General features: G+C 71.2%; 91 protein-coding genes (2 of these 91 cut by a window edge). 46 read left to right on the forward strand and 45 right to left on the reverse strand.

All coding sequences use genetic code 11. The features are described 5' to 3' along the window. From UA75_RS19035 to UA75_RS19055, 3 genes are all read right to left on the reverse strand, one after another. Positions 1-412: the 5' portion of an alpha-galactosidase gene (locus tag UA75_RS19035; protein WP_083690783.1), read on the reverse strand. The gene continues 2,063 nt to the left of window position 1, outside the view; 412 of the gene's 2,475 nt are visible here — the first part of the coding sequence; its start codon is at positions 410-412; its stop codon lies beyond the left edge, outside the window. A 750-nt stretch (positions 413-1,162) separates the two neighbouring features. Beyond that, positions 1,163-1,744, reverse strand: coding sequence for a hypothetical protein (locus UA75_RS19045; protein ID WP_075741407.1), 582 nt, complete (start codon positions 1,742-1,744; stop codon positions 1,163-1,165). A 206-nt stretch (positions 1,745-1,950) separates the two neighbouring features. Beyond that, entirely contained in the window at positions 1,951-2,556 is a 606-nt protein-coding gene (locus UA75_RS19055) for a hypothetical protein (RefSeq protein ID WP_157434293.1), read from the reverse strand. Between the two features lie 364 nt (positions 2,557-2,920). Here UA75_RS19055 and UA75_RS19060 point away from each other — a divergent pair, with 364 nt between their 5' ends. Both UA75_RS19060 and UA75_RS19065 read left to right on the forward strand, forming a co-directional pair. After that, positions 2,921-3,091, forward strand: coding sequence for a hypothetical protein (locus UA75_RS19060; protein ID WP_157434294.1), 171 nt, complete (start codon positions 2,921-2,923; stop codon positions 3,089-3,091). A gap of 84 nt (positions 3,092-3,175) precedes the next feature. After that, on the forward strand, positions 3,176-3,487 hold the full coding sequence (locus tag UA75_RS19065) for a hypothetical protein (RefSeq protein ID WP_075741411.1): 312 nt from the start codon (positions 3,176-3,178) through the stop codon (positions 3,485-3,487). Here the strand turns inward: UA75_RS19065 and UA75_RS19070 are convergent. Then, a complete protein-coding gene (locus tag UA75_RS19070) occupies positions 3,468-4,652 on the reverse strand; it encodes a C45 family peptidase (protein ID WP_075741412.1) in 1,185 nt (394 codons plus the stop codon). The two genes, UA75_RS19065 and UA75_RS19070, sit on opposite strands and share 20 nt — an antisense overlap. 535 nt (positions 4,653-5,187) lie before the next feature. Continuing rightward, positions 5,188-5,742: a GNAT family N-acetyltransferase gene (locus tag UA75_RS19075; RefSeq protein WP_198042774.1), complete on the reverse strand. Its 555-nt coding sequence runs from the start codon at positions 5,740-5,742 to the stop codon at positions 5,188-5,190. Positions 5,743-6,076: 334 nt separating this feature from the next. On the opposite strand from UA75_RS19075, the gene UA75_RS19080 reads away from it, so the two are divergent. Beyond that, entirely contained in the window at positions 6,077-7,000 is a 924-nt protein-coding gene (locus UA75_RS19080; protein ID WP_075741413.1) for a GntR family transcriptional regulator, read from the forward strand. Positions 7,001-7,365: 365 nt separating this feature from the next. Here the strand turns inward: UA75_RS19080 and UA75_RS19085 are convergent, their stop codons facing one another. Continuing rightward, entirely contained in the window at positions 7,366-8,553 is a 1,188-nt protein-coding gene (locus UA75_RS19085; protein WP_083690784.1) for an RNA polymerase subunit sigma-70, read from the reverse strand. Between the two features lie 299 nt (positions 8,554-8,852). On the opposite strand from UA75_RS19085, the gene UA75_RS19090 reads away from it, so the two are divergent. Next, on the forward strand, positions 8,853-9,206 hold the full coding sequence (locus UA75_RS19090) for a YciI family protein (RefSeq protein ID WP_232237855.1): 354 nt from the start codon (positions 8,853-8,855) through the stop codon (positions 9,204-9,206). Between the two features lie 368 nt (positions 9,207-9,574). After that, positions 9,575-10,915 carry an FAD-binding oxidoreductase gene (locus UA75_RS19095; RefSeq protein ID WP_075741415.1) on the forward strand — a complete coding sequence of 447 codons (1,341 nt, stop codon included), beginning with the start codon at positions 9,575-9,577 and terminating at the stop codon, positions 10,913-10,915. Between the two features lie 562 nt (positions 10,916-11,477). On the opposite strand, the gene UA75_RS19100 is transcribed toward UA75_RS19095, so the two are convergent. Further along, a complete protein-coding gene (locus UA75_RS19100; RefSeq protein WP_075743963.1) occupies positions 11,478-12,746 on the reverse strand; it encodes an RNA polymerase sigma factor in 1,269 nt (422 codons plus the stop codon). 686 nt (positions 12,747-13,432) lie between these two features. On the opposite strand from UA75_RS19100, the gene UA75_RS19105 reads away from it, so the two are divergent. Then, positions 13,433-14,236: a TIGR03084 family metal-binding protein gene (locus tag UA75_RS19105; protein ID WP_075741416.1), complete on the forward strand. Its 804-nt coding sequence runs from the start codon at positions 13,433-13,435 to the stop codon at positions 14,234-14,236. 959 nt (positions 14,237-15,195) lie between these two features. Here UA75_RS19105 and UA75_RS19110 read toward each other — a convergent pair. From UA75_RS19110 to UA75_RS19125, 4 genes are all read right to left on the reverse strand, one after another. Further along, positions 15,196-15,615 carry an SgcJ/EcaC family oxidoreductase gene (locus UA75_RS19110; RefSeq protein ID WP_075741417.1) on the reverse strand — a complete coding sequence of 140 codons (420 nt, stop codon included), beginning with the start codon at positions 15,613-15,615 and terminating at the stop codon, positions 15,196-15,198. 390 nt (positions 15,616-16,005) lie between these two features. After that, complete coding sequence (locus UA75_RS19115; RefSeq protein WP_232237856.1) at positions 16,006-16,449, reverse strand: flavin reductase family protein; 444 nt, start codon at positions 16,447-16,449, stop codon at positions 16,006-16,008. A gap of 106 nt (positions 16,450-16,555) precedes the next feature. Beyond that, complete coding sequence (locus UA75_RS19120; RefSeq protein WP_075741418.1) at positions 16,556-17,032, reverse strand: acyl-CoA thioesterase; 477 nt, start codon at positions 17,030-17,032, stop codon at positions 16,556-16,558. Positions 17,033-17,034: 2 nt separating this feature from the next. Then, entirely contained in the window at positions 17,035-23,028 is a 5,994-nt protein-coding gene (locus UA75_RS19125) for a type I polyketide synthase (RefSeq protein ID WP_075741419.1), read from the reverse strand. 778 nt (positions 23,029-23,806) lie between these two features. Here UA75_RS19125 and UA75_RS19130 point away from each other — a divergent pair. Continuing rightward, a complete protein-coding gene (locus UA75_RS19130) occupies positions 23,807-24,853 on the forward strand; it encodes a DUF1702 family protein (RefSeq protein ID WP_075741420.1) in 1,047 nt (348 codons plus the stop codon). 466 nt (positions 24,854-25,319) lie between these two features. On the opposite strand, the gene UA75_RS19135 is transcribed toward UA75_RS19130, so the two are convergent. The 4 genes from UA75_RS19135 to UA75_RS19150 are packed head-to-tail and all read right to left on the reverse strand — an operon-like array spanning position 25,320 to position 30,691. Continuing rightward, positions 25,320-26,687: a cytochrome P450 gene (locus tag UA75_RS19135; protein WP_075741421.1), complete on the reverse strand. Its 1,368-nt coding sequence runs from the start codon at positions 26,685-26,687 to the stop codon at positions 25,320-25,322. Beyond that, complete coding sequence (locus tag UA75_RS19140) at positions 26,684-27,745, reverse strand: enediyne biosynthesis protein (protein ID WP_075743965.1); 1,062 nt, start codon at positions 27,743-27,745, stop codon at positions 26,684-26,686. The genes UA75_RS19135 and UA75_RS19140 overlap by 4 nt, the downstream gene beginning before the upstream one ends. Before the next feature lie 5 nt (positions 27,746-27,750). Then, entirely contained in the window at positions 27,751-29,712 is a 1,962-nt protein-coding gene (locus tag UA75_RS19145) for a CRTAC1 family protein (protein ID WP_075741422.1), read from the reverse strand. Positions 29,713-29,716: 4 nt separating this feature from the next. Beyond that, positions 29,717-30,691 carry a DUF1702 family protein gene (locus UA75_RS19150; RefSeq protein ID WP_075743966.1) on the reverse strand — a complete coding sequence of 325 codons (975 nt, stop codon included), beginning with the start codon at positions 30,689-30,691 and terminating at the stop codon, positions 29,717-29,719. A 405-nt stretch (positions 30,692-31,096) separates the two neighbouring features. On the opposite strand from UA75_RS19150, the gene UA75_RS19155 reads away from it, so the two are divergent. Next, positions 31,097-31,666 (forward strand): DUF5987 family protein, encoded by a 570-nt coding sequence (locus UA75_RS19155; RefSeq protein WP_404799945.1) that lies wholly within the window; start codon positions 31,097-31,099, stop codon positions 31,664-31,666. Continuing rightward, entirely contained in the window at positions 31,663-33,354 is a 1,692-nt protein-coding gene (locus UA75_RS19160; protein ID WP_075741423.1) for an FAD-dependent oxidoreductase, read from the forward strand. Before UA75_RS19155 ends, UA75_RS19160 begins: the two co-directional genes overlap by 4 nt. Here the strand turns inward: UA75_RS19160 and UA75_RS19165 are convergent. After that, positions 33,322-33,759 (reverse strand): winged helix-turn-helix transcriptional regulator, encoded by a 438-nt coding sequence (locus UA75_RS19165; RefSeq protein WP_075741424.1) that lies wholly within the window; start codon positions 33,757-33,759, stop codon positions 33,322-33,324. The genes UA75_RS19160 and UA75_RS19165 overlap by 33 nt on opposite strands. 78 nt (positions 33,760-33,837) lie before the next feature. Here UA75_RS19165 and UA75_RS19170 point away from each other — a divergent pair, with 78 nt between their 5' ends. From UA75_RS19170 to UA75_RS19185, 4 genes are all read left to right on the forward strand, one after another. Further along, complete coding sequence (locus UA75_RS19170; protein WP_075741425.1) at positions 33,838-34,989, forward strand: carboxymuconolactone decarboxylase family protein; 1,152 nt, start codon at positions 33,838-33,840, stop codon at positions 34,987-34,989. A gap of 303 nt (positions 34,990-35,292) precedes the next feature. Continuing rightward, positions 35,293-35,898, forward strand: a complete 606-nt coding sequence (locus UA75_RS19175) for a hypothetical protein (protein WP_075741426.1) — start codon at positions 35,293-35,295, stop codon at positions 35,896-35,898. Further along, on the forward strand, positions 35,895-37,469 hold the full coding sequence (locus tag UA75_RS19180; RefSeq protein ID WP_157434295.1) for a DUF6239 family natural product biosynthesis protein: 1,575 nt from the start codon (positions 35,895-35,897) through the stop codon (positions 37,467-37,469). The genes UA75_RS19175 and UA75_RS19180 overlap by 4 nt, the downstream gene beginning before the upstream one ends. A gap of 574 nt (positions 37,470-38,043) precedes the next feature. Beyond that, positions 38,044-40,380, forward strand: coding sequence for a PQQ-dependent sugar dehydrogenase (locus UA75_RS19185; RefSeq protein WP_232237324.1), 2,337 nt, complete (start codon positions 38,044-38,046; stop codon positions 40,378-40,380). Positions 40,381-40,602: 222 nt separating this feature from the next. On the opposite strand, the gene UA75_RS19190 is transcribed toward UA75_RS19185, so the two are convergent. Further along, the gene (locus UA75_RS19190) at positions 40,603-40,854 is read right to left on the reverse strand and encodes a PASTA domain-containing protein (protein WP_075741428.1); all 252 of its coding nucleotides are present in this window, start codon (positions 40,852-40,854) and stop codon (positions 40,603-40,605) included. Between the two features lie 330 nt (positions 40,855-41,184). On the opposite strand from UA75_RS19190, the gene prcB reads away from it, so the two are divergent. The 3 genes from prcB to UA75_RS19205 all read left to right on the forward strand — a co-directional run bounded on the left by prcB (position 41,185) and on the right by UA75_RS19205 (position 43,947). Beyond that, positions 41,185-41,973 carry a proteasome subunit beta gene (gene prcB, locus UA75_RS19195; RefSeq protein ID WP_075743969.1) on the forward strand — a complete coding sequence of 263 codons (789 nt, stop codon included), beginning with the start codon at positions 41,185-41,187 and terminating at the stop codon, positions 41,971-41,973. A 334-nt stretch (positions 41,974-42,307) separates the two neighbouring features. After that, positions 42,308-43,009 (forward strand): thiamine pyrophosphate-dependent enzyme, encoded by a 702-nt coding sequence (locus UA75_RS19200; RefSeq protein WP_075741429.1) that lies wholly within the window; start codon positions 42,308-42,310, stop codon positions 43,007-43,009. Then, positions 43,009-43,947: a transketolase family protein gene (locus UA75_RS19205; RefSeq protein WP_075741430.1), complete on the forward strand. Its 939-nt coding sequence runs from the start codon at positions 43,009-43,011 to the stop codon at positions 43,945-43,947. Before UA75_RS19200 ends, UA75_RS19205 begins: the two co-directional genes overlap by 1 nt. Before the next feature lie 478 nt (positions 43,948-44,425). Here UA75_RS19205 and UA75_RS19215 read toward each other — a convergent pair whose 3' ends face one another. From UA75_RS19215 to UA75_RS19225, 3 genes are all read right to left on the reverse strand, one after another. Further along, the gene (locus tag UA75_RS19215) at positions 44,426-44,875 is read right to left on the reverse strand and encodes a nitroreductase/quinone reductase family protein (protein ID WP_075741432.1); all 450 of its coding nucleotides are present in this window, start codon (positions 44,873-44,875) and stop codon (positions 44,426-44,428) included. A gap of 99 nt (positions 44,876-44,974) precedes the next feature. Continuing rightward, positions 44,975-45,799, reverse strand: a complete 825-nt coding sequence (uppS, locus tag UA75_RS19220) for a polyprenyl diphosphate synthase (protein ID WP_232237325.1) — start codon at positions 45,797-45,799, stop codon at positions 44,975-44,977. Beyond that, entirely contained in the window at positions 45,796-46,809 is a 1,014-nt protein-coding gene (locus UA75_RS19225; RefSeq protein ID WP_198042775.1) for a phytoene/squalene synthase family protein, read from the reverse strand. Before UA75_RS19225 ends, uppS begins: the two co-directional genes overlap by 4 nt. Before the next feature lie 706 nt (positions 46,810-47,515). Here UA75_RS19225 and UA75_RS19230 point away from each other — a divergent pair. Beyond that, a complete protein-coding gene (locus tag UA75_RS19230) occupies positions 47,516-49,669 on the forward strand; it encodes a PQQ-binding-like beta-propeller repeat protein (protein WP_157434296.1) in 2,154 nt (717 codons plus the stop codon). Between the two features lie 169 nt (positions 49,670-49,838). Here the strand turns inward: UA75_RS19230 and UA75_RS19235 are convergent, their stop codons facing one another. Next, complete coding sequence (locus tag UA75_RS19235; protein ID WP_075741435.1) at positions 49,839-51,119, reverse strand: dihydrodipicolinate synthase family protein; 1,281 nt, start codon at positions 51,117-51,119, stop codon at positions 49,839-49,841. Between the two features lie 72 nt (positions 51,120-51,191). Further along, positions 51,192-52,424 carry a hypothetical protein gene (locus UA75_RS19240; RefSeq protein WP_083683340.1) on the reverse strand — a complete coding sequence of 411 codons (1,233 nt, stop codon included), beginning with the start codon at positions 52,422-52,424 and terminating at the stop codon, positions 51,192-51,194. A gap of 253 nt (positions 52,425-52,677) precedes the next feature. Here UA75_RS19240 and UA75_RS19250 point away from each other — a divergent pair, with 253 nt between their 5' ends. Beyond that, on the forward strand, positions 52,678-53,643 hold the full coding sequence (locus tag UA75_RS19250; RefSeq protein ID WP_075741437.1) for a hypothetical protein: 966 nt from the start codon (positions 52,678-52,680) through the stop codon (positions 53,641-53,643). Positions 53,644-53,969: 326 nt separating this feature from the next. Here UA75_RS19250 and UA75_RS19255 read toward each other — a convergent pair whose 3' ends face one another. Together UA75_RS19255 and UA75_RS19260 are read right to left on the reverse strand one after the other, a co-directional pair. Continuing rightward, the gene (locus UA75_RS19255) at positions 53,970-54,689 is read right to left on the reverse strand and encodes an amidohydrolase family protein (RefSeq protein ID WP_075741438.1); all 720 of its coding nucleotides are present in this window, start codon (positions 54,687-54,689) and stop codon (positions 53,970-53,972) included. Then, positions 54,686-55,660 carry an amidohydrolase family protein gene (locus UA75_RS19260; protein ID WP_075741439.1) on the reverse strand — a complete coding sequence of 325 codons (975 nt, stop codon included), beginning with the start codon at positions 55,658-55,660 and terminating at the stop codon, positions 54,686-54,688. Before UA75_RS19260 ends, UA75_RS19255 begins: the two co-directional genes overlap by 4 nt. Positions 55,661-55,787: 127 nt before the next feature. Here UA75_RS19260 and UA75_RS34015 point away from each other — a divergent pair, with 127 nt between their 5' ends. The 9 genes from UA75_RS34015 to UA75_RS19305 all read left to right on the forward strand — a co-directional run bounded on the left by UA75_RS34015 (position 55,788) and on the right by UA75_RS19305 (position 65,496). Further along, positions 55,788-56,693: a hypothetical protein gene (locus tag UA75_RS34015; protein WP_075741440.1), complete on the forward strand. Its 906-nt coding sequence runs from the start codon at positions 55,788-55,790 to the stop codon at positions 56,691-56,693. A 52-nt stretch (positions 56,694-56,745) separates the two neighbouring features. Further along, the gene (locus UA75_RS19270) at positions 56,746-57,987 is read left to right on the forward strand and encodes an ABC transporter substrate-binding protein (protein ID WP_075743972.1); all 1,242 of its coding nucleotides are present in this window, start codon (positions 56,746-56,748) and stop codon (positions 57,985-57,987) included. Between the two features lie 84 nt (positions 57,988-58,071). After that, positions 58,072-58,962: a carbohydrate ABC transporter permease gene (locus UA75_RS19275; RefSeq protein ID WP_075741441.1), complete on the forward strand. Its 891-nt coding sequence runs from the start codon at positions 58,072-58,074 to the stop codon at positions 58,960-58,962. After that, the gene (locus tag UA75_RS19280; RefSeq protein ID WP_083683343.1) at positions 58,962-59,855 is read left to right on the forward strand and encodes a carbohydrate ABC transporter permease; all 894 of its coding nucleotides are present in this window, start codon (positions 58,962-58,964) and stop codon (positions 59,853-59,855) included. The genes UA75_RS19275 and UA75_RS19280 overlap by 1 nt, the downstream gene beginning before the upstream one ends. 9 nt (positions 59,856-59,864) lie before the next feature. Continuing rightward, positions 59,865-60,887 carry an NAD-dependent epimerase/dehydratase family protein gene (locus tag UA75_RS19285; RefSeq protein WP_075741442.1) on the forward strand — a complete coding sequence of 341 codons (1,023 nt, stop codon included), beginning with the start codon at positions 59,865-59,867 and terminating at the stop codon, positions 60,885-60,887. Then, positions 60,887-61,927, forward strand: a complete 1,041-nt coding sequence (locus UA75_RS19290) for a dihydrodipicolinate synthase family protein (RefSeq protein WP_075741443.1) — start codon at positions 60,887-60,889, stop codon at positions 61,925-61,927. The genes UA75_RS19285 and UA75_RS19290 overlap by 1 nt, the downstream gene beginning before the upstream one ends. Next, positions 61,924-63,177: a hydroxyacid dehydrogenase gene (locus UA75_RS19295; RefSeq protein WP_198044176.1), complete on the forward strand. Its 1,254-nt coding sequence runs from the start codon at positions 61,924-61,926 to the stop codon at positions 63,175-63,177. The genes UA75_RS19290 and UA75_RS19295 overlap by 4 nt, the downstream gene beginning before the upstream one ends. A 223-nt stretch (positions 63,178-63,400) precedes the next feature. Continuing rightward, positions 63,401-64,144, forward strand: coding sequence for a maleylpyruvate isomerase family mycothiol-dependent enzyme (locus UA75_RS19300; RefSeq protein ID WP_075741444.1), 744 nt, complete (start codon positions 63,401-63,403; stop codon positions 64,142-64,144). An 848-nt stretch (positions 64,145-64,992) separates the two neighbouring features. Continuing rightward, on the forward strand, positions 64,993-65,496 hold the full coding sequence (locus UA75_RS19305; protein ID WP_232237326.1) for an IclR family transcriptional regulator: 504 nt from the start codon (positions 64,993-64,995) through the stop codon (positions 65,494-65,496). A 166-nt stretch (positions 65,497-65,662) separates the two neighbouring features. Here the strand turns inward: UA75_RS19305 and UA75_RS19310 are convergent, their stop codons facing one another. After that, positions 65,663-66,451: an IclR family transcriptional regulator gene (locus UA75_RS19310; protein ID WP_075741445.1), complete on the reverse strand. Its 789-nt coding sequence runs from the start codon at positions 66,449-66,451 to the stop codon at positions 65,663-65,665. 732 nt (positions 66,452-67,183) lie between these two features. On the opposite strand from UA75_RS19310, the gene UA75_RS19315 reads away from it, so the two are divergent. From UA75_RS19315 to manD, 4 genes are read left to right on the forward strand one after another with little or no spacing between them, the layout of a single operon-like run. Then, positions 67,184-68,476 (forward strand): ABC transporter substrate-binding protein, encoded by a 1,293-nt coding sequence (locus UA75_RS19315; RefSeq protein ID WP_075741446.1) that lies wholly within the window; start codon positions 67,184-67,186, stop codon positions 68,474-68,476. Position 68,477: 1 nt separating this feature from the next. After that, positions 68,478-69,368 carry a carbohydrate ABC transporter permease gene (locus UA75_RS19320; RefSeq protein ID WP_075741447.1) on the forward strand — a complete coding sequence of 297 codons (891 nt, stop codon included), beginning with the start codon at positions 68,478-68,480 and terminating at the stop codon, positions 69,366-69,368. After that, positions 69,368-70,246: a carbohydrate ABC transporter permease gene (locus UA75_RS19325; RefSeq protein WP_075741448.1), complete on the forward strand. Its 879-nt coding sequence runs from the start codon at positions 69,368-69,370 to the stop codon at positions 70,244-70,246. Before UA75_RS19320 ends, UA75_RS19325 begins: the two co-directional genes overlap by 1 nt. A gap of 56 nt (positions 70,247-70,302) precedes the next feature. After that, positions 70,303-71,535: a D-mannonate dehydratase ManD gene (manD, locus tag UA75_RS19330; protein WP_075741449.1), complete on the forward strand. Its 1,233-nt coding sequence runs from the start codon at positions 70,303-70,305 to the stop codon at positions 71,533-71,535. Positions 71,536-72,002: 467 nt separating this feature from the next. Here the strand turns inward: manD and UA75_RS19340 are convergent, their stop codons facing one another. The 5 genes from UA75_RS19340 to UA75_RS19365 form a co-directional block, all read right to left on the reverse strand. Continuing rightward, positions 72,003-72,632 carry a hypothetical protein gene (locus UA75_RS19340; RefSeq protein ID WP_075741451.1) on the reverse strand — a complete coding sequence of 210 codons (630 nt, stop codon included), beginning with the start codon at positions 72,630-72,632 and terminating at the stop codon, positions 72,003-72,005. Positions 72,633-72,940: 308 nt separating this feature from the next. Continuing rightward, positions 72,941-75,448 carry an excinuclease ABC subunit UvrA gene (uvrA, locus tag UA75_RS19345; RefSeq protein ID WP_075741452.1) on the reverse strand — a complete coding sequence of 836 codons (2,508 nt, stop codon included), beginning with the start codon at positions 75,446-75,448 and terminating at the stop codon, positions 72,941-72,943. A 680-nt stretch (positions 75,449-76,128) separates the two neighbouring features. Next, positions 76,129-76,746, reverse strand: coding sequence for a PadR family transcriptional regulator (locus UA75_RS19350; RefSeq protein ID WP_075741453.1), 618 nt, complete (start codon positions 76,744-76,746; stop codon positions 76,129-76,131). 131 nt (positions 76,747-76,877) lie between these two features. Then, positions 76,878-77,483 carry a ClpP family protease gene (locus UA75_RS19355; RefSeq protein WP_075741454.1) on the reverse strand — a complete coding sequence of 202 codons (606 nt, stop codon included), beginning with the start codon at positions 77,481-77,483 and terminating at the stop codon, positions 76,878-76,880. 642 nt (positions 77,484-78,125) lie between these two features. After that, a complete protein-coding gene (locus UA75_RS19365; protein WP_075741456.1) occupies positions 78,126-79,019 on the reverse strand; it encodes a LysR substrate-binding domain-containing protein in 894 nt (297 codons plus the stop codon). Positions 79,020-79,312: 293 nt separating this feature from the next. Between UA75_RS19365 and UA75_RS19370 the strand changes: the two genes are divergently transcribed. Continuing rightward, positions 79,313-80,434, forward strand: a complete 1,122-nt coding sequence (locus UA75_RS19370; protein WP_075741457.1) for an EamA family transporter — start codon at positions 79,313-79,315, stop codon at positions 80,432-80,434. Positions 80,435-80,995: 561 nt separating this feature from the next. Beyond that, a complete protein-coding gene (locus tag UA75_RS19375) occupies positions 80,996-82,048 on the forward strand; it encodes a LacI family DNA-binding transcriptional regulator (protein WP_075741458.1) in 1,053 nt (350 codons plus the stop codon). Positions 82,049-82,115: 67 nt separating this feature from the next. Here the strand turns inward: UA75_RS19375 and UA75_RS19380 are convergent, their stop codons facing one another. Beyond that, positions 82,116-82,472: a VOC family protein gene (locus tag UA75_RS19380; RefSeq protein WP_198042776.1), complete on the reverse strand. Its 357-nt coding sequence runs from the start codon at positions 82,470-82,472 to the stop codon at positions 82,116-82,118. 351 nt (positions 82,473-82,823) lie between these two features. Here UA75_RS19380 and UA75_RS19385 point away from each other — a divergent pair, with 351 nt between their 5' ends. The 3 genes from UA75_RS19385 (at position 82,824) to UA75_RS19395 (ending at position 86,244) form a co-directional block, all read left to right on the forward strand. Next, the gene (locus tag UA75_RS19385; RefSeq protein WP_075741459.1) at positions 82,824-83,936 is read left to right on the forward strand and encodes a Gfo/Idh/MocA family protein; all 1,113 of its coding nucleotides are present in this window, start codon (positions 82,824-82,826) and stop codon (positions 83,934-83,936) included. A 522-nt stretch (positions 83,937-84,458) separates the two neighbouring features. Beyond that, positions 84,459-85,637, forward strand: a complete 1,179-nt coding sequence (locus UA75_RS19390; protein WP_232251092.1) for a helix-turn-helix domain-containing protein — start codon at positions 84,459-84,461, stop codon at positions 85,635-85,637. A gap of 187 nt (positions 85,638-85,824) precedes the next feature. Beyond that, positions 85,825-86,244, forward strand: a complete 420-nt coding sequence (locus UA75_RS19395) for a hypothetical protein (protein WP_157434297.1) — start codon at positions 85,825-85,827, stop codon at positions 86,242-86,244. Positions 86,245-86,680: 436 nt separating this feature from the next. Here UA75_RS19395 and UA75_RS19400 read toward each other — a convergent pair whose 3' ends face one another. The 5 genes from UA75_RS19400 to UA75_RS19420 all read right to left on the reverse strand — a co-directional run bounded on the left by UA75_RS19400 (position 86,681) and on the right by UA75_RS19420 (position 90,879). Continuing rightward, positions 86,681-86,881, reverse strand: a complete 201-nt coding sequence (locus tag UA75_RS19400; RefSeq protein WP_075741461.1) for a DUF6243 family protein — start codon at positions 86,879-86,881, stop codon at positions 86,681-86,683. Between the two features lie 234 nt (positions 86,882-87,115). Next, on the reverse strand, positions 87,116-87,730 hold the full coding sequence (locus UA75_RS19405) for a hypothetical protein (protein ID WP_157434298.1): 615 nt from the start codon (positions 87,728-87,730) through the stop codon (positions 87,116-87,118). 64 nt (positions 87,731-87,794) lie between these two features. Continuing rightward, positions 87,795-88,685, reverse strand: coding sequence for a carbohydrate ABC transporter permease (locus UA75_RS19410; RefSeq protein ID WP_075741463.1), 891 nt, complete (start codon positions 88,683-88,685; stop codon positions 87,795-87,797). 2 nt (positions 88,686-88,687) lie between these two features. Then, positions 88,688-89,584 (reverse strand): carbohydrate ABC transporter permease, encoded by an 897-nt coding sequence (locus UA75_RS19415; protein ID WP_075741464.1) that lies wholly within the window; start codon positions 89,582-89,584, stop codon positions 88,688-88,690. Beyond that, positions 89,581-90,879, reverse strand: coding sequence for an ABC transporter substrate-binding protein (locus UA75_RS19420; RefSeq protein WP_198044177.1), 1,299 nt, complete (start codon positions 90,877-90,879; stop codon positions 89,581-89,583). The genes UA75_RS19415 and UA75_RS19420 overlap by 4 nt, the downstream gene beginning before the upstream one ends. Before the next feature lie 477 nt (positions 90,880-91,356). Here UA75_RS19420 and UA75_RS19425 point away from each other — a divergent pair, with 477 nt between their 5' ends. Beyond that, positions 91,357-93,999: a glycoside hydrolase family 3 N-terminal domain-containing protein gene (locus tag UA75_RS19425; RefSeq protein ID WP_083691045.1), complete on the forward strand. Its 2,643-nt coding sequence runs from the start codon at positions 91,357-91,359 to the stop codon at positions 93,997-93,999. A gap of 590 nt (positions 94,000-94,589) precedes the next feature. On the opposite strand, the gene UA75_RS19435 is transcribed toward UA75_RS19425, so the two are convergent. Next, a complete protein-coding gene (locus tag UA75_RS19435; RefSeq protein WP_075741466.1) occupies positions 94,590-95,261 on the reverse strand; it encodes a MarR family winged helix-turn-helix transcriptional regulator in 672 nt (223 codons plus the stop codon). Between the two features lie 59 nt (positions 95,262-95,320). Between UA75_RS19435 and UA75_RS34665 the strand changes: the two genes are divergently transcribed. Both UA75_RS34665 and UA75_RS19445 read left to right on the forward strand, forming a co-directional pair. Beyond that, entirely contained in the window at positions 95,321-96,742 is a 1,422-nt protein-coding gene (locus UA75_RS34665; protein WP_232251093.1) for an NAD(P)H-dependent oxidoreductase, read from the forward strand. Next, the gene (locus tag UA75_RS19445; RefSeq protein WP_257787477.1) at positions 96,739-97,215 is read left to right on the forward strand and encodes a PPOX class F420-dependent oxidoreductase; all 477 of its coding nucleotides are present in this window, start codon (positions 96,739-96,741) and stop codon (positions 97,213-97,215) included. The genes UA75_RS34665 and UA75_RS19445 overlap by 4 nt, the downstream gene beginning before the upstream one ends. Positions 97,216-97,488: 273 nt before the next feature. Here the strand turns inward: UA75_RS19445 and UA75_RS19450 are convergent, their stop codons facing one another. After that, complete coding sequence (locus tag UA75_RS19450) at positions 97,489-97,857, reverse strand: nuclear transport factor 2 family protein (RefSeq protein WP_075741467.1); 369 nt, start codon at positions 97,855-97,857, stop codon at positions 97,489-97,491. Positions 97,858-97,997: 140 nt separating this feature from the next. Between UA75_RS19450 and UA75_RS19455 the strand changes: the two genes are divergently transcribed. The 3 genes from UA75_RS19455 (at position 97,998) to UA75_RS19465 (ending at position 103,167) form a co-directional block, all read left to right on the forward strand. Beyond that, positions 97,998-98,816 (forward strand): helix-turn-helix transcriptional regulator, encoded by an 819-nt coding sequence (locus UA75_RS19455; RefSeq protein WP_075741468.1) that lies wholly within the window; start codon positions 97,998-98,000, stop codon positions 98,814-98,816. A 343-nt stretch (positions 98,817-99,159) separates the two neighbouring features. Next, positions 99,160-99,813, forward strand: a complete 654-nt coding sequence (locus tag UA75_RS19460; protein WP_075741469.1) for a hypothetical protein — start codon at positions 99,160-99,162, stop codon at positions 99,811-99,813. Positions 99,814-100,521: 708 nt separating this feature from the next. Then, positions 100,522-103,167 (forward strand): cellulose binding domain-containing protein, encoded by a 2,646-nt coding sequence (locus UA75_RS19465; protein ID WP_075741470.1) that lies wholly within the window; start codon positions 100,522-100,524, stop codon positions 103,165-103,167. Between the two features lie 252 nt (positions 103,168-103,419). On the opposite strand, the gene UA75_RS19470 is transcribed toward UA75_RS19465, so the two are convergent. Further along, positions 103,420-104,487 carry an Rv2578c family radical SAM protein gene (locus UA75_RS19470; RefSeq protein ID WP_075741471.1) on the reverse strand — a complete coding sequence of 356 codons (1,068 nt, stop codon included), beginning with the start codon at positions 104,485-104,487 and terminating at the stop codon, positions 103,420-103,422. Positions 104,488-104,706: 219 nt separating this feature from the next. On the opposite strand from UA75_RS19470, the gene UA75_RS19475 reads away from it, so the two are divergent. Next, the gene (locus UA75_RS19475; RefSeq protein ID WP_075741472.1) at positions 104,707-105,105 is read left to right on the forward strand and encodes a VOC family protein; all 399 of its coding nucleotides are present in this window, start codon (positions 104,707-104,709) and stop codon (positions 105,103-105,105) included. 146 nt (positions 105,106-105,251) lie between these two features. After that, positions 105,252-105,614, forward strand: coding sequence for an ArsR/SmtB family transcription factor (locus UA75_RS19480; protein WP_075741473.1), 363 nt, complete (start codon positions 105,252-105,254; stop codon positions 105,612-105,614). A 178-nt stretch (positions 105,615-105,792) separates the two neighbouring features. Here UA75_RS19480 and UA75_RS19485 read toward each other — a convergent pair whose 3' ends face one another. The 6 genes from UA75_RS19485 to UA75_RS19515 form a co-directional block, all read right to left on the reverse strand. Continuing rightward, entirely contained in the window at positions 105,793-106,248 is a 456-nt protein-coding gene (locus tag UA75_RS19485; protein WP_198044178.1) for a DUF4231 domain-containing protein, read from the reverse strand. Positions 106,249-106,610: 362 nt separating this feature from the next. Then, positions 106,611-106,955 (reverse strand): thioredoxin, encoded by a 345-nt coding sequence (gene trxA / locus UA75_RS19490; RefSeq protein ID WP_232237329.1) that lies wholly within the window; start codon positions 106,953-106,955, stop codon positions 106,611-106,613. 95 nt (positions 106,956-107,050) lie between these two features. Continuing rightward, complete coding sequence (locus tag UA75_RS19495) at positions 107,051-107,602, reverse strand: GrpB family protein (protein ID WP_075741475.1); 552 nt, start codon at positions 107,600-107,602, stop codon at positions 107,051-107,053. Positions 107,603-107,719: 117 nt separating this feature from the next. Next, positions 107,720-108,718 carry a tyrosine-type recombinase/integrase gene (locus UA75_RS19500; RefSeq protein WP_083683349.1) on the reverse strand — a complete coding sequence of 333 codons (999 nt, stop codon included), beginning with the start codon at positions 108,716-108,718 and terminating at the stop codon, positions 107,720-107,722. A 691-nt stretch (positions 108,719-109,409) separates the two neighbouring features. Further along, on the reverse strand, positions 109,410-111,092 hold the full coding sequence (locus tag UA75_RS19510; protein ID WP_157434299.1) for an alpha/beta hydrolase: 1,683 nt from the start codon (positions 111,090-111,092) through the stop codon (positions 109,410-109,412). A 107-nt stretch (positions 111,093-111,199) separates the two neighbouring features. Further along, entirely contained in the window at positions 111,200-112,255 is a 1,056-nt protein-coding gene (locus UA75_RS19515; RefSeq protein ID WP_075741477.1) for a hypothetical protein, read from the reverse strand. Positions 112,256-112,598: 343 nt separating this feature from the next. On the opposite strand from UA75_RS19515, the gene UA75_RS19520 reads away from it, so the two are divergent. Further along, entirely contained in the window at positions 112,599-113,090 is a 492-nt protein-coding gene (locus UA75_RS19520; protein WP_198042778.1) for an acyl-CoA thioesterase, read from the forward strand. Between the two features lie 255 nt (positions 113,091-113,345). Beyond that, positions 113,346-115,343, forward strand: the 5' portion of a protein-coding gene (locus UA75_RS19525; protein WP_075743986.1) for a glycine--tRNA ligase. 1,044 nt of this gene lie beyond the right edge of the window; only the first 1,998 of its 3,042 coding nucleotides appear in the window; it begins with the start codon at positions 113,346-113,348; the stop codon falls past the right edge of the window.

Below are 115,343 nucleotides of genomic sequence, written 5' to 3' on the forward strand. Positions count from 1 at the left end.
CGGACACGGTGCCGAGATCCGCGCCCCAGTGCAGCACCGAGGGCAGTCGTCGATCGGCGATGTCGAGTACGAGGCTGACCCCGGCCGCCCGGAGATGAACCAACGGTGCGACGGGCGACGAGGCGCCGAGGACTGCCCCCGCGCTCTCGGTGGCTTCGGCTGCTTCGGTGAGTGCGGCAGGGCTCGCGGGCGCAACAGTCCCGGCGGACACGGCGGCATCGGCGGCATCGGAGGTAGGGCTGGATGCCACGGGTCCGGGTCCGGAGGCCGGGCTCTCGTCGAATTCCGAGGAGACGACGATCTCGGAGGTCTCCGGGGCGTCGGCGACGGCGGCTTCGGTGGTCCCGGCGGTCTCGGGTCCCGAGCCGTCCGCAGGAACCAGGGGAGCAGAATCGGCGGGCGGCAGCGGCATTGGAGACTCCAGCGGTCGCGTCGGCGGGGGCGTCGTGAGCCTGCGGAAGGGCTAATGTCAGGCACCGAGACGTCGAGGGCCGATGCGCGCCCGCATCGGCCGTCCACCGAGACGGGAGCCGCAGGACCACCAGCGTCGGACCACCGGGCACTCGGCCTCGGCACGGCCAGACGACTGCGGTACGACGATCGCCCTCGGCGGCGACGGCCCTCACCGTCGAGGGCACTCAAGTTCTATGGCACAACCATCGGCAGGTCAACAGTCCGGAGTCCGCAGCTCATCACAGCCGAATGAGCCGCCGACAGTTCAGTGCGAGAGAAGCGGACCCGCGACGGCGATCCGTCGACAGGCGCCGAGGCAGGCTGGTCGGTCTGCGTACCCGTGGAGGGGCGAACACGCAGGCTCACCCGAGCTGGCGACACCGAGCCCGCCGCCGGACCGGTGCTGTCGGACGAGAAGGCCGGGCCGAGCGGCGATCGAACCGCCACCGAACGCGGATCGGCTAGGTGAGCCGGTCTGCCGCACGATCTCGGCGGTCTGTTCCGGGGTCGGGCGGGCCCGGTACCGGGTTGCGGCGCCCGACGGCCTGGGGAGCCATCTTGATCCCTGCCGTCGGAGTTACGCGGGGCAGGCGCGGCGATCTGCGGCGTTGTCGTCAGTCACCATGACTCCGCTATGGCTCCCTCCTCCGCCTGGCAGCTCATCCACGCCGATCCCTGCTCACGACTCCAGAGGGACCGAAGACAGGCTCTACCGCAGGCCGAGGACGATCAACGATCCCAGCAGGCCGCTCGCGATCAGGAGGGCCACCACGAACGGCCTGCGCTCGGGCCACGACACGATGTCCGGATACGACCGCGCGAGCGTCTTCGCCGACGTGCCGCCGGGAAACGCCGCTACCGGGACGTCCAGCGCGGCGACCAGCTCTTCCAGGTCCGTCCGGTCGAAGATCGAGTCCAGGAGACGCATCACTCGTCTGCCGTCCGCGTCGAGGAGGAAGACGTTGTGCGGTGCCTTGGTCGGCATCCGCAGCCAGCCCTGCACGGCCAGCGCCACCATGGATCGCGGCACCCACCGGACACCGCCGATCCGGCCGCGAAGGCCGATGCGACGCGAGGTGAGGATGATCCGGGGCCGATACAGCGACAGGAGCGTCCAGGCCAGGGCACCGCCGCCGATCCCGGTGGACCAGAGGAATCCCGCCCAGCCGAAGTAGATCGACGGGGTCGGGATGACGAGCGCCGCCATGATCACGGTGAGGACCAGGATGCCACTGCGCCTGGCCGCCGACGGCCGGATGACCAGAAGCTCCTCATCGGACGGAGGCGACACCGCTCGATCGTAGGCGTTCGAGGTCTCAGCCGAGGGGGTTCGGTGCGACCGCCACGGGACCGACCGCCGGTGCTTCCGGCGGCACACCGGCCGAGTTCCGGTCGGGCGAGTCGTCCGCTGCATCGCGATGGCCCTGAGCGGTGTCCTTGCCTGCCACGCCGACGATGCGTCCCCACAGACACTCGGTGCCGTCGCCTGCGATCAAGTCAGGAGGCGAGCCGCTCCGCCTGGAGTAATCCCACGATGACCACCACGAGGATGATCACCCCGCCCAGGATGGCGAACGCCATCATGAACGGCCTGCGCTCCGCCCAGGGCACGATGCCCGGGTAGACCCGGGCGAGCTTGTTCGCCGTGGTCCCCGGCGGAAAGGTCTGGACGGGGACCCGCAACTCCCACACCAGCCGATCCAGGGCCGTCCGGTCGTAGACCGAGTCCATCAGGCGCAGCACCCGCCTGCCTTGCGCATCGAGCAGGAAGACGTTGTGCGGCGATTCCCGGCCCATGGACAACAGGCCCTGCACCGCAACGGCCACCATGGAGCGCGGCACCCAGCGGATGCCGCCGAACATCCCTCGGCTGCCCACCCGGCGAGGAGTCAGCAAGACCCTCGACCGATATAAGGACAGGAAGACGAGGCTCAGCACGATGCCCATGAATCCCGCAGTGACGAGGAACCCCACCACACCGCCTTGAATCGTGGCGGGCGTGATGAAGAGGAGCGAGACCACCGATCCGATGATCATCGACCACCGTCGTCGCTGTCGGGACGGCTGGAGAACGAGAAATGCCTCGTCAGATGGGGATGACACGGGCTCATGTTAGACAGCGGCGACGGCTGCGGACCGGCCGTTCACGCGGCCCGTCAACCGAATTGTCGCCTTCCCTGCCGTCACCTCGTTCCGGCTCGCCGCATCCACCGTGCATCGGCTCACGTCACCTTCGCCGCTTTCTCGGCTGTCGCACCCCTGTCACCTCTCTACCCGGGTCAGCGCACGACGGGTGATCACGGCTCGACTCACTCGTGGTCGGAGGCCCGCGCTGGGGCCCGGCCCGAGGTTCTCGCACGGGAGCGCGGCCATCGCACCCCTCCACAGGCCGATACGCGGCACGGCGCCGACGCCCGAGCGGCCGATGTCTGAGCGGCCGATGCCTGAGCGGACACGGAACGTGTCGATGTCCGAGGGCGAGGACGGCGTCCAGACCGGTGGGGAAGGCGAAGGCAGCGGCGACCGCGACGACGACGGTGACGACAAGGACGACGAGACTCGAGTGGGAGGTCATGCCGCCGATCATGACGAACGGACGTCGCCGCAGGTAGTGTCAACTGTCATGAGTTTCCTATGACACTTGTCAGCACTGTTCATGACATCTGTCATGAATCGCACTCGCCGGGCCGCACCCCCGTCGACCCGTCGCTACCGTGAGTGCATGACCAGAACCCAGCCCTACGCGCCGTCGTGGCTGCGCGGCGTCGAGCCCGACCGTCCCGTGTCCGATATGGAACTGCGGGGAACCGGGAGCCGAACCGCCGACCCGCGCGGGGCTCGCATTCGACTGTCACGCAAGGCTTCGGTGCACGCCGACAGCCTGCTCGCCGCGATGCGCAGGCGAGCAGGCCACGCCGCCGCCTTGATCCCGACGACGTCCTATCGGACCTGCCGGACTCGACCGAGTCGGAGCTGCGCTGCCGATGCGGTGCCGCCGGATCGGGCACGCTTATTCAACGGCGGCCGACGGTGAGCAGGACCTCCTCGCTGTTGCGGATGTCGCCTGCCTGCGATTCGCCGAGGTAGAAGCCCGCGCTCATGCTCCGGTCCTGGACGTCGGTCACCGTGCGCCAGATCGTCCGCCAGGACGGGTCCTCCCTGGGAGCGACCCCGTCGAGGTCGGCCCGCATCATTTCCGGAGAGGACACGCTCTGCCGGTCCTGTCGCGTCTTCCTGGTGAGCGTCCGCATCCGCTCGTAGGTCTCGTGGCTGTCGGCGTTGTCGGCGGGCAGGTTCTCCACGTCGGGGTGGCGGTGCAGCAGGTGATTGGTGACGCACAGCGGCCCGTCGTCGACCTCGATGATGTGTTCGTCCCCGCCTGGCGAGCGCTCCCAGACGAAGCCGCGTCCGGCGGCGTCGGCGATCAGGTAGTGACAGGGGGCGCTCTCGTCGTACTGCTTGGTGCTCAACAGCGCCTCCTTCGCCTCGTCGACGTCGGCGCAGGTGTCCAGGAGGAAGCGAGGCACCTGCGTCGGGTTGAGACCGACCGTGGGCAGAGCGCCGCCGTCTGCCCTGGCGGTCTCGACGTCGGCCATCAGCAGCACGACCGCGAGGCCGTGCTCGTTGACCCCGTCGGTGGCGCCGTCGAAGCCGAAGATGCTGATCGCGGTGGAGGCGGGCCCCTCGTCGGGCATCAGGTCGATGACGTACGGCGTCTCGCAGATTCTCGGGCCTGCGGGCACGTCGGCGGGCCTGCCGCCGTCGATCACGGCGATCATGTCCTGCCAGCCGCCGGTGAAGAAGTCGAAGTTCCGCACGATGCGGCCGTGTCCGTCCGAGGCCGTCTGCGGCGGGTACCAGACTGCGGAGCAGCCGAAGTCGACCGCGCCGGAGGCGATCGCGGAGAAGTCGATGTCGTCTCGTTCCGGATCGAGGCCGAGGGCCTCGGCGACGCCCAGCATGCGGGCGTGGTGCGCAGGCCATTCGCGGGCGAACCAGCGGCGGCGAGCCCGGTTCCGCAGGGGGTCGGCTGCCGGATACGGGGCCCAGCCGAAGCGGGTCCGTGCCTCCGTCGCGAGGGCGCGGCCGATGTCGGTCTGGCTGCCTCGTAGGGAGAGGCGTCGAGTGGTCAGGATGTCGTCGGGCCCGCCGCCCGCCACTACCTCGGCCTCGGTCCGACCGGTCGTCGTCTGGGTCATGGGGGTGCTCCTGTCGTCGGTTCTGTCAGCCGGTTTCACGAGATTCGGGAAGGAGGAACAGAGTGGCGGCCTCGGCTGCCACCGGTCATGTCGTCGGAGGGCGCGCCTCGGTCGTGGCGCCTCGGCCGTCCGGCCTCGCCTCGGCGCACGAGAACGGCAGACCTCAGCCGTCGGGTCTCCGAGACGGCACCGGGTCAGCCCCGCGACGGCCGGCCGCCGTCGGGTTCTCGGGCCGCATCCGAGCCGTCGGCCCACGGCCGTCAGCGGCCTCGGCGCTCAGATCCGGTCCGTCGGGCCGGGTGTTGTCGGGCTTGGGGTCGTCGGTCCGGTCGTCTGGACCGGCTGTCGGGCCGGGGGTCGTCGTGGACCGGGCCGTCGAATCCGGGCCGCCAGATCCGGGCCGGCTGACCGTCTCGCCCGTGATGGCGGACCCGGACGGCGACGACGCGGGATGTGGGAGTGCGACGCGGGGGGTGCCGGTGCGGTGCGGGGACAGCGGACCCCGCAGAAGAACGGCGGGCCGAAGCCGATCGAGTCACCGGGCGGCGGGCCGCCACATGCCGGTGATCTCGGGACCATCAGGCAGTCGCATCGCCTCCCCCGTGGCCTGAAAGCCGTGCCGCTCGTACAGGGCGCGCGCGCCTGCCGACGCCGTCTCCAGATAGACGCCCAGACCCGCAGCGTCGGCCTCGGCCAGTCCTCGACGCAGCAGCGCCGAGCCGAGCCCGCGCCCCTGGGCGGCGGGCAGCACACCCATGAACGACAGGTGCAGATGGCGCAGGCCACGCGGATGCCGCTCGGCGAGCACGCCGAGGAGCGTGATCAGTCGCTCGCCGTGCGCGGCGAGCGGCGGCGGCAGTTCGTCGGCGCCGAAGTCTGGTGCCGACACGCCGTCCTCGGCGACCGGCAGCCACAACGCGGCGGCGGTGTCCTCGGCCGTGAAGAGGCCGCCCTCGGCCGCGGCCTGGTGTGCCAACGGGAGGTAGTAGTGCGCCTGGCACTCTCGACGGTCGGCATCGACGGGGAAGAGCCACCGAGTGGTCTCCTCCGTCATGAACGCCTCGGTCAGGATGCCGACCGCCTGATCCACGTCCTTCGGACCTGATCTGCGTACTCCCGAAACCAGTGCGTCCCGGTGATCGTTCATGTGGCTGCCCCCAGTTTTGCACTGTCTTCTCGGCTCGGCCTCACACCCGAACCGAGCTGGTGCGTACATGATAATCACACTCCGATGGAAGACATAAAACCACGTATAAAAGCGGGCAGTCCACCTGACTTGCACTAGTGCACCACCTGTAGTGCACTAGGCATTAGACGGCCAGGGGCGACACGAGGGCACCGAGTCGTCCGCACGCCGGAACATCGATCGAATCAAGCAACCGCACTAGTACGATCACCGACACTTACCGGAAGGAGAGCCGAGGATGACTGCCAGAGCGAGCGACGGAGACGGCCCGCCCTACGCGCGGATCGTCGGCGCGATCCGCGCGCGCATCGAGTCCGGCGAGCTGCGGCCGGGCGACCGAGTCCCCTCGACGCGACAGATCATCCGAGAATGGGGCGTGGCGATGGCCACGGCGACCAAGGCCCTGGCCGCCCTGCGCCACGAGGGGCTGGTGCAGGCCGTGCCGGGCGCGGGCACCGTGGTCCTCGGCAGGCCGCCGCGCACCCCCGCCGCCGACTCCGCACCGCGTGACCCGGACGCCGTCTTGAGCCGGGAGACGATCATCGCGACCGCGATGGGCGTCGCCGACGCCGAAGGCCTGACTGCGCTGTCGATGCGACGGGTGGCCACCGAACTCGGCGTCAGCACGATGGCGCTGTACCGACACGTCGAGGGCAAGGACGATCTGATCCGTCTGATCACCGACCGCGCGTTCACCGAGGTGCCGCTGCCCGAGCCGCCCTCGGGCTGGCGGCGGGGGCTGGAGATCTCCGCGCGGCGCGACTGGCGGATGTACCAACGGCACCCGTGGGCGGCGGGAAGCGTCTCGGTGCCGAGGCCGTTGCTGACGCCGGGCGGCCTGGCTCACACCGAATGGCTGATGCAGGTCCTGGATGCCGGTCGACCGGACCGGCGCCGGGTGGCCATGCAGGCGATCGTCGTGTTGACGGCCTTCGTCGTCGGCATGGCGAACTGGCTCGGCTCCGAGCTCGACGAGGAGCAGGAGACCGGTGTCAGCAACTGCCAGTGGTGGGACGACCGTGATTCCGAGCTGTCCGAACTGGAGGCGACCGGTCGCTTTCCGCTGCTGTTCGGGACGGTGGAACCACCCGACCTCGAGGCCGCCTTCGAGTTCGGGCTCGCCCGCCTTCTCGACGGATTGGCGAGCACCTTGGACCCGTGAACGGCCGGGCGAAACCTGGGGCATCCCGTCGGATCTGAGCGGGCGGCCCGAGATCACCGGACGCCTGCGCGGGTGTCCGGTACGGGCCGATGGCCGACGACCGACCCGCAACTTGCTCGCGGACACTCGTCTCCAGCTCGCCTGGGTGCCGGCCGGACTCCGAAGCGGGCACGCGAGTCTCCCGCCCCAGGGGTCGACCTGCTTGCCTGCCCCGCCCGGTAGGACCGGCGGGCAGGCGGGTAAGCGGGTAGGCGGGTAGGCGGGTAGGCGGGTAGGCGGGTAGGCCACGATCACCGTCCTCCCGCACTTAGTCGGGCGGCGCACTCCCCTGCGACGGTCGTGGGCACGGAGCGTCTCCATCGACATCACCGACCAGGCGGCGCGACAGCGTCGGCCGGGCGGCGCGACGCACCGCCGCCCCGCCCCTCCCGGCACACCACCGCAGGCAGCCCGAACAGCGGGAAGACGTCCGGGGCGAAGGCGTCCACCTCGGCGATCTCACCGCCCTCGATGCGCAGCACGTCCAGCCCGAAGGCGTGATAGCACGTCGTGCCGGGCGGCCGGATGTACACCGCCGCCGCAGGCAGGCCGTTCGCCGTGGTCTCCACCAGCCGGAACTCGACGGCATCCGCTCCGTCCATGGCGGGCGCCCAGGACGAGATGATCACGTCCCGACCCTGGTAGCCGACCGCATCGGTGCCGGAGTGACCGCCCGCTCCGGGCTGCTGTCCGCACCGGGCGTCCTCGCGGAGCAGGGACGCGAGCGCCGTCATGTCACCGCGTTCGGTGGCCGCCATGTACCGCCGAAGCACGACGCGCTCCTCCCGGGTGGCATCGGCAGTGGCGGCCCAGGCCAGCCTGCGGGGTGGCAGCTGCCTCCGGAGGGTCGCCCGTGCGCGCTGCACCGCGCTGTTGACCGAGGCGACGCTGTCCGACAGCAGGATCGCCGTTTCGGCGGCGGGCGTGCCGAGGACGTCGCGCAGGATCAGCACCGCCCGCTGCCTCAGCGGCAGATGCTGGATGGCGGCGAGGAAGGCCAGCTCGATGGTCTCTCGCGACTCCGCCACCGCATCCGGTCCTGCCTCGGCCGAGTCGGCCTGCACGCCCGGGCGATCCGGCCAGGGCTGCAACCAGGGGATCGCCACCGCCCGGCTCGGCTCCGTGCCGCGTCCGACCACCATCCGACGGGACGGACGGCGTTCCAGGAAGTCCAGGCACGCATTCGTCGCGATCCGATACAGCCACGCCCGGAACGTCGCACGTCCCTGGAACGTCTCGCGCCGCTGCCAGGCCCGCAGGAAGGTCTCCTGAGTGAGGTCCTCGGCGTCCTCGACCGAGGCGAGCATCCGGTAGCAGTGCACCCGCAGCTCACGCTCGTGTCGTCGCACCAGCCGGGCGAAGGCGGCCTCGTCGCCCTCCCGCGCGGCGGCGGCAGTCGATCCGTCGTCGGTCCAGGTCGACTGCGCCGACGGGGCTGCTGGTTCGCCGTCGGTCACGGAATCGTCTGTGTCCACCACGAAAACATCGTCCGTCTCGGCATCCGTTCGTCCCATGGCGTACTCCTCTGTCTGCTCCGGCGCCCAGCCGCCCGGCTGGCCGCGTCCGCCCGGTCTGCGTCCGCCCGGTCTCCGCCTGCGCGTCCACACGTCTCGGGTTCACGGTCGTATGACGGGTCGAACGCGGGGAACTCATCGGTGCCCCGCACGGTGCGCACGGGACCGCCGCCGGAGCGGGACGAAGCGGCCGGGAAGCAGATTTTGCCGCGATGTCGAGAATCCGTCGCCCGCTCCGACTGATCTAGGAGAGGTGTCCACGAGGGACGTCCTGGTATGAGGAGAGCACCGTGAAGTACATGCTTCTGATCTACGGCAGCGACGAGCAGTGGGCGCGGTACTCCCCGGCGGAATTCGCGGCGCTGATCGAGCAGGACGCCGACTTTCAGCAGGAGATCCGTGAGTCCGGTGAACTGGTGAGCGTCGAGGGCATGGCCGAGACGACCAATGCCAAGGTCGTCCGGGTCCGCGACGGCGTCCCGGTCGTCACCGACGGGCCCTATCTGGAGTCGAAGGAACATCTGGCCAGCTATTTCGTCGTCGATGTCGAGAACGGCGAGCGGGCCGTCGAACTCGCCGCGCGATACCCGGCCGCCGGGGTGAACGGCGTCGAGGTGTGGCCGCTGCTCGAACAGGGCGGCACCGAGGCGTGATGCGCTTGCGTCGGGACCGGCTGCGCCGCCGGTCCCGGCGCACCGCGACCCGTCTGTGCTGCGTGGGCAGGCCGTCTCCGGCCTGCCCCGTCAGCCGAGCCCGTGTGCCGTGTCCGGCGGAGGCCTGCTCGGACCGCGGCCACGGTCGTCCTGCGCCGACAATGCGCCCGGCCCGATGCGGTCCGCACGCCCGGTGGGGAGGACCTCGGCTCACCACGGCCGGATCGATGAGCAGCGGACTCGTGCCCGGGTCGTCCGAACAGCAACGGCACGTCGAGCCCGGGACGCCGCAAGCGGCCGGCGACCCGCCACCGATCGGCACTCCCCGCATCGGCCTTCCCCTCGATAGTCCACTCAGGAGGAACATCATGGAATCCGACCAGATCAGTGCGTTGGCGTCGGCCGTCGCAGGCGAGGTCGTCGTCCAAGGCGACGACGCATACGAGGAGCTGCGCAACGTCTTCGCCCATCAGGGCAGCCCCGAGGTGATCGTGCGCTGCACCGGCGCCGACGACGTTCGCGCGGCGATCGGATTCGCGCGGGCCCATGAGCTGCCGATCTCCGTGCGCAGCGGCGGCCACAGCAACGCGGGCTTCAGCACCGACCACGGCGGGCTGGTGATCGATCTGTCCCCCGTCGACGAGGTCCGGCTTCTCGACTCGCAGCGCAACGTGGTCCGGTTAGGCAGCGGAGCCCGCTGGGGCAGGGTCGCGAAGGTCCTCGGCGAGCACGGCCTGGTGATCTCCGCCGGCGATACCTCCACCGTCGGCGTCGGCGGGCTGCTGCTCGGCGGCGGCATCGGCTGGCTGGTGCGACGGTTCGGCCTCGCGCTGGACAACGTGGTCGCCGCCGAGGTCGTGACGGCCGCAGGCCACGTGCTGCGGGCGTCCGCGACGGAGAATCCCGAGCTGTTCTACGGCATCCGGGGCGGCGGCGGGAACTTCGGCGTCGTCATCTCCTTCGACGTCCTCGCGCAGGAGTCGGCGGGCGTGCACTTCGGCACCATCAGCTACCCCGCCGAGGAGGCTGCGGACGTCGTGACGGGGTGGGCGGCATACCTGCGCACGGCGGCGGACGAGCTCACCGCGACGGTCGGGGTGTTCCCGCCGTTCGACGGTGTTCCGCCGCCGGTGACCATCACCGTCTGCTACGCCGGGTCGGACACCACAGAGGCGAGGAAGGCCATCGCCCCGCTGTGCGAACTCGGCACCGTGCAGTCGACGGACGTCAGGCCGATGCCCTACGCGGAGGTGCTCGGCGAGCCCTCCCGGCTGCCTGCGGGCTGGCAGCCGATGGTCCGAAGCGCCTTCGCCCCGGTTGCCGACCGAGCGTTCGTCGAGACCGTCCTGAACGGCGCCCGGCAGTTCCCCATGCTGTACGTGGAGTTCCGGAGCATGGGCGGGGCGGTCCGTCGGGTCGCCGAGGGCACCACCGCATTCGCCCACCGGGACGAGGACGTCATGTTCTTCACCACCCACCTCGGTGGCCCGGCCGACCACGACGCGATCCGCCCCGAGTTCGACGAGTTCTGGCGGACACTGGCCCCGTTCAGCACGGGTGCCTACAGCGGCTTCCTGAGCGAGGTGACCGAGGACGACGTGGCAGCGATCTATCCGAGCGCGACCCGCGCGCGGCTGGCGGCGTTGAAGGCGGTGCACGATCCGGAGAACGCGTTCCGGCGCAACCCGAACGTCCGGCCGTCGGCATAACGCCTGCGGTCGGTCGGCAGCTCGCCGAGGCGATGTCGAGGGCTGGTCAGCAGTTTGCACCCAGCGCCGGGACCACGCTGCGCCGGTGCGGCCGGCACGAATCTCGATCGCCGACCGTGCACCGCCAAGACGGCGATGACGCCGCCGACCGAGAGCGCCCGAGCCCGGAACGGGATCGGAGGCGGCCGTGTTCCTCTCCTCAGTTCGCCTGGGTGACGATTCGCCGACGTCCGTTCCCCCGTCCCGCCGCGCAGCCGAACGGGGCAGTCCTGGTCCCACGGCACGGATCTCTTTGGTCCCGGAGAGATCCGTGCCGCGCGTCCGGACTGGAACTGCGAATGGGCTCGGAAGTCCTCCGGCGCGTCCGTGCGGTCGGTGGGGCGCCCGAGGTGCACCGGCCGGCCGCCGAGACGGCGAGACGGCGGAACAGGGCGGCGTCCGACGGCCTGCTCGGCGCCGGATGTCATGTGGGCATCGACGTCGACCGTCGTGCTCGGCCGGGATCACAACACCGGCGGTCCAGTGCGGTCACTCGGTCACCACCGCATCAGAGGTGCGTGGCCTACCGGATTCCGTCGTCGGCCAACCGTTCGGCGCAGCCCGTCAGATAGCGTCGCTCCGGAGCGCTCGTGGTGCGTTCTGCCGCGAGCCGGTAGGCCGCGCGGGCCGCCGCACGATCGCCCGCCGTCTCCAGCAGATGCCCTCGAACCGCAGCCAGCCGGTGGTGCCTCGCGATCCGATCGTCGGAGTCCAGGTGTGCGAGGAGATCAAGACCGGCCTGCGGACCACGCACCATCGCCGCTGCGATGGCGTGGTTCAGGGTCACCATGGGGTTGGGCGCCAGCCGCTCCAACAGTCCGTAGAGCGCGAGGATCTGCGGCCAGTCGGTGTCCTCGGCACACGCCGCTTCGGCATGAACGGCGGCGATGGCGGCCTGAACCTGATAGGGGCCCAGGGGCGGGCGGGCGAGGGCGTCGGTGATCAGTGTGACGCCCTCCGCGATCGCCGCCTGATCCCAGAGGCGTCGATCCTGGTCTTTCAACAGGACGAGGGCACCGTCGGGCCTGGTGCGGGCCGGGCGTCGTGACTCAGTGAGCAGCATCAACGCCAGCAGACCCGCCACCTCCCCGTCCTCGGGTCTCAGGTCCCGCAGGGTCCGGGCGAGTCGGATCGCCTCCCCGGTCAGTTCGGCACGATGCAGATCGGCTCCCGACGAGGCCGCATAGCCCTCGTTGAAGATCAGGTAGAGCACGTGCAGCACGATCGGAAGCCGCTCCGCCTGCTGCGCCGCCGCAGGCAGACGAAACGGGGTCGCGGAGTTCTTGATCCGCTGCCTGGCCCGGCTGATGCGCTGTGCCATCGTCGCCTCGGGGACCAGAAAGCCACGGGCGATCTGGGCCGTGGTGAGTCCACCGACGGCACGCAGCGTCAGTGCCAGCTGCGAAGGCGGCGTCAAGGCGGGATGGCAGCACAGGAACAGCAGCACCAGCGTGTCGTCGCGGTCGCCCGAGGGGTCCTGGTCGGGACCCGGCGCGAACACCTCATCGGCCGGAGTCATCGCGGCGACGGCGATCTCCCGTCTCCGGCGTGCCCGCTCACTACGGTGCTGATCGACAAGCCTGCGCGAGGCGACCGTGATCAGCCAGGCCGACGGCTGCTCCGGCGTTCCCTGCTCGGGCCAGGTGAGCGCCGCATCGAGCAACGCCTCCTGGAGGGCGTCCTCGCAGGCGTCGAACCCGCCGTGTCGGCGGATCAGGGTGCCGAGCACCTGTGGCGTCAGCCGCCGCAGCAACGCGTCGACCTGCTCGGCGTCCGGCGCCCCCGACGGCAGCGCGGGAGGAGCGACCGGCGGCCCGACCCGCGTCGATGCCACTTCGCTCACCCTGCCCACGGCCCCGCGTCCAGGTAGGGCGACCACTCGTGTCATAGCGACCCGCTCGGCCGCGATGCTCTCCCACACCGCACGAGGTGAGCATGCTGCCGGGCGGCGACGCTGCTCGCAGGCGGGCTCGGCGTGGTCGGACCGACAGAGCCGGGCCGGGTATGTAGGTCCTCGCCATCGAACGGCGGCATCATCTTCTCCTCGTCGAACAGACGGCCGTGTCAGGAGCGACAGGGTCCGAGTTCGGACAGCGCAGCCTGCGGGTCGACTCTGGCGTGCTCACGGGGGTAGCGGCAGGCAGGCGACGACCGCAGCCGGAGCCGGAGACCGGAGAGCATTCTCCGGCGGCTCGGGATGGTCTCCGCCACGCCGCGCTACGCAGCAGCAGGGTACCCGCAACCGATCCGAGGTCGATCGACTTCTTCCGCATTGCCTCGTCGTGGCGCGATACGGGCCGGGCCCCCTGGAGGGCACGTCAGGAGGGGACAGCGGGTCCGTCTGCCAGGCACGCTCGGCCGACGGCGTCGTGACGCGGTGGCCGCGGCGACGCCGCATCAGCTCGACAAGGGCACATCTCGGGCGACCGGACCGCGTCCCCTGCGGTGCGTCGCACCGCACGACGAGAGGACACGAGCGTGACACAGCTTCAGGACGTGATCTCCGCGCTGAGGGCAGAGGCGGACGACGTCGATCGGTTGCTGGTCGATCTCGACGAGGCGGGCTGGGACCGGCAGACCCCGGCTCCCGATTGGACGATCGCTCATCAGATCGCCCATCTCACCGCGACCTTCCGGATGGCGGCAGACGCAGCCGCCGATCAGGCGGCCTTCCGACGAACCACCTCGACGATGGGGGACGACTTCGACGCGGCCGTCTCGAAAGCCCTGGCACCCTACCTGGCGCTCCCGCGAGGCGAGTTGTTCTGCCGGTGGCAGGCACAGCGCGACGCCGCCACCGCCGCGCTCGCGGCCGTGCCACCGGGGCAGACCGTGCCCTGGCTGGTCAACCCGCTGCCCGCCGAGGTCCTCGCGTCGGCGGGGATGATGGAACTCTTCGGTCACGGCCAGGACATCGCCGACACGCTCGGGGTGCATCGTGAGCACACCGACCGAATCAGGCCGCTCGTCGTCTTCGGCGCCCGTACCAGGGACTTCGGTTACCTGGCCCGAGGTCTCACGCCGCCGTCGGAGCAGTTCCGCTTCGACCTGACCGCTCCTTCCGGTGCACTGTGGACGGTCGGCGACGCCGACGCGGCGCAGGTGATCAGTGGTCCCGCCGTCGACTTCTGTCTGCTGGTCAGCCGTCGTCGGCACCGCGACGATCTCTCGCTGGTCGCGCAGGGGGCCGAGGCCGAGCAGTGGCTCGACATCGCCCAGGCCTATCGCGGGCCCGCGGGCGAGGGACGCAGGCCGGGGCAGTTCGCTACGACCCGGCACTGACGCGACGTCGCCGTCGCAGGCTGCGGCGGCGTACCCGGCCGGGCCGCCTGCGTCCCTGCGTGGCCCGGCCTGGTCTCGCTCGCCCCCGCTGTGCAGGTTCCCGCCGAGATCGGTCGGTGGCCAGGCCGACACGTTCCGAGACCGACCGCTGCACAGACAGGAGGCACGACAGCCGAGCATCGCGGGTCCCGGCGGCGGCAGGCCGGCAGGCCGGACACGGAATGGACCACGCGTCTGAGGACCGTGTCAACGGCGGGATCTCCGGCGGACTGCGCGCCGTCGAGCAGCTTGGTCCGGGATATCACCGAGCAGCTGGGTATCAGCCGTTCCCGCACAGGCAACGGGACGAACAGACCTGCCCGCAATTCCCGGCGAACATCCGCCAGGAACGCCTCCACCCCCAGCCGGGCTTGCGAGACAGCTCGTCGATCCCCACCCGGCGAGGCAGGCGGCCTGATCCACCGCGATCACACCAGGGACAACCCGGACGCCTCGACCGCGCAACGGCTCCGAGGAAGAGTCGAGGCCCGAAACAGGCGGGCAGCAGAGGACCGGCGCGGTTCATCCGGACCAGGACCCGTCCGCGCCGTCCGACAGGAGCTACGCGCAGTCCGGGCGGCGATGACCCGTCCTGCCGGACGGGCACCCGATCGACCGAGTGCCCGCATTCAGGACACGCGCCGCACACACCGCGACGGGATCAGTCTATGCGGCTAGGGCGTGGCGACGGACGACTCCGGGCGTGCCAGGGACTCCAGCGCGGCGAACGACGGCATCCATGGTCAGCCATGCCGTCGCCGCCGACTGCCGTCGCCGCCGACGGCGTCTCCTGAAACGCACGCCGTCGACGACGGCGCCGCACAACCATGGAGGCGGTTGGAGGCCTTCGTCTGAAGTCGGGTCGATCGAACCGCGTCACGCGTGACTGGAACGTCACCGTTCGGCGTCACCGGCATGGCTCAGTGCGCGGCGATGGGGGTGTTCTGATAGGCGGTGATGCGCCATTCGTCGTCCTGCTTGACCAACAGCCAGGAGGCACGGACCGCGCGCTCTGGCGCGACCTCGGGCTCCCCCGGTGCCCTGATCCCGCCCCTGGTGAGCACGAGGCAGGTCGTGGGTCCGAGGAACTTCACCGCGACGGGCTCCCCGACGACCCTGGTCCCCTGGAAAGGACCGGCGAACGCGGCGCTCATGAACGCGCCGATCTGCGCCCGGCTCTGGAGGAACACGTCCCCGGGCAGGATCAGGCTGCCGTCCTCGGTGAAGACGTCGGCGAAGGCCGCGCCGTCGTGCGCGGCCCACGCGTCCATGATGCGCTGCGGCAGCCTGCGCACCGCCGCCGTGTCGTCGTCCAAGGTCGTGGAATCGGTGGTCGTCATACCAGAATCCTTCCTATCAGGGATGTTCGGTCGGAGCCGACCGGGTCTCACACCGCACCGGTAGGCATCTTCATCGTCATCGGAGGCCGGGCGGCCGTGCATCTCCGTGGTTGCCGACACCGAGCACCGGCGGTGCACGCTCGTCCAGGTCTGCCGGGTGACCATCGACGGTCCCGGAGCAGCTGACGAGGCCGTCGATGTTCGGGCCGGGTTGCTCACGTCCGAGGACGGCTGTCGCCGTCGGCCGGTGGACGCTCGCCAGGACCAGGACGGAGTCCTCCGTCCGGAGCAGATCCAGTCGCCGTCGGCCTGTCGCTGCGGTGCTGTCGGGGCGACCGCCTCGGCACCGCCCGCCGCACCGTCGTCGCCTGCGGGATGCACGGGCACCGGTCAGCGGTATCCGCCGCCGAAGAACAGCAGTCCGCTGTCGCCCGATCCTCGGGTGGCGGCCAGCACGGCGCCCACGAAGATCGAGTGGTCGCCGCCGGGGAAGGACTCCGTCAGCTCGCACTCCAGCCAGGCGAGCGCCCCGGCGAGCAGGGGCGCACCCGTGCAGGGTCCCGGCAGCCAGTCGACGGCGTCGAACTGAGCGAGGCCTCGCGGTCGGCGGCGGTCGGCGAAGTGGCGGGCGGTGTCCTTCTGTTCCGCCGCCAGCACCGACACGCCGAAACTGCCGGTCGCGGTGATGGCGGCGTGCATCGTGGCGTCGTGCGCCACGCAGCACAGCGCGAGTGGCGGGTGCAACGACACCGAGCTGAAGGCGTTGGCCGTCATCCCGTGGACGTGGTCGCCGCCCACGGTGAGGACCACGACGCCGGTGGCGAACCAGGACATCGCCTCCCGCAGTGCCGCACCGGAGACCAGTCGGGAGTCTCCTGGCGGCGTCTCGTCTGCGGTCGCGGGCAGCATCAGGCCGGTCGTGCGCCTGTCGTCGGACACGTCAGCCTCCCGCCGGGTACGCGGTCGGTCCGACGGCGGCCGGGCGCAGCGCCGGTGTCGCATACTCGGCGAGCGCCGCGCGCAGCTCGCTCGGGACCCGGGCAGGCGCCGTCGCGGTGTTCGGTCCTCGCATGCAGGCGATGCGCTGTCGACCGCGCGCCACCAGGTGCTCCTGCCGATCGATCAGGTGCACGTAGTCGAAGGCGAATTGGATCTGGGTCTGAGTGAGCTCCTCCAGTCGCATGCGCACCGCGAGCTCGTCGAACGCGGTGATCTCGGCGAAGAACTCGCACTCGGCCTTGAGCGTGAACAGCTTGAGATCGTCCCGCAGCTCGGCCAGCACACCGGGGGCCTTCTCCATGAGGAACAGCTCTCGACAGCGTCCCTGCCAGCGCAGATAGTTCACGTAGTAGACGTTGCCGACGAGATTGGTCTCCTCGAAGCCCACGACGTGACGGATCTCGTAGTACCCGGCCATGTTCATCTCCCCTCTCCCACGAGCACGGCGAAGACCACCGGGTCCGGTCGGTCGTCGACGGTGGTGACCCAGGTCGCGATCCTGCTGCGTCCCGACGAGAACACCGTCCAGCCGTCGGGACGGCTCCGGTCGACGGTGAGGGTGATCGACGTCGACCCGGCCTTGCGGGCGCACTCCAGCGCGGCCCACACCCTGGTGCCCGCGACGGACCGGTTCTCGTCCGCCTCGGCGCCCACGAGGTCGCGAACCGCCAGCAGGGCCGGTCCGAGCAGCCCTGCCCAGTCCGCTTCGGAACGTTCGACGGCGGGCTCGACGTCACAGCCCAGCGGTCCGGCCCCGGCGACGACCATGGTCAGGCCTGCACCGTGAGAGGCCGACATCTCGATCGTCGTCCCGGCCGAACCCCGCGCGGTCTCGGGCAGGCCGGGGCCATCCTCGACCACCAGATCCTGAGCGGCATCCAGCCCGTCCTCGATCTCCGGCCGCCCGTCGGGTCGGTGGTGAACCCGCACCCGTCGGTCCAGCGCCCGACTCGCGGCGATCTCGGTCAGCTCCCGTCGCCCGACCACCCGTTCGGCACCGGGACCGGCCGCTCCGCCGTGACCGCCGCCCAGCGGGTCCGGCTCGACGACCACCGAGGGGGCCGAGCCGAGGACCCGCTCCAGGGACCGCTCCAGATGGGAGCCGAGCAGTGCGGGCGCCCACGGGCCCGCGCCGTCGCGTCGGACGACCGCACGCAGGACCAGTCCCTCCCAGCGCTCCAGAAGGATCCCGTCCGGGTCGCGCAGGTCGAGGTCGTAGGTATGGCTGTCGCCGTCCTGCGACCGCTCGCGGGCGTCGAGCACCACGTACTCGGGGGCCTCGGTGTTCCGGTCGGCCAGGTGCAGTCGCTCGATCCGTTGCGGCAGGAGGGTGGCGTCGGGAACGCAGCACTGGAGGGCGTGCATCGCGGCGTCCCTGGTGCCCGGATCGGCGAGCAGGAGTCGCTGCGGGAGGAACTCGGCGAACCACGCGGCGGTCGGCCGGGTGGACAGCTCCGCGACCGCGTGCCGGGCGGCGGCCCGCCGATAGCGCAGCAGCCGTTGGAATCGCTTGCCCTGGAACAGCACGTCGCCGTACAGCTCGGTGACGGGATCGATCGGCACCGGCGGAAGCTCGGCCGTCCTGGGCGCACCGCCGACCGGACGGTCGCCCCGAGGAACCCGCAGCCTGGCGCGGAAATGGTCCGCGCCGAAACCGGTCTCCGCGCTGCGCAGCACCACGTCGACGGTCTCGGCGTCGACGGCCAGCGCGGCCAGCCGCACGGTCGTCGCTCCGTCGGGACGGACGACCACCGGCCGGAGGAACTCCGCGTCCTCCAGCACCGGTGTCGCTCCGTCGCCGATGAGGGCGGCGGCCACCTGCGCCATGGCCTCCATCCCGATCACGGCGGGCAGCAGCAGGTCGCCCGCCAGGAGGTGATCGGTGAGGTAGGGGTCGCTGCCAGAGGACAGCGTGGTCTCGGTGACCAGCTCGACGCCCTCGTAGTGCACGAGTACCCGGTCGACGAAGCGGAGCAGCGGCGGCTCGCGGCGGCTCAGGGCGAGCGTGGGCAGACCCGACATCCGACCGCCGATCACCAGCACCGGCCCAGCGTCGGGATCGGCGAGGACCTGGCGCAGCATCGCGATGCCGCGCTCGGCAGGGACGGCGGTGACACCCTCCCGGTGCAGGGCCTCCACCACCCCGAGTCGCTCGCCCATCCCCGCCCCGGACCACACCGACCATTCCAGAGCGAGCACCCGAGTGTCCGGATGCTCCTGCTGGAACCGCGCGGTCAACTCGGTCAGCCAGTCGTTGGCGGTGGCGTAGTGCGCCTCGCCGCGCAGGCCCGCCCGGCCGATGACGCTGCCGAAGGTGAGCAGCAGCCGGAGGCGGTCGGCGTCCACCGCAGCCAGGACGGCCCGCAGGCCCGTCACCTTCGGGGCGACCGTCGCGCGGAACTCCTCCTCGGTGAGGCCGGTCAGCGACGAGGGCTCGTTGCGGCCCGCGCCGTGCAGGACCGCCGTCACCGGACCGAAGGCGTGCTCGGCCCGGCGAACGGCGGCGGCCACCTGTTCGGCGGAGGTCACGTCGGCGCGTTCGTAGCGGTGCCGGACGCCCTTGGCCCGCAGCCGTGCGAGGTTCGCGGCGAGTTCGGGATCGCTGTCGGGGTCGGAGCGGCCGAGCAGGATCAGGGCGGCCGAGGAGTCCTCGGCCATGGCGAGCGCGCATTCGGCGGTGATGCCCTTGCCGCCGCCGGTGACCAGCAGGACGTCGGCGGCGTCGAGCACCTCGGGCGGTACCGCGTCGGCGGGTGGCGGGTTCGGCCGGGCGGTGCGAGGCCGGATCGGACGGGCTCGCAGCACCGGCACCCGGCGCATGCCGTCCTCGTCGTAACGCACCTCGGTGAAGCCGGTCGTCGCCGCGACCTCGGCGAGAATCCGGGCCGTCGCCCGATCGAGATCCGCCGGTTCCTCGGATGCGACGTCGGGAAGCTCCACGATCGTCGTGGGCACCGACGGCGCCTCCAGGTGCAGCGTCTTGGCCAGGCCCGAGGCGCCGAGCCGGTGCTGCACCACGACGAAGCGGGTGCCCGGCGGGCCTGCCAGGACGTCGCGGCTCGCGGCCAGCAGCAGCCCGAGATGACGATCGTCGCATTCTGGGGGCAGACACAGCAGGACGCCGTCGCCCAGGCCGGCCTGCGCCAGTGCGTCGCGCGTCGGCGCAGCGAGCGGATGATCCGCCGGAGCGTGGAGGGTCCAGTCGCCCGGGCTCGCCGAGCCCGGGTCGGGCGGGCGCGCGACGGGAGCCTGCTCTGCGACATGGTCGACGGAGAAGGACCGCACCCACGGGCCCACGCCCGCGACCTCGTCGACGACGGCCTCGACCTCGTGCGCCGTCTCGGCGAGGTCGTCGATGAGGGCGGCCAGTTCGCCGAGCCGCACGGTGGCGAAGCTGGGCGCCGAGGTCAGCGGCGGCCTGCCCAGGTCTCGCACGGCCTGATTCACGATCTGGCCGACCGTGATCGAGCTCAGATGGAGATCGTCCAGCGGGTGGGTGTCGGCGGTGATCGTCGAGGGTGGCAGCTCGGCACGCGCCGCAGCCAGACTCCGCAGCAGCTCGAGGGTCGAGGGAGGCGTGTCCGCCTCGGCAAAGTAGTCCGCCGCGCCCGCTGCGATCAGCGACGGGGCATCCACCTCGCCTGCCGGGGCTGCGGCGGACTCGATCGCGCCGACGTCCAGTGCGGGGGCGTCCTCGCAGGGGCTGGCCAGGAACGTCATGGTCCCGTCCGGCGGCAGCGGGCGGATCACCCGGTGCTCGAACAACACCTCGGTGCGCACCGACGCACCGAGCACGAACGCGGCGGCCACCACGGACAGCAGCGGGCGCAGCGAGTCGGCCTCGACGTCGAGGGCGACCGAGGGCACCGCAGGCGTGATCTCCTGGACCAGTCCGGTCAGGACCCGACCCGGTCCCACCTCGATCAGCAGGTCCGCGCCGGCCGAGGCCTCCGCCGCGGCCTGCCGGAACAGCACCGGGCGCACGACCTGGTCACGTAGGAGTGCGGACAGGTCGGTCTCCGGCGTCAGGAGTGTTCCCGTGACGGAGGAGGCCACGGGGCGCCGTACGGACCGGAGGTCGACACCGGTCAGGTACCTCGCCAGCGCCGCCGAGGCGGGCGCGACCAGCGGCGAGTGGAAGGCGTGGGAGACCGCCAGCCGGGTGGCGTCGCGGCCCTCGGCCCGAGCCTTGGCACAGACCCGGTCCACCGCCGTCGCCGGGCCGGAGACGACCGTCTGACGTGGACCGTTGTAGCCGGCGATGACCACCTCCGCCTCGTCCGCGACGAGCCGGGCCGCCTCCTCCTCGGTCGCCGTCAGGCCTGCCATGCCGCCGCCCGTGTGGCTCGCCGTCGCCATGGCGCGGCCTCGGGCGGCGGCCAGCGCGCCGAGGCCGGGCGCGTCGACGGCACCGCCCCAGTGCAGCGCGGTCAGCTCGCCGAGGCTGTGCCCGACGGCGGTGGTCGCCTCGATGCCCAGATCGCGCAGGACGCGCAGCCCGGCCAGCGAGCCCGCGACGATGCGCGGCTGCGCGACCTGAGTCGCAACCGGGTCACCGTCCTCATCCGGTCCGGCGGCGGCGAAGGCCTCGTCCGCCGAGGCGAATCGACGGCGCAGCGCGCCCGCGCCGCCTCGGCCGGAGCCCTGGCCGGGGAACAGGAAGGTAATCCTGGGCTCGGCGGCGGACGCGCCGAGGAAGATGCGGTCGGCGACCGAGTGGACGCGGGTGTGCCCCTCGTCGATCGCCGCGAGGAGCAGGGAGATCCGCTGCTCGGCGTCCGAGGGCGAGTCGGCCACCACGGCCGCCCGGACTCGCAGCCCCTCGGACTCGGCGGCGAGGGCGCCTGCCAGATCGGCCAGCTCCGCGAAGGCCAGCCTGGCCGTCAGGTCGCGGAGCCGGACGAGCCGATCCCGCACGGCGGCCAGATCGGCGCCGTCCACCAGCAGCAGCTCTGTGTCCTGTCTGGCCGCGACCGTCGCCAGGGTGTCCTGATCGACGCCGGGACGCCGAGGGACGGCCCTCGGCTGCTCGACCGCGATGTGGGTGTTGATCCCGCCGAAACCCATGGCCGAGACGCCCGCCCTGATCGGCAGGTCGCCGGGCCAGGTCTCGGCCTCCCTCGGCACGTAGACGGCGGCGTCCGCCGCCAGCAGGCTCGGATGCGGGTGGCGATGTCCCGTCGCGGGCGGGATCACCTGGTGGTGCACGGCGAGGGCCGCCTTGATCAACCCGACGACCCCCGCCGCGGCCTTGGTGTGCCCGATGTTGCCCTTGATGCTGCTCACCGCCGCGGGCTGTGCACCGGGCGACGCGGCGCGCCGGGCGGAGGACAGCGCCTCGATCTCCGTCGCGTCGCCGAGCGCCGTGCCGGTGCCGTGTCCCTCGAAGTAGGAGACCGTCTCCACGCCGTAGCCCGCACGGCCGTAGGCCCGGGACAGGGCCAGGCGGTGTCCGCTCGCCTCCGGGCGGGTGATGCCGCCCTTGCCGTCGGAGGAGACGCCCCAGCCCGCGATGCAGGCATAGATCCGTCGGCCCTGCGCGACGGCGTCCCGCTCCCGCATCAGCACGAGCACGCCCGCGCCCTCACCGGGCCAGAAGCCGTTGGAGTCCCGGTCGTAGACCACCATCTCCCTGGTCGCCAACGCGCCGGTCTTGGCGAATCCGATGACCTCGAACGGATCGATCGACAGGTCCACGCCGCCTGCCAGTGCCACGTCGAGGTCCTCGTCGACCAGCGCCCTCGCGGCGGTGACCACCGAGAGCAGCGAGGAGGAGCAGGCCCCGTCGACGATGTACCCGCCGCCGCCGAGGTCGAAGTGGTTGCAGATGCGGCCTGCGATGGTGTTGGCCAGTCCGCCTGCGAGGGAGTCCTCGTCGACGGCAGGGAACGGCGCCTTGTACTGCCCTTCGAGATCGCGCAGGAACGCGGCGGTGTCCGATTCGGACCAGCCCTTGTCCGTGAGGGCGGCGGCGACGGTGCGCCGGACATAGGGCCACCGCAGCCGCAGGGTGTTCGCGCGCGAGAACTCTCCGGTCAGGCTATTGCCGAGCACCACCCCGGTGGTGGGGCCGGGCAGTCCCTCGCCTCGGGGGAAGCCCGCGTCCGCCAGGGCGGCGGCGGCCACGTCCAACGCCAGCCAATGCGTGAGGTCGGTGGCGCGGTAAGTGCTGCCCGCCACCTGATAGGCGACGCGGTCGAACTCGAAGTCGCGCAGCACGGCCGCCATGGTGGAGTAGAAGCGGTCGGGTGCCTCCGGATCGGGCGACCAGTAGTCGTCGCGGTTCATCCGCTCATTCGGCAGCCGCCGAAAGGCGCGACGACCGGCGAGGACGTTCTCCCACAGTTCACCGGGCGTCGCGGCATCGGGATAGCGGAGCCCGATTCCGACGATTGCGATTCGTTCGCTGCTCATACTTCCCACCGTCTCTGGAACTGACGCCCAGCTTCCGGACCCGCGTGAAGACAGCATCGAACAGCGCGATCCGGCAACCGAACCCAGTAGTGCATCACGGGTGCAACTGCATTTCAGGACTTCACCTTGCCGCCCTGAACTCCGCTTAGTGATCCGATCGTGCAGCAGACGCGCCGCCGCTGTCTTCTCCGATTGTGCGGCACCCAGAGAACGTTATTTTATAACACCGTAATATCTACTTAGATCCTCGTAACGGCATGATAGGACGGCCACACCTCGATTCCACCGATGCGTTCGGCGGCCGCCGTGACGACCGCCCCTTGACCGCGAAGCGGCCCCGATCCCACACGGGTCACTCCGCGCCCGCTGCTCTACAGACCCCTCGATCATTCGGCTGACAGAGCAGGGCGAGCCAGAGCGCATGTTCGAAGTGGATGACGCGGCCGAAAGCGCAACATGCTGGAACGAGCCGCAGATCCGATGCGATGGAGAGCCCGGCAAGTTCGGTGGGAGGCCCGCTGATGTCGTTCACCGATCAGGCTCCCGCTCGGGTGACCCGGCCGTCCGACCGGTTTCGCCCATGTCTCGCGGCTCGCACCCGACTCCGTCAGCCTGCCTCGTCGCAGTACCGGAGCCTGCACTGCGCCGAGGCAAGCAGGCAGGAGACGCAACGCAGAAGCGTGCGGATCGAGACGGCGAACTCGGCTCGTCCGAGTCGGAGATCACATCCACCGACGATGCGGTCGAGCACCGCACACCGTGGTATTGAGGAGGCGTCATGCCCGCGATTCTCGGTTCCCTGCGCAGACTCGTCCTGGCACCGTCGTTAGCGGATGTCACCTTTGCCCGCCGAGGTTTTCCCGGGCCGCGAACGGAGGTCACCGACCGACTAGAGGCGATCCCGCAGGCCGTGGTCTGCGGATTCGAGTGGGCGATGGAGACGCCGAGAATGTGGGAGATCGAACGCAGGATCGATCTGGTGGAATCCGAGATGCGCGGCTTCGCCTACGAGGGCGCCGCGATGGCGCTCACCGTCCTCGACGCCACCTCGGGCGGTCACCGCACTCGGGACCTGTTGGCCGGACCGGGAGCGCCCCACCTCTTCCTCGCCTATATCGGCATCGGATTCGCGATGACCCGACTCCCCCGGCCGCTCTGGAAGCGGGTACTGCCCGATCTGACCGACGCCTCCCCCTATCACCCGACCATGAGCTGGCTCGTGATCGACGGCTACGGGTTCGATCTGGCCTACTTCCGCCACGAGCGCTGGGTCGAACGGCAGCGGGTGCCTGCCGCGTATCCGTGGCAGGGAACACCCGCCTACTTCCCTCGGGCAGTGGACCAGGGCATCGGTCGGGCCCTGTGGTTCATCCATGGCGGGCGGACGACCGAGGTCGCCGCCGCCGTCGCCCGCTTCGCCGAGCAGCGACACGCCGACCTGTGGAGCGGGGTCGGCCTCGCCGCCACCTTCGCGGGCGGCGGCACGCCGAGCGCGCTGGCAGACCTCCGCGCACACGCGGCACACCACTGGACCGAACTCGGTCTCGGCGCAGTCTTCGCCGTCAAGGCCAGGGCGACGGCGGGCATGCTGCCGCAGCACACTCAGCCAGTGCTCGCCGCCCTCACCGGCAGGACCGTGCCCGAGGCGCTGAGCATCGTGGACGACACCGCCGAGCGAGACACGACTCAGGGGGACATGACCTCGGCTGAGGTCGTGTCGCCCGACGCCGGGGCGTCGTCGGACGTTCCCGCCTACGAACGGTGGCGGCAGCGTATCCGCACCCGGCTGGCCGCTACGCCCCCTGCAAACACCACGCGCGACTGAGCCGAGGATGAGCGCAGACGATGTCGCCGCCACGGGCTCGTCGACTCCACGCGAGCTGCCCGGAAAGGAGTCGCTCCACCGACTCGGTCATTCGCCACATCAACCACTTAATCGCCAGTTCAAACCAGCCGACTCCGGCCGGACATCTTCTTCGTCTCTGAACACATCCGACAGGAACCAACACCTTCGCGCCGACGCACTCTCACCGGTACGTTTCAATCCTGGGGCCGAGTGAACTGAATACCGAAAGCAGTCGCCCCAGACCGCACTGGTCGGCGGTCATCGCCGTTCGCCGTTCGCCATCCGCCGGTCCGGACGGCCCTGCTGGACGCGAGATCGCCACACTGGACAGTCGCAGGCACCGGCGCCGCGTCGGCGTCCGCTGGGTCACGGCGTCCGGTTCGCTCGCGAATCACCGATGGTCTACTCGCCGAAGTGCCTCACCCGTCGAGCGAGGGCCGCCCCTTCAGCCCTCGGAGCGGACCGCCATCTCGAGACCGCCCCGGACCCGCAGCGACAACATCGGCTCCGGCACCACCGGCCTGCCGGGGACCCCGGTCAGTCGCAGCTCCCGCGTGATCATCGCGATCACCAGGACCGCCTCCATCATCCCGAGGCTGCTGCCGACGCAGAACCTCGGGCCTGCCCCGAACGGCAGGTAGGAGTACCGGGACCGATTCGCCTTCTGCTCTGGTGCGAAGCGCTCCGGGCGGAACGTCTCCGAGTCCGCCCAGAACTCGGGGTGCCGGTGCAGCGTGTACGGACAGATCAGCACGTCGGCGCCTGCGGGCACGTGATAGCCGCCCACCTCGTCGTCCTGCTGTGCCGCGCGCGGCAGGATCCACACCGGCGGATACAGGCGCATCGCCTCCTCGATGACCATCGTCGTGTAGACCAGCCGCCGGAGGTCCTCGTGCACCGGCGGCCGGTCGCCGAGCACGTCCACCGCCTCGGCTCGCAGTCGCGCGCCGACCTCCGGATGGCGGTCGATCAGGTGCAGGGTCCAGCCGAGGGTGCTCGCGGTGGTCTCGTGCCCGGCGAGCAGCAGGGTCACCACCTCGTCCTGCATCCGCCTGCGCCCGACCTCGGGGTCCGCCTCCCGTCGGGTCGACTCGATCAACCGCGTGAGCACGTCGTCACCGTCCACCTGCCGGGTCGCGATGCGATCGGTGACGAGCCGGTCGACCACTCGATGCAGCTCGGCACGGGCCCGGCGGAAGCGGCGTTGCCGAGGCAGCGGAACCCAGGTCGGCACCATGCTCATCGACACCATCTCGAACATGGCCTGGTCCTGCACCGCCTCGAACGAGTGGCCGACCGCGTCGAAGGCGCCGAGGTCCGAGTCGAGCAGTGCGCGGCCGAGCACCCCGAGGGTGAACACGGTCATCTCGTCCAGGACCTCGACCGGTTCGCCGCCCGCCCTGGACCGCAGGCGGGCGACGAGCTTGGCCGCCTCGTCCACGACGATCCCCGTCTGACCGGTGATCCGCCGATGCTGGAACGCAGGCTGGATCACCTTGCGCTGCGTGCGCCACAGTTCGCCGTCGCTGGTCAGCAGGCCGTCGCCGAGCGCCCGACGAGCCTGGACGAGCCCGATTCCCTTGTGGTAGTTCGCGCTGTTGTCCGCGAGGACGTGCTTGGCGTGATCGGGATGGTTGAAGAAGTACAGCGACTTCGGGCCGATCGACAGTTTCGATGCGTCGCCGTACCTGGCGGCGGCCGAGGACATCAGCCCCAGTCGGTCCCCCGCCAGGCTCCTGAGCATGGCCAGGGTCGCCGAACGCGGCGGACCCGGCGGGGTGCGGCCGATCGGGGCGGAACGAGAGGGTTTCATCTGCGCACGACCTCGTTCTCGTGCTGCGGAACAACTGCCTCGGCGGAGGTCGACGGCACAGCGGCCCGTGCGCCCTCGGCAGAATCGCCTGCGCCCGGCTCGACGATCTCGCGCTGCTCCTCCTGCGCGGCCGCGCGACGTTGTTGCGCCTCGAACTGCTCCCGCGCCTGGTCCGTGTAGTGCAGTGCCCAGAGGAAGCAGCCTCGGACCAGGCACACGATCGCCGTGGCGAAGAAGATCCCGTAGGCGATGTGCATCGCGGTCAGGACGCCGTAGGCGACCGCCACTCCCCCGCCGAACGCGATCTGTGCACCGGGTCGAGACGGCGTGGTGCCGGGATCGGTGATCATGTAGTTGGTGAACAGGATGAACGCGATGCCCGTCATGGTCGCCAACGCACCGGGGATCGAGGTGCCTTCCAGGATGCCTCGGACGACGGCCTGCAACGCGAAGCCGCCGACCCAGCCTGCGATGAGCCACATCCGCCCGGTGAGTTTTCCGTTGATCATGGTGCCGCCGAGGATGATCACCGCCGGGATCAGCCAGTCGATCCAGCCGTCCACGTGTTCACTGAAGTGGTACGGCGGTGCGATGCTGCCCCACGGGAACAACAGCAGGATGACGGCGATGCCGAAGTTCGACGGGTTCATGAAGTGCCGCAGCCTGCCGCGCACCGGGGCCCGCAGGATCCATTTGGCGCCCACCGCGACGAGCACGCCGAACATCATCACGAACACCTGATCGTTGACGTAGATCAGCATGTTGAGCGCCAGGCTCGTGATGTGCGCCGGATAGAGGAACTCCACCAGGCCACGCAGGCCGTTGCCCGCGTACCGGGGTACTCGGTTCTCCGACCTCGCGGCGATCCATTCCAGACCGATCTCGACCGTGTAGCCGGTGGCAAGCGCGATGAACGGCCACAGCCAGGGTTGCTCGAAGCCCAGAACCGTGTATCCGAGCAGGTTGAAGATCGTGATCGAGATGGCGAACCGGCGCAGCGCCGTGATCACCTTCGTGTCGTGTCGTGGCGGGGAGGCCGCCTTCTGCCGCGTTGCCATGTCCGTCACCTCTCCTGCGTGGTCGTGCCGAGCTGGAGCGAGTGCCAGCCGGGTTCGAGCCTGAGGTTCTCCTCCCGCACCTGGCCGGTGCGGTCCCGCCATTTCAGGTTCACGTCCAGCGGGCCGGTCACGCCCGAGCCGAGCCCGATGTGGGCCTCGTGGCTGCGCTTGCCGGAGTGGCCGCTGCCGCCGTCGACCCTGGTGATGAACCGCCTGCCGTCCTCTCTCGTCACGGCGATCTGTGCGCCGACCACGGGCGATCCCGGCGCGGCGAGGTCGCCCGGCGACGGCTCCGCGTCGTGGGTCAGCCGCAGCCCGAGGAAGGCGTCCTCGGACGGGCTGGTGTTCTGATAGAACAGCGGCTCGTCCCACTGCCGGGCGATGGCGAAGTCGAGCAGTCCGTCGCCGTCCGAGTCGCCGGTGGCGATTCCCCTGGTCGGTACCGGGATCGCCAGGCCGAGCTCGTGCGACAGATCGACATAGCGCCCGTCGTCGTTCTTCACGAAGAAGGCCATGTGCTGATCCCCGGCGAGGTCGTCGCCCTCGGTGATCCGGGGCCAGGCCATCGGATTGCTCAGCAGCTGGTCGTTGGCGGTGGCGAGCTCTTGGAGCTGCGGCCAGCGGTTGGTCCGGCCCTTCACGAAGCCGGTCGCCTGCGCGACGACGAGGTCGCCGCTGTTGTCGAAGTCGGCGATCTTGGCGTCCCAGCCCCAGCCGGACCAGGCCAGGCCCAGCGGCGCGCTCTCGTCGGTCCACGGTGCCTCGCCGGACTGGAGGCGGGCCCGCAGCTCGGCCGGGTCGTCGGCGTCGCTGACGAAGGCGAAGTGGCTCTCCTCGATGCCGAAGGAGGTGGTGATGTTGCTGACGAACATGTCGTACATGCCGTCGCCGTCGAGATCGCCGAAGTCGATGCCCATGCCCTTGAAGGAGTCCAGACCCACGTGTTTCGACTTGGGCACCATCGGCTTCCTGGCGCCCTCGACGACGGCGAACCTGATGTCGCCCGGCGTGGACCGGTTGTAGAGCAGGCGGTCCGGACCGAAGTCGTTGCCCACGTACAGCTCCGGGAGCAGGTCGCCGTCCACGTCGTTGGCGCCCGCGGCCAGCGCCCAGCCCTTGGAGACGTCGTCGGGCAGCACGTCCTCGAGCAGTTCGAACGTGACCTCGGGCTCGTCGCCCCCGGTGACGCCGGTCCAGCGAAGGAAGTAGTCCTCGCCGCCATTGAAGGCCTGCGACATGGAGTGGTTCATCTGCACGCCGCCGCTGATCGAGTCGTCGAGCACCGGCCCGTGCGGGAAGTAGTTCCCGACGAAGACGTCCAGGTGACCGTCGCCGTCGAAGTCGTCGACCGCCACCGTGTTGGTGTTCCACTGCGGGCCGTCGTACACCTCGCCCTGTCTGCCGGGGACCATCTCGGTCGCGCGGTAGGCCTCGGGCCCCAGCACGGTGGCGTCCGGATCGGCCAGGTAGAGGATCGGCGTGCGACCCCACAGATAGACGAGTAGATCCAGCCTGCCGTCCTCGTTGAAGTCGCCGGGAACGCAGCCCATCGGGGCCATCACGTCGTTCATCGGCAGGTCGCCTGGATCGAGGACGAAGGGCTCGTAGCGATCGGATCGCTCGTCAGGGACGGGCGTCACGATCACCTCGTCGACCCGAGGATCGGTGAGGCACAGGTCGTTGGCCAGGCCGTCGCCGTCGAGGTCGTTCATGGCGACCGACGCGCCCACCGACGAGATCCAGGCGTCGATGTGGCGGTAGTCCTGATTCACTCGGCGGATGGTCTGCTGCGGCAGCCCGCTGGGCAGCGCGATGGACTTGGGCTCGAACCCGTAGCTCGATGCCAGCTCCTCGAGTTCGGCGGCCGAGGAGGTGGGGAGGCGGACGACGACGAACGTCGCCGCGATGAGTGCCAGTGCGACCACGCCTGCAAGCTGCCTGCGCATCATCTTGACGATGGACGACATGTGTTCACGACCTTCCCAGCGAGACGAACTCGTCGGCGATGCGTCGCCGCCACACCTCGAAGGCGGGCAGGGCACCGGACACCGGTTGTTCTGGACGCGCCGTGCGCGAGACGGCGGCGGCGCCCTCGGGATCGGCGGCGCAGAACATCCGGGTGGCGAGCCCCGTGTGCTCGACCACCAGTCCCGCCCGGACCCTGGCCTCCGCCGCGAACGCCGAGCCCTGCGCGACCTGCGGCCGGTACTCGCCCGAGCGATCGGCGAACACCCGAAGCTCGTCCTCGTCTGCCCCGCCGAGATACGTGGCGGCCAGCCCCGCGCCGCTGTACAGATCGGACCGGCGATCGGCCGGGAAGGCGTCGATCAGGTCGGCGACGCGAGCGGCGTCGGTGCCGCCGACGAACCAGAGCGCCCGGCCGATGCCCTGATCGACGACGTTGTCGGCATAGGGCAGCGGCGCGCCCACCGGCCAGGGGAGACGGGGCTCCCTGAACTGCTCGTGGACGTAGCGCCGGGTGTGGAAGTACGCCTGGTGGAACCCGTAGCCGTCGAGCACCAGCCAGCTCAACAGCGGATCGGGCGGGATCAGCCGGGCCCACCGGAACCTCGGGACCCTGGCCATCGCCCAGCCCACCCCGATGTAGGCCATGTAGACGTGCTCGCCGCCCCGGCCCGCGAGGAGGCGCTCGACATGTCGGCCGCCGCCCAGCGGCAGCGCGTCGAGCATGGCGCAGCCCATCGCGGCGCCCTCATAGGCGAAGCCCCGGAAGAACGTCGGCAGCGTCTCCAGCCGGGCCTCGACCTCGGGGACGGAACGGGACTCCACGGCGTGGGCATAACCGGTGAGGAACATCCGGCCCACCGTCTCGATCAACTCGCGTGCCTCAGGAGACTTCTCGTGAAAGCCACGGGTGCCGAGTTCCGTCTCCGACACGTTCGGTGTCAGAACCCGGCGCCTGATTCTCCGAAATACTGTGCTCAACGTGCTCTCCTTCAACCGGATGAGTCGGCGTACACCTGCCAGCGCCGGTTGATCCGACCATCACAGCATCCGCAGATCCCGGCTACTCCTTTCGTGCGCAGGCATCGCATCCGAAGGGGAGCCGCAGTTTTCGCCTAATCGATGCGCATTGGAGAAGATGCGCGGTGGCGGTGGCCGACGGACGATGAGTCCTATTCCGAGGCCGGGGCCGTGACAACGGGTGATCACGAGTCGACAGCCGGGCGGAGGCGGCCGTGACGCTGCTACCCGGAATAGCTCCGACGTCCGCTGTCGACCAGTCGATTGCATGAACGAACGGACCAGTGAAAGGCGATTCGCCGCCGCGTAGTACCGAGCTGGATCGCGCTCTCCTCGGCTCTCGCGGACCACGGAGGAGGAGATGGTGTGACGCCCGAGAAGTGGACTGTGGAACAGATCACGACGACGACCATGGAGGCGTTCGCGGACACGATCGTCCCCGGCGAGAAACGGTCGCCCGACGACCTGGCCGTGGCGGGAGTCGCCAGCGGCGGCGGCGCGGTCGCCTCGGGCGCACTCGAGCTCCTGAGCGACCCGGCAAGCGGATTCGCGACGGCGCTGGAGGCGCTGGCGGGCCTGCTGAACGACCACGCGGGCCGCTTCGCCCTGGAACACGGTCGGGAGCTCGACGACGCGGTGCCCGCCTTCGTCGCGCTGCCCTATGCCGACCGGGCCGCCCTCATGCTGCGGCTGACCGCGCCGGACAACGGCGAGCGAGACGGTTGGGTCGCGCTCGCGATGCTCAGCAACATGGCCTTCGACACCGCAGCGCACCTGCACACCGCCGACGCCTTCGCCCGTGAACACCCCGGACTGTCGATCATCGGCTACGCCCGCCCCGACACCGACGGCCTCTGGCGTTTCCGGGACCACAGCTACGGCGGCACGCCCGCCGCCACCCACCCCGACACGAGCCCCTCAGGGAGTCCGGCATGACCAGCATGGAGCGCACCGACGTCCTCGTGATCGGCAGTGGATTCGGCGGCGCCGTCACCGCGTATCACCTGGCGGCGGGCGGGGCGAAGGTGGTGGTGCTCGAACGCGGGCCCTGGTTGCAGGGCACCGACTTCGACCACGACTTCAAGCTCGGCTCCTCCTACACCAGGGTGTTCGACTTCGTCGTCGGTGACGGAATGAGCCTGCTGAGCGGCAACTGTGTCGGGGGCGGCAGCGTCGTGTACTTCGCGGCGATGCCGAGAGCCCCCCGCTTCGCCTTCGAACGCCACGGCGGCATCGGACGCCGCATGTGGCCCGCCGCGATCACCCGAGACAGCCTCGACCCGTGGTACGACCGGGTCTGCGAGGCGCTGCCGGTGACCAGGCAGACCTGGGACGACGTCAGCTACGCAGGCGGGCTCTTCGGTGCGGCCTGTTCGCATGCGGGCCGCACCGCCAATCCCGTGCCGATCGCCATCGACACGACGCTGTGCACCAACTGCAACTGGATGATGGCAGGCTGCCGTTTCGACGCCAAACGGTCTCTGCTGCTGAACTATCTGCCCGCCGCCGTCGCCCACGGCGCCGAGATCCGACCGCTGCACGAGGTCCAGCGTCTCGCCAGGAACGAGGACGGCGGCTACCGCGTGCACTACGACACGATCGACGCCGAGGACTACCGGATCACCACCGGCAGCGGCACGATCGACGCCGCGATCGTCGTGCTCGCGGCGGGTGCGGGCGCGACGCCGACGATCCTGCAACGCTCCGAGGCGACGCTCGGCCCGATGCCGCACGCGGTCGGACGCTACTTCTCCGGCAACGGGGAGCGGCTCAACACCGCCGTCATCGACGAGGATCGCGCGGGGGAGCTGTTCGACCTCTCCCGGCCGGACGGCCGGGTCTACGCGGCGAACCAGATCGGCCGAGGACCTGCGGTGGCGAGCTGGGACGACCTCGACGGCACCCGGCCCGAGTATTCCCGTTTCTCCCTGGAGCAGCTCTACTTCCCGCCCGGCCTCGGCACGATCCTGGCGCAGACGCCGGACCCGACGGGTGCCACCTGGTTCGGTCCGAAGAAGAAGGAGCTGCTGCGCCGCTGGCCGTCGTGGCTCACGATCTTCGCGATGACCGAGGACGACAACGAGGGTGTCTTCGGGGCGCCACCGCCCACCGGCAACGCTTACCGGATCTCCCAGCAGATGCTGGGCCGGGGCACCATCAGCTACCGGCCGACGGCGAACACCCTGCGCGGCTGGGCGCAGTCGGACGCGGAGATCAAGCGGATCATGGAGAAGGACGGCCTGTCGACCGTGATGCCCTGGACCAACGACGTCGTCGGGGCCTACACCGTCCACCCGCTGGCATCGTGTCGCCTCGGTGACGATCCGGCGACCTCGGCACTGGACGACCGACACGAGCTGCGCGGGCATCCGGGCATCTTCGTCACCGACGGCTCCGCGGTGCCCGGCGCGTTGACGGTCAACCCGGCGCTGACCATCGCGGCGCTGGCCGAGCGCGCCGTCCCCGGCATCGTCCGCGCGGCCCGCGAACGCGGCGTTCCGGTGACCTACGGCGCTCCGTCGCCGGACGGGGCGACGAGCGGGCGGACCGCGACGGCGTCCTCGGCCGCCCTGCTGCTCGGCGAGACCGGCTCAGCGCGGCCGGGTGGTCACGTCGCCGGGTGAGACCGGGCGACCGCAGGTCTCACAGTTCAGCATGGTCACCACGTGGCCGCCGCACACGACGTGCTCGGTGACGCGAGGCGGGCCCGACTCGTCGGAGAGATGTCGATCGCCCCATTCCATCAACGCCGTGAGCAGAGTGGCGAGTTCCCGTCCCTTGGCCGTGATGCGGTACTCGTGCCGCACCGGCCGATCCTGATACTGGACCCGATTCAGCACACCGTGAGCCACCAGGCGATTGAGGCGATCGGTCAGGACGTTCCTGGCGATCGCGAGGTGATCGAGGAATCGATCGAACCGGGTCACCCCGTGCAGTGCCTCTCGGACGACGAGCAGGGTCCAGCGTTCGCCCACCACCTCCAGAGTGCGGGCTACCGAGCAACGCTGGTCGTACGTCCGTCGCAGCACTAGATCGATGCTAACAATGGTCGAGGATCTCTCGCTGTCGCACCAAGTGAGTTGCTTGACGAAACTAAGGAGGCGACGATGGCCGGAGCACTCATCCGATCGGCCTTACGCAGATCATTGAGCCGGACGAGACACGTCAGTCCGGTTCGGCCGTCCGCCGCCGTCGGCCTGGTCGCCGACGTCTACCGGGAGGTGGAGCGAGACTTCGGGCTGCTGGCACCGCCGATCGCGCTGCACTCCCCCTCCCCGACCGTCCTGGCCGCGTCCTGGGTGCTGCTCCGCGAGACGCTGCTGGCCGCGGGACTCGTCGACCGGACCGCCAAGGAGGCGGTCGCGGCGGCGGTGTCACTGAGCAACACCTGTCCGTACTGCGTGGAGGTGCACAGCACGACCCTGCGCGGGCTGGGGGCAGGCACGACGGGAGAGGCCATCGCCGCCGATCGACTGGCCGAGGTCGACGACGATCGTCTAGGACGCATCGCCGAATGGGCCCGCACGGCCGGGACCGCGCCGGAGCCTCCTGGGCACCCCGTCCCGTTCCCCGCCTCCCACGGACCCGAGCTGATCGGCGTCGCGGTGGCGTTCCACTACGTCAATCGGGTCGTCAACGTGTTCCTCGACGAGTCCGCCCTGCCCGGGACGAGTCCCGGCCTGCGTGCCGGGCTGGGCAGGATGCTCAGCCGGTACCTCGGCGCCACCGCGGGCGGGCGATGCGAGCCGGGCCGGTCGCTCCCGCTGCTGCCCAGGGCACCGCTGGCACCGGACCTGTCGTGGGCCGCAGGCGCCCGGTCGACGGCCGACGCACTGGCCCGCGCCGCCGCCGAGATGGACCGGGCGGGCGTCAGATCCGTGCCCGAGCCCGTGCGGGCACTCGTCGTCGCCGAGCTGACCGCCTGGCGCGGCGAGCCGCGCGGGCTGAGCCGCGCCTGGGCGCTCGACCGCGTCGCGGACCTGCCGAGAACGGCCCGACCCGCCGGGCTGCTGGCGCTGCTCGTCGCCTTCTCCTCCTACCAGGTGGACACGTCGGTGGTGGCAGGCCTGCGGCGACACGGCGCCGACGACGCCACGATCGTCGACGTCGTCGCCTGGGCGAGTTTCGCCGCCGCCCGGCGGGTCGGCTCCTGGATGAACGACGGCATCGACGTCTCGCGGGACCCCGCCGATCGATCGGGTGCCCGCACGCAGCGGCAAGGCCGGGCGGGGAGCACGAACGACCGCGATGCACACTGACGCACGAACATCGCAACGCGGCGGACACAGTGCGCACTCTCAAAGAAGAGGCCTCTCGCAGAATGCGCACTGCGGTCCGAAAAGTGGCCGAGTACTTCATTTCCGCAGTCCGACGAGACTACGGTGAGACGAGCCGATGAGAACGTCGGCCTATTCGTCGAAAGCGCTCGATCGACCGAACACAGCCGATCGAAGGCCGCCATCCGAATCGGCTTCGATGCGGTGCGAACATGGTCGGCGGTGAGGCAAAGTCGCAACCGGGAGAGAATCCGCTGCCCGTACCGACGAGTCAGGAGGAACAGGGTGTCGACGTCGACGATGCGTAGGCGGATTCCCGAACCGGGAAGCCTGCTGGAATCCCTCAACACGAGATGGCACGGTGCCGCGCTGGCGGCCTACGGCCTCGTGGTCCTCCTGCACTGGGTGGAGCACATCACGCAGGCCGCGCAGATCTATCTGTGGGACTGGCCGATACCGGAGGCAGGCGGCGCGTTAGGCCTGGTGTTTCCCTGGCTGGTGCAGTCCGAGCTGCTCCACTATGGATTCGCCTTGGTCATGATCGTCGCATTCTTCATGCTGCGACATGGTTTCACCGGGCGAGCACGCACGTGGTGGGCAATCGCACTCGGCATTCAGTTCTGGCATCACATCGAACATCTCCTGCTGCTGCTCCAGGCCTGGAGCGGCACCTACCTGCTCGGCAAGCCGGTTCCGACCAGCATGATCCAGCTGTTGATACCGAGGGTGGAGCTGCATCTGCTCTACAACGCCATCGTGTTCGCGCCGATGGTGGTGGCGATGGTGCTGCACCGACGGGCGACGGAGTCGGAGCGGTCGGCGATGCAGTGCAGCTGCGCCCATCCGCCCGCCGGACGAGACCGCACGTCGGCGGGGCGGACCTCGGCGTGACCGGCGCGCCGCTGCCTGCCGCAGCCGCACACCTGGCGGCAGCGGTCGGCGGACACGGCCACGGCGTCGGTGCGCAGACGCCCGCAGGCCAGCTGGGGCTGACCATCGCACTGCTGGCGACGACGATCGTCGCCGCGGCAGCGGCGCTGCTCCGGCCCGCCTCGCGGCTGGACCGACGAGGCACGACGGCGCTGGCCACGACGGCGGCGCTCGGCGGGATTCTCTCGCTGTTGTTCACCGATGCCTCGTGGATTCCCGACCCGATGGCGTTCCTCGTCCTGGTCTGCCTCGGCGCGCCGGTGTCCCTGGCCTTCTCCCGAACCCGGCCGGGGCTGCCCCGGCTCACGTCGGCCGCGCTGCTGGTCACGACCTCGGCAGCCGTGGCGGCCCATGCCGCAGGCCTGTTCGCCGCCGTCGACCCGCCCGATGCCACGACCGACACGGCGGTGCTCGCGGCGTTCGCCGCCGTCGCCTGGCTGGTGGTCTGCACGCCCACCGGCCGCAGGTCGGCGGCGCTCGTCCGAGTCACGGGCATCGTGGCGGCGATCGCGTTGCTCGCGGGGACGGCGCAGGTGGTCGTGCTCGGTCGGCTCGACGCTCCCCTGACCGGCGAGCCGCTGCTCGCCACCGCCTCGGTCGACGGCCGAGGAGTAGACCTGCTGATCGTGCCGCACCGACCGGGGCGGAACCTCGTGCACGTGGGGTCGGCCGACGTCTCGGTCGGGACGTCACCGTCCACGATGGTCCGTGCCACGGCGCGGCCGGGGGCGCCGGGCGGTTGGGCCCTGCTCGAACTCGGCGAGGGGCGGGACCGACTTCGCGTGCAGGTCGGCGAGCGAGTCGGGGCGGTGTCGATCGACCCGGGCGATCAGCAGTGGGACGGTGCCGACCTACGCGACCCCGATGCGCCGGAGTACGTGAGCGCAGTGCTCGGACAGGCGCTGATCGATCCCCGAGTCGAGGTGCCCTGGCCTGCATCTGCGTTGTCGACCCAGGACGCGGCGGTGCTACGCGGACTCACGGCCGCCCTGGCGGGTCGCGCAGTGAGCATCGTCTCCGACGACTCTCCCCGCGCCGAGGAGGCCGAGCGGGTCGTGCGCGAGCAGGCCGCCCGGCACGGGGTGGCGGTCCACGACGAACTCACGTCCTCGGTCACCGACGTCGTGGTCGTGGCGGGATGGGCTCGGGCCGCTGCGACGCTGCGGGCGATGGAGCCCGAACCGACCCGCCTGCGACACCTCGCCCCGTGGCTGGTGACCTGGGAGCTGCTCTCGACCGAGGTCGAGCAGATCTTCCCGCTCCGGTACCGGCCGGAGGACCCGGTGTTCCACCGCCATCTGCTGGCCCTGCCCCGTGACTTCCGCCCGGCCGCGCCCACCGCCGTCGGGTTGGATCGATGGCTCACCGCGGTCAGACATCCGGCCACGCCGACGAACGAGCGGTACCGGATGAGCGACACATCGGGTGTGCCCGGCCCCGATCAGCCGGGGTGGCTGCACCCGACCGTCGTGGCCGTCGTCTCCGACCCGGACCCGGACGCAGGCTCGGACTCGCAGCCCACGCCTCGGTAGGACCGCGATCGGTCGGCCTGCGGGTCGGGCCTGCCAGGCGGAGCGCCGTCCCGCCCGATCCGACGAGGTGGGGCCGCGCATCGTCGAAGGGCCCGGCCGGAGAATTGCGAATACGGCCATCGTGAATGGTCTCGGTGATATCGGACGATCGGCTTCGTCGGCACGCTGTTCGTTCAGCGCCTGAGATAATTCCGCAGCGGGATCCATCGAATTCCGAGGCGGCAGAGGTGCCGCTCACGAGGCCGGTACGACCGACTGTTCCGCCATGCTTGCCACGGCAAGGAGCATTCCCTATGGTGGAAATGCGCCCCCCGGGAAAGCGCTTACTGGAATCGTGACAGCACCCCGAACAAGGAGATTCCCGATCACCTCCGCGGCACCGACCGAGGTTCACCCAGACCCGAACATCGGCGGTGGACCGCGGACGTCCTGACATGCCTTCGTCCAGACCAGAGGGGTCCGTCGATCGCGCTCCGCACCGGATCGCGTAGGCGGGTGCCGGTTCTCGAAGGCTCGGACCGTGTTGACCGCCACCGGCGTCGACCAACACCAACGGCAGGGATGGAGTTCAACAGTGGGCAAGCGCAGATGGTGGGTCCCCGTGCTGACCGCGATGGCGGTCACGGCGACCCTGCCCGCGCCGGCGACGGCGACGGGCGTCAGCCCGACGTCGACCACCGCCGCCTCGACCGACGAAGCGATCACGGACCCGATTCCCGAGGACCCGATCCGGTCCCGGCTCGGTCTGGTCCTCGAGGAGTACGTGCAGCTCCCGGAGTCGGAGGCGACGCCGCCCGCGACCGACCCCCGACTGATCCGGCACAACCGGATCAACTTCATCGGCGAGGTGCCCGACGAGTCGGGACGAATGTACGTGCCCGATCTCAACGGGCCGCTCTACCTCGTCGACGATGCGGACCAGCACGTCTATCTGGACTTCGCCGAGCGATTCGAGCACTTCTTCTCGGGTCGCGGCATGGGCAGCGGCTTCGGCTTCGTCACCTTCCACCCCGAGTTCGCCGACAACGGCGTCTTCTACACGGTGCACAGCGAGAACGAGGAGGCGATCGAGAACGAGGAACCGACCTACCCGAACCAGCCGAACTCGGTCGTGCAGAGCGTCGTCACCGAGTGGACCGCCGACGATCCGACCTCGAACGAGTTCACCGGAACGCAGCGGGAGATCTTCCGCTTCGGCTTCGCCACCTATATCCACGCCGTTCAGCAGATCGATTTCAACACCACCGCGAAGCCGGGCGACGAGGACTACGGCCTGTTGTACCTCGCGGTCGGTGACGGCGGCCTCGGCGTGCGCTCCGACGTCGCGCAGGAGATGGACAATCCCGCAGGCAAGATCCTGCGCATCGACCCGGCGGGCACCGACGGCCCGAACGGACAGTACGGCATCCCCGCCGCCAACCCCTTCGTCGACACCGCCGACGCGCTCGGCGAGATCTACGCCATCGGGATGCGCGACCCGCACCGCTTCACCTGGGACCCCGAGGGCGACCACGCGATGTACCTCGGCCACATCGGCCAGCACGCCATCGAGGCGGTGTACGAGGTGCAGGCGGGCGACGACTTCGGCTGGAGCAGGCGCGAGGGGAACTACGAGTACCGCCGCGAGGACCAGTGCTACCTCTACCCGCTGCCCGAGAACGACGCGGAGTTCGGTTACGTCTATCCCGTGGCCGCCTACGACCACGATCCGCCCGCGAACTGGCCCTGTGACTCCGACAGCGGACACGCGATCTCCGGCGGTCAGGTGTATCGCGGAACGGACCTGCCCCGCCTGCGCGGCAAGTACATCTTCGGCGACCTGGTCGACGGCAAGGTCTTCTACACCGAGGTCGACGAGATGCGTCGCGGCGAGGAACGGGCACCCCTGCACGAGTTGCGGCTGTTCGACACCGACGGAAACCGGCTGCGGATGACCGACTTCGTCGGGGACGGCCGGGTGGACCTGCGCTTCGGCATCGACTCGAACCGCGACCTCTATCTGCTCGCCAAGTCCAACGGCACGATCTGGCGGGTCGTCGACACCAGGCAGGGCCCCGGTTCGGAGGTCACCGGCCGCGTCCAGCAGAACCTCGTGGCCCATTACGACTTCGAGTACCCCTTCGCGGTCGACGGCGCGCGGGAGAGCGACCTCGGCTCCTCGAACACCCTGCTGACGCTCATCAACGGCGGGGAAGACATGCGGGTGGCCGACGGCGCGTTCCCCGGCAGCAACAATGCGATCCAGGTCGGACAGATCGACCCGGAGAACGCGGGCAACGACGACTGGAAGGCCGGGATCTGGGACGACGGCCCCGAAGGCGTGGCGTCCTTCGACGCGTTCAACGGCACCGAGGGCGCGACGGTGATGGGCTGGTTCAAGATGACCGGCGAGAACCCCGCGCCGGACTCGAACACCACCGACCCGGACGACTACTACAACGCCGTCGGCCTGGCGGGCATTCTCAGCGGGACCTCCGACGGTCACGAGGTCCGGGCCCTGTTGGAGCTGATCGACGTGGACGGCGAACTGCGGCTGGTCGCCCTGGGCAGGCGCATCGACGGCGGGGCCTCGCAGACCTTCGCCGCCAGTCAGGACTGGCGTGAACTGCTCCCGCAGGACGAATGGGTGCATCTGGCGGCGACGTTCGACTACACCCGAGGCACGATGGCGCTCTATCGCAACGGAAAGCCGCTGCGCGGGTTCTACACGAATCCGGGCGATCCGTGGGAGGTCGACGGAACGGGCACCTCGGCAACCAATCCGCGCGGGCTCAAGATCGGCGGCAGCTTCCCGCAGAACGATCGGGAGCGCAATCCGTGCGACTGTCGGATGGACTCGCTGATGTTCCTGGACACGGCGGCGTCCGGCGCCACGATCGCCCAGCAGTATCGGCGTTTCCTGCACCACTGAGGCGATCGAGCCGAGAGACGCGGCCGGGGCGACGACGACCCGGCACGGTGTCCGTCGACACCGACCGGAGGGGTCCTGCCCACGCGGGGCCCCTCCGGCGTCCGGCGCGCAGGGCGCGCGTCCGGCCCTGATCGGCTCGAGTCCGACGTCGGAGCCCGCCGGAGAAGGGCCGGACCGGTACGGGCAGCCGGGGTCCCCGGCAGCGCGCGGGCGAGGCAGGGCCTACGCGTCGGCCTCCTTCTGGAACTCGACCACGACGATCGATCCCCTGCGCAGCAGCGTGCCCGGCCCTGGCTCCTGCGCGGTGACGACCCAGACGCCCGGCCAGGCCAGGACGGTCAGCGGCGGACCGTCGAGATCGGCGGCCGTGACCACCAGCCCGGCGTCGTGGCCGAGCGCGATCGCCATGGGCACGGTGCGACCGACGAGGCCGGGCACCTCGGCCCGCGTCGCGTCGGGGCGCGGCTGTGTCATGTACCACCTCCCAGGATGAGACTCCCGCGAATCGGCTGCCGTCGGCAGGGACCATCTCGGGTAATCCACGCCGCCGGTCGGCGCTGGGCGCCTCCGCCGCCCGGCAGGCCGGGGCCGCTGCGCGCGCCTGCCCGAGGTGGATCGAGGCGGGCAGGCGACGCCGGATGATCCCCGGCGGGCGACCTGCGGCGCCCCGCACGATGCCTGCCTGCGCGCTGGTGTCCGTCGGGCCGTGACGATACGGTGATCACGGTCTTCGACACTGCTCACACCCGCGCGAGTGCACGTCGTGCCTGCGAGCTTCGAACGAGAGGACAGGCCGTGACGCCGATGGCACCGCAGGGGTTCTCGGACCCGCAGACCGCGCTGATGTCGATCGGCGGAACGTCGTTCTACCAGCTGGTGCGGGAGCATGCCCCGCAGTCGCTGCCGCAGCATCAGGCCGCCTCGGTCGACGAGTCGTATCGACACGGCACGACCGTGCTCGCGCTGCACTATCGCGACGGCGTGATCATGGCGGGCGACCGCCGGGCCACGATGGGCAACCTCATCGCCCAGCGCGACCTGCGCAAGATCGAGCCCGCCGACAGCCACTCCGGCATCGCCTTCGCAGGCACGGTCGGCGTCGCCACGCGGATGGTGGCGTTGTTCCAGGTGGAACTCCAGCACTACGAGAAGATCGAAGGCGTCGCGCTGAGCCTGCCCGCCAAGGTCAACCGCATCTCGGTGATGATGCGCGGCAACCTGGCGCAGGCCATGCAGGGGCTCGCCGTGGTGCCGCTGTTCGCGGGCTGGGACCATCATGAGGCGGCGGGCCGGATCTTCACCTTCGACATCACCGGGTCCAGATCGGAGAAGAGCGACTTCGGCGGCGCGGGGTCGGGCAGCCAGTTCGCCCTCAGCTCGCTCAAGAAGCTGTACCGGCCGGGTCTGTCCCGCGACGAGGCGGCGCGCATCGCGGTGGAGTCGCTGGTGGACGCCGCCGACGACGACACGGCCACCGGCGGACCGGACGCGGCGGGCGGGCGCTATCCCGTCGTCGCCGCCATCACCGAGGACGGCTACGCGGAGATCCCCGAGGACGAGCTGATCGCCCTCGCCACGCCGTCGAGCGACTGATCCGAGGCTGCGTCGCGTTCGGCGACGCCGGGGCAGGCGGGACTCGCGGCCGCACGTGATCTCTTCGGCACGCGGCTTCCGGTGGTTCGGCGGTGCGGCCGAGCCGGGGATGTGGTCCCTCCGGTGTCCGGCTCGCCACCGTCGGCCGCCGCCTGCCGTGGTCACGTCGGCGGCCGCTGACGCTCCGACGTCGGCCGAAGTCGGGCGGCGGGACCGGCCCGCGCGACGCACACATCGCCGTGCCCGGCACCGTCGACTTCGCCGAGACTCCGCCGCCCCTCTTTCCGGTGAGTTCCCTTGACCTGAACCATTCTTGAGGTTGAATGCTGGCCGCATGAGTTCACCGAACGGATCTCCACACGACTACGAGGATCTGCCCGCCCTGCTGACCCTGATGACGGGAGACGAGAAGCACGACGCCAGCGCCACCTCGACGCTGGACGCCATCTGGGTGTTGTACGACCGGATTCTGCGGGTGGCACCCGATCGTCTCGACGATCCCGACCGCGATCGCTTCCTGCTGTCCAAGGGACACGGCCCGATGGCGTACTACGCGGTGCTGGCCGCGAAGGGCTTCCTCGCCGTCGACGACCTCCGCGGCTTCGGCGGCTTCGACTCGCCGCTGGGCTATCACCCGGATCGCACCCTGGTCCCCGGCGTCGAGATCAGCTCCGGATCGCTGGGCCACGGCATGGGGCTGGCCGTCGGCACGGCTCTCGGGCTGCGCATGACCGGACGGGACCGGTCCGCCGTCGTCGTCCTCGTCGGTGACGCCGAACTGGAGGAGGGCAGCAACGCGGAGGCGATCCAGGTCGCGGGTCGCCGGAACCTCGGCAACCTGACGGCGGTGGTCATCGACAACGCCTCCGCCTCGGCGGGCTGGCCGGGCGGGATCGCCGCTCGGTTCGCCGTCGAAGGCTGGTCGACACACGACGCCGACGGGCACGACCACGACGCGCTGGAGCGCGCCTTCGCCGCCGCACCCGGCGACCGACCGCACGTCGTCGTCGCCCACGTCGAGTCCAAGGAGTCCTGATGAGTGCCCAGGCCACGACCGCTGCCGACCCCGCCACGCCCACCGAGAATCAGCGGGAACGCTTCTCTCGGCTGCTCCCCCGACTGCTCGCCGAAGACGACCGGCTGGCGGCCGTGCTCGCCGAGATCGGCGTGAATTATCTGGCGGAGGCGCCGCCACCGATCGCCGACCGCATCGTCAACGTCGGAATCCGCGAGCAGCTGCTGATCGGGGTCGCGGGCGGGCTCGCGCTCGCGGGCATGCGGCCGATCGTGCACACCTTCCCGTCCTTCCTCATCGAACGTCCGTGGGAGCAGGTCAAGCTCGACCTCGGGCACCAAGACGTCGGTGCCGTGCTCGTCAGTGCGGGCGCCTCCTACGACTGGCCGAAGGGCGGCGAGACGCACTTCGGCCATCGCGACGTGGCCTTGCTCGACACGCTCGCAGGCTGGACCGTGCACGTGCCGGGCCACCCGGACGAGGCCGAGGCACTGCTGCGTGCGGCGCTGCCGGGCGACGATCGGATCTATCTGCGGCTGGCATCGGACGGCAACGCCCGGCCGCTCGGCGGCGCCGACGGGCGGCTGCGAGTACTGCGGCGTGGCTCGCGAGCCACGGTGATCGCGGTGGGACCGCTTGCCGACCGCACCCTGGCGGCCACGGCAGGCCTGGACGTCACCGTCCTCTACGCGGCCACGGTCCGGCCCTTCGACGCCGAGACGCTGCGCGCGACACTCGACACTCCCGACGTCGTGATCATCGAGCCCTATCTGCGCGGCACATCCTCCGCAGTGGTCGCCGAGGCGCTGCGCGGCGTGCGGCACCGGGTCCTGGGGCTCGGCGTCGGCCGGGACGAGCTGCGCCGGTATGGGACCCCGGCCGAGCACGACGCGGTGCATGGGATCGACGAAGCAGGGCTGCGCCGGGCCGTCACCGCGTTCGTGACCGAGCTGGACTGATCGGAAGGGACGCAGCGGCACGGGCAGACCGGGCTGACTGATCGGGCCTGCCGGTCGGCTGCCGGTCATGGCGGCGGCCCCGGCGGACGGCCCGGCCAGCGGCGAGATCGACGTGGTCGTGGACAAGGTGCGGCGACGGTCGCGCGCTGGGCTGATCCGCGGGCGTACTCCCACGGATCAGCTGAACCATGGCGCCGACGACAACGGCGTCCCGCGCCGGATCTCGCCCCAGGACACCGAACGCCGAGCGGGCTCCGGTCGGAGTGCCCGCGTCCGCGCGCCTGGACGCCGATCGACGCCCCTCTCCTGCTGCCAGGCGAGGGTGACCGACGCCGTGCGCAGGACCTCGGCGCGGGCCGATCCGTAGCAGGCCGGCGCGACGCACGATGCCGCGCCTGGTGAACGAGGACGTCGCGAGCCGCCCGGCTACGCCGAGGTCACGTCTGATGCAGCCTGCCGGTCGACAGCGTCGGCAGGCTCAGTCGTGCGCCGCACCGGTCACGGGAGTCAGCCGGATCACCGACAGCGGACGACGCAGCTTCTTCGCATACTGCCGGTAGAGGTCCCGATTGACTCGATTGACGATCTCCCACAGCCGCGGATGGTCGGGGTGGTCCGGCGAGCACTCCTCGGCGGTGACCGCCGTCCGCCGCCGCGCCACCTGGATCTCCGATCGCCGTGCGGCCCGCAGGTTGTGGAGCCAGGCCGGGGCGCGCTCGGACCCCCAGTTGGAGGCCACCACGAGGTGGTCCTCGCCGTCCTTCGCGTACACCAGGCACGCCGTGCGGGGCATTCCGCTGCGACGTCCCGTGGTGGTCAGCAGCAGGGTCGGCCGGGTCAGCAGCCGGTGGCCCAGCCGACCGTCCGTGCGTTGATAGACCGTCTGATGCGCCGAGGTGATCCACTGCAGGACTCGTTGTGCATTCACACATCAACGCTAGCCCGCCCCGGTCTGCTCGCGCGCCGGGCATCCGAGGCAGCGCCGACGCAACCACGCCGCCGTCAGTGATCGCGAAGTGCCGCCGACTCACCCCGCCGCCGTCACACCGGGATCACCCGCTCCGGACCCGCCGAACCGGCGCTGCCGACGGGTGTAGGCCTGCACCGCACGCCACAGATCGCGGCGGTCGAAGTCCGGCCACAGCGTCTGTTCGAAGATCAATTCGGCGTAGGCCGCCTGCCATAACAGGAAGTTGCTGATGCGCTGCTCGCCTCCGGTGCGCACCAACAGGTCGATCTCCGACATGTCCGGCTGGTACAGGTAGCCCGCGAGATCCTCCTCCTGGAGTGCAACGGGCTCGACGCGCCCCGTCGCGACGTCGACGGCCAACAGCCGGACCGCGTCGAGCAGCTCGGCGCGACTGCCGTAGTCGAAGCAGACCGCGACGGTCAGCAGCTCGTTGTCTCGGGTGAGGTACTCGGCGGCCTCGAGTTCGGTGCGAATTCCGGCGGCAGCGCGGGTACGACGGCCCGACCAGAGCACCCGGATGCCCTGCTCATGCCATCGTCGGAGGTTGGACCGCAGCACCTCGTGCAACAACAGCATGATCCCGTCGACCTCGGCGGCGGGCCGTCCCCAGTTCTCCGTGGAGAACGCATACAGGCTGAGCTGCGCAAGGCCGACCTCCAGCGCCCCGTCGACGACGTCGATCATCGCTCGCGATCCGCTGCGATGCCCCCGGGTGCGGGCCGCGCCCAGCCCTGCGGCCCAGCGTCCGTTGCCGTCCATGATGATCGCGACGTGTCGCGGCAGCCGGTGTGGCGGAATCCTCGGCGCCCGTGCTCCGGAGGAATGGGCAGGCGGCGGCAGGTGCCGCCCTGGGCCGGGCGCAGGCACGGCGGGCAGGCTCACGGGGTGTCCTCCTTACGCAGGGGGCCCCGCGGCGGGACGGTCCAGCCGTCATGCACCGGCGCGAGGTGACGAGGCCTGGCTCCGCGTGCGCTGTCGCGGCCGAGCAGCGGGAATCGACCGCTGTCCGCGCGGACCCGGCCTCCGCCGAACAGGAGGTGGGGCAAGGCGAGCCGCGCGAGCCTCGGGCGACTCACCGCGGCCCGGTCACGCAGCACTCGGGACCCCATTCGCTCCACGAGGTCGAGGTACTCGACATGGATCTCCATCGCGGCCAGGGCGAACGAGCGATAGTGAACCGGCAGGAGACTGACGAGCCCGACCGATTCACGATGCAGGCTGCGCGCACGCCACACCTGCTGCCGGACCAGCGCATCCAGCGCACGGCTCGGTATCCCTCGCCGCAGGGTCGCCCGGTCGACGCCCACCCGGTTCATGTCCTCCACGGCCACGTACACCCGGCCCTGGGGCAGATCCTCCGGATAGTCGCAGAAGATGTCGATGAGGTGATGCACCTCCCCAGTCAGCAGGGCCAGCCGTTCCAGTTCGGGATCGGGTCTGCCCATCAGGCGGGTGCCCGCGACGGCGGCCGTCCCGCAGACACCGCGCAGGAAACGGCGGAGGTCCTCGAAGGTCGGGAACTCGGTGGTACCCGTCAGATCCGCGCGGGTCGCCTCCAGGAACCGGAGGAACAACTCGGGCCGCAGATCGTGGACTCGGCTGGTGTTGATCAGCGCACGGCGCAGCGGATGACGGCTCTCGCCCCGTCTGAGCTCGTCCATCGAGGCGGCGGACCAGCGTCGAAAGGCACGCTCGCGCACGCGGAGCTCGCCGACGTCGGCGACCCGATCGCTGGCGGCGACGAAGGCCACCAGGGCGTGCGCGTGCGGCCGGATCGACGGCGGCAGCAGCAGTCGGGTTGCCAGGTAGGTCGGGCGGTGCGTCGCATGAACCCGCCGACACAACGCATAGGACTCGCGGAGTGCCGGATCGACGCTCCTCACAGGTGCCATGTGCACCGCCATCGTCGGTGACCTCACAGAGTTCGGGGATGACCGAGCCGGGCTCTCGTGGTCACGTCAGAGCGGGCGACGAACACCAGGCAGGCCGGGGCGCCCGCCGGTGGGCCCGGTACGGCGGGCTGGAAGGGAGCAGCGCAGGAGAGGGGGCAGGGCGACGACCGGGTCGGAGGACGGGCAGAGATCAGCCGGGGCACCGAAGGACCCGCCCGCCGACCCGCACCCACTGTCGGGACGTCGAGAGGGACCCGGGGAGGAACCCCCGGCGGAACCCCGAGAAGGACACCGTGCCATCGGCCCGACGGCACGGGCAGGTGGCCGATCACCTGGTACGACACGAGAACTCGGCCGGGTCCGAGTCCGAACGACCGGTTGCCGTACCGGCCCCACAAGACCAAGTTAACGAGGCACTCCCCCACCTGCCATCACACGATCGATCATGATTCGGTGCCGTCGGGGTGATGGTCGACCGGGTGCCGAGGAATCGCGATCTGCGGCAGAGCGATGCGGGATGCGATCGGCCGCGTTCGTCCACAACGGACGGCGCCGAGGAACCGTGATCGACCCGCGCTCGACGCAGATCCCGGACCCCTCCTGCACAGCCCGATTCCTTGACTTCCCCGCCGAAGCGTGGCTAATTTCGGTCCCGTCCTTAAAGGCCGTCGGCGCGCAGCCGTCGTCACACAAGGGAGAGCCAGCCATGCCGATCCCCTCACGCCCAGGAGCCCTCGGCGTGCCCCGGCGCCCGCGCCGCACGGCCGCCGCCTTCGCGGCGATCCTCGCGCTGTCCGCCACGGCAGCCGTCTCGGCGCAGCCCGCGCTGGCCGTCCCCGATCCGGCGACGGCAGGCCCGACACGGTCCGCACCGACGCCGGGCGACGATCGTGCACCGTCGGTCCCCGCCGTGTCCGCCGATGCCGCGGAGGTGGTCTCGCTCGGCACGCCGATGCTGGCCACCACCACGATCGGCGGAGCCGTCGGCATCGCGGCGGACGGCACGCCGGAGATCTACACGGTGTCCAGCCGCGATGACAACATGGGCGTGTTCTCCGTGCTGCACGGGGACACCGGAGCGGTCAAGCACAGCATCGACCTCGGCCGGGGCGCGCACTCCTACGGCGTGGCGGTGGCGCCCGACGGCGGGGTCTGGATCGCGACCACCAGCGCGGGCAGGCTGCTGCGCTGGGAGCCCGGCTCCGACGAACTGGACGACCACGGCAGACTCTTCCCCTCCGAGAGCCACCTCTACAAGCTGGCGTTCGACGAGGCGGGCGTCGTCTACGGCGGCACCTACCCCAACGGCAAGGCCTTCCGCTACGACCCGGCCACCGCCGAGCTGCGCGACTACGGGACCGTCGCCGAGGGACAGAGTTATGTCCGCAGCGTCGGCCTGTACGGCGACACGTTGTTCACCGGCACGCAGCCGCACGCGCACCTGGTGGCGATCGACGTCGTCAGCGGGGACCGCGAGGAGGTCGCGCTGCCCGAGGGCACCGATCTCGATCAGGTCGTCTACGACGTCAACGTGGTCGGCGACCTGCTCTTCGTCCGCGTCACCAAGACCGGGCTCAACGGCACCCTGCTGGTCCGCGACCTGACCAGCGGGGAATGGCTGGCGCAGTTCCCCGGCGTCAGCGGTCTGGACGTCACGCCCGCCGCCGAGGACGGGCGGGTGTACTTCTCCCAGGACGGCGTGCTCACCGGCTATGACATCGCCACCGGCGAGGCCGCCCCGACCGAGCTGGTCTTCCCCTACACCGCGCAGCTCCGCTCGCTCGGACTCGGCGAGCTGGCCGACCCCGAGTTCCCCGGCCAGTCCGTGATCGGCCTGCTGCTCACCGGCGAGGTCTTCTGGTTCAACCCGACCACCGGCGCCCATCGGCTCTTCGCCTCCGACATCGAGCTGAACCCGGTCCGGATGCGGTCGCTGGCCGAGGGACCGGACGGCTCGGTACTCACCGGCGGCACCGGGACCGGCGCCTTCGCCATGGTCGACGCCGAGACGGGCGAGGTGCTGGAGTCGGAGCGCTTCTCCGAGGTCATGGGCATGCTCACCACCGACGACGGGGTGTACCTCGGTGCCTACCCACGAGGCCGCGTCTACGAATGGGACCGCGACCAGCCCTGGGAGTGGGCCAACATCGACGACGGCGGGAAGATCAACCCCGCCGAGGTCCTCAACGGCGACGACTCCTTCGGCGATCGGACCTTCGCACTCGTCGAGGCGGGCGAGGACACCATCGCGATCGGCACGGTGAACAAGAGCGGCTATCTCGGCGGCTCCCTGGTGCTGCAAGACACCGCCGCCGGCCTGAGCGAGGTGCACTCCGACCTGGTGACCGACCAGAGCGTGATGGCACTGGCCTATCGCGACGGCGTGCTCTACCTCGGCACCTCCGTCTACGGCGGGTACGGCGCGGTGGAGACCGAGACCGACGCGCGACTGCTGGCCTGGGACGTGGCAAGCGGCGAGAAGCTGTGGGAGACGGTTCCGGTGTCCGCCGAGCGCACCGTGTCCGACCTGACCTTCGACGACGACGGCAGGCTGTGGGGCGTCACCGCCGGGCTGGTGTTCCAGGTGGACCCGACCGACGGGACGCTGCTCGGCTCGCAGCGACACGCCGAGTACTCCTGGCCGGTCGACGGCGGCTACGCCTTGGCCGACCTGGACTTCAACGCCGTCGACGGCAGTCTCTACGCCTCGATGCCCGGCGTGGGACTGGCCAGGATCGACGCGGCGGACGGGAGTCTGGAAGTCCTGAGCGATCGGGACGTCTACCGGATGTTCGTGCACTCCAACGGTGACGTCTTCGCCAACGACGGGGCGGAACTGCTGCGGTACCGGCCGAGCTGACCGGTCGACGCGGGCCGGGCGGCGCCGGAGCGACGGGGATGCCCCGCCTCGAACGGCGTCCTGCGCGCTCTCGCCCCGGCGGCGGACGCGGGACGCCGGGACGCCGGGACGCCCTCCGCCGCAGACCGCGCCCGGGTGCCGGGCGGCCGACTCGCCCGGCCGCCCGGGCCTAGTCGGCCGCTCGGCTCCGAGCCGGGAGCACATCGAGACAGGCCGACACGGCGTGTCGTTCGTGCGGCGGCAGTGGTGGGCCGAACGGATCGTGCGCGGCGTGCTCGGAGAGGAGACCCTCATGGACCGCCGCCCAGAACATGCGCTGTACGTATCCCTCGATGGGCGAGCGGAACGTCACGGCGGCGAACCGGTCCAACGCGGCCGAATCCCGCTGGAAGGCCGCATGCGCACCGTCGTTCCAGGACCGCAGCACCGAGGCGGTCAGGTCCAGCCGCGCGGCGGCGATGCCCGCCAGGGCCGTGTCGGCGCCCCACATCAGCGACGGCCCGAACATTCGGTCCTCGCCGGTGATCGCGAGCCGGTCGTGCCGCCGGATCTCGCCGATGGCGTCCTGGCAGGCCATCGCCCGGTCCAGGGTGGCCAGCTTCACGCCCGCGACGGCGGGCAGCGCCGACAGTTCGGCGAGCAGCGACGGCGGATACTCGTAGCCGCCTGCCTCGCCGTGCAGGTAGAACCCGATCACGGGCCGGTCGACGGCCTCGGCGACGCGCTCGTGCAGCCGCAGCACCTCGGCGTCCCGGTGGACCGATCCCCGCAGGGCGGACGGGGGGTAGACCATCACCGCGTCGGCGCCGTGTTCGGCGGCGTCCACCGCCATCCGCACGGTCTCGTCCGCCGAGGTGCCGGTGCCCTCGGCGGGCACTCCGACGCCCGCGACGATCGGCAGGGCCGTCGCCTGGCGGAAGGTGTCCAGCACCCGCAGCCGGTCGGGGCGGGCCAAGCGCAGACCGCGCCCGGTGTGCGCCCAGACGGCGACGCCGCCCAGGATGTCGGCGTCGCCGAGGCCGCAGGCGTCCCCTTCTCCTCGCGAGGCTCCCTCGGCATCGGGCTCGCCGTGCTCGCCGCCGTCCACATCGGACTGATCGCGCGCCGCCGGGCTCAGCCCTCCGCCGCCGTCCGCGCCGGAACCGCCGAGGGCAGCCGCATCCGAGCTGCGCGGCCCCCCTGCGCCTGCTCCGGCGTCGCGGACCACGCCGTCGGACGGCGCACCCCGGCCCGCCGGGCGCGTGCGCATCTCCGACGCCCGCTGCGGCGCCGCGCCGCAGGCTGCGCCGCCTCGGCCGTCCCCGAGGAGCCGGGTCGCATAGCGCTCCAGCTCGGCGAGATCGACCCGGCCGTCGGCGGACATCGGGGTCAGCACGGCGGGCAGCAGGCGATGACGCAACGCCGTGATCAGGGCCTCGGTCGCAGGCAGCGGCCGCGCTTGCCGTGGCATCGTCGAGCTCCGCAGGGTCGACGGGGTCTGCTGTGTCGCCATCTGGACTCTCTACCAGAGCCCGACGGATTCTCAGAGGGTCAGTTCGTAGACGACCAGCGGTCGGCCCGGTCCGCTGATCCGCCTGCCGCTCGGCACCGCGATGCCCGCCCGCTCCAACTGCTTGACCAGTCGCCGAGCGCTGCGTTCGTGGATGCCGAAGGCTTCGGCGACGTCGTGTGCGGTGACCTCGGCCCGTTCAGTGCGCTCGAGGAGATCGCGGATGACCAGCAGCGTCCGCGTGCTCACCCCCGCCCGACCGGCGAGCTGCCGCAGATCTGCGGCCGGTTCGACGAGAGCGGGTCCCGCCTCCTGGGCGTACAGCATTCTGGGCGCCTCGTTGGGCAGGACGAGGGAGGCGGCGACGGGGCCCGCATCGACGGCCTTGCCCAGCGCGGTGCGGGCCGCCGACTCGGCGGCCATCGCCGACCGTCCGATACCGATGCCCACGTGCACGCGGGTGGCGTGCTCGGCCAGCTCCGCGAGCACCGGCAGCCGGGTGAACCGGTGTGTCACCGTCCACAGCGGGCCTCGGGTGGTGACGAAGGCCGACCGTCCCTCGCCCAGCTGGAATCGGCTGGCACCGAGGCGGCTGAACAGCCCGGTCAGCGGCGCGTCGTCGCCGTCGATCTCGGCGAGGCCGACGGCGACCTGTGCGTCCGAGTAGCGGTGACTCTGGGTCTTGAGGACCAGCGACGCGACCGCCTCGCGGGTGTCCCGCTGCGAGGGGACCATCCGCACCGTCGGGTGTTCGGAGCGCAGCGCCGTGAAGGCCGAGCCCAGGCAGGTGAGGATCACCGTGTCCGGGCCGAGCCGCTCGACGGCCCTGCGGTGGAAGGCCACCACGTCCTGACCGGTCTGGCCGAAGCGATACTCCAGGATCTCCGTCGCCGTCGTCTCCAGGCCCGCGGCGGCCAGGGTCTCGCGAACCTCGGCGGCTTCCAGGGTGTCGACGCTCAACGCCCGGATCTCCCGGCCGTCGCGCAGCAGCCGGATGACGTCGCTGAGCAGCGTCACGCCGCTGTAGGAGACGTGCTCGGCCGGATGTCCGACGACATCGGCGGCCTCGGCGACGGTGTGGGGCACCACACCGGTGAACAGCCAGGCGTCGACCTCGTCGTGATGCTCGGCGACCAGCCGCACGGCGTCGTCCTCATGCTGGTAGGCGATCCGCACCACGCGATTTCGTCGGCCGTCCTCCGCGACGTCCGCGATCGGATCGACCAGGTCGCCCGGCCCGACCACCCCGATGGTCAGTCCACCCACGACGCCCCCTCGCCCTCGATCACGTCGGGAGATTCTACGGCCTGCCGACGGTCACTCGACCGGCGCGCGATCGACACGAACGGCGGACGTCTGCCAGGCACGTCGACTCGGCTCGGCCCGGCCGCTCCGGCCCGGTCTCGTTCGGCTCCGCCGCCTTCGACTGACCGTCGTTCGGCGCAGGCTCGGCCGATTCCACCTCGTACCCGGCCCCGCCGCCTCGGCAGGGTCTCACCCCACTCACCGGAGGTCATCGATGAGAAGATCCCGATTCTGGCGAGGACTGCTCGCCACCGCACTGGCCACGGCGCTCGCCGCGCTCACGCTCGCGCCCTCGGCCGTCGCCCAGTCCGGTGCCCCGGCGGGGATGCACCGGTTCGTGGTGGCGATCGGCGGCCTGGACGTCGGATCGCGACAGAACTGGGTCCGGCTGGGCAACTACTCGCTCACTGCGGCAGGCGAGGTGTTCGAGTCGCACTTCCACTGGAGTCAGCGCAATCGCGTGCGGCGGACCGGAACCGGCGTGCGCGGCGTGGACTGCGTGGCGCGGGCGTGCGAGGTGCACACCGCCAACGGCTTCCAGGCCTCCTCGCCGCCTCAGCGGCTGGAGGGCACCTACACGGTGACCGGTTCGGTGCTGCGCATCACCTGGGTCGGCGCGGGGTGGGAGGAGTGGACGGTGAGCGAGCCGATCGACGGCAGGCTGGCCGCGCTGGGCTTCCGAGGCAGCTCGTTCGGCGCGACGCACGGCTACGGGTACGGCAGCAACGCGGCGTGGAGTGACCGCGCCTCGATGGCGGAGATCGCCGCCTACGACCACACCGCGCTCGATCACGACTACCACCTCTGGAAGACCGATGCGGGAACGCCCTACCTCGACGAGGGATCGGGCAGCCCGTTCTGGATGCGGGACTGGCAGCGGTGTGACAGCGCGCGCTGCCTGGGCGGGCGGACGCCGGCCACCGAGTACTACCTGGCCACCGCCAACCCGACCGCGACGGATCGGCGGGACACCCTCTGGCACTGGCGGACCGCATTGGCCGACGGCCGAGGGGAGCACTGCTACACCGGCAATTCGCACGTCAAGCCGATGATGCAGATCATCGACAGCGACGGCGGATTCCACGGCTGGGTCGCGGTGGAGGCCTCGCTGAACGAGACGGTCCCGGATCAGGGCACCTCGGCGGACGACATCGGGGTGTTCCAGATCAGCGCCTTCTAAGAGCCTGTCTTTGATCCTCCTCCGTCGTGAGCGGGGATCGGCGTGGATGAGGTGCACGGCGGGGGAGGGAGCCATAACGGAGTTATGGTGACCGACGACAACGCCGCTGATCGCCACGCCTGCCCCGCGCAACAGGAAGCGGGGATTAAAGACAGGCTCTAGGGCCGCCGTTCGGCCGACGTGATCGACACGTCGGCCGGTGTTCACGAGAGGCGCGCACGGACCGGGCGACCCTGTTCCGGGTGTCCGGTCCGTTCGCCCCGCCGGGCCGAGGCGGCGGCCCGGTCGCGCTGCCGGTGATCGCCGCCGCCGCGCGTCGCACCGGGTCACAGCCGAAAGAGACGTCGAGCGTTGCCGCCGAGGACCGCCGCGAGCTCGTCGGCGGGCAGCCGCGCGGCCTCGACGGCACCGAGAGCCGAGGCGGGATCGGTGAGGGTGGCGTCGGTGCCGAACAACAGCCGGTCGACGCCGATCCGATCCCGCACCCAGCGCACTCGACCGCCGGGCGCGCGCGACAGGCTGGGCTCGAACCACAGCCGGTCGCACCGCGCGGCGGCCTCCGGGACGAGCCGCCAGGCCGGGCCGCCCATGTGCCCGGCGATCGCCCGTAGCCCCGGCAGTTCCGCGACCACTCCGGCCAGGTCGAGCAGGTCCTCGCCCCAGGTGTGCACCAGCACGGGGACGTCGTGCTCCGCGACCAGTTCCAGCGCCGCCCGCATCTCGGGCGCCGCGATGGGGACGTGCGCCAGCGGCGGATGGATCTTGACGCCGACGAAGCCCGCCCCGAGCAGGTCACGCAGGTCGCGACGGGCCGAGGCGAGGCGTCGCGGGTCGATGACGACCATGCCGCGCAGCCGAGGCTCGCGGGGCAGCAGGCCTGCCAGTGCCCGATTTCCGGCCACGGCGTCGTAGAAGATCGCCTCGGTGTGGGAGACCAGCTGGCAGTCGATGCCGTGCCGGTCCAGCACCGCGCTGGTGACGGCGAGGTCGCCCACCTCGCAGTCGAAGGGCTGGTCGCCGACGTGGGCGTGCACGTCGACGATCACCGCGCGCCGCCGGGTTCCGAGGCAGGCACGGGCTTGGCGGCCTGCTGCACGGGCGGGTTTGACCGGCCGAGCTGGGGCAGGGGCGGCGCGGGCCGGTTCGGCGGGCCGTAGTCCGTTGCGGACCGTCGCTGCTCGGACGACGGGCCCGCGCCCTCGGATGCCACGCCCACCGAGGCCGCACCCGACGAGGCCTCGCCCGTGCCGAGTGCGGCTCCCGGCGTCGCGGGCAGGCCGAACAGTCGCGCCGCGTTGCCCGCGCCGATCAGCGCCGCCTCGGCCCTGGACAGCCCGGATCGTCGCAGCCGCAACGCCACCGGCTCGGCGTCGAAGACCGGGCTCGCGGTACCAAAGAGCAGGCGGTCGGCCCCCACCGTCGCGGCGAGGCGCTCCAGGGAGTCCGGGCCGACGAGTTGGCGGGTGCTCGCATGGAAGCCGGGTTCGTCCTCGCAGAGCAGTCGGAGGTCGCCGAGGTGGTAGGCGTGCGCGTCGAGCAGCACCACCCGGGCATCGAGCCCCGCGAAGGGCGGCCAGACCACCCGGAGATCGCCCTCGACCAGCGCGATGAGGCCTCGGGCGGCGAGTTCACGGGCGATTCGGCGCAGGCCGGGCGCGGTCGGCGGCGTGTGCTGGGCATCCGGCAGCAGACGGAAGGCGCGGACCCCGACGGCGGCGAGACGCTCGATCTCGGCGAGGGACGCGTAAGGATCACGCAGGTCGAGCGTGCCCGCCGCGACCAGGCTCGGCTGCTCGCGCGCTGCGGCCAGCGCCTCGTCGTTCCCGGCGCGCAGTTGCAGGGTCGCGGCGCGCAGCGAGCACACGAGCCCGCCGATCGCGCCGAGGTCGGCGAGCCGCGCGAGAAGCGAGGCCGGGCTGGACTCCGTCGCGCTGCTCGGATGTCGGCCCAGCAGCAGGTCGCAGTCGAACAACGCGGGCCCGTCGCCCTGCCCGCCCTCGGACACCGTTGCGGTCACGACCGGAAAATAGCAGCCGCGCGGACCGCATCATTCGGGGCCGCCCGGCCGACTCGGCGACAGGATGCGACGGCCGAGGCCCGGCCAGGACTCCCCGGGCGCGGGGCCTCGCGGTGATACTGCCGCCATGCGCATCGGATTCCTCGGCCTGGCCCACTCCCACCCGTTCACCGACGCAGGCGTCGCGCGTTCCCTCGGCGTCGACGAGGTCGTCGTATGGTCCGACGAGCCCGCTCGGCTGGCCCGATTCCGCACCGAGCACGCCTGCCGGGTGGCCGCCTCCCCCGCCGCGCTGCTGGCCGCCCGTCCGGACGTCGTCGTGGTGACGGTGCGGCCCGCCGCTGCGGCGGACGCGGTCGGCCGGGTGCTGGCGGCGGGCGTGCCCTGCTTCGGCAACAAGCTGCTGACCGCCGACCAGCGCGGGCTCGACGCACTGGACGCGGCCGTGGCGCAGGCGCCGGACCGGTTCCTCACCACGTCGGTGCTGCGCTTCGCCCCGGCCGTGGCCGCGCTGTCCGCCCGGATCGAGCCTGCCGACGTCCTGACGGCCCGCGCCGAGGTGGCCCACGACATCGGCGCGTTCCTGACTCCGGAGCGACGGTGGCAGGACGTCCCCGCGACCGGCGGCGGGACGTTGATCTCGGTGGGGCTGCACGGGATCGAGATGCTGGACGCGGTGCTCCGGCCCGCGACGGGCCTCGCCCCCGTCGCGGGCGTGGGCGCGACCAGGATGCACGACACGGCCTCCGAGGATGTCGGCGTCCTGCTGCTGCGCGGGCCCGACGACCTGCCTGCGACCGTCGAGGTGGTGGGCGTCGGGGCGGCGGAGCGCTACGCCGTCACACTGCATACGAGGACGGGCCGGGTCGAGGCCGTGCTCGACGGCGCCGATCCACTGGAGGCGCTGGGCTATCGCGGCACGATGCGCGCGGTGCTGCGGATGGCAGGCGGCGCCCCGAGCGAGGTGGCGTGGGCCCGCAGCCGCGCCGTGCTGCACACGGCGATCCTGGCCGCCGAGACGGCTCGTTCTTGACGCCTCACCACCTCGAATATACGGTCTTGTCCGTAATTGGGAGGTGGTGGTCATGCGAGCGACACGACTCGCGGCGGTGCTGACGGCGGTGGTCTCGGTGTGCGGTCTGCTCACCGGCTGCGGGCAGCAGGCAGACGGCCGAGACACCGTCACGATGTGGACGTACCCGGTCATCACCGACCCGGCGGCGGACCGGGAGTTCTGGGCTCGCACCGTGGCGGGCTTCCGCGAGCGGCATCCGGAGATCCGGGTGGAGGTCGTCTCGCAGCCGTGGTCCAACCGGGACGCCACCCTCACCACCGCCCTGCTGGCGGGCAAGGGGCCCGACGTCGGCTATCTCATCCCCGACCAGGTGGGCCGCTACCACGCCCAGGACGTCCTGGCCCCGATCTCGGACTTCCTGCCCGAGGACACCATGACGGACTATCGGGACAACGCGCTGGCGGCGTTGAGCATCGACGGAACCCCATATGTCGCCCCGATCCTGATGAGCGCCCTGGTCGGCTCCTGCGATCAGCGAGTGCTGGACGCGACCGGCGTCGAGCCGCCGCGCACCTGGGAGGAGCTGCTGGAGATCGCGCCCGTGCTACGGGAGGCGGGCTATTACGCCACCCATTACCAGGGCGATCTCCAGGCCGCGCTGAACATGAACTTCTACCAGTACCTGTGGCAGGCGGGCGGCACGGTCTTCACCGAGGACGGCGAGCATCTCGCCCTGGACGGCCCGGAAGGCGTGGCCGCGCTGGAGTTCCTCAAGACCCTGGTGGACGAGGAGTATGTCGACCGCTCCGCGCTGACCCAGGCCTACCAGCCCGACCAGTCGCCGATGGCGCGGGGGCGGGTCGCCTGTGTCTACAACATGGGCCCCACCGAGGCGGCCGCGGCGATGGGCGGCAGCGAGCACCTGCACATCACGCCGCCGCTGACCGGGGCCGTCCAGACCGCCTACGGGACGGTCGGCGGCTACGCCGTCTTCCACGAGGCGCGGGACCCCGACGCGGTCCGGACCTGGATGGCCTACCTCACCAGCACCGAGGTCATGTCCGACTACAACCGGGCCGCCGGGTACTTCTCCCCGCGAGAGTCGGTGACCGACCTCTACCCCGACGATCCGGTGCTCGCCGAGGCCGAGCAGTACCTGGAGCTGACCACGCCGGGGGAGCCCAACTCCCGCTACCGCGAGGTGCTCCAGATCGTGGCGCCGCTGGTGCAGTCCGCGCTGCTCGGCGAGCAGTCCCCGCAGGAGGCGCTCGCCGAGGCGGCGCAGGTCGCCGAGCCGCTGCTGGCCGGCTGACCCGCCCGGCCTCGTCGCTCAATCCCGCATCCGGTGTCCGGAGACGGATCACCGTCGCCTCGCCACGAGGAGTCTTTCGTCCCCATGACGACCATCGAGCGCCGCGCCCGACGCGGCAGATCGCTCTCCCCCGGCTGGATCGGGCTCGGCTTCGTCCTGCCCTGCTTCCTGCTGTTCCTGATGTTCCGCTTCGGGCCCGCCATCGCAGGCGTGCTGCTGAGCTTCGCCAACTACACCGTCGGCGGGAACCTGGAGTGGAAGGGCCTGCTCAACTACCAGCGGCTCATCGCCGATCCCGGCTTCCTCAACGCCTTACGGGTGACGCTGGTCTACACGCTGATCTCGGTGCCGCTGACCATCGCCGCCGCCACCGGCCTGGCGCTGCTGACCCGACGGGCCTTCCGGGGCGCGCGGCTGTACCGGTCGATCTTCTTCCTGCCGGTGGTCACGAGTCTCATCCTGGCCGGCGTCGTGTTCACCTGGATCTTCTCCAGCGGTGGCCCGTGGTCGACGGTGCTGAGCGCCTTCGGCTTCCCGGTCACAGACTGGCTGGAGAGCGGCACCTTCGCCCTACCCGCCGTGGCGCTGGTGGGGGTGTGGACGCGGTTCGGCTACGGCGTGCTGATCATCCTGGCCCGACTCCAGGAGGTGCCCCGCGAACTGGAGGAGGCCGCCGTCGTCGACGGCGCGGGGCCATGGCGTCGCTTCCGCCACGTGGTGCTCCCGCAGCTGCGGCCAGCGGTGTTCTTCCTGGTCATCATCGAGACGACGTTCTCCTTTCAGGCCTTCGACACCATCTACGTGATGACCTCGGGCGGGCCGGTGGACGCCACCTACTCACTGGTGTTCGACCTCTACCAGGAGAGCTTCGTCAACTTCGACTTCGGCTACGCCGGGGCGATCGGCGTGGTGCTGTTCGTGCTGACGCTCGTGATCGCCCTCATCCAGCGCGCCACTCTGGGCAGGGAGTCCTGATGTCCGTCGTCGACACGATCACCGGCCTGACCAGGCCGTCGGCCACCCGCGCGCCCACCGCCACGGGCGACCCGTTCGCGCCCCGAGGCCTGGCCAAGGTGCTCACCCACCTCATCGCGGCGGTGTGCGCGCTGGTCACGATGTTCCCGCTCTACGCGATGGTCGTCCTGTCGCTGCGCAGGCCCGGCGCGATCGAGTTCCCGGCGAGCCTGGTGCCGTGGGACCTCTCCGGCGAGTCGTTCGCCCGCATCTTCGCCACCCCCGAGGTGTGGCGGTGGATGGTCAACACGCTGGTCTACGCCCTGGTGTCGGTGGTGTTGATCCTGTTGATCTCGGCGATGGCGGGCTACGCCTTCGCCAAGCGGCGGTTCAAGGGCCGCGAGGTGATGTTCTGGTCGCTGGTCTCCATGCTGATGGTGCCCTACCAGGTAACCCTGATCCCGCTATTCATCCTCGTCGCCCGCTCGGGCGGGGTGGACACCTACTGGGGGCTGATCCTGCCGGGACTGGCCAACGTGCAGGCGGTGTTCCTGATGCGCCAGTTCATCATGGGCATCCCGGACGATCTGATCGAGGCGGCCCGCATCGACGGGTGCGGCGACTGGCGGATCTTCGCCCGCATCGTGCTGCCGCTGTGCAAGCCGATCCTGGCGACGCTGGGGATCTTCGTCTTCCTGTGGCACTGGAACGACTTCCTGTGGCCGCTGCTGGTCGGCCAGGACCCGGCGATGCGCACCCTCACCACCGGCATCGCCTCCCTCCAGGCGGAACAGATCCCGCTGTCGCAAGTGTTCGCGGGCTCGGTGGTGGCCTTCGTGCCGATCTTCCTGGCCTACCTCGTCGGCCAGCGCTACATCACCGACAACGCCGTGGCCGTGGGAATCAAGGGATAGAGGAGCGACATGTTCACCGACGAGACCGCACTGGAGACGGCGTTGTCCGCGCCGTCGGCCGCGCTGGTCGCCGAGGCGGCCCAGTGGCCGGGCGACCTGGTGGTGCTGGGCGCGGGCGGCAAGATGGGACCGACGCTGTGCCGGATGGCGCGGCGGGCCGCCGACGAGGCAGGCCGCAGCGACCTGCGGGTGCACGCCGTGTCCCGCTGGTCGGACGCCGCCGTCGCCGACCGACTGCGGGCGGCGGGCGTCGATCCGGTCGTCGCCGACCTGACGCTCGACGCCGACCTGACCGCGCTGCCCGAGGCCGCGAACGTGGTGTTCATGGTGGGCGCCAAGTTCGGCAGCGCCGCCGCCCCGCACCACGCCTGGGCCGTCAACGCCGCACTGCCCGCCCTCATCGCCCGCCGCTATGCCGACAGCGCGATCACGGCGTTCTCCACCGGCAACGTCTATCCGCTGGTTCCGGTGACCACCGGCGGCTGCACCGAGGACGACGCACCGGACCCGGTCGGCGAGTACGCGATGGCGTGCCTCGGCCGGGAGCGCGTCCTGGAGCACGCGGCGGACACCAGAGGAACCCGGATCGCGGTGCTGCGGCTGAACTACGCCGTCGAACCCCGCTACGGGGTGCTCGCCGACATCGCCAGAGCCCTGACCGCCGGGGCGCCGGTCGACGTCACGACCTCCCACGTGAACGTCGTCTGGCAGCGCTACGCCAACGAGGTCGCGCTGCGCGCGCTGACCAGGGCGAGCAGCCCGCCGTTGATCCTCAACCTGACCGGGCCGGAGACCGCATCGACCCGCCGGATCGCCCTCGGACTCGCCGAACGGCTCGGCGTCGCAGCCGAGTTCACCGGGGTGGAGGCCCCCAGCGCGCTGCTCAACGACGCGGGCCGCTGCCACGCCCTGTTCGGCTATCCCGACGTGGCGCTGGGCACGCTGCTCGACTGGCAGGCCGGGTGGATCGCCGCAGGCGGAACGCTGTGGGACAAGCCGACGAAGTTCCAGCGTCGCGACGGGCGGTTCTGATGACGACGACCACCCTGCCCGCCGCCGAGGCCGCCCTGCTGGCCGAGGGGACGGTGATCCCCGCGCATCCGCTGGCGCTGACCGCCGACCGCCGACTGGACGAGCGTCGCCAACGCGCGCTGACCCGCTATTACGTCGATGCGGGTGCGGGCGGGCTCGCCGTGGCCGTGCACACCACCCAGTTCGCGATCCGCGAGCCGTCGATCGGTCTGCTGCGCCCGGTGTTGGCGCTGGCCGCCGAGACGATGGACGCCCACGTCGGCGACCGCCCGTTCCTGCGGATCGCAGGCGCCTGCGGGCCGGTGGAGCAGGCCGTTGCCGAGGCGGAGCTGGCCGCCGACCTGGGCTATCACGCGGTGCTGCTCTCCCCCGGCGGGCTCGATCGGCTCGACGAGGCGGCGCTGATCGACCGGGCCGCCGCCGTCGGACAGGTGCTCCCGGTGATCGGCTTCTATCTCCAGGAGGCGGTGGGCGGGCGCAGGCTGTCGGTGGACTTCTGGCGACGGCTCGCCGACCTGCCGCAGGTGGTGGCGATCAAGGCGGCGCCATTCGACCGCTACCGCACCCTGGACGTCGCCAGGGGGCTGGCCGCCTCCGATCGGGGCGGCGAGGTGGCGCTGTACACCGGCAATGACGACAGCATCCTGCTCGATCTCCTCGGCGGCGCCGGGGGCCGGGTGGTGGGCGGCCTGCTGGGTCAGTGGGCGGTGTGGACGGCGGGCGCGGTGCACACCTGGGAGCTGGCCCGCCGGGCCAGACAGGGCGACGGCGCTGCCCTGCGGCTGGCCGTCGAGCGTGCCCCGCAGCTCACCGACGCCAACGGCGCGGTCTTCGACGTGCACAACGCGTTCCACGGCTGCATCGCCGGGGTGCACGAGGTGCTGCGCGGGCAGGGTCTGCTGGCGGGCACCTGGTGTCTCGATCCGGCGGAGGACCTCTCCCCCGGTCAGGCGGCCGAGATCGACCGGGTCCGCACGGCGTACCCGTGGCTGCTCGACGACGACTTCGTCGCCGAGCACCGGGATCGGTGGCTGCGATGAGCATCGTGGTGGCGGTGCCTCGGCGGTGGCGCGAGGCGTTCTTCGGCGTGGGTACGGGGGCGGGGACAGGCGGGCCCGGCCAGGGTTCCGCCTTGTCTCCTGTGGACGACATGAGCGGCGGCGGGTCCGGCCTCGGCGACGAGCGGAGGCTCGACTCCGGCGCGACAGGCGCGGCCGGAGCGACCCGGCGGCGAGCAGGCACGAGAGAGCGCTCCGAGCAGCGATCCGGCGAAGACCGACCCCGAGGCTCCGGCGACCCAGCGGAGCGGCTGCCGATCGGCGGCACGGCGGGGGCCGGTGTGGACGTCGGCGGCGCAGCGGACGACCTCGGCACGCTTGCCGCGCTGGCCGGACTCGGCACGCTGCGCATCGTGGCCCAGTCCGATCCGCTGCCTGCGGACGCGCGGGTGCTGATCACCGGCTGGGGCGCGCCCGTCCTCACCGAGGAGACGCTGGCGCGGGCGCCGCAGCTCGAACTCGTAGCCCATACCGGCGGCACGGTGAAGCCCTTCGTGACCGACGCGGTGTGGCGGCGCGGCGTCCGCGTGACGCAGGCCGGGGCGGCGATGGCCTACCCGGTCGGCGAGGTCGCCCTGGCCTTCACCCTCGCGCTGCTGCATCGGCTGCCACGCTTCGACCACGCGCTGCACGCGGGCGTCGGGTGGGCGAGGGCGAAGGACGCACCGCCCCGGCACGAACTGGCGGCCAGCCGGATCGGCGTCGTCGGGGCGTCCCGCACCGGACGGGAGTACATCCGACTGGTGCGGCTGCTCGGGGCGACGGTGACCGTCGCCGACCCGTACCTGACCGAGGCCGACGCCGAGGAGCTGGGCGTGCGGGCCGCATCGCTGGACGAGGTGCTCACCGAGAACAGGATCGTCGCCCTGCACGCTCCGGTGCTGCCGGAGACCAGACACCTGATGGGCGCGCGAGAGCTGGCGCTGCTGCCCGACGGCGCAGGCCTGGTCAACACCGCCCGGTCCTGGCTGGTGGACCCGGTCGCACTGCTGGACCAGCTGCGCACCGGCCGGATCGACGCCGCCGTGGACGTCTTCGACGACGAGCCGCTCGCCGAGGACGATCCGTTGCGAGACCTGCCGAACGTGCTGCTCACCCCGCACGAGGCGGCGGGCACCGTCGAGGCCCGACGACGCCAGGGCGACCTCGTCGTCTCGGAGGTCGCGCGGTTCCTTCGCGGCGAGACGCTGCGGCACGAGGTGACGGCGGCGGACTGGCACCGGATCGGGTGAGCAGGCACGGGCGCCGCGCGGCCGGCCCGCCCGCCGCGCGCGCCCGGCCGCGTCTCCGGTGTGTCCCCGGCTCGGGACACCCAGGCCGATCACCGCGTTCGCCCCCCGTGCCCGCATCGGGAGCAGCCGTTTCATCGGTCCGAGACCTCACGCCGCGCCGCAGGGTGATCGCCTGCCGCTCGGCCACTGTCATCGCAGCCACGGCGCAGGCATAGTCGGACCGGTGGAGATCACCGACTACCTCGAGACGCTGCGGCACGAGGGCAGGCTGTTCGCCGAGGTCGCCCGCCATACCGACCCGAACGCGCCCGTGCCCGGCTGCCCTCGGTGGCTGGTGCGTGACCTCGTCCGGCACCTGGGCGTCGTTCACCGCTGGGCCACCGGATTCGTGGCCGAGCGGCGGGAGCATCCGGTGGCGCTGCCGGAGCCGCCGGCGCTGGCTGACGACGCACTCGTCCCCTGGCTGACCGAGGGCCATGATCGGCTGCTGATGACGCTGGCCGCCGCACCGCCCGACCTGACCTGCTGGACTTTCCTTCCCGCGCCCTCCCCGCTGGTGTTCTGGGCGACTCGCCAGGCCTACGAGACCGCCGTGCACCGCGTGGACGTCGAGACCGCCCTCGGCCGCCCGATCTCCCCGATGCGACCCCGCTTCGCGGCGGGCGGTATCGAGGAGCTGCTCGCGGGATTCCACGGGCGACGACGGAGCCCAGTGCGCACCGATTCGCCGAGAACGCTGCGGGTGCGGGCCACCGACGTCGCCGACGCGGACTGGATCGTGCGTCTCTCCGACGAACCGCCCCGCACCGAGCGCACCGCCGAGGAGTCGCCCGTCGTCGACTGCACCTACGAGGGCCCGGCGGCCGAGCTGTACCTGGTGTTGTGGAACCGGCTCCCGCTGGAGACGGTGCGGATCAGCGGCGACGTGACCCTGGCGCACCGCTGGCGCGACCTCACCAGCACGTGAGCCGCGCGGGCCCGCCGCTGCGGGCGCTCCTGGTGCCGACGATGGTCAGCAACGCAGGCTGCGCGCCCTCGACCATGCCACCGACCCCGGCCGCCGTCGGATCGGAAGTCCGCGAGGACACTGCGCCGGACTCGGGGAACCCGGCGGGAACGGCCGCTCTCGCCGGGCGGGGCTCGGTCCGAGCCGCAGGGCAGGCTCGCGGCCTCGCGCCGCTCGGGCTGCGCACGAGGCCGTGCGGTGTGATCAGGGTGTCGAGACGTCACCGGACAACGTGGCGGGTGGCAGCGCGGAATAGGCACGCGGCCCCGCCCGCCTCCAGCCTGCGGGCGAACTCGGTGACCTTCGAGGGTGCGAAGGTCCGATCGAAGCACATCCCGATGCTCGCGCGCCGCGTACTCATGATCACCCCCTAGCCGGGCGGGCCGGTGGGAAGGAGCGTCGTCGGCAGTCGCTTCAACGGCGTCCGCATCGATCGGCGGCGCCGGGGGACTCGGAGTCCGCGAGCGCCGTGGCGGGACGAGCCGACCGGCTTCGCCAAGGTCCGTGCCAGGCAGCCAGCCAGGCAGCCGGAGGCGGATGGCATCGATGCCATCCGCATGACATACGGACGCCCGACCTCGTCAGATTGGCCAGTTGCGACCGATACGATCAGGCCCGGAGTCCTGGGCACCGCGCTCGATGGCCCGCACCACGACGGTGGTTCCGCACTGACCTGGCGAGACGGGCGCCTCATCCGGGATGGGCGGCCGGAGCGCATTCTGTCCGGGTCACTGCACTCCGGGTGCATCCCGCGCAATGGCGAGACCGACTGCGGCGGCTGGTGGACCTTGGTCTCAATACTGGCGCCGATGCCGACCGACCTGCGCGAGGTGGCATCGCCCTTCCTGCACGATCTCTACGCCGCGACCCTGGACACCGTCCACCTGGCCGTCCGGGACGGCACCCAGGTCCTCTACGTAGACCGACTGGCAGGCCGCCGCTCCGTACCCGTGGTCAGCACGATCGGCTCGCGGCTGCCCCTGCACTCCACCGGCGTCGGCAAGGTGCTGCTTGCGCATGCACCGGACGAGGTCCAGTCTGCGGTACTCGGCTCCCTCACCCCGGTCACCGTCCACACCATCACCCAGCCCGGCAGACTGCGCACCCAGCTGAAAGACATCGTGACCAACGGCTACGCGACCACCGTCGAAGAGATGGCGCTCGGCGCCTGCTCCGTAGCCGTGCCCCTCCACCAGGGCACCCACGTCATCGCCGCGCTGGGAATCGTGGTCCGCAGCCTCCGCCGCGACAGGAATCGACTAGTCGCGGCCCTCAAGGTAGCCGCCCACGGCATCAGCAGAAGCCTGAGCTGACGACGTCGGTCGAAGTGTGCTCGCTCGCCTGCGGCGGGACGGCCGTCGACCGGCAGGGCGGAGCGGACGCCGTCGCCGACCTCGGGTCCGGACGCTCGACGCCTCCCCGAGTGCGGCTCGATGACTACGACGTCCCAGCTACGACGTCTCCACTACGACGCCCCGACTACGAGGCTCCGCGCCGATGCGGCGACGCGAAGCGCTCCAGCTCGTCTCTTGCCCTGGTCAACGCGGCGATGATCTGCGGGGTGGTGGTGTCGTCCCACCGGGCCAGCGGCGCGGTCACGCTCAGCGCGTCCTGCGTCTCCTGGCCTAAGCGCAGCGGAACCGCGATGCACGACACGCCCGGCTCGTTCTCCTCGTGCTCGCTCGCCCAGCCGCGCTCGGCGGCCAGCGCCAGCTCGGCGAGCAGCGCGTCGACGTCGGTCTGCGTGTCGGCGGTGAGTGCCTCGGGGCTGGGGCCGACGATGCGTCGGACCTCCGCAGGCGCCAGGCAGGCCAGCATCGCCTTGCCCAGCGCCGTCGCATGGGCGGGCAGTCGGCGGCCGATGGCCGAATACAGCCGAAGTGGATGCACCGACTCCCGCTTGGCGAGATAGACGACGTCGGCGCCGTCCAGCCTGCCCAGATGAACGGCCTCCCCGGTCAGCTGCGCGATCTCGTCGAGCGCCCCCTGACACCGGGAGGTCACCGGATCGGCGTCGACGTAGGCGGTGCCGATCTGCAGGGCGCGGACGCCGAGGGAGAAGCGGGTGCGGGAACCGTCCTGGGCGACCCACCGCCGGTCAAGCAGGGTGTGCAGCAGGGCATGCAGACTGGACTTCGGGAAGCCGAGGCGCCCGCGCAGCTCGCCGAGCGTCAGTTCGCCGTGCTCGGCGAGGCATTCCAGGATCTCCAGGGCACGATCCGCGGACTTGACCGGATGGTGCGGCCCGCCGCCGGACTCCAGTGCCATGAGAGGTGCTCCTCGTCTCGCGATGTCGCCGGTCCCGACCGGACCGCGAGACTCTTTCGCCGCACCGATCGATGCCGTATCTTCCAGAAATCTGACCATGGTTCACATATGTGGTCAATGTCGGCGGCAGCGGCGAATGGAGGACACATGTCCGACGTCATCCTCGAACCGAGGACCGGTCGGCGCAGGCAGCCGCGCGGTCGCCGTCGACTCCCTGGCTCGAACCCGATCCCCCGCACACACCCGATGCCGCGTTCGCACCGGGCGGCGCCGCGAACTCCGTCCGCACGATCGACCGGCTGCGAGGCACTCGGCGGGCTCGGCGCCGAACCGGTGCAACCGACGCCGTGACCGGCGGGCAGGCGGCGACCCCGTCCTGCCCCGCCGGACGACGACACCGACCGAGGATCCCGCAGCGGACGCGACGTCCGACCGTACTGACGGGGCCGCCGTCGACGTTCCCCCCACCTCTCCGAGGAGCAGGCCCCGACATCCCGCCGAGCCTGCACCGCTCCCGTACCGCTCGACGCGGTGACACGACGCAACGAACCGGCGCGATGACGCGCCTGCCACGACGACCGCAAGGCCCGACGAGCCGCCGACGACCAGAACCACGAGTCGACGGCGCGCCGAGGACGACCACCCGCTTCATCCGGCCCGCACCGGGCCGGAGCGACGACGCTCGCGGGCCTGCGGCCGGAGCGTGATCGGCAGTGAACTGAGCTGGAGGCAATGATGCTGAAGCGACGCGACGCCCTGCGAATACTGGGCCTGAGCGCGGTGCTGGGTTCGAGCGCACTCGGGCTCGCAGGCTGCGGTCGGTCGAGCGGCGGAGCGAACGGACCGCTGCGGGTGGCCATGGTCAATCATGTGTGGACCGACGCCGTTCGCTCGAAGATCGGCGAGTTCGAGGATCTGGCCGGGCGCCGGGTGCTGGTCTCGACGATGACCTCCGACCAGCTGTCGAACACCTACAACGTCAAGTTGAACGCCAGCGCCCCGGACCTCGACGTCATGATGTACCGGCCGCTTCAGGAACAGCTCCTGTTCGCCCGCAACGGCTGGCTCGCCGAACTCGACGACCTCCTGGCCGAGGACGCCGACTACGACTGGGCCGACGTCCAGGACGCCGCGAAGGACCGGGTGACGATCGACGGCCGGGTCTTCGGCGTCCCGGTGGTCACCGAACGACCGACGCTGTACTACCGCCGCGACCTCGTCGACGCGCCGCCGACCACGCTCACCGAGATGCTGGAGACGGCCCGCAGGCTGCACGACCCCGGCGCGGGCCTGCACGGCTTCACCGGTCGCGGTCAGCGGGCGGGCGCGGTGAGCATGTTCTCCAGCTACCTGTACTCCTTCGGCGGCGACTTCATCGTCGACGGCCGCTCCGGTGTCGGCACGCCGGAGGCGCTGGCCGCCTACGAGTACTACGGGCGGCTGCTGCGCGAGACCGGGCCGATCGGCTCGACCAACATGACCCTGGAGCAGATCACGCCGATCTTCGCCCAGGGCAAGGCCGTCTTCGCGATCGACGCCGACGCGGTCTATCAGAACTTCATCGACCCGGCGACCTCGCTGGTCGGTGACCGGACCGGTTTCGCCGCCTTCCCGGCGGGGCCTGCGGGCTCCCGTCCCTTCAACATCCCGTCCTGGGGGTTGACCATCAACGTGTTCTCCGAGCGCAGAGACGCCGCCTGGGAGTTCATCCGTTGGGCCAGCGGCCCCGAGATGACCCTGCGGCTGCAGAACGAGGGCGTGCCCAGCGCCAGGGACTCGGCCTGGGCGGACCAGGAGAGTCTCGCCTCCTTCCCGCCGGATCTCGCAGAGTCGATGGCCGCGGGCATCGCGACCGGAGTGGGAGCCGACCGCCCCGACGTCGTCCAGGTCGGCCGGGCCCGCGACATCGTCGGGCGGCCGATCGTGGCGAGCATCCTCGGCGACGACGTGGCCGCCTCCGCGCGGGACGCCTCCGAGGAGTTCGACGACTTCCTGGTCCGCGACGCACGGCAGAGGCAGCTCTGACATGGCCATTCGAACGCTCGAACAGGAGAACCGTCGTCTCAAGTGGACGATGCTGGCCCCGGCGCTGATCTTCATCGGCGTGATGATCGTCTTCCCGATCATCTATACCGTCTATCTCAGCCTGACCGATGCCTTCGGCGCGGTGAACGCCGACAGCTCCTTCATCGGACTGCTGAACTTCAGCGACGCGCTGAGCGACATGCGCCGGTTCTGGCCCGCCGTCGGCCGCACGGTCGTCTTCACCATCGCCGCCGTCGCGCTGGAGCTGACCCTCGGCCTGGCCCTGGCGATGCTGCTGCGCCGCCCGTTCCGGGGAATGCGCTGGGTCCGCACCATCATGATGGTGCCGCTGCTGGCCACGCCCGTCGCCGTCGGCGTGCTCTGGCTGCTCATCCTCGACCCGACCACCGGCATCGCGAACACGCTGCTCGGCTTCGTCGGCATCCCGCCGCAGCCGTTCCTCGGCTCGATCGCCCAGTCCCTGCCGACGCTGGTGCTCATCGACGTCTGGCAGTGGACGCCGATGATGACGCTGCTGCTGCTGGCCGGGCTGAGCACCCTGCCGAACGAGCCCGACGAGGCCGCGCTCGTCGACGGCGCGTCGCCCTGGCAGCGGTTCCGCCACGTCACGCTGCCGATGCTCACCACCACGATCATCACCGCGCTGGTCCTGCGCAGCGTCGACGCGCTCAAGACCTTCGACCTCATCTACGCGACCAAGGGGCCGGGCGGCGGGTCTAGCCACGAGGCCGAGACGCTCAACATCTACGCCTACGGGCTGACCTTCGACTACCAGGAGTACGGGCTGGCCGCAGCGGTCCTGGTCGTCTTCACCGTGATCATCGTCCTGATCGTCCTCGCGCTCCGGCGCCGTTCCGCGAAGGCATCCTGATGACCGCCACGCTGCCGAACCCCACGCCCGTCTCCGCCCCGTCGCCCGGCGTCCAACGGCACGTCCGACGACGGCGCACCCTCAACGGCCTGCGGATCGGTGGGATCGCCCTGGTCAGCGCCGTGTTCGCCGCGCCGTTGATCTGGATGGTGCTCGCCGCCTTCAAGACCAACGTGCAGATCGGCAATCCCGCGAACGCGGTGGTGTTCACGCCGACCACGCAGAACTTCCGCAACGTCTTCAGCGAGGGCGTGTTCCTGCCCGCGATGCTGAACTCGGCGATCGTCGGCATCGTCTCGACGGCGCTCTCCGCGATCATCGCGGTGCCCGCCGCATGGGCCATCGGGCGATTCGCCATGCAGCGGGCCGGAAACTGGGTGTTGATCGCACGCATCGTCCCGGCCGTGTCGCTGCTGGTGCCGTGGTACTACCTGTTCGCCCGGCTCGAACTGGTCGGCGGCTATACCGTGCTGGTGCTCAGCCACATGTTCGTCTCGGTGCCGCTGATCACCTGGATCATGATCGGCTTCTTCTCCTCGATGCCCCCCGAGCTGGAGGAGGCGGGCCGGGTGGACGGCCTCTCGGCGTTCGGCGCCTTCCGGCGGATCTCGCTGCCGCTGGCCGCGCCCGGCACCGCGACCGCCTGCGTGCTGGCCCTCGTCTTCAGCTGGAACAACTTCATGTTCGCCCTGATCCTGTCCGACGAGTCGACCAAGACGCTGCCGGTGGCGTTGTTCAACTTCATGTCCTACGCCAGCGTCGACTGGGGCGGGCTGATGGCGGCCTCCACGCTGATGAGCGTGCCCGTCATCCTCGCCGCCGTCTTCGGCCAGCGCTATCTCGTCGCCGGTCTCACCGCAGGGGCGACCAAGGGCTGAGATCGCCTGCCCGCACCAGGAACCGACCCGTCGGCAACTCCCACGAAAGGAAGCACATGCGGATCGTCAACGCCGAGGTCGTCGTCACCAGCCCCGGCCGCAACTTCGTCACGCTGGAGATCACCACCGAGGACGGAGTGCGCGGGTACGGCGACGGAACGCTCAACGGCCGGGAACTCGCCGTCGCGAGCTATCTGACCGACCACGTCGTCCCGCTGCTGGTCGGCCGGGACGCGCACCAGATCGAGGACACCTGGCAGTACCTGCATCGCGGCGCCTACTGGCGGCGTGGCCCGGTGACGATGGCGGCGATCGCCGCCGTCGACGTGGCGTTGTGGGACATCAAGGCCCAGGTGGCCGGGCTGCCCCTCTACCAGCTCCTCGGCGGGGCGAGCCGCACCGGCATCCGCGCCTACGGACACGCCAGCGGCCGGGATCTGCCGGAGCTGTTCGACTCGATCCGCGCCCATCTCGACGAGGGCTACAAGTCGATCCGCATCCAGTCGGCCGTGCCGGGACTGGGCACCATCTACGGCATCGGCGCAGGCACCACGACCGGCGGGACGGGCCGCTACGACTACGAGCCCGCTCGCCGTCACCCGGTCCCCACCGAGGAGGTCTGGGACACCCGCGCCTACCTGCGGCACCTGCCGACGGTGTTCGAGGCGGTGCGCAACGAGTTCGGTCCCGAGCTGCCGCTGCTGCACGACGTCCACCACCGGCTGACGCCGATCCAGGCGGCGAAGCTGGGCAGGTCGCTGGAGCCCTACGACCTGTTCTGGATGGAGGACTGCACCCCGGCCGAGAACCAGGAGTCGCTGCGCCTCGTGCGGCACCACACTACGACGCCGCTGGCGATCGGCGAGGTCTTCAACTCCGTCGTCGACTACCAGACGCTGATCCGCGAGCAGCTCATCGACTACGTCCGCTCGGCGGTCACCCACACCGGCGGAATCAGCCCGATGCGCAAGCTCTTCGACTACGCGGCGCTCTACCAGGTGAAGTCCGGCATCCACGGCCCCACCGACATCTCCCCGGTGGGCATGGCGGCCGGGTTGCATCTCGACCTGGCGATCCACAACTTCGGCATCCAGGAGTTCATGCCGCACAGCGCGGAGACCTACCAGGTCTTCCCGCACGCGTACACGTTCACCGACGGCTACCTGCACCCGGGCGAGACACCTGGTCTCGGGGTGACACTGGACCGCGAGGCGGCGGCGGCCTTCCCGTACGAGCCCGCCTACCTGCCGGTGAACCGCCTGCGGGACGGGACGATGCACGACTGGTGAGCCCGCGTCAGGCATCCGGAGCGGGCATCGAGGTCACGGCGCTCCTGCGGCGCCACCCGACGCAGGCGGCGCGGGCCGACTCGGGCCGGCCGATGCCTGCCACCGTGGCGTGGGCTCCTCTCGCATCGCCGGGGCACGTCGCCACGTTCACCACGCTTCTTCGCGGGGGCGGAGGGAGTGAGGGAACGCGGCGGCGGGCCCTGCTCGGCTGACCGGGCTCGCACCACTCGGCGGGATGGGCGCCGGACCACTCGGCCGCCGACTCGCCTCGGCCGACACGTGCGACGGCGAGCCGGGTCGGACGCCGCCGGGGCGATCCTGTCGGGCGGAGCCGACGTCGACTCTCCGGCCTACCGTCTCGTCCGGGGCGGTGATGGCGCGGCGCCCGGCGGGGAAGGTCGCCGGGCGACCGGTGCAGACCATGGCACGAGGGCATCTCGCACGAGGCAGGCCCGGCCCGGGGCTGCTCAGCCGACCGGGGAGAGCTGGACCGGACCGGTGAGATCGATCGCCCAGGGCACCTCGAAGTCGAGGCCCTCGCCGCCGTCGGGCAGGGTGAAGGTAATCCCGGTCGCAGCGTGACCGGGCCCGTCGGGCTCGGCCACGCTCACCAGGACGTCGGCCGTCCGCAGCTCGTCGAGTCGCACGACGGCGGTCTCCCGACCGGCCTCCACAGTGGACGCCACGTCCAGTGCCGTGCCTGCTGCGTCGTGGAACACCAGGTCCGTAGGCGCGCCGACGAGCGTGCAGGCCACGCCGTCGACCGAGGTGAAGACGATGCGGAAGCGCTCCTCCGCCACGACCGGCGACGGCAGCTCGATCACCTCGGCATCGACCTGCCCTGGCAGGCAGGCATCGACGGCGTCCGACGCCCGCTCGGCCGCGGCCGTCGACGTGTCGGCGGCGCGAACCGGGGCGAGTTCGCCCGTCGTCGTCCCGCCGATTCCGGAGTCCGACGGCAGACCCGGCAGGACGCCGCCGAACCCCCCGGCGAGAAGTCCGCCGACCAGCACGACGCCGATCGGCACCACGCCGATCCGCCCGCGTCGAGAGCCTCGACCGCTGGACGTCCGTCTCTTCAGGTTGTCACCGCTCATACTCCTCAAGACTCCGACAGCCCGAGGAACGCTGCATACTCGCGATCTCGATCACAGGCAGACAACCTCGGCGACGTGATCAGCGTGTCGTGGTCTGGGACCTGCCTTCTGCGAGGCGGTGCGGGCCTCGCCGTCCAGAGCAGACGAGGGATGCCCGATCCGCCGTCCCACGTCTCAACGACGCCGGCCCGCTGCGCAGGCCGCACCCGGCGGTTCCGAGCCACCGGGCCTGCCCGGCGCCCGGCCACCGCGGCCCTGCGACCACGCAAGCCCCGCCGCGCGCGGCTGCGTGGTCACGCCCGCGCCGCTCAGACCCTGAGCAACCCCCGCAGATGGCGCGCCGTGGCGCCCTCCCCCGTCGCGACGTGCTCCGGCGAGCCCTCGGCGACGACCAGGCCGCCGTCGGCGCCGCCGCCGGGGCCGAGGTCCACCACCCAGTCGGCCGCGGCCACCACCTCCATGCTGTGCGAGACGGCCACCACGCTGTGCCCCGCCGCGACCAGGTCGTGCAGCACCCCGGTCAGCCGCGCCACGTCCAGCGAGTGCAGTCCGGTGGTCGGCTCGTCCAGCAGGTAGAGGGTGTGTCTGCCGGGCCTGCGCTGCAGTTCGTTGGCGAGCTTGATCCGCTGCGCCTCCCCACCGGAGAGGGTGTTCCCCGGCTGCCCGAGCCGCAGGTATCCCAGGCCGACCTCGGCCAGCACGCGCAGCGGACGGGCGACGGGGCCGAGGTCGGCGAAGAACTCGGCGGCGTCGTCGACCGACATCGCCAGGACGTCGGCGATCGAGCGGCCCCGATGACGGACGGCCAGCGTCTCGGCGTCGAAGCGGGCCCCGTGGCAGACGTCGCAGGGCAGGAAGACGTCCGGCAGGAAGCCCATCTCCACGCGCACGGTGCCGTCGCCGGAACAGTCCTCGCAGCGGCCGCCGGGCGAGTTGAAGGAGAAGCGCCCGGGTTTGAAGCCGCGCCGCCGTGCCTCGTCGGTCTGGGCGAAGACCTTGCGGACGCTGTCGAGGATGCCGGTATAGGTCGCGGGGGTGGACCGCGCCGAGCGACCGATCGGCGACTGGTCGACCCGGATCACCCGGTCGATCGCTCCCAGCCCCAGCACCTCGTCGTGATCGCCCGGCGGCGGGGCGTCGCCGCCGAGCGCGCGTTCGGCCGCACGGCACAGGATCTCGTCGACCAGCGTCGACTTGCCCGCGCCGGAGACTCCGCTGACGGCGACCAGCATGTCCAGCGGCAGCGTGACGTCGACGTCCCGCAGGTTGTTCGCCCTGGCGCCTCGGACGACGATCTCCCGGCCGGGTCGCGGCGTCCGGCGCACCCTCGGCACGCCGCCGGGGCGCGCCGTGGAGCCGCCGGGATCGCGCAGGAAGCGGCCGGTCAGGGAGTCGGAGTCGTCGAGCAGCTCCTCGGCGGTGCCGGTGAACATCAGCCTGCCGCCCAGCTCGCCCGCGGCGGGCCCCAGCTCCACCACCCGGTCGGCAGCACGAATCACCTGATGGTCGTGCTCCACCACCACCAGGGTGTTGCCGACGTCGCGCAGCGCGCGCAGGGTGGCGATCAACGCGGCGGTGTCCTCCGGATGCAGCCCCACGGTCGGCTCGTCGAGCACGTACAGCAGGCCGAAGAGTCGGGTGCCGAGCTGTCCGGCGAGCCGGATGCGCTGGGCCTCGCCGCCGGACAGCGTCCTGGCGGGCCGGTCCAACGTGAGATAGCCGAGACCGACCTCGGTCAGGAAGGTCAGCCGGTCGGTGATCTCGATGACGGCCTGCTCGATCACCCGTCGATCGCGGTCGGCGACCTCCAGCCGCTCGAAGAACCGTAAGGCCGAGGTGACCGGCAGCGCGCACGCCTCGGCGATGCCGCGGCCGCCGACCCGCACCGAGGTCTGGGCCGGAGCGAGCCGACTTCCGCCGCAGTCAGGGCAGGCCACGGTGCGCAGATACGGCTCGGCCGGGTCGGGAGTGCCCTCCCCCGCCGAGGCGCGACGCCGCTCCAGCCACGGGAGCACGCCGAGGAAACGCGCCCCGGAGATCGGGCCCGCTCCCGACATCCCGGAGCCGTCCACCCCGTGCAGCAGGGCGCTGCGGAGTTCCGCAGGCAGGGTCCGCCACGGCGAGGCCGTGCTGCGACCTGCCCGTGCCACCAGGTCGGCGGCGGCCGACCGTTCGGCGGGCACGGTGCGCCACGGCGCCAGCGCGCCCTCGTCGAGGGAGCGAGCCTCGTCGGGGACCACCAGCGCCGGATCGACCTCGCGGGTGCTGCCCAGGCCGAGACACGCCGGGCACTGGCCGAACGGAAGGTTGAAGGAGAACGCGGGCCCCGACAGGTCCGGCAGCGGCGTGTCGTGGCCCGCCGGGCAGGCCTGGTCGACGAGTTCGGCGGCGCAGTCGGTGCAGTGGCCTCGGCCGACCCTGGCCCACAGCACGCGCATCAGGTCGTAGACCTCGGTCACCGTGCCGACCGTCGACCGGGGGTTCCTGGATGCCGAGGACCGCTGGTCCACGGCGACGACGGAGCAGAGTCCGTCGAGCCGGTCGACGTCGGGCTTGTCCATCTCGTTCATGAACTGCCGCGCGAAGCTCGACATCGACTGCACCTGACGGCGCTGCGCCTCGGCGTAGATCGTGTCGAAGGCCAGTGAGGACTTCCCCGAGCCGGAGACGCCGGTGAAGACGATCAGGCTGCGGTGCGGGAGGTCCAGGTCCACCCCGCGCAGGTTGTGCACTCGGGCGCCGCGTACCGAGAGACGGTCCGGGAGTGCGGGCGCCGAGACGAGGGCGGCGGGTGCCTCGGAGTCGACTGTGGTCATGACGATCCTTCCTGGGCGGAACGGGAGGCGGGATCGATCCACCGCGGGGTGTCGAGCCCCACATGCAAGGGGCCGCGGTGTGGTTCGGCGTCCCGAGCCACGCGGGGATCACGGTGGTCTCGGACGTCGAGGACTGATCCCCGGCGCGACGCACGCGCCTATTGCTCAAGTTTGAGTTTCGGACGAGACCCTGGCCGCTCGTCGGGAGATCGATTCGGACTGAAACCCTGACTCCGAGGGCTGCTCAACCTTGAGTTGACAGCCCGACTCCGCTGTGAGCACGGATCAGGGGGCTCCTCAAACTAGAGCATCGGGCCCGATCACACAAACTTGAGTAAGACCCCCGGAGATCGACGCCCGCACCCGGCGACCCCAGCGGGCACTGCCGACCGAAACCGCGACACGCCGACGGCCGACCGGCGCTCAGGCCGCCGTCCGCACACCGCAGGGATGCCGGGGTGCTCGGGTGTGGACCGTGCAGGAGCACCGACGCGGGTGAGAGCCGACGGCACGCGGGGCGGGCGACACCGGAACTCGGGAACGGCGGGTTCGGCGACACCGACGTCCTGGCCGGGGCGGCCCGGCCTGCCGACCTCGGTGGCGTCGAGTCACCCTCGGGCGCCGGGACTGCACAGCACCGAGACTAAATCGGACACCCAGCCCGCATCGGCACTACTCGGTCACAGGCACTGACCACCGCGCGCGTTGCCGGACAGGGTCCAAGTCCCCGGCGACCCGGCGGAGGACGGGCCGTCATCGACGAGCCGGTAGGCGCCGTCGGCCAGTCGAGCGATCAGTCGCCGGGTCCACTCGGCATCGCTGCGCGCCGTATGTCCTCGGAGGGCGGCCAGCTCTTCCAGATGAGCCTGACGGTCGCCGGGATCGCGCGACTCCGGGTCGAGCGGCAGCTCGGCGACTTTGACGTCCAGCGCGGCGAGCCGCTCCCCGAGCAGCGCGATCACCTCGTCGCGGGGCAGTGCGGGCATCAGTGCCAGCCCGGCGGCGAGCACGTCGGGACGGTGCTCGGCCTGCCGCAGCGCGTCCCGCAGCAGTCGGAAGAACTCGGCCTCGCCGTCCTGGGTCAGCTCGTAGTCGACGCGCCCCGGCCACTCCTCGATCTCGGTGGCCTTGAGGAGCCCGAGCTTCGCGAGCTGGCGCAGCCCGTGGTAGATCGAACCCCACTTGACGTTGATCCAGCCCTCGGCCGCCCACGAGGACAACTCGGTGTGGAGCAGGTAGCCGTGCGCCTTCCCGAACCCCCGCACCACGCCGAGGACCAGCAGTCGCGTCGCCGACATCGTCTCCCTGTTCGACCGAGGATCTCGCCGCGCACAGGCTAGACCAGCGGGGATCGCACTCGCCGGTCAGGAAGGCCGTCGGGGCGAGCACACCTGCCTGCCCCGACGGATCTCCGCGCGAAAGAAGGGGGTCAGCCTGCGTGTCGGGGACGCTGGGGCCGCGAGACCACGTGGTCGACGAAGCCGTACTCCAGGGCCTCCTGGGCGGTGAACCAGCGGTCCCGGTCGGAGTCCTTGGTGATGCGCTCCACCGTCTGACCGGTCTGCTCGGCGATCAGCTCGGCCATCCGCCGCTTCATCTTCGAGTAGACCTCGGCGCGGATCGCCACGTCGGACGCGGAACCGCCCAGGCCTGCCGACGGCTGGTGCATCAGCACCCGCGCGTGGGCGAGCACGTGCCGCTTGCCCGGCGTGCCGGAGGACAGCAGGAACTGTCCCATCGACGCCGCGAAGCCCATCGCGAAGGTGGCCACGTCGGGCTCGATCAGCTGCATCGTGTCGTAGATCGCCATTCCGGCCGAGACCGAGCCGCCGGGCGAGTTGATGTAGAGCGTGATGTCCTTCTCGCCGTCCTCGGCCGCCAGCAGGAGCAGCTGGGCGGTGATTCGGTTGGCGATCTCGTCGTTGACCTCGGACCCGAGGAAGACGATCCTCTCCTGGAGAAGTCGTTCGAACACCGAGTCGCTCAGGTTGAGCCCGGACCCGGCATGCATCTCGGGCGTCGAATTCTCCGTCATAGTCGCCTGTTTCCTCTTCCCCGCATCGAAGTCGATGGCACCGCACCTCGACCCTAGGCCCGGCTCCGCCGCGAGGTCGCCCTGTTCGCTCAGGGCAGGACGGAGTACGAACCGGACCGAACCCCGATGATCGCAGAACACCCGATGCGACGTGCGGGCGGCGCCGTCCGTCGACGAACCCGTCGGGGGCGTCGAGCCGCGACACGCCGTCGGGAGTCGGGCGGCGCGGGACGTGCGGCGCCGCGAGCACCCGGCCGAGGAGAGAGACCCGCGATCGGGGCGTCGTCGCCGAGGGCACGGTGGCGGATCTGGTCCTGCTCAACGCGAATCCGCTCGAGCAGATCGAGAACGTCGGCGACATCGACCGCGTCTTTCGGCGAGGCCTGCCGGTCTTCACTGCGCCGGATCGGCCGGTGCCCTTGCCGTCCGCCTACGCCGCGTCGGAGCCGGGAGTCCGCACGTTCACCGACGCCACCGGGACCACCGTCGCCGACGGCGTCACGATCCACTACGACACCACGCGGTTCGACGCCGAAGGAGTCCGTGTGCTCCGCTATGCCGACGCCGCAGGGGAGATCCTGCGCGGGCCGGCCGCCTCGCCACCGGTGACCTCCCGTCGCCCTCCCCGGCCGGGGCACCCGCTCAGGCGGCCGCACCGCGCAGCGCGTCCCGGCAGGCGCGCACGGCCGGATGCGCCCCGCTGCCCCGGCGGACGGCGGTGAACAGCCGGCGGCTGCCCCAGGGCTCGGGAAGCAGCGACAACGGCACGGTCGGCGGCCGGGTGGCCCACACCAGGTCGGAGAGCAGGGCGGCGCCGTGGCCCTGCTCGACGAAGCGGAGGCAGGTCAGCGCGTCGGCCGTCACGAAGCGGACGTCCGGCTCGAACCCGGCGGCACGACACAGCGCCATCGCCCAGCGCCGAGCCGCGTTGTCGCCGGGCTCCATGATCCACGGATGGGCGGCGGCCGACCGCAGCCTCGCGGCGGGGTCGGCTCCCTCGATCGGGAGCGTGCAGGCCAGCCGGATGACGTCGTCGCACAGGTCCTCCTGCTCGACCTCGATCGGCCGAGGCTCCGGATCGTGCGGGTACTCCTCGGCGAGCACCAGATCGAAGTCCCTGGCCAGCAGGGCGACCAGCGCCTCCTCCGGCTCGGACTGGGTCACCTCGACCCGCAGCCGGGGATGCGCGTCGCGAAGGGTCGTCAACGCCTGGGGCACCAGGGTGAGCATCGTGGTCTGGAACGCCGCGATCCGCAGCGTGCCCACCACCTCCCCCATGGACGCGGCCAGATCCGCCTCGGCCCGCTCCAGTCGCTCCAGCACCGCCTCGGCGTGCGCGACGAGGATCTCGCCCTGGGCGGTCAGCCGGACCCGCCTGCCCACCGGCTCGCGCAGCGGCACGCCGACCTCCGCCTCCAGCTGCGTGAGCTGCTGGGAGATCGCCGACGGGGTGTAGGACAGCGCCTTGGCCACCGCCGCGAGGGTCCCGCGATGGCTGAGTTCACGCAGCAGCCGGAGTCGATGAAGATCGAGCATGACGCCCCTTCTCCCACCAGGTGGATTGGTAAGCCAGGCTGACGACGAAGCCTAAATATCATTCACTTTACTGACGATCGGCTCGCCGGCAGCGTGGACGCCGTGTCAGACCAGCGACGACCGCCGCCACCGGCTACGCACCCCCCGCCGAGCACCGAACGACGCCCGAATCCGCCCCACGCGAAAGCCCCTCGCGGCGTCTCGACCCGCCGCGCGCTGCCGCTCCTGCGGCGTCCGCGCCTCGAGGCACCCCCGGCAGGCTGCGGGCGCAGGCGCGGTTCGGCGGCGACGACGTGATCGAGCACCGTCGCAACAGGTCCGCCGGGCTCGGGTTCGCGATCGCGGCCGCCCTGGCCTTCGGCGCCTCCGGCCCGCTGGCCCGGCCGCTGATCGACGCCGGTCTGGACCCCCTGCACGTCGCCTGGCTGCGCGTCACCGGAGCCGCCCTCTTCCTGCTGCCCGTGGCCCTGCGGCGCCGTCGGATGCTGCGCAGCAGACCATGGCTGCTGCTGGCCTACGGCGTCTTCCCGATGGCGGGCATCCAGGCCTTCTACTTCGCCGCTCTCGCCCGCATCCCGGTCGGCGTGGCGCTGCTGGTGGAGTTCCTCGGCCCGGTACTGGTGCTGCTCTGGCTGCGGGTGGTGCATCGCCGACGGGTGTCCCGGCAGGCGGTGATCGGAGTCATCCTCGCCGTCACCGGGCTGACGTTGCTGGTCGAGGCGTTCTCCGGCGGTGGGCCCGACCCGATCGGCATCGCGCTGGCCCTCGCCGCAGCCGCCTGTCAGGCCGCGTTCTTCCTGTTGTCCGATGCCGGGGGCGACGACGTCGACCCGCCCGCCGTGATCGCCTACGGAGCGATCGTCGGCAGCCTCGTGCTGGTGCCGATCGTCCAGCCCTGGTCGCTGCGCTGGGACCTGGTGGGCGGCACGGTCGACGTGGGCGGCATCGCGATGCCCGCGCTGGCTCCGGTGGCCTGGCTGGCCGTGGTGTCCACCGCCGTCGCCTACCTGACCGGGGTGGCCGCCGTCCGGCGGCTCTCCGCGCCGATCGCCGGGGCGGTGGCCTATCTGGAGGTCGTCACCTCCATAGCGTTGGCCTGGCTGCTGCTCGGCGAGACCCTGAGTCCGGCGCAGACCGTGGGCGCGGTCGTCGTGGTGCTCGGCGCGTTCATCGCGCAGCTCTCCGTTCCGACGCCCGAGCCGGGCGATCCTGCGGTGCACCCGCTGCCGGGGAGCCCGATCCCGGCGGCGCCCGCCGATCTGCCGCCGCCCGCCGATGTCTCGGGCCGGCCCGACCCGACACCGCCCGACGAGACGCCGCCCGACGAGACCCCGGCCTGCGACGCCGTCCTCGCCGCCCGCTCCGAGGCGCCCGGCGAGACCGGGCCTGCCCGAGGCGACGATCCGACCCGCTGATCCGGCCTGCGTCGCCCTGCCTCCTCGCCCGACCCGAACCGACGGCCCGCCGGGCCCGACTGTGGCGGCGGTCGGGGCCTGCGAGCCGTCGGTCGGGCCCGATCGACCAGGACTGCTCGGCTCGGGCCGATCAGCTCGGGTTGATCGCGCGATGGGCGGGCTCGGCGTTCAGCGAGGAGTCGAGCAGCCACGCCGCGCCTTCGCCGAGGAAGGCGCCGGGCACCCAGGAGTGCGGGTCGGCGAAGCCCCCAGAAGGTGATCTTCACGCACTCTGCTGGTGGTCCGACGCCAGGCCGAACTGGTGGCCAGACGGGTCCGGCGACCGACGCCCTCGATCGGGACGTCCTGGTTCGACACATCGCGCATCAAGGTCGTACGTCGCGTTGATGTTGGCGTTGCTGTCTGCACTCGACGCACCAGGATCGAGTGAATGTTTCGGCACAATTTCCGATTGTTTCCGACACGGTAGAACCGACATAGGCCGGACACAAGGTCCGATCGGCGCAGTCAGTCGTCATCCGGTGGCGACGTCCGGCCTAGAGACCTGGGTAGACTCCGGGCATGCGCGCGACAACGGACTCGGCCGACTCGGCGAAGACCCCGACCGGCAAGATCACCATCGCGCACATCGCCGAAGAGGCGGGCGTCTCGGTTCCGACTGTTTCGAAGGTGGTCAACGGCCGCGCCGACGTGGCTCGGGAGACCCGCAGGCGGGTCGAGGAGATCATTCGCAAGTACGACTACCAACGGCGCAGTGACCAGCGAACGATCAAGGCCAACCTGCTCGACCTCGTCTTCCACGAGCTGGAGAGCGCCTGGGCGATCGAGATCATCCGAGGCGTGGAACAGGTCGCCAGGGACAACGAGATGGCCGTCGTCCTCTCGGAGTTCCAGGGCAGACGCACCCCCGGCCGGGGGTGGGTCGAGGACGTGCTTCGGCGCAGGCCCGCCGCCGTGATCTCGGTGTTCTCCGATCTCAGCGTCGAGCAGCAGGCGCGACTCCGCTCCGGCGGCATCCCCCTGGTGGTGGTGGACCCGGCGGGCGAGCCGGGTCCCGACGTCCCCTCCATCGGCGCGACGAACTGGAGCGGCGGGCTCACCGCCACCCGGTATCTGATCGGGCTCGGCCATCAGCGGATCGCCGTCATCGGCGGGCCGGAACGCACCCTGTGCAGCCGAGCGCGAGTGGACGGATACCGCTCGGCGATGGAGACCGCAGGGCTCTCGGTGGACCCGGAACTCGTGCGTCACGGCGACTTCCACGTGGAGGCGGGCTACCAGCAGGCCGCCGCCCTGCTCGGCAGGCCGGACCCGCCCACGGCGGTGTTCGCAGGCAGCGACCTCCAGGCGATGGGCGTCTACCAGGCGGCGCGCGAGGCAGGCCTGCGCGTGCCGGAGGACCTCAGCGTGATCGGCTTCGACGACCTGCCCGTGGCCCAGTGGATCGGACCGCCGTTGACGACGATCCGCCAGCCGTTGGAGGAGATGGCGGCGGCAGGCGCCCGGCTCGCGCTGTCCCTCGCGGTGGGCGACGAACCGGCGCACACCAGGATCGAGCTGGCCACCAGCCTGGTGGTGCGGGGCAGCACGGCGGCGCCGAGACAGGCCGAGTGACGTCGCACGAGACGCGGCGCAGCGGATTCCGGCCCCGGTGACGCCCCCGGCCCGGAAGCGCACCGGCTCACCAGCGGACCAGGCAGAACGGGTGTCCGCTCGGGTCGGCGAAGACCCGGAAGCTGGACGAGTCGCTCGGCAGCCTGCGGGCGCCCAGTGCCAGCACCGCGCGCTCGCCCTCGTCGAGGTCGTCCACCCGCACGTCCACGTGCATCTGCTGCGAGGAGTGCGGATCGGGCCAGCGCGGTGCCTGCTGCTCGGGAGCGCGCTGGAAGGCGATGCCGGGCCGGTCGGGGGCGTCGCCGATGACCACCCAGTCCGCCTCGTCCTGCACCCGGACCATGCCGAGCACCTCCTGATAGAAGCCTGCCAGCTCAGCGGGCTCCGGACAGTCGATCACCAAGGCGTGCCAGCGTCCGATCATGGGACTCATGGTCTCGCGCGGCGGGCAGACCGACAATTCCTGACGGCTCGACTCCGATCGTTTCGGCTACCGGCTTTCCCGACGACCGGCCTGGTCGACACCGAAATATCGGGGAACACCAGGGGCGAATGGCGCCGCGCCGAGAACTGCGGCGAGCCCTTGACGATCCGTCGAAGGGTGCCATACCGTCAGCTGCACTGAAAGTTTCGGATAGTTTTCAGAGCGAGCCCGGCCCTGCACCGTCCTGGCCGGCGCCGTCGGTGCACCTCCCGTGCCGAGCCGACCGGCGCGCTCGACCGTCATCCACCCGCCGACCATCCCGCCCGGCGTCGTCGACACCTGAGGAGCCTCATGGCCATCGCACGCCCCCTGCGCGCCGCCGTCGTCGGTACCGGTGGAATCGCCGAGGTCTGCCACCTCCCCGCGCTGCGCGCCGAGGCCGACCGGGTCGAACTGGTCGCGGCGGTGGACGTTGACGCGGGCAGACTGGCCGACTTCCAGGCCAGGACCGGCGTCCGACACGGCTATTCCACGACTGCGGAGATGCTGGCGCGGGAACGACCGGACCTGGTGCACGTCTGCACGCCGCCCGCCGCACACGTCGATGCGGTCGTCGAGTCGTTGGAGGCAGGCGCGTGGGTCCTGGTCGAGAAGCCGCCCTGCCGGTCGCTGGCGGAGTTCGACCGCATCGAGGCCGCCGAGCGGCCGGGCGGCCCCTATGCGTCGGTGGTGTATCAGCATCGCTTCGGCTCCGGTGCCCGGCACGCGATCGAGCTGATCACGGCGGGTGAGCTGGGCAGGCCGCTGGTGGCGCTCTGCCAGACGACCTGGTTTCGCGGCCCGGAGTACTTCGACGTGCCCTGGCGCGGACGCTGGTCGACCGAGGGCGGCGGGCCCACCCTCGGCCACGGGATTCACCAGATGGATCTGCTGCTCGCCCTGCTCGGCGACTGGACCGAGGTCAGCGCGATGGTCGGCAGGCTGGATCGCGCGGTGGAGACCGAGGACGTCTCGGTGGCCTCGGTGCGTTTCGCCCACGGCGCGCTGGCCTCGATCGTCAACAGCGTGCTGTCGCCGGACGAGGTGAGCAGGATCCGGGTGGACCTCACCAGGGCGACCGTGGAGGTGACCCACCTCTACGGCCACCGCAACACCGACTGGCGATACACCCCGGCGCCCTCGGTCGTCGACGCGAGTCGACCGCTCGCCTGGGCCTCCCCGGCCGCCGACGTGCCGAGTTCGCACGGGGCCCAGCTCGCCCTGGTGCTCGACGCGATGGAACGGGGCGAGCGGCCCCCGGTGAGCGGCAGGCAGGGCCGCGAGACGCTGGAGCTGATCACCGCCTTATACCGTTCGGCGCTCACCGGGGCCACGGTGCGACGTGATCAGCTCACCCCCGACGATCCCTTCTATCACCGGCTGCACGGCGACACCCCCGGCTGGGCGCCCCCGTGCGAGGGATGACGCACGCTCGACGCAGTGCGCGCCCCCGCACTCGGCAGGCCGGCGAACGAGGCCAGGGCACGGCGCGGGTCGGGCGGACTCGGCCCGCGAAGGCGGGCGGCGTGGGCGGCGGCGGTGCGACGGCCGACACGGCTCTCGATGCAGGCGAGGGATCGGCCCGTCCCCCGCCGAGGCAAGCGCGCGGGCTAGGCCGAGAGCGGCGGCGGCCACCGTCGAGACCGGTGCCGCGCCGGTCCGGGGGCACCCCGGGTTCCGTGCCGCCCCGTGCCCTGCGCCCGATCGGCCGAGGGACACCGCCGCCGACTGCCTGCGAAGCACGGGGTGAGTCACCACCTCATCTGGTGATCCCGAGAAGACGATCTCCACACTAGACTCCGACTTGATCTTCGGGTCGGGGTCCACATGGTGGCGCCCGTCTTCGGTCCTCCCCCTGCCAGGGCAGGGCGGCGAGGAGCGAACGCAGCCCTTCGGCTTCGAATCGGCCCGGCCCCTCACTCATCAACGCTGGGAGCAGCGGTGTCGGTGGAATCCCACATAGGCTCACGCATCCGCGGACTGCGCGGCAGAATCCTCACCCAACGCGAACTGGCCGAGGCGGCAGGCGTCTCCGTCGACCTGATCCGCAAGCTGGAGCAGGGCGCCAGGCGGACCGCCTCCATCGGCAGCCTGCACGCCATCGCACGCGCGCTGGACGTCGACATCGCCGATCTGCTGGGCAGGCGGGTCGGACCGCTCTCGACCGAACCGGGGGCGGGCGTCGTCGCGGTGCGCCGCGCGCTGACCACCGTGGACGATCTGCTGGACGAGGTGGGGCAGGACGCGCCGTCGTCGATCGGGCAGGCCCGGCGCACGGTCGCCTACGGCTGGGCCGCCTACTGGCACGGTCGTTACGCGCAGCTCGTCGGACTCCTGCCGCAGATGATCGTGCAGCTTCGCGCGTCGGCCGCCGTCGAGCAGGCGTCACGGCAGTCGGCCCACGAACTGCTGAGTCGCTGCCTGTGGCTGGCGGGCTGCACGCTGGTGCATCTCGGTCATCCCGATCCGGCGTGGCTGGCGATCCGGCAGGCCATCACCGCCGCCGAGCAGGGCGGAGACGATCTGCTCTGCGGGGTGCTGCGGGGTTCCGCCGCCTGGCAGCTTCTCGTGCAGGGTCGGTATGTCGAGGCTCATCGACTCGCGACGCATGCGGCCACGTCGATCCAGCCCGGCGCCGACGCCGACCCCGAGCGGCTGTCCAACTACGGATCGCTGATCATCACGGCCGCCACCGCCGCCGCGAGGGACGGCAGGACGGCGGAGGCGCGGCACCTCATGGCGCAGGCAGCCGAGGTCGCCGTGCACACCGGCGACCGCGCCGACTACGAGACGTACTTCGGTCCGTCTCAGGTCGCGATGCAGACGGTGGACATCGCGGTGGTCACCGAGGACTACACGGGCGCGCTCAGCGCCGCCACCCGGATGCCTCGGGATTCGACACTGCCGCTGGCCTCCCGCGCCCGACATCTCGCCGATCAGGCCTTCGCCTATGCCCGGCTGGGCCGTCGGGAGCGGGCGGTGCAGGCGCTGCTGGTTGCGGAGCGGATGGCACCGGACTGGATGGAGTACCAGACACTGCCGCGACGAGTGGTGTCGGAACTGCTCGGTGCCGAACGATCCACACCCCTGCGGGAGTTGGCCCATCGTCTGGGTGTCTCCGACTGACACGTCCGGGCAGTAGTACACCCTGTCCTAGCTGCGCAGGCTCCCGCGCTCCTAACGTCGGCCTCCTCACCGGAGGTGATCACATGACCCCAGAACGACTACCGTCAGCAGCTCAGGCGACGAGCGCACCGGCACCGGTCGACGCGGCCGAGGCACCGCAGCGCCGCAGGGCGAGAGCGGACGCGTGATGATCTATCACGACGCGTCCTATGCGGTGCCGATCTCCGCGACCCTGGTCGGGCCGAGCGCCAGGTCGCAGGCGTTGATCGTGACGATCGACCGCGTGCAGGGCCGCGTCCTGCTGCAACTCGGGGGTCGAACGGCACGCGGGCTGGCCGCGCTGGAACCACAGCAGGCCGAGACGCTGCGACGGGTGCTCAACGCTCCCCAGGCGATCTCCCGGCTCCTGCCCGCGCTCGGACCGGGCTTGACCATCCGGGTGCTCTGGGTGCGGACCTCCGCCGAGGCGGTCGAGCTATCGCTGTCCGGGCGCGGCGCACTCACCGACGCCTGGCGGCTGCGTCCCGCCCAGGCGCGGCAGCTCGCCGCCTCCCTGCGCGAGGGCATTCGCCTGCTGTGCGCCCCTGCGGAGGCGACATGTCGCTAATCAACGAGAGTCCCCCGGCGTCCACGGGTGACGGTGCCCGGCGCCCCGCCGACGCAGGCCCACGTCCGCCGGGACCGCGCTGGGCAGGCGTCTTCCGCAGGCTCGAGCATCGTCGTGACCCGACCTACCGTCAGGTGGACGTCGGACTGTGCGGGGCGATCTGCGAACCGGCCGAGGACGACGCCGCGCTTCCGAGGTGCCCCGTCTGCCATCCGAGCGTCACCGAGCACGGCGGGGCGGCGGCGCAGCCACGCCCCCCGGGCTGAGGCTCGGTCGCCGGGCTCCTCGCCTGGTCTTCGCCGGACTTCATCGCCGGGCTCTCCGGGGAGCGCGTCCGGCGGCCTGCCGTGAGCCCCGGCCGCCGCCCGCGTCGAGACGGGCCCGGCAGCAGGCCGCCGGACCGAGCGGCGGCCGAGCCCACCGGGGACGGCGTGAATCAGTCCTTGTCCGCCGCCTTGTCCGTCTCCGATTCGGCGGGCTGTTCGGACAGCCTGCGCATCTTCGCCAGGATCTCCTGCTTTCGGTCCACCGCATCTTGACTCGGACCGACGCCGATGCCGTCGGGGTGATGCGCGGTACGCGGCGACTTGGTCCGCTGCCCGCCCACCCCGAGAAGGCCGTTGCGCTTCCTGGCCATGGTGATCTCCTACTCTGCCGAGGTCGTCGCCGACCATCGAGGTCGTCGCCGCTCATCGTGGTCGACGCGAACGCCCGGAGCGAACGATTTCGCTCCCGCCGGTGCAGCAGGCCGGCTCCGGCGAAGGACGGCGATCTGCGTCGCGTCGGCCTCGGACGAGGCGGTCAAGCATCGCCCCACCGCCTGCGGTCCGCCACACCGGGTGTCGATCACAGTCGCCGGACCGCCCGCTGGTCACCCGACGGCGGACTTCCGCCTGCTGCCCGCCGAGGGCCCCGGCCCCGCGTCGGCGGCCCCGCGGCCGACGACCCCAGCGACGACGAGCTTGAGCAGGTAGGCCACGGCCACCCAGGTCAGGCCGTCTGGCGGCCCGCCGAACGCCGTCGACGCCAGGGTCAGGGCGATCGTGGTCGCCGCCAGGGCGACGGCGACGGCGAGGTCGGCGGGCACGCGCGGCAGCAGGAGGACGGCACCGGCCATGGTGAGGAAGAGCAGCAGGCCCCATTCCCAGCGGGCGCTGAACAGCAGCACCGCCAGCGCGGGATGCACGACGTGCGCGCCGATGACGAGCAGTCGAGCCGACGTCGTGCGTCCCCACCGCCGGTCCGATCCGCCCGAGGCCAGAGCGCCCGCCGCCAGCCCGCCGATCAGATCGACGGCGAGCACGACGGCGAGCAGGAGCTGCCATGACGTCCAGTCCGGCGGTGCGAGCAGGAGCGCACCGACACCGCCGCCGAGGGCGCAGCCCGCGACGACCATCGAGTGGACCGGGTTGCCGGTCGGCCCCGTGAGCAGCGCCCACGCGCCCACGAGGCCGACCGGGAGACGCCTCGCTGGCGAGTTGTTCATCTCGCCATGATCCACCACCCCCAGCCGCGAGCGGCGGCGAGCCGACCAGACGATGCGGCGGGCCTCATTTTCCGCCCATCCCGGCCAGCCCCGCGATGAGCCACCGCCGGGCGAAGAGATAGGCGACGAAGACTGGCAGCGCCGAGAGGAGCACCGCCGTCATCAGGCCGGGCACATTGACGCCGAACTCGCTCTGGAAGCTCCACAGCCCCAGCGTCAGCACCCGTTGATCCTCGGACTGCGTCAGGATCAGCGGGAACAGGAAGCCGTTCCATGCGGTCAGTGCGGTGTAGACGCCCACGGTGATCACGCTGCCCAGGGACATCGGGACGACGAGCGAGAACATCATCCGCCATGCGCTCGCGCCGTCGAGGGTCATCGCCTCGTACTGCTCGCGTGGCACGTCCCGCAGTGCCGAGGCCAGCACCAGCACCGCCAGCGGCAGGCTGAACGCCGTGGTGGGCAGGATGATCGCGCCCAGGGTGTCGTACAGGCCCATCCGGACGATCATCAGGTAGATCGGGATGATCGTGGCCTGCGCCGGGATCGCCAGCCCCAGCAGGAACCCCCGGAACCCGAGGGCGACGATCCGACTCGGCGACCGCACGATGGCGTAGGCGGCGGGCACCGACACGATGAGGGTGAGGCCGACGCAGGCGACGGTGACGACGGCCGTGTTGAGGAAGAACTGGAGGAAGCCGGAGTCGAAGACCGTCACGAGGTTGTCGGCCGTGATCGCCCTTGGCGGGGCGAGCGGACCCTCTGCGAGGTAGGCGTCTCGACTCTGCAGCGCCCAGCTGATCATCACCAGCAACGGCACGGCGACGACCACCAGCCACCCGAGGGTCAGCAGGCCCGCCCACCGGTTCGGCGGCTCGAGCCGACTGCGCCGAGCGGGTCGGTGCCTGCTTTCGGGACCTGCCGGAGGCGGGGCCGTCGCGGTCGTGAGGCTCATGGCTACAGGCCCTCCAGGGTCGAGCGCATCTTGCTGAAGCCGCTGAAACGGACCATGACCAGGGAGAGCAGCGTGCCGATCAGCACGAGCGCAGAGGCGATGGCCGCGCCGTAACCCATCTCGTAGCTGCGGAAGCCCGCCTCGTACATGCGGAAGGGCAGGACCTCGGTGGCCCGGCCGGGACCGCCGTCGGTGACGATGAGGATCGTCTCGAAGTAGGTCAGCGAGCCGACCACCATCAGCAGCGACGAGGTGATGATGGTGTTGCGGAGCTGCGGAAGCGTGATGTGCCGGAACTGGTGCAGCCGGTTCGCGCCGTCCATCCGCGCCGCCTCGTAGAGCTGCTGGGGAATGCGTCGTGCCGCGGCCTGATAGAGCAGGGTGTGGAAGGGGACGAACTGCCAGGCCACGATGACGACGATGACCATCAGCGCGCTGGTGCCGCTGCCGAGCAGGTTGCCGTCGGGAATCCCTACCAGCGGACCGAGCACCGAGGCGAGCCCGAAGTTCGGGTCCAGCAGTGACCGCCATGCGATGGCGACGGCCGCGCCGGAGAGCAGCAGCGGCAGGAAGAACACCGCCGACAGCACGGCCCGGTTGCGCTGATGCCCCGCCGCCCAGACGCCCAGCAGCAGGCTGAGGGGCGTCTGCACCAGCCAGCAGACGACGCCGAGCACCACGGTGATGCGCAGGGAGTCCAGCACCGTCGGATCGGCCGCGATCCGCTGCCAGTTGTCGAGCCCGGCGGCCTGCGGATCGCCGAGACCGTTCCAGTGGGTGAAGGACAGCACGACGACGAACACCAGGGGCACCAGGGCGAACAGTCCGAAGAAGACCATCGCGGGCACCGCGTACCAGAGCCCTGGTCGGGTGGTGCGATCGAGTGCGCCCTCGCTCACGTACCCGACTCCAACACCTCGACGAAGCCCGCGGCGTCCCGCTCGCCGAGGAAGACCTCTTGCAGAGTGGTCAGCATGATCCGGGCGACCTCGGGCGGAAGCGCCTGATCCCAGGACGGGGTGAAGGCGGCGGCGCTCTGCACCATCTCGTAGATGAACAGGGCGTACTCCGCGTTGGGCGAGGTGCTGAGCCGGTCCTCGAGGCCGGTGATGGCGGGCACGTCGCCTGCGGCGATCAGGGCGTCGACATAGGCGTCGGAGTTCATGTGCTCCCGCAGGAACTCCACCGCCGCCTCCACATCGGCGGCCGCACTGTTGACGGAGAAGTAGTTGGTGGGGTTGCCGACCACCGCGCTCGGATCGCCGTCGCCGTCCTCCAAGACGGGGAAGGTCGTCCAGCCGAGGGCGTCCCTGGCGAAGTCGGGCTGCTGATCGAGCTGGTTGGGGTACTCCCAGGTGCCCATCAGATGCATGGCGGCGTCGCCCATGGCGAAGAGCGTGGAGGCGCCGCCCGCGCCGTAGTTGACGGAGGAGAAGTTGGTGCCGAACGCTCCGCGTTCGACGAGCTCGCCGATCCGGTCCAGCGCGCCGATCATCGCGGGGTCGCCCCAGGCACCCTCCTCCCCCGCCGAGATGCGCTCGAAGACCTGCTCGCCGCCGAGACGATCCACGAGATACTCCAGCCACATCAGCTGGGTCCAGCTCTCCGATCCCGCCAGGGCGAACGGCGTGACGCCGATGGCCTGGAAGCGATCGACCAGATCCAGCAGCTCCGCCCAGTTCGCGGGCGGACGCAGATCGTTCTCGGCGAACAACTCGGTGTGGTAGAAGAGGACGACCGGCTGCATTCCGCGCAGGGGGATGCCGTAATTCCGGTCGTCGATCCGCCCGGCGTCTAGCACCGCGGGTAAGAAGGAGTCCCGCCAGGCGGTGTCGGCCGCAAGTCGGTCGGTGAGGTCGGCGACCTGGTCGACCTCCACATAGGACCGGATGCTGGCGCCTCCCCAGTTGAAGAACACCGAGGGTGCGTTGGGCGTGCCCATCGACACCCGGAGCCGCTGCGCGTAGGCGGTGTTGGCGAAGGTCTCCAGCCGGAATCGGCTGCTCGCCCCCTGGTTGAACGCCTCGATCGCGGCCTCTTGGATCGGATTGTGCACCGGGTCCTCGAGGGACCACACGGTGGCGCCGTCTCGGGTCGGATCGCTGCCGCCGCCGCACGCGGCCAGGCCGAGGACGGCCAGCCCCGCCGCCGAGGCGGTCATGAATCGCCGACGTCCGAGCATGAATTCAGTCATCGCCGCTCCTGGAAGCACATCGAGGGCACGAGAGCATCCGCTGACGCGAGCCGCCGGATCGAGTCATCCGCGAATCCGGGCGGACGTCATCGTCGAGTCGATCCGGTGGCTACCAGGGAGCTGACACGCCCAGGCGATCGAAAAAGTAACCGATAGTTTCGGTGACGCGCAGCGTACGGAGGTGGGATTGCTCACGTCAAGACCTCGCGCCACGAAAGCAGATTCACCGGCCTCTTCGCTAATATCTGACCCTTCACCTGCGATGTCGGTGGGAGATTCGAGGAACTGGCGATCAGGATTGCCCCCTGGACCGTTCTCGATTTTTTCCGATAGTGTCGAGGGTCGGGCCGTCACACCGGACGACGGCTCGACGTGTACCGGCCGACAGACGTCGGCGTCCGCAGGTCCGCAGCACCCGCATGCCCGCCCCGCCCGCCGACGCCGCGCGGTCGGCCGTCCAGAGTGGAGAGCTTCGACATGGACCAGCAGCACCCCGGCCGCGCCGCCTCGACCGCTCCCGATCCGACGGCGGCAGGCTCGACGACTTCCGGGGCGACCACGGCGCAGCGCTCCGCACCGCGCGACGCACCCGCCGACGGCGCAGGCTCGGGCGGTTCCGGGGCGGACGACTCGATCAGCGAGCACTCGATCATCGGCGACGCGGCGACACCGCGAGCCGTCGAGCCGTGGCGTCGGCCAGAGCTGTCGGTCGAGGCGCGCGTGGCGGATCTGCTGCCCAGGATGACGCTGGCGGAGAAGCTCGCCCAGCTCGTCGGCGTCTGGGTCAGCGCGACCGACGGCGCCGACGGCGTCGCACCGCATCAACACGAGCAGACCGAGGAGCCCCCGGTCTGGTCCGAGGCGATCCGGTCCGGTCTCGGCCAGCTCACCAGGACCTTCGGCACCACCCCCGTCGACCCGACGACCGGGGCGAGGATGCTGGCCGACGCGCAGCGCGAGATCGTCGCGGCGAGCAGGTTCGGCATTCCCGCCATGGCCCACGAGGAGTGCCTGGCAGGCTTCGCCGCCTGGCGGGCGACGGTGTTTCCGGTGCCCATCGCCTGGGGCGCGTCCTTCAACCCCGAGCTGGTGGAGACGATGGCGGCGGCAATCGGCGCGGACCTGCGCTCGGTCGGCGTGCACCAGGGACTGGCCCCGGTGCTCGACGTCGTCCGGGACTCCCGATGGGGCCGGGTCGAGGAGACGATCGGCGAGGACCCGTTCCTGGTCGGCACGATCGGGGCCGCCTACGTCCGCGGCATCGAGGGCGCCGGGGTGGTGGCCACGCTGAAGCACTTCGCCGGCTACTCCGCCTCACGGGCGGGTCGCAACCTCGCTCCGGTGGCCGTCGGACCGCGCGAACTCGCCGACGTGATCCTCCCGCCCTTCGAGACGGCCTTGCGGCACGGCGGCGCCCGGTCGGTGATGCACTCCTACGCCGAGATCGACGGCGTGCCGGTCGCGGCCGACGAGAAGCTGCTCACCGGTCTGCTACGCGATCAGTGGGGCTTCACCGGCGTCGTGGTCGCCGACTACTTCGGCATCGCGTTCCTACAGCGCCTGCACGGAACGGCGGCCGATGAGGGCGAGGCCGCTCAGCAGGCCCTCACGGCGGGTGTCGACGTCGAGCTGCCGACGGTGCGGTGCTTCGGCGAGCCGCTCGCCGAACGGATTCGGGCCGGGCTCGTCCCGGAGTCGCTCGTCGACCGCGCCGTGACCAGGGTGCTCCGTCAGAAGTGCGAGCTGGGACTCCTCGACCCGGACTGGTCGCCGGAGCCGCCCGCGCTGAGGGGCCGCCCGCCCGCATCCGCCTCGTCCACAGCGGCTCCCGCCGTCGACCTCGACTCCCCCGCGAACCGCCGGGTGGCCCGCAGGCTCGCCGAGGAGTCGGTGGTGCTGCTGGCCGATCGGCAGGGGGTGCTGCCGCTGCGGAGTCCCGGTCGGGTGGCGGTGCTGGGCCCGCTCGCCGACGACGTCCACGCGATGCTCGGCTGCTACTCGTTCCCCGCCCACGTCGGCGTCTCCTACCCGGAACTGCCGGTGGGCGTGGAGATTCCCACGGTGCTCGACGCCTTGCGCACCGGGCTCGACGCGAGCGCGATCCTCCCCGAGCCGGGCTGCGCCGTCACCGGCGAGGACCGCTCCGGGATCGCCGACGCGGTGGACACGGCCCGCGCCGCCGACCTGGCGCTGGTGGTCGTCGGCGACCACTCCGGGTTGTTCGGCCGGGGCACCTCCGGTGAGGGCTGTGACGCGACGGACCTGTCGCTGCCCGGTGTGCAGGGCGACCTGCTCGCCGCAGTGGTCGACACCGGGGTGCCGACGGTCGCCGTGGTGATCAGTGGCAGGCCGTACGCGCTCGGAACGGTCGCCGATCGCCTCGCGGCGGTGGTGCAGGCCTTCCTGCCCGGCGAGGAGGGGGCGGCGGCGGTGGTCGACGTGCTCACCGGTCGGGTCAATCCCTCGGGACGGCTGCCAGTGAGCCTGCCCGCCACGCCGCACGGGCAGCCCTTCACCTATCTGACGCCGCCGCTGGGCCTGCGCTCGGAGGTCAGTTCGGCCGACCCCACACCACTATTCCCCTTCGGTCACGGACTCTCGTACACGACGTACCGGTACTCGGCGCTGCGGGTGCGGGCGATCGATCAGCAGGCCGAGGCCGGTGCAGGCGGAGCGGCCGAGGCCCAGACCGCGGACGGGGACGAGGCCGCCGCGAACGCGCGGATCGCGACGGACGGCACGGTCGAGGTGTCCTGCGTCGTGGCCAACGTCGGCGACCGCGACGGAGTGGAGGTCGTGCAGCTCTACCTGCGTGATCCGGTGGCGCAGGTGACCCGGCCGGTGCGGCAGCTCGCGGGCTTCGTCCGGGTCCCGCTGCGGGCCGGGACCGAGCGGGAGGTGCGCTTCCGGCTGCACGCCGACCGGACGTCCTTCACCGGGCGCGCAGGGCATCGCCTCGTCGAGCCAGGGCTCGTGGAGGTGCACGTCGGGGCGTCGAGTGCCGATCTTCGGCTGCACGGCGAGTTCGTCCTCACCGGCTCCCCGCGAGGGGTCGGTGAGGATCGGGTGCTCGACACGCCCGTCACGCTCGGGGCGGACCGGCCCGTGACGGACAGCTGAGCCGAAGGCATCGGCCGCGCCGCGCATGACGGGCGGCGCGGCGCGTGACGGGCACGACGGGCGTGACCGGCGGCGCGGCTTCAGGCGGCATGCCGTCCGAAGCCGCCGCCTCGACGACGCGGGCGGTGTCGCTGCGGTCGGATGTCCGGCTGCTCAGGCGACGAGAAGTCATGATGAAATGATCGAACACCTGTTCGATATCCGCAAGATATCGATCGGGTGGAATGCCTCCGCCGCCGAAATGCGGCCGGGACCCGACCGCCACCCGACCTTCGCGCCCGCCCCCTCGGCCGACAGGTCGCCCGGCCTGTCCGGCCGGTCAGGTGTCCGGACGATGACAGGGCAGGCGGCCAGTACGGTTTCAGCGATGACGCCCACGCCGGGGTAAATCCAGTGGCGCACCGGATGACCTCGCCGAGGACGTGGCCGTGATACTCGCAGGCTGCGATCAGGTGTCTCCGAACGTTCCGGTGTCCGGACATTCGGCGCCGGGCCGCAGGCGGGCTCGGCGGCGGGGGTGCCGAGCTGCGGAGGGCACGCACCGGCACCGCCGCAAACGCATCCGCTGTACGCCGCCGTCCGAGGATTGATCAGCTGCGCGCCCTGCCCCGCCGGGCCCTCATCGACGCGGCAGACGTCGTCGCCTCCTGGTCCGTCGCCTCCTGATTCGTCGCCTCCTGATTCATCGCAGCAGGGTCCGTCGCCCCCGAGGACGTCGCGGCAGGGGACGTCGCGGCAGCGGACGTCCCCGCCGAAGACCTCACAGCAGCGGACGCCACCGCCGCCGGGCCGTCCCGACCCGTCGGCGGCTCGCCCAGGTTTTCGACGACGGTGGTGGCGATCTCGACGAACACGGCGAGCTGCGCCGGGGTCAGCAGGTCGATGAAGTACTCGCGCACCGTGTCGACGTGGCCGGGGGCGGCGGCCGCCAGCGTGCGCAGCCCCGCATCGGTGAGGGCCACGACGGCGGCGCGGCCGTCGTCGGCGCATTCCTCCCGGCCGACGAGGTCGCGCTGCTCCATGCGGGTGAGGTGGTGCGACAGCCTGCTCTTGGACCACAGCATCCGGTCGGCCAGCTCGCTGATCCTGCGCCGATGCCCGGGCGACTCGGACAGCGTGGACAAGACGTCGTAGTCCGGCATCGAGAGACCCGAGTCGACGCTCAGCTCTCTGGCGATTCGGGCATCGAGCAGCAGCCGCATGCGGCGGTAGCCCAGCCAGGCCCGCTGTTGGTCGTCGTCGAGCCAGTTCGGGTCGGTCACCCGGCACACTCTAGCGTCTTGTTGACATGTCACCCATCTGCGCCTACCTTCTCGTTGACATGTCAACGAAAGGGGTCGCGGTGCAGGACGAATCGGGGAGGCCGGGCTCGCGGGTCGAGGGCGCGGCGCCGCGCCCGCCTGCCGGGCGAGCGAGAGTCGACCTGCCGCGTCGCCTAGCCAGACTCGCCGTCGGCCTTCCGCTGTTCAGCCTCGGGCTGGCGATGATGCTCAACGCCGGTCTGGGCCTCTCGCCCTGGGACGTGTTCCATCAGGGCCTGGCACTGCGCACCGGGCTGCCGTTCGGCGTCGTCGTGATCGGCGCGGGCGTCGTCGTGCTGGCGCTGTGGATTCCGTTACGGCAGCGACCAGGCATCGGCACCGTCCTCAACATCGCGAGCGTCGGCGTGCTCACCGAGGCCGCGCTCACCGTCCTGCCCGAACCCGCTCACCCGGCGGCCCGGGCGGCGTTCCTGCTCGCGGGCCTGCTGATCAACGCGATCGGGCTGGGCCTGTACCTCGGCGCGGGCCTCGGGCCGGGGCCGAGGGACGGCCTGATGACCGGACTCGCGGCACGCGGCTGGACGATCCGCCGCGCCCGCACGGGCGTCGAGGTCGGCGTCCTGGCGATCGGCTGGCTGCTCGGCGGCACCGTCGGCATCGGCACCGTGCTGTACGCGGTCGGGATCGGCCCGCTACTCCAGGTGCTGCTTCCCCGGCTGTCCGGCCCGCCGCACCCCCGCGACCACGAGCCCGCAGCCGCCGCACTCGGCGGGGCGCTCGACCCGCCGCCCGATCGTCGCGATCGACGGGGAGCCCCGATCACCGCCGCCCCGCAGCAGCGGCGCCCCGCCCCCCTCGCTCCACCCGTCCCCAGTCCCACCCCACTGCACTCAGGAGAAGTCCCCATGCCAGTCCTGCATGTCATCGTCGCGAGTACCCGGCCGGGCAGGCTCGGGCCGGCCGTCGCCCGGTGGTGCACCGACGTCGCCGTCGACCACGGCGGATTCGAGGTGCGCACGGTCGATCTCGGCGAACTCGCGCTGCCCTTCCTCGACGAGCCGGAGCACCCGGCCGCAGGCCGCTACCGCCATCAGCACACGAAGGACTGGAGCGCGCTGGTCGACTCCGCCGACGCCTTCGTGTTCGTCATGCCCGAATACAACTTCGGGTTCAACGCGGTCGTGAAGAACGCCGTCGACTTCCTGTACTCGGAGTGGCACTACAAGCCCGTCGGCTTCGTCAGCTACGGCATGACCTCCGGCGGGCTCCGCGCGGTGCAGATGCTCAAGCAGGTGGTGACGACGCTGAAGATGTCTCCGGTCACCGAGGCCGTCTCGATCCCCTTCGTCAGCGAGCAGATCCAGGACGGCGTACTGCTCGACGATCCGGCCAGGACCGCCGCCTGCACCCGGATGCTCGACGAACTGGGGCGACTGTCCGCCGCACTGGCCCCGCTGCGCAGCGAGCGGGTCCCGTCGTGATCGCGCAGTCCGGCCGTCCCGGACTCGGCGTGCTGCTCGACCTGCTGAACGAGCAGCGGCGCGGCATCCTCATGACACTGCGCGGGAACGGTCGTCCGCAGGCGTCGGTGGTCTCCTACACCTTCCGCCCGGCGACGGGCGAGATCCTGGTGTCACTGACCGACGGACGGGCCAAGACGCGCAATCTTCGGCGCGATCCGAGGGCCTCCTTCCAGGTGAGCACGCCCGACCTTGGCGCCTACCTTGTCCTGGACGCCACGGCGGTGCTCTCCCCCGTGGCGACCGATCCGCAGGACGCGACGGTGGCGGAACTGGTCCAGGTCTACCGCGAGATCGCGGGCGAGCATCCCGACTGGACCGAGTACCGGGCCGCCATGGTGGCCGACCGGCGACGGCTGCTGCGCCTGCGACCAGAGCGCGCCTACGGCTGGTCGCCCTCGGATGGCACGGTGGGCGTCGACCTGCGGGACTGAGCCGGCTGGGGAGCGGTCGGGCCTGCGCGGGCCCGACCGCAGGCCGGGCGGCTGCGGACGGGCTCCCGCCGGGGCTGCCGAGCCCTGGCGATCGAGACCGGGCCCGCCTGGCGGCCGGGGTCCTGAGGTCGGGCCCGGCTCGCGGGGGTCGTCCGCGAGCCGAGCGCGACGCGGCGGTCGGTCCTGCGGCGAGCCGACCGGTCGGTCGGCGGCCGCCGCTGGCCGCCCGCCACCGCAGGCCGGCCGTCGGGGCGCCGACGCCGACCCGACGGTTCAGGCCGCGGGCGCCTTGTCGAGGAAGCCGTGGATCAGCCGGATTCGGCCGTCCGCCGCCAGGGCGGCCACGTCGAGACCGATCGCCACCGACTCGCCACCGCCCGCCGGGACCAGCTCCCAGCGGAACCGGACCACGTCGTGGTGTGCCTCGGCGCCGTCAAGCAGCCGGAAGACATGCCCGGCGAACATCTCCTGCGCGGCGCCGATCACCGCCGAGATCGACTCATGCCCGGTGACCGAGGCCAGCGGGTCGGTGTAGACGCCGTCCTCGGTCCACAGCTCGGTGATCGCACGACGGCGGGCGGCGGGGTCGGTCTCGTTCCAGGTCGCGATGTAGCGGGCAAGCAGTGCGGTCACGGTGCTCATGTCGGTCCCCTCGTGGTGCGGAGCGGCGGTTCCGATCTCGGCCGCCGGTCGGCCTCGTCGGCCGGACGCTTCAGAGCATGCCGAATCACAGGTAATGTGGTCGATTACCTGTCAGGTAATGTCCCTCGAATCGAGGTCCGATGACGAACGACGCTCCGGCCAGGCCGGTGGGACCCCTGCTGCGTTCCTGGCGGGAGCGCAGGCGCTGGAGCCAGCTCGAACTCTCCAACCAGGCCGAGGTCTCCACCCGCCACCTGAGCTTCATGGAGACCGGCCGCGCCAACCCGAGCCGGGAGATGGTGCTGCGGCTGGCCGAGCATCTCGACGTCCCGCTCCGCGACCGCAATGGGCTGCTCCTCGCGGCGGGCCACGCCCCCGTCTACACCGAATCCGAGCTCGGCTCGACTCGGCTGGAGACGGTGCGGGCCGCCGTGGCAAAGGTGCTCGCCGCCTACGAGCCCTATCCGGCCGTGCTGGTCGACCGATCGTGGAACATCGTCGACGGCAATGCAGGCGTCAGCCTGCTCACCGCAGGCGCGGCACCCGAACTGCTCGCCGCCCCGGCCAACGCACTGCGCATCAGCCTGCACCCGGACGGAATGGCGCCCCGGATCGTCAACCTCGGACAGTGGCGCAGGCACCTGCTGGACCGAGTGAGTCGCCAGGTCGCCAACGGCGGCGATCCCGAGCTCCGCGCGCTGCACACGGAGCTCACCGGGTATCCGGCGCCGCCGCGGCCCGCAGAGTCCGATCCGGACATCGAACTCGGCGACCTCGCCGTGCCGCTTCGGCTCCGCCACGACGACGGCGTGCTCTCCTTCATCAGCACCGTCACCACCTTCGGGGCGCCGCTGGACGTCACGATGGACGAGCTGGCCGTCGAGGCGTTCCTGCCCGCCGACGACGAGACCGCTGCGGCGCTGCGCGCCCATCGGGACCGCTTCGGATCGACGTGCTGATCGAGGGCGCCGACGGCGCTGCCCACCGGGTGCCTGCGCGGATACGGCCATCCGGGCCTGTACCGATGAAGGCCGGGCCTCCTACCGTCCGAAGGAGACAGAGCTCACCCCCTCCAGCCCCGCCGGAGAGGAGCGATCCGATGACCAGCCGACGCAGCGTGGCGTCGCGACCGGTGATCGACGCCGGGACGCCTGCGCGAAACCTGCGGCACCCGGCTCGGCTCGATGCGCACCGCCGCACCGGGCCGCCGCGCGACGACACCGCCCGCCGGATGTCACCGCATCGTGAGCATCGAGTCCCCGCCCGCAGTGCCGGGACGGGGCCGACGAGGAGGTCACGTCTGTGGACACCGTGCTGAGCACCAGGAGGCTTCGGACTGCGGCGGTGCTGCTCGCCATCGTCGTGGCAACGGGTTGCGCGAGCCAGGACTCGGGCACCGAACGCGCGGGCCCGGCTTCCGACGTCGAGACCAGTGCCGGTGCCGATCCCGCGCCGGAGTCGACCGGCGACGAGGGACAGCACGAAGGCCACGCCGAGGGCGAGGGCATCGCCGCACTCGGCGAGTCCTTCGACTCGATGGACGAGCTCGCGGCCTGGGTCCAGGACGAGACGGGCGAGTGCGCCGAGGTCGCGCCCGCCGACCGCGATGATCTCGTCGACTATCTCGGTCCGCAGCTGGCCGAGCACTACGAGCCCTTCGTCTCCGAGTGGGCGACCTGCTCGATTCCGCCGTACGACCGGCTCGGTCTGGTGCGCTTCGAGCCCGCCCGACTGATCGAGTTCCAGGAGTCCTGGCAGCAGGCCCAGGCCGACGGGCGGTTGACGGACAACCCGGACTGGGCGTTCGGCAACGGCTTCGCGATCACGGCCGGGCCCGCGGGCAACGACGAGCTGGGTCTGCACTACCTGTGGTGCGCGCCGGTCGACATCGAGGACGCACATCGCATCCCGGCGGACGTCGAGGGCTGCGAGTTCGCCAGGACCGAACACCACTGAGCGGGCCGCCTGCGTCGAGGCGACGGGCCGGTGGCAGGTCGGTCGCCTCGACGTCGGACGGGCCGAGAGCCTGCTCCGATACCGGTCGCCGGGCCCGCCGATCAGCCGACTCCGCGAGCAGCGGAGCCGCGCCTGCGGTCCGGCGAGTCCGACAGATCCGGTGAGACGAGCCGCCGCCGGGTGCGTACTCGCCCGCGCCCGGCCGTCGGCCGTCGCGGGGCGACGCCGGGACGGCGCGGTCCCGGCGTCCCGGTGGGCAGCCCCCCGCGCCACCGTCGTCGGGAGACGCGCCGAGGCCGACCGCCGACGGCGTCCCGAATCCCGCCGCCGCGCCCCTCCCGCCCGTCGCCCGCCGCCCGAGCCCCGAGCCCGCCGAGTGACTCACTCGACAAGGCCGGGTCATCGAACTCGATTTCGACGAATTCCGCGCATTGGTGTCGAATCACATTTCGATACATAACGGCCGCGCAAATCGACGTATCACAGTTCTCACCAGCCCCCGATTCGGCCGCTCACCACCGTTGACAGGCCTGTCTCGATATGTGAATCTCGCACCGGGCCGGGGCGCGTCGGCCCCGGACGGAATTCAGGACCATCCCGGACTCGATCCAAGGATGACCTGCCGATACCGGATTCCCGGTTCTCTTTTCGCCGCCGTGTCCGCAATCCGTCCGACCGACTGGCGTCAACTCAAGGAAGAGGTTCGACGTGACCAAGCGCAGATTCCTGTCGGCCGCGCTCGCAGCCGCGCTGGCCGCGGGCGCACTGGCGCTCACCCAGTTGCCCAGCGGCCAGTCCGAGGCGGCGGCGCAGACCGTCAATCAGTCCTATTCCTGGCGCAACGCCGAGATCGCGGGCGGCGGGTTCGTCCCCGGCATCATCTTCAATCAGAGCGAGCCGAACCTGATCTACGCACGCACCGACATCGGCGGGGCCTACCGCTGGGAGCAGGACAGCGGCCGGTGGACCCCGTTGCTGGACTGGGTCGGCTGGGACGAGTGGGGATACAACGGCGTCGTCAGCCTGGCCACCGACCCGGTGGACACCGACCGGGTGTACGTCGCGGCGGGCATGTACACCAACGACTGGGACCCGAACAACGGCGCCATCCTGCGCTCGGCGGACCGGGGCGAGACCTGGGAGGTGACGGAGCTGCCGTTCAAGCTCGGCGGGAACATGCCGGGCCGTGGCATGGGCGAGCGGCTGACCGTCGACCCCAACGACAACAGCATCGTGTACCTGGGCGCTCCCAGCGGAAACGGGCTGTGGCGCAGCACCGACTTCGGCGTGACCTGGTCGGAGGTGTCGAACTTCCCGAATCCGGGGAACTACGCGCAGGACCCGGACGATCCGAACGGCTACCTGGACGACAACCAGGGCGTCACCTGGGTGACCTTCGACGAGTCCACCGGCAGCGCAGGCGAGCCGACGCAGGACCTCTACATCGGCGTGGCGGACAAGGAGAACACCGTCTACCGCAGCACCGACGCGGGAGCGAGCTGGGAACGGGTGGCGGGCCAGCCGACCGGCTTCCTGGCGCACAAGGGCGTCGTCGACCACGTCAACGGCTTCCTCTACATCGCGACCAGCGACACCGGCGGACCGTATGACGGCGCCGAGGGCGACGTCTGGAAGTACGCGACCGACACCGGTGAGTGGACGCAGATCAGCCCCGTCCCCTCCGGTGCGGAGGGCTCCGACTTCGGCTACAGCGGACTGACGATCGACCGGCAGAATCCGGGCACCCTGATGGTGGCCAGCCAGCTGCTCTGGTGGCCGGACATCGTGATCTTCCGCAGCACCGACGCGGGCGAGACGTGGACGCGGGCCTGGGACTGGGCCAATTACCCCGAGCGCTCCTTCCGCTATGAGATCGACATCTCCGAGGTCCCGTGGCTGGACTTCGCGACGAACCCCACGCCCCCCGAGATCACCCCGAAGCTCGGCTGGATGACCGAGGCGCTGGAGATCGACCCCTTCGACTCCGACCGGATGATGTACGGCACCGGGGCGACGATCTACGGCACCGAGAACCTCTCCGCCTGGGACGCGGGCGGCCGGATCACCATCGAGCCGATGGTGGGCGGGCTGGAGGAGACCGCCGTCCTCGACCTCGCCAGCCCGCCCAGCGGCGCCCCGTTGCTCAGCGCGCTGGGCGACATCGGCGGCTTCCGCCACGACGACCTGGACTCCGTGCCGGAGCGGATGTTCTCCGCCCCGAACTTCACCAGCACCACCAGCATCGACTTCGCCGAGACGAACCCGAACTTCGTGGTCCGCGCGGGCAATGCCGACGGCGTCAGCCGGGCGGCGTTCTCCCAGGACGGCGGAGCGAACTGGTACCCGGCGAGCAGCGAGCCGAGCGGTGTGACCGGGGGCGGCACCATTGCCTCGGCGGCCGACGGCGACTCCGTGCTGTGGAGCCCGGCGGGCACCGGCGTGCACCACGCGGGCAGCAGCGGCAGCTCCTGGACGGCGTCCACCGGCATCCCGGCAGGCGCGGTCGTGGAGGCCGACCGGGTGAACCCGGCGGTGTTCTACGGGGCGAGCGGCGGCCGGTTCTACGTCAGCACCGACGGCGGAGCGAGCTTCACCGCCAGCCCGGCCACCGGGCTGCCGACCGGGAACGTGAAGTTCACGGCGCTGCCGGACCGCGAGGGCGAGATCTGGTTGGCAGGCGACGGCGGCCTGGTGCGCTCCACCGACGGCGGGACGACGTTCACCGCCGTCTCCGGGGTGGACAGTGCACGCAATGTCGCCCACGGGGCGGCGGCGCCCGGCGCGAATCACCCCGCGCTCTACCTGGTGGGCACGGTCGGCGGGGTCCAGGGCGTGTTCCGGTCCGACGACGCGGGCGCGGCCTGGGTTCGGATCAACGACGACCAGCACCAGTGGGGCAACATGGGCGAGGCGCTCAGCGGCGATCCTCGGGTCTACGGCCGCGTCTACCTGGGCACCAACGGACGAGGCATCCAGATCGGCGAGTCCGGCGACACCACGCCGCCCACCACCACGCCGCCGCCCACGACGACCCCGCCGCCGACCGGCGACGGCTGTTCGGCCACCTACGCGGTCGCGAACTCCTGGCCCGGCGGCTTCCAGGGCGCGGTGACCGTTCGCAACACCGGTTCGACCGCGTTCGACGGCTGGTCGGCGTCCTGGACCTTCCCCGGCACGCAGACCGTGAGCCAGGCCTGGAACGGCGAGGCGACCCAGGCAGGCCGGGAGGTGACGGTCCGCAACGCGGGCTACAACGGCGTCATCGCACCGGGCGGCGCGGTGACCGTCGGCTTCAACGGCAGCGGCTCTGGGCCGGACAGCATCCCGACGCGGATCGCCTGCACGGGCGGCTGAGCACGGCTGTTCGCACGGACCCGACCCGCCGAGGCGACGTCGGGCCCGTGCGGGCTCCCGCGCGACGTCTGCGCTCTCGGCGCCGCCTCGGCAGGCCGCCGTTCTCCTCGGCCGTGGCGACGAGACCTCGGATGCCGAGCCTGGCCGCAGAGACCTGCGCCGCCGCGTCCGAGACCGCAGCGCCCGACGGCGCCGAGATCGAGGACGCCGCATCCGTGGACACCGAATCCCCGAACCCCGGGGAGCGGCCGCTCAGAGCAGCGAGAGCTGACCTGCGGCCGTCTCGGGCCCCGCGGCGGATTCAGACTCGGCCGCACGATGTCTCGGGCGACGCCGGAGGCCTCGCGCGGCGGCCAGCTCCCGCACCTGCTCGGTGATCCGGCGCTGGTAGGCCTTCGGCGCATAGTGGCTGGCCCGGTAGAGCTGCTCGTACTGCGGAAGCAGTTCGGGGAAGTCACTGCTGAGCCAGCGGTGGTACCACTCCCTGGCGCCGGGACGCAGATGCAGGACCACCGGCACCACCGACGAGGCGCCCGCGTCGACTACGGCGGAGACCGTGCGGGCCAGTTCCGCCGGCGAATCGCTCAGTCCTGGCAGGATCGGCGCCATCAGGACGGTGACGTCGATGCCACGCTCGGCGAAGCGACGGACCACGTCCAGCCTCCGGTTCGGCGAGGGGGTGCCCGGCTCCACCGACCGCCACAGCGGCTCGTCGACGGACCCGACCGAGACGGCGATCGACACCGGGGCCTGGCCCGCGGCCTCGGTGATCAGGTCGAGATCACGCAGGATCAGGGTTCCCTTGGTCAGGATGGAGAACGGGTTGGCCCGGTCTCGCAATGCCGTGATGATCTCCCGCATCAACCCGTAACGGCCCTCGGCCCGCTGATAGGGGTCGGTGTTGGTGCCCATCGCGATCGACTCGCCGCGCCATCGGGGGCCCGCCAGCTCGCGACGCAGTAGCGCCCCCGCGTTCACCTTCACGATGATCCTGGTGTCGAAGTCACGGCCCGAGTCGAGGTCGAGATAGGTGTGCGTGTTGCGCGCGAAGCAGTAACGACAGGCATGGCTGCAGCCCCGATAAGGATTCACCGTCCATTCGAAGGGCATGCCCGACTGGCCCGGCACCCGGTTGATGATGGTCTTCGCGGTGATCTCGATGGCCATCGCCTCGTCGTCGGTGCCCGCCTCGATCGGCACCGGGGGCGGCAGCCGGAGCCCGCCGCGCCCGCCGCCGCGCACGACCCCGCCCCGACCGGTCACCTCCAGCGGCAGCGCCTGATCGCCGCCCTCGTCCAAGCGTTGCGCGTCCCACTTCATGACGGAGATTCGAACATATATTCGAATGACTGTCCACCCGCGGACGACGCGACAGGAGGGGCGCGGACGGCCGGGCGACGTCGCGTCCACGACGCCGCACACCCCAGCAATATAGGCTATTGCTTATATAAGCACCAGCAGTTAGCTTGAGGTCGCACATCGGCTCCCGCACGCGGACCGCCGAAACAACCTCGACAGGCAGGCAGGGAACGAGACCTCATGATCAAGATCACCGTCACCAGCGTCTTCGTCACCGATCAGGCCAAGGCGCTGGACTTCTACACCCGCGTTCTCGGCTTCCTCCCCAAGACCGACGAGCCCGCAGGCGGCGCCCGATGGCTGACCGTCGTCTCCCCTTCGGACCCCGACGGGGTCGAACTGCTGCTCGAACCGAACGGGAGCCCGATCGCGACCACCTATCAGCAGGCGCTGCGGGAGGCAGGCATCCCCGCCACGCTGTTCGGCGTCGACGACGTCATGGCGGAGTACGAGCGGCTGCGTGGCCTGGGCGTCGAGTTCCCGTCGCCGCCGGTCGCGGCGGGCAACGCGACGGTGGCCGTGCTGGACGACACCTGCGGCAACCTCATCGGCATCGCCCAGCCGATCGACGCCTCCTGACCTGGAGCCGACGTCCCGGCCGCAGGTTCCGGCGCCTCGAGCGCGAACCGGCCGGGACACGTCGGCGACCAGTGAGCGGGCGACCTCGGCGGGCCGAGGATGCACCGCTTGACTTACCCGGAGCGAGCTTGGAAGGCTGTTCGATCATGCATGCGTTCGACGTACTGGGAGACCCGGTCCGTCGTCGCATCCTGGAACTCCTCGCCGACGGCGAACGAGCGGCAGGCGAGGTCACCTCGATCGTGCAGGAGGAGTTCGGCATCTCGCAGCCCGGCGTCTCCCAACATCTGCGGGTCCTGCGGGAGAACGGCTTCACCACCGTCCGGGCGGTCGGCGCCCGCAGGCTGTACTCGGTGGACCCGGAGCCGCTACGGGAGATCGACGGGTGGCTGGAGCGTTACCGCCGCTTCTGGAACCAGCCGCTGGACGCGCTGGCCACCGAGCTGGCCAGGGGCAGGCGAGAACGCCGCGCCGCCTCGGCCGCCGATCCCACTCCGCCACCGGATTAGTCCGCCCGCTGAGCCCGCATCGGACCGGGGCGGCCGGTCAAGCCCCGCATCGCGGCAGGGCGTCGTCTCGGGCGCCCGGACGCGGAACGAAACCGCCGAGCAGCAGGCGCGGCAGGCGATCATCGGGTGAGCAGCACCGCCCCGTAGAGCCCGTCCCGCACCCGATCAGCGGGCCCGATCAGCGGGCCCGCGCCGAGGGGAAGCGCAGTTCGGCGAAATAGTCTTCCGACTCGCGAAGACGCACCTCACGCACGCCCGCCAGCATGCGTTCGGTGGCCTCCCGGCGGTGTCGATCGGCGTCGTCACCGGTCAGGCCCTTCGCCTCCTCCTGGCGCAGGCGCCATTCCCAGCGCAGCTCGGTCAGGGAGGACTCGGCGGCCCGCAACGTCGCCCACGACTTGTCCCAGCGATAGAAGGTCTGCAACCCGGTGAGCACGGCGATCACCACCCCCGTCGCCGAGAGCACGAAGTCCTTGTTCTCGTAATCCAGGGTCGTGAGCAGCGGCAGGGCGGCACTGGCCAGGATGATCAGCAGGCCCCCGAGCCGAAAGAATCGGCGATGCCACCGGGCGCGCCAGTCGTATCGAGCCCGGAGTCGGCTGACGTGCGCCTCTGCGAGGCCGTGTACGTCCACAGTGGGGATGGAATCGGCCGGGTCCGGCGATCGAGACCCCCGGTCGACGAGTCGCTCGGTCATCCGCAGCCCCCGATCACCCCAAGGCGATCGAGGCCCGCACGGATCCTCGGACAGATCCTCCGTGCCCGCCACCGGCTCGCTCGATCGCCACTCCAGGTTAGCCGTCGGCGACGCTCAGTGTGGTGGTTTCGGATGAACCGGGCCGATCGGCGTCCCGCCCTTCGCGACGACGGCGAAAGACCCGGTCCGAGCCCGGTCGGCTGCTCGTCGCGGCACTCACCGGGCACTGCCCAGCCGAGCAGCCAGCCCACCACGACGGGTGAGCCGGGCCGCGCACGGCGGCGGGCGGGACGTCGCGCTCACTGCGCCGGGTCGGCGACCTCGTGCGCGCGGGCGGCGTCGAGCACCTGGGCCAGTGCCTTCGCAGGCAGCGCACCGGACTCGCGGAAGACCAGGGTGCCCTTCTTGAAGACCATCAGCGTAGGGATGGACCGGATCTGAGCAGCACCCGCCAGGCCCGCCTCGGCCTCGGTGTCGACCTTGGCGTGCACCACGTCGGGGTTGTCCGCCGCCGAGGCGTCGAAGGTCGGGGCGAAGCGGTGGCAGGGTCCGCACCAGTCGGCCCAGAAGTCGACGACGACGATCTCGTTGTCCTTGATCGTGTCGGCGAACGTGTCGGCGGTGAGCGAGATCGGAGACATCATCCTCCTTCGTGGGGCCGGTCCGCCGGACGGTGGTCCGCCCGGCCGCATGCCCCTCTCAACACCACGCGGGCACGCCGGATTCCCCGGCCTCGGCATCAGGCCCCCTGCGGGGCGTCCGGCGCCGGGTACTCCGAGCGGGCGGCGTCGGCGACCTGGTCGAGGACCTGACTCACGAAGGCGGTCTTGCCCTCGACGTAGGCCGTGACGTCGTCGGGATGCCGAGCCGCCAGCGTCCGCTTCAACTCCGCGTAGGCCGCCGCGGTGTCGGCGCTGCGCCGCAGCTGATCGCGGAACGCCAGGTGCCTGGCGAGCGCGAGGCTGCTCTCGGTGCAGACGTAGAGGTGGTGCGGCGGCGGGCGGTGCGGCGGCCTGCTGAAGGCCTCCCGGCCGGGAACGCCCAGATCGCCCTGGTGGCTGTACCCGAGCGGCCGGAGCCTGCCGATCACCGGGCCGAGGGCTCGCTCGTCGGCGATCACCACGTCGAGATCGATGACGGGCCTGGCGGCGAGACCAGGGACGGCGGTGCTGCCGACGTGCTCGATGCGCTGGCTGTGGAATCCCAGGACACGGCTGATCCGGGTGCGGAGTTCTTCGAACACCGACGACCAGCGTGGGTCGTGGTCCACGATCTCGACGGAGTCGGTCATCGCTCTTTCAATCCTTCGTCACGGCGCGGCGGGTGTGGGGCGGAAAGCGGACAGCGAACGCGGTGGGGACGGCGCAGACGTCGAGTCGCCGAACCGGGCGGACTCGGCGGTGCGGACTCAGCCGGGGACGTCGTCGGGCGGGCGGGCGGCCCGGACCGCTCCGTATCGTCGGGCCGTCTCACTCCGGCGATGTCCCATCAGCTCGGCGACCCGATCGGGATCGGCACCCGACGCGAGCAGGCGATGGCCGAAGGTCTGCCGCAGGACGTACGGGGTTATCCGCTGTCCGGAGTCGGCCTCCAGACCTGCGACGCTACCGAGGCGGACCACCAGAGCGTCGACCGATCGGGTGGACAGTCGACCGCCCCGCCGGTTGAGGAACAACGCCGCCGTCCGCTCGATGCCCGGCCAGCCACGGCGAATCGAGACCCACTCGCGCAGCACGAGACGGGATTCGTCGGGTAAAGGGATCTCACGCGCCTCGACGCCCCTGGTCGTGACGACGAGCCTGGCCTGCCGGGCGCCGAGCCGGGCATCCTCGACGTCGAGTGCGACCAGTTCGGCCACCCGGACCCCGGTGTGCAGCAGCGTGTGCACGATGGCGGCGTCCCGGAGCGAGCCGCCCGACCGCACGGCCGCCAGCAGTCGGCGGGTCTCGTCCTCGTGCAGTGCCCTCGGCTGCGGCGCGACCTGTTCCTCCCGCACGATCAGGGCAGGTCCGATCCGCAGGTGGTCGTAGAAGTGATCGAGCGCCGTCAGCACCGCGTTGATCGTGGCGGGACGGCTGCGCCGCGCAGACTTCAGCCGCGACCGGTAGGCGCGCACGGCCGCGTCCCTGGCGGGCGGCTCGGTGAGCGGATCGGCGCGGCCGCCGTCGTGATCGGCGAGCCAGGCGAGGAAACCGGCGATGCGGGAGCGATAGGCGCGGCGGGTCTGCGGGGCCAGGGGAGAGTCCGCGAGGGCCCGTTCGTACTCGACGAGCACCTGTTGCGCTCGGTCCTCGGCGATCCCGCCCACCGACTCCTCGGCGACCTCGCCCATGGTCGTTCCGGCGTCCTCGCCCACAGTCGTTCTGGCGACCTCGCCCACGGCGACCCTCTCGGCTCTCGGGAACACGACTCCTGTGATCGTACCGCGTGCCGAACTCGCAATATCAGAACCTAATCGTGAGTGTTGTTCTGATATTCCTCACCCGTCGAGCATCGGACGGCGCACCGGGTCGCGCCGCCGACCACCCCCGCACCTGCGGGGAACCACTATTCGGCGCGCTGCGCCGCGACCCGGTGGCCGGATCACCCCCGGCTCGGTCGGGGACGGGTGCTCCGCGAGGACGACGGCGCCGGAGACGACCGGGACACGGACGGGTCGGCCATCGGAGACCGACCCGCGAGCAGGGTGTGGCAGACCGGTGCCGAGGTGCCTCGCGAGCACCTGCGAAGCGAACACCGCTTCGCGGACGACGACCACCGCCAGCAGGGGGAGATCGGATTGGACGTCGGGGGACACTCGAGCGTGAACAACCACTGAGCGTGTCGCCCTTACCTCGCCGTCGTCCCGAGCCCGGACTACCGCCGAGACGCCTCCGCTGCGGGACAGGCTCCCCGGCTTCGGCAGCCCGGCGGGCTCCGACAGTCGGTGCTCGTCCCGCTCGCCCCTCGGCCCGCTCGGCCTGCGTCGGACCGGACCCGACGGACTCCGGTCCGACGACGAGGACGTCGGCACCGGATCACGCGCCTGCACCGGACCGACGAGGCGGTGACGCGACGGACCGGCCGTCACGTCACCGCCGTCGTCCTCAGATCGCGCTTCAGCCGACGAGCGCCGCGACCGGCAGACCGGTGTGCTCGGCGACCGCAGCACCGAGTGCGCCGTCGATCGGATCGAACGGCGTCCGGTCCGGCTCGCAGACGGTGCCGTCGGCGGGCAGCTCGCCGTCGAGGTAGTACGCGTGCACCGCCGCGTCCACGCAGGCGCTCAGCTGGAGGCCGAACGCGCCATGGCCGAAGCTGTCCAAGGACAGCAGGTGACCGTCTCCGAGCAGGTCCGCCAGGTTTCGCCCGCCGTCATACGGGGTGGCCGGGTCGCCGAGGCGATTGCCCAGGACGAGCACCGGGTTCGCGGTCGGGCGATCCCACGGCCCGTGGTACCGGTCTTCGTCGACGCCGGGCCAGGTGGCGCAGGGCAGGGACTCATACGTCCACATCGAGCCGAAACTCGGCGTTTCCCGGTCGGCCTGGGCTGCCGCCTCGGCCCACCGCGCCGGATCGGCGGGGTTGTCGGAGTCGAGACAGGCCACCCCGAAGTTCTGCTCCGGCCCCTGGTAACCCTGCTGATCACGCATCGCCGCCACGGCGTCCACGGTCGTGAGGACAGCCTCGCCGCGCGGACCCGTCCCGTCGATCGCCTCGGCCAACGACTGGAGGTACTCACCGAGGAACATCGAACTGCGGGCGTCGTAGAGGGCCGAGCCGACCACCCCGACGACCAGCGGATACGACCATTCCATGACCGATCCGTCCTGATCGGGAACCTCGATCGGCGCCGAGCGAGCCGCGTCGAGCACGCGGTCGTACTTCTCGCCGAGATCGACGCCGGGCTCCCGGAACGCACAACGCTCGTCCTGCGCGCAGAAGCCGAGGAAGCTCTCCAACGCGCGCTGCGATCCGGCGGCGCTGCCGATGCGCGTCGTGTACGGCACGTCGGCGTCCGCCGGGGTCTCCCCCGTCGTCCACTGGACCGGGTCGAGACCACCGTCCAGTGTCATGGCCCGCACCCGGTCCGGGAAGAGGTTGGCGTAGACCGCGCCGAGATGCGTGCCATAGGAGAAGCCGTGAAAGGTGAGCTGCTCATCGCCGACGGCGGCCCGCAGCAGGTCCAGGTCGCGGGCGACGTTCGCCGTCGACATGTGGTTTAGGACGGGTCCCGCCTTCGCGGCGCAGGCGTCGGTGCCGGTCCGGGTGGCCTCGATGACCCGTCGCTCCTCCTCTTCCGTGGTCGGGAAGAGCAGGCCGAAACTGTCGGCGGCCTCTCCTGCGTCGTCGAAACAGCGCAGCGGCGTGCTGTCCTGCACTCCCCGGGGATCGAAGCCGACGAGGTCGAACCGCTCGTGCAGCTCGGCCGACAACACCGGCGGGATGCGGCCGGAACCGCCGGGGCCGCCGGGGTTGAAGAACAGCGAGCCGATCCTGTTCTGCTGATCGGCGGCGGGCAGTCTGCCCACCGCGATCTCGATCTGCTCGCCATGCGGGTCCTGATAGGACAGCGGAACCGAGGCGGTCGCACACTGGTACTCCGCAGGTCCCGCATCATCCGGGCAGGGACCCCAGTCCAACTCGGGCACCGGGGCGCCGTTGGTCCCGAGCACCGCAGGCCCGGTCACCGCCGGGGAGTCCTCGGCGGCCGAGGCGGTCGCGGTCAGGCCGCAGACGGCGACGGTCAGCGCGAGCGCCGCCGAGGTTCGGCGTGTTCGTCGTCGAACACGTGGGTACATCAGTTGGCCTCCTTGTCTGGTGCCGGCCGGGCGGGCACCGCATGATCCGACCGGCCTGTCGAGGCCACTCAAGCCGACGAAGTCGATCGCCACATCAGGTGAGCGACCTAGGGAAGCCGATCGACCGTCGGCCGGGCCACGGCCTCGGCACGCAGCACGATCTCGGCGGTCTCGACGAGTCGGGGCAAAAAGCGCCGGACGTCGTCGGCGCGTCGACGCAGGTCCGAGGTGGAGGCGATCCCGAGATCGGCGACGGCGGCGCGAAACGCGGGCTCGTGCATCGCGCCGAGCGCCGGGGCGTCGGCGGCGAACACGGCATGGCAGCGGGCGAAGGTCGCCACGATCCAGAAGAATGCCTCGCGGTGCAGGCCCGCCGCGATGAGGTCCCGGCTGCCGTCGACGGCGATCGGCCTGGCCTCGGCGGTGATGTCGCCCCGGAAGAAGAAGGGCGTCCCCGACACCTGCGCAGCGGCGTCGAAGGTCGTGGCGAGCGCCGCCAGATGCTCCGTCACCCGGGCGGCGGTCAGCTCGCGAGCCCCCAGCAGAGTCAGCAGTTCGGGGTATCGATCGGCGAGCCCGTGCTCGGTCAGCACGGCTCGAACGGCCGGATACCGCAGCCGCACCGTGGGATTGCGCAAGGCGGCCACCAGCAGCACGTGCGTCGTCACGCCGGTCGGGAACAGCCAGGACGTCACCTGCTGGTGCCAGGGCGCGGCGGCGTCGACGACGCGCAGACCGCTTTCGATACGTCGCAGCGCGTCCGCGCAGCGCCGACGAACCCACTTCGGCTCGGCGAAGTCCCGCGCCACCTCCTGGTGGAGTCGCCGCAGCATCCCCGAGGGGTCGGCGATGATCGTGTCGGCGCGGAGCCCGCCCGCCAGATGATAAGAGCTGAGAACCTGCTCGGCGGTGGCGAACAGCTCCCGGCTCAGGTGGGTGATCTCCAGCAGAGCGCCCTGGTGACGGAACTTGCCCAGTCCCACGGGCGGCACCGGGCCGCTGGTCACCACCACGACGTCGACGTCCGAGGTCGGTGACAGCTCGGCGTCGCCGGGCAGGCCGATCGTCGAACCGCTGAAGTAGGCGCCCACGAAGCCTGCCTCGCCCCGCGCCCGGCGCCGCACCCAGTCGACGGCGGCGGCTCGCGCCTCGGCCACTCGCATGTCAGGTCCTCCTGCTCGGTCGATCTCGGTCGCTCTCGGTCGCTCTCGGCTGCCGGAGCCGCCGTTCCCCCGCGATCGGCGGGCCCGGCCCGTTCCTCAGCACCACGGTCCGGACCGCGCGCAGGCAAGCCTGCTCGACGGCGCTCGCAACGTCTCACCCGACCAGGTGACAACGTCGAGATCGATCCGGCAAGATCGATCCTCCCGGCCTGCCCGCCCGGCGAAGCGACGGCGCATGGACCGCTCCGTGACGTCGTCCGCGGCCCGGCTCAAATCCCACCCCGGGTGCAGAACCGTCCAGAACAACAGCACATCCGAACAGATCCCCACGACCCTGGAACAGGTGGCAGCAGCGATGACCAGCCCGGAGAGCACGCCGACGGACATCCCGGCGCGCTTCGGCCACGTCGGGTCCGTCCGCATCAACTTCGAGGATTTCGACGCGACCGGCACGGTCCACGACTCGCGTTACCTGCTGCTGGTGGAACGCGCCGTCATGGACTACTGGCTCGACCGAGGCTGGCACTTCGATCCCCCGCTGTCCCGGTTCGCCGACGTGCTCCAGGTGGTCCGACACTTCGCGATCACCTACCACACGCCGATCACGGGCATGGGCGTCGTCGGCGTGCACTTCTGGATCGAACAGGTGGCCACCAGCAGCCTGACCTACGGCTTCCACGTGCACTCCGCCGATCGATCGATACTGCACGCCGAGGGCAGCAGGACGCAGATCCGGCTCGACCCGGCCACGCATCACGCCGTCCCGCTCAGCGTCGAACTGGTCGCCGAGGCTCACCGGCTGCGGCGGCCCCGCGACCTCGTCGGCGGCGGCTGACCCGCCCACGGCAGCGCGCCCGCCGAACAGGCCTGGTCACCACCGGGTGGGCTCGTCCGATCAGTCCCCCGGCGTTGTGCGGCGGCGACCGGCGAGGGCCGCACCACCGCCGGCCTCACCGGAAGGCAGGTCCACTAGACTCGGTCGATCTCCTGTGCCACCCGGCCGGCGCCCGCAGTCGTCCGACCCGTCCGTACAGCGGGCAGTCGATGAGGCCCGCCATGACTCGTCTGAAGGTTGTCCTCCGTGTTGACCATGCAGGACGCGATTCTCGCGTTGACCAAGTACTGGACCGATCAGGGATGCATGGTCGTGCAGCCCCTGAACACCGAGGTCGGTGCGGGAACGCTCAACCCGGCCACCGTGCTGCGCGTGCTGGGTCCCGAGCCGTGGCGGACCGCCTACGTCGAGCCGAGCGTGCGGCCGGACGACTCCCGATACGGCGAGAACCCGAACCGGCTCCAGACCCACACCCAGTTCCAGGTGATCCTCAAGCCCGATCCCGGCAACCCGCAGGAGCTGTACCTCGGCAGCCTGGCGGCCATCGGCATCGACGTCGAGGCGCACGACGTCCGCTTCGTCGAGGACAACTGGGACTTCCCCGCGCTCGGCGCCTGGGGCCTCGGCTGGGAGGTGTGGCTAGACGGCCTGGAGATCACCCAGTTCACCTACTTCCAGCAGGCGGGCGGCGCCACGCTCGACCCCGTCTCGGTGGAGATCACCTACGGGCTGGAGCGCATCCTCATGGCGCTGCAGAACGTCAGCCACTTCAAGGACATCGCCTTCGCGCCCGGCATCTCCTACGGCGAGGCCTTCGGGCAGGCCGAGTACGAGATGAGCCGTTACTACCTCGACGACGCCGACGTGGCGATGAACCGTCGGCTGTTCGACGAGTACGCGGCGGAGGCCCGCAGGCTGCTGGACGCCCGGCTGCCGATGCCCGCCCACTACTTCGTGCTCAAGTGCTCGCACACCTTCAACGTGCTCGACGCCCGAGGCGCGGTGTCCACCACGGAACGGGCCAAGGCCTTCGGCCGCACCAGGGCGCTGACCAGGGACGTCGTGCGGCTGTGGGCCGAGCGTCGCGAGGAGCTGGGCCACCCGCTCGGGGTCGCCGAGGCACTCCCCGCCGCGACGGTGCCCGCTGAGCTGCCCTCGGTGACCGAGCCCGCGACGCTGCTGTTCGAGGTGGGCACCGAGGAACTGCCCGCCGCCGAGGTCCGGCGTGCCGCCGAGGCGATGCGCACCGCCCTCACCGAGAAGCTCGCCGCCACCCGACTGGGCCACGGCGAGATCAGCACCTATGCCACGCCCCGCCGGATCGTCGCGGTGGTCGAGGCCGTGGAGCCCGGTGAGCCCGACGCCGAGCGGACCGTGCGCGGACCTCGGGTCGCCAACGCCTTCGACGCGACGGGCGCCCCCACCAAGGCCGTCGCGGGCTTCGCGCGCGGGCAGGGCGTGGACGTCGCCGACCTGGGCCGGGCCGTGATCGACGGCGTCGAGTTCGTCGTCGCGGTCAAGACCGACGTCGGCCGGGGGGCGGTCACCGTGCTGAGCGAGCTGCTCTCCAGCGTCGTGCTGGAGCTGCGGGCCGACAAGAACATGCGGTGGAGCGACTCGACGTTGTCCTACAGCCGCCCGGTGCGCTGGCTGCTGGCGATGCTCGGCGACGTCGGCGTGCCGGTGGCGGCCTCGTCGCTGGCCAGCGGGGTGACCACCCGAGTGCACCGGACCGCCGCGACGCCGACGGTGGCCGTGCCCCATGCGGACGGCTACGTCGACTTCCTCGCCGCGCACGGCATCGTCGTCGACATCGACGTCCGGCGCGGCCAGATCGTCGGGGCGACGCAGCGGCTGGTCTCGGAGGTCGGCGGCACGGTCGACTTCGACGGCGAGGCCGTGCTGCTGGAGGAGGTCGTCAACCTCGTCGAGCAGCCGACCCCGATCCTGGGCTCCTTCTCCGAGCACTACCTGGAACTGCCCGACGAGATCCTCACGACCGTGATGCGCAAGCACCAGCGCTACCTGCCGGTCCGTGACGGCGCGGGCGCGTTGATGCCCTACTTCGTCGCCGTCGCCAACGGTGCCTGCGACCACGACGCGGTGCGGGCGGGCAACGAAGGAGTGCTGCGGGCCCGGTATGAGGACGCGGCGTTCTTCTGGCGGGCCGATCTGGCGGTCGAGCCGGAGACGATGAAGCTCGGTCTGGACCGGCTCGCCTTCGAGGAGCGGCTCGGCTCGATGGCCGACCGC

This window comes from Actinoalloteichus sp. GBA129-24 (genome assembly GCF_001941645.1).
GTDB lineage: Bacteria > Actinomycetota > Actinomycetes > Mycobacteriales > Pseudonocardiaceae > Actinoalloteichus_A > Actinoalloteichus_A fjordicus.

Bases quoted from the DNA above. Each gene is read 5' to 3' on its own strand.
- UA75_RS19060 (WP_157434294.1), top strand. From the start codon at position 2,921: ATGTCCGAGGGCGAGGACGGCGTCCAGACCGGTGGGGAAGGCGAAGGC.
- UA75_RS19065 (WP_075741411.1), top strand. From the start codon at position 3,176: ATGACCAGAACCCAGCCCTACGCGCCGTCGTGGCTGCGCGGCGTCGAG.
- UA75_RS19070 (WP_075741412.1), bottom strand. From the start codon at position 4,652: ATGACCCAGACGACGACCGGTCGGACCGAGGCCGAGGTAGTGGCGGGC.
- UA75_RS19080 (WP_075741413.1), top strand. From the start codon at position 6,077: ATGACTGCCAGAGCGAGCGACGGAGACGGCCCGCCCTACGCGCGGATC.
- UA75_RS19085 (WP_083690784.1), bottom strand. From the start codon at position 8,553: ATGGGACGAACGGATGCCGAGACGGACGATGTTTTCGTGGTGGACACA.
- UA75_RS19090 (WP_232237855.1), top strand. From the start codon at position 8,853: ATGCTTCTGATCTACGGCAGCGACGAGCAGTGGGCGCGGTACTCCCCG.
- UA75_RS19095 (WP_075741415.1), top strand. From the start codon at position 9,575: ATGGAATCCGACCAGATCAGTGCGTTGGCGTCGGCCGTCGCAGGCGAG.
- UA75_RS19110 (WP_075741417.1), bottom strand. From the start codon at position 15,615: ATGACGACCACCGATTCCACGACCTTGGACGACGACACGGCGGCGGTG.
- UA75_RS19115 (WP_232237856.1), bottom strand. From the start codon at position 16,449: ATGTCCTGGTTCGCCACCGGCGTCGTGGTCCTCACCGTGGGCGGCGAC.
- UA75_RS19120 (WP_075741418.1), bottom strand. From the start codon at position 17,032: ATGGCCGGGTACTACGAGATCCGTCACGTCGTGGGCTTCGAGGAGACC.
- UA75_RS19125 (WP_075741419.1), bottom strand. From the start codon at position 23,028: ATGAGCAGCGAACGAATCGCAATCGTCGGAATCGGGCTCCGCTATCCC.
- UA75_RS19130 (WP_075741420.1), top strand. From the start codon at position 23,807: ATGCCCGCGATTCTCGGTTCCCTGCGCAGACTCGTCCTGGCACCGTCG.
- UA75_RS19135 (WP_075741421.1), bottom strand. From the start codon at position 26,687: ATGAAACCCTCTCGTTCCGCCCCGATCGGCCGCACCCCGCCGGGTCCG.
- UA75_RS19140 (WP_075743965.1), bottom strand. From the start codon at position 27,745: ATGGCAACGCGGCAGAAGGCGGCCTCCCCGCCACGACACGACACGAAG.
- UA75_RS19145 (WP_075741422.1), bottom strand. From the start codon at position 29,712: ATGTCGTCCATCGTCAAGATGATGCGCAGGCAGCTTGCAGGCGTGGTC.
- UA75_RS19160 (WP_075741423.1), top strand. From the start codon at position 31,663: ATGACCAGCATGGAGCGCACCGACGTCCTCGTGATCGGCAGTGGATTC.
- UA75_RS19170 (WP_075741425.1), top strand. From the start codon at position 33,838: ATGGCCGGAGCACTCATCCGATCGGCCTTACGCAGATCATTGAGCCGG.
- UA75_RS19190 (WP_075741428.1), bottom strand. From the start codon at position 40,854: ATGACACAGCCGCGCCCCGACGCGACGCGGGCCGAGGTGCCCGGCCTC.
- prcB (WP_075743969.1), top strand. From the start codon at position 41,185: ATGGCACCGCAGGGGTTCTCGGACCCGCAGACCGCGCTGATGTCGATC.
- UA75_RS19200 (WP_075741429.1), top strand. From the start codon at position 42,308: ATGAGTTCACCGAACGGATCTCCACACGACTACGAGGATCTGCCCGCC.
- UA75_RS19205 (WP_075741430.1), top strand. From the start codon at position 43,009: ATGAGTGCCCAGGCCACGACCGCTGCCGACCCCGCCACGCCCACCGAG.
- UA75_RS19225 (WP_198042775.1), bottom strand. From the start codon at position 46,809: ATGGCACCTGTGAGGAGCGTCGATCCGGCACTCCGCGAGTCCTATGCG.
- UA75_RS19230 (WP_157434296.1), top strand. From the start codon at position 47,516: ATGCCGATCCCCTCACGCCCAGGAGCCCTCGGCGTGCCCCGGCGCCCG.
- UA75_RS19235 (WP_075741435.1), bottom strand. From the start codon at position 51,119: ATGCCACGGCAAGCGCGGCCGCTGCCTGCGACCGAGGCCCTGATCACG.
- UA75_RS19250 (WP_075741437.1), top strand. From the start codon at position 52,678: ATGAGAAGATCCCGATTCTGGCGAGGACTGCTCGCCACCGCACTGGCC.
- UA75_RS34015 (WP_075741440.1), top strand. From the start codon at position 55,788: ATGCGCATCGGATTCCTCGGCCTGGCCCACTCCCACCCGTTCACCGAC.
- UA75_RS19270 (WP_075743972.1), top strand. From the start codon at position 56,746: ATGCGAGCGACACGACTCGCGGCGGTGCTGACGGCGGTGGTCTCGGTG.
- UA75_RS19275 (WP_075741441.1), top strand. From the start codon at position 58,072: ATGACGACCATCGAGCGCCGCGCCCGACGCGGCAGATCGCTCTCCCCC.
- UA75_RS19280 (WP_083683343.1), top strand. From the start codon at position 58,962: ATGTCCGTCGTCGACACGATCACCGGCCTGACCAGGCCGTCGGCCACC.
- UA75_RS19285 (WP_075741442.1), top strand. From the start codon at position 59,865: ATGTTCACCGACGAGACCGCACTGGAGACGGCGTTGTCCGCGCCGTCG.
- UA75_RS19290 (WP_075741443.1), top strand. From the start codon at position 60,887: ATGACGACGACCACCCTGCCCGCCGCCGAGGCCGCCCTGCTGGCCGAG.
- UA75_RS19295 (WP_198044176.1), top strand. From the start codon at position 61,924: ATGAGCATCGTGGTGGCGGTGCCTCGGCGGTGGCGCGAGGCGTTCTTC.
- UA75_RS19305 (WP_232237326.1), top strand. From the start codon at position 64,993: ATGCCGACCGACCTGCGCGAGGTGGCATCGCCCTTCCTGCACGATCTC.
- UA75_RS19310 (WP_075741445.1), bottom strand. From the start codon at position 66,451: ATGGCACTGGAGTCCGGCGGCGGGCCGCACCATCCGGTCAAGTCCGCG.
- UA75_RS19315 (WP_075741446.1), top strand. From the start codon at position 67,184: ATGATGCTGAAGCGACGCGACGCCCTGCGAATACTGGGCCTGAGCGCG.
- UA75_RS19320 (WP_075741447.1), top strand. From the start codon at position 68,478: ATGGCCATTCGAACGCTCGAACAGGAGAACCGTCGTCTCAAGTGGACG.
- UA75_RS19325 (WP_075741448.1), top strand. From the start codon at position 69,368: ATGACCGCCACGCTGCCGAACCCCACGCCCGTCTCCGCCCCGTCGCCC.
- manD (WP_075741449.1), top strand. From the start codon at position 70,303: ATGCGGATCGTCAACGCCGAGGTCGTCGTCACCAGCCCCGGCCGCAAC.
- UA75_RS19340 (WP_075741451.1), bottom strand. From the start codon at position 72,632: ATGAGCGGTGACAACCTGAAGAGACGGACGTCCAGCGGTCGAGGCTCT.
- uvrA (WP_075741452.1), bottom strand. From the start codon at position 75,448: ATGACCACAGTCGACTCCGAGGCACCCGCCGCCCTCGTCTCGGCGCCC.
- UA75_RS19350 (WP_075741453.1), bottom strand. From the start codon at position 76,746: ATGTCGGCGACGCGACTGCTGGTCCTCGGCGTGGTGCGGGGGTTCGGG.
- UA75_RS19355 (WP_075741454.1), bottom strand. From the start codon at position 77,483: ATGACGGAGAATTCGACGCCCGAGATGCATGCCGGGTCCGGGCTCAAC.
- UA75_RS19365 (WP_075741456.1), bottom strand. From the start codon at position 79,019: ATGCTCGATCTTCATCGACTCCGGCTGCTGCGTGAACTCAGCCATCGC.
- UA75_RS19375 (WP_075741458.1), top strand. From the start codon at position 80,996: ATGCGCGCGACAACGGACTCGGCCGACTCGGCGAAGACCCCGACCGGC.
- UA75_RS19380 (WP_198042776.1), bottom strand. From the start codon at position 82,472: ATGATCGGACGCTGGCACGCCTTGGTGATCGACTGTCCGGAGCCCGCT.
- UA75_RS19385 (WP_075741459.1), top strand. From the start codon at position 82,824: ATGGCCATCGCACGCCCCCTGCGCGCCGCCGTCGTCGGTACCGGTGGA.
- UA75_RS19395 (WP_157434297.1), top strand. From the start codon at position 85,825: ATGATCTATCACGACGCGTCCTATGCGGTGCCGATCTCCGCGACCCTG.
- UA75_RS19400 (WP_075741461.1), bottom strand. From the start codon at position 86,881: ATGGCCAGGAAGCGCAACGGCCTTCTCGGGGTGGGCGGGCAGCGGACC.
- UA75_RS19405 (WP_157434298.1), bottom strand. From the start codon at position 87,730: ATGAACAACTCGCCAGCGAGGCGTCTCCCGGTCGGCCTCGTGGGCGCG.
- UA75_RS19410 (WP_075741463.1), bottom strand. From the start codon at position 88,685: ATGAGCCTCACGACCGCGACGGCCCCGCCTCCGGCAGGTCCCGAAAGC.
- UA75_RS19420 (WP_198044177.1), bottom strand. From the start codon at position 90,879: ATGACTGAATTCATGCTCGGACGTCGGCGATTCATGACCGCCTCGGCG.
- UA75_RS19425 (WP_083691045.1), top strand. From the start codon at position 91,357: ATGGACCAGCAGCACCCCGGCCGCGCCGCCTCGACCGCTCCCGATCCG.
- UA75_RS34665 (WP_232251093.1), top strand. From the start codon at position 95,321: ATGTCAACGAAAGGGGTCGCGGTGCAGGACGAATCGGGGAGGCCGGGC.
- UA75_RS19450 (WP_075741467.1), bottom strand. From the start codon at position 97,857: ATGAGCACCGTGACCGCACTGCTTGCCCGCTACATCGCGACCTGGAAC.
- UA75_RS19455 (WP_075741468.1), top strand. From the start codon at position 97,998: ATGACGAACGACGCTCCGGCCAGGCCGGTGGGACCCCTGCTGCGTTCC.
- UA75_RS19470 (WP_075741471.1), bottom strand. From the start codon at position 104,487: ATGAAGTGGGACGCGCAACGCTTGGACGAGGGCGGCGATCAGGCGCTG.
- UA75_RS19475 (WP_075741472.1), top strand. From the start codon at position 104,707: ATGATCAAGATCACCGTCACCAGCGTCTTCGTCACCGATCAGGCCAAG.
- UA75_RS19480 (WP_075741473.1), top strand. From the start codon at position 105,252: ATGCATGCGTTCGACGTACTGGGAGACCCGGTCCGTCGTCGCATCCTG.
- trxA (WP_232237329.1), bottom strand. From the start codon at position 106,955: ATGATGTCTCCGATCTCGCTCACCGCCGACACGTTCGCCGACACGATC.
- UA75_RS19495 (WP_075741475.1), bottom strand. From the start codon at position 107,602: ATGACCGACTCCGTCGAGATCGTGGACCACGACCCACGCTGGTCGTCG.
- UA75_RS19510 (WP_157434299.1), bottom strand. From the start codon at position 111,092: ATGTACCCACGTGTTCGACGACGAACACGCCGAACCTCGGCGGCGCTC.
- UA75_RS19515 (WP_075741477.1), bottom strand. From the start codon at position 112,255: ATGCGAGTGGCCGAGGCGCGAGCCGCCGCCGTCGACTGGGTGCGGCGC.